The sequence below is a fragment of the Cycloclasticus zancles 78-ME genome (assembly GCF_000442595.1).
Taxonomy (GTDB): Bacteria; Pseudomonadota; Gammaproteobacteria; order Methylococcales; family Cycloclasticaceae; genus Cycloclasticus; species Cycloclasticus pugetii.
In genome coordinates this window covers 403,701-519,043 of sequence record NC_021917.1, presented here as the reverse complement: position 1 = coordinate 519,043, position 115,343 = coordinate 403,701, and the positions used below count along the sequence as shown (strand labels likewise).

General features: G+C 42.2%; 119 protein-coding genes, 1 tRNA gene, 1 other RNA gene, 2 pseudogenes and 2 riboswitches (2 of these 125 cut by a window edge). Of the genes and pseudogenes, 47 read left to right on the top strand and 76 right to left on the bottom strand.

The features are described from left to right. Window positions 1–1,816 carry the start of a cyclic nucleotide-binding domain-containing protein gene (locus CYCME_RS02555; RefSeq protein ID WP_020932058.1) on the bottom strand. It extends 2,699 nt beyond the left edge of the window, so 1,816 of the gene's 4,515 nt are visible here — the first part of the coding sequence; it begins with the start codon at window positions 1,814–1,816; its stop codon lies off the left edge, out of view. A 211-nt stretch (window positions 1,817–2,027) separates the two neighbouring features. Between CYCME_RS02555 and CYCME_RS02550 the strand changes: the two genes are divergently transcribed. The 7 genes from CYCME_RS02550 (at window position 2,028) to CYCME_RS02520 (ending at window position 8,540) form a co-directional block, all read left to right on the top strand. Next, the gene (locus CYCME_RS02550) at window positions 2,028–2,447 is read left to right on the top strand and encodes a DUF6524 family protein (protein WP_020932057.1); all 420 of its coding nucleotides are present in this window, start codon (window positions 2,028–2,030) and stop codon (window positions 2,445–2,447) included. Between the two features lie 11 nt (window positions 2,448–2,458). Then, complete coding sequence (locus tag CYCME_RS02545) at window positions 2,459–3,832, top strand: DegQ family serine endoprotease (protein ID WP_041932870.1); 1,374 nt, start codon at window positions 2,459–2,461, stop codon at window positions 3,830–3,832. A 5-nt stretch (window positions 3,833–3,837) separates the two neighbouring features. Further along, window positions 3,838–4,362, top strand: a complete 525-nt coding sequence (moaB, locus tag CYCME_RS02540) for a molybdenum cofactor biosynthesis protein B (protein ID WP_015006724.1) — start codon at window positions 3,838–3,840, stop codon at window positions 4,360–4,362. Between the two features lie 6 nt (window positions 4,363–4,368). Continuing rightward, on the top strand, window positions 4,369–4,743 hold the full coding sequence (locus CYCME_RS02535; RefSeq protein ID WP_020162615.1) for a DUF423 domain-containing protein: 375 nt from the start codon (window positions 4,369–4,371) through the stop codon (window positions 4,741–4,743). Between the two features lie 4 nt (window positions 4,744–4,747). After that, window positions 4,748–7,384 carry an aminopeptidase N gene (gene pepN, locus CYCME_RS02530; protein WP_020932055.1) on the top strand — a complete coding sequence of 879 codons (2,637 nt, stop codon included), beginning with the start codon at window positions 4,748–4,750 and terminating at the stop codon, window positions 7,382–7,384. Between the two features lie 39 nt (window positions 7,385–7,423). Further along, window positions 7,424–7,939, top strand: coding sequence for a methylated-DNA--[protein]-cysteine S-methyltransferase (locus CYCME_RS02525; protein WP_020932054.1), 516 nt, complete (start codon window positions 7,424–7,426; stop codon window positions 7,937–7,939). 127 nt (window positions 7,940–8,066) lie between these two features. Beyond that, window positions 8,067–8,540 (top strand): DUF1456 family protein, encoded by a 474-nt coding sequence (locus tag CYCME_RS02520; RefSeq protein ID WP_015006728.1) that lies wholly within the window; start codon window positions 8,067–8,069, stop codon window positions 8,538–8,540. 4 nt (window positions 8,541–8,544) lie between these two features. On the opposite strand, the gene CYCME_RS02515 is transcribed toward CYCME_RS02520, so the two are convergent. The 3 genes from CYCME_RS02515 to CYCME_RS02505 are packed head-to-tail and all read right to left on the bottom strand — an operon-like array spanning window position 8,545 to window position 10,144. After that, a complete protein-coding gene (locus CYCME_RS02515; RefSeq protein WP_020932053.1) occupies window positions 8,545–9,126 on the bottom strand; it encodes a CoA pyrophosphatase in 582 nt (193 codons plus the stop codon). A 21-nt stretch (window positions 9,127–9,147) separates the two neighbouring features. Continuing rightward, window positions 9,148–9,705, bottom strand: coding sequence for an NUDIX hydrolase (locus tag CYCME_RS02510; RefSeq protein WP_015006730.1), 558 nt, complete (start codon window positions 9,703–9,705; stop codon window positions 9,148–9,150). Continuing rightward, window positions 9,698–10,144, bottom strand: coding sequence for a sigma D regulator (locus tag CYCME_RS02505; protein WP_015006731.1), 447 nt, complete (start codon window positions 10,142–10,144; stop codon window positions 9,698–9,700). The genes CYCME_RS02510 and CYCME_RS02505 overlap by 8 nt, the downstream gene beginning before the upstream one ends. 244 nt (window positions 10,145–10,388) lie before the next feature. Between CYCME_RS02505 and CYCME_RS02500 the strand changes: the two genes are divergently transcribed. After that, window positions 10,389–11,543, top strand: a complete 1,155-nt coding sequence (locus CYCME_RS02500) for a GNAT family N-acetyltransferase (protein ID WP_015006732.1) — start codon at window positions 10,389–10,391, stop codon at window positions 11,541–11,543. Between the two features lie 199 nt (window positions 11,544–11,742). Here CYCME_RS02500 and CYCME_RS02495 read toward each other — a convergent pair whose 3' ends face one another. Next, the gene (locus tag CYCME_RS02495) at window positions 11,743–12,153 is read right to left on the bottom strand and encodes a hypothetical protein (RefSeq protein WP_015006733.1); all 411 of its coding nucleotides are present in this window, start codon (window positions 12,151–12,153) and stop codon (window positions 11,743–11,745) included. 196 nt (window positions 12,154–12,349) lie between these two features. Between CYCME_RS02495 and CYCME_RS02490 the strand changes: the two genes are divergently transcribed. Next, window positions 12,350–13,420: an efflux RND transporter periplasmic adaptor subunit gene (locus CYCME_RS02490; RefSeq protein ID WP_016390509.1), complete on the top strand. Its 1,071-nt coding sequence runs from the start codon at window positions 12,350–12,352 to the stop codon at window positions 13,418–13,420. Window positions 13,421–13,428: 8 nt separating this feature from the next. Beyond that, entirely contained in the window at window positions 13,429–16,473 is a 3,045-nt protein-coding gene (locus CYCME_RS02485) for an efflux RND transporter permease subunit (RefSeq protein WP_020932050.1), read from the top strand. Here the strand turns inward: CYCME_RS02485 and CYCME_RS02480 are convergent. Next, window positions 16,470–17,168, bottom strand: coding sequence for a DUF3379 family protein (locus CYCME_RS02480; protein ID WP_223253216.1), 699 nt, complete (start codon window positions 17,166–17,168; stop codon window positions 16,470–16,472). The genes CYCME_RS02485 and CYCME_RS02480 overlap by 4 nt on opposite strands. Continuing rightward, the gene (locus CYCME_RS02475) at window positions 17,165–17,674 is read right to left on the bottom strand and encodes a sigma-70 family RNA polymerase sigma factor (RefSeq protein WP_015006737.1); all 510 of its coding nucleotides are present in this window, start codon (window positions 17,672–17,674) and stop codon (window positions 17,165–17,167) included. Before CYCME_RS02475 ends, CYCME_RS02480 begins: the two co-directional genes overlap by 4 nt. 627 nt (window positions 17,675–18,301) lie before the next feature. Between CYCME_RS02475 and CYCME_RS02470 the strand changes: the two genes are divergently transcribed. The 17 genes from CYCME_RS02470 (at window position 18,302) to CYCME_RS02395 (ending at window position 34,418) form a co-directional block, all read left to right on the top strand. Further along, window positions 18,302–20,503 (top strand): primosomal protein N', encoded by a 2,202-nt coding sequence (locus CYCME_RS02470; protein WP_015006738.1) that lies wholly within the window; start codon window positions 18,302–18,304, stop codon window positions 20,501–20,503. Window positions 20,504–20,610: 107 nt separating this feature from the next. Beyond that, on the top strand, window positions 20,611–22,368 hold the full coding sequence (gene argS, locus CYCME_RS02465; protein WP_020932049.1) for an arginine--tRNA ligase: 1,758 nt from the start codon (window positions 20,611–20,613) through the stop codon (window positions 22,366–22,368). Further along, window positions 22,368–22,946, top strand: a complete 579-nt coding sequence (locus CYCME_RS02460) for an SPOR domain-containing protein (protein ID WP_015006740.1) — start codon at window positions 22,368–22,370, stop codon at window positions 22,944–22,946. Before argS ends, CYCME_RS02460 begins: the two co-directional genes overlap by 1 nt. 39 nt (window positions 22,947–22,985) lie before the next feature. Continuing rightward, on the top strand, window positions 22,986–24,068 hold the full coding sequence (locus tag CYCME_RS02455) for an endonuclease/exonuclease/phosphatase family protein (protein ID WP_020932048.1): 1,083 nt from the start codon (window positions 22,986–22,988) through the stop codon (window positions 24,066–24,068). Between the two features lie 109 nt (window positions 24,069–24,177). Next, on the top strand, window positions 24,178–26,382 hold the full coding sequence (rlmKL, locus tag CYCME_RS02450) for a bifunctional 23S rRNA (guanine(2069)-N(7))-methyltransferase RlmK/23S rRNA (guanine(2445)-N(2))-methyltransferase RlmL (protein ID WP_020932047.1): 2,205 nt from the start codon (window positions 24,178–24,180) through the stop codon (window positions 26,380–26,382). 270 nt (window positions 26,383–26,652) lie between these two features. Next, the gene (locus CYCME_RS02445; RefSeq protein WP_016390502.1) at window positions 26,653–26,946 is read left to right on the top strand and encodes a putative quinol monooxygenase; all 294 of its coding nucleotides are present in this window, start codon (window positions 26,653–26,655) and stop codon (window positions 26,944–26,946) included. Between the two features lie 131 nt (window positions 26,947–27,077). Next, a complete protein-coding gene (locus tag CYCME_RS02440; RefSeq protein ID WP_015006744.1) occupies window positions 27,078–27,503 on the top strand; it encodes a potassium channel family protein in 426 nt (141 codons plus the stop codon). A 147-nt stretch (window positions 27,504–27,650) separates the two neighbouring features. Continuing rightward, window positions 27,651–28,493, top strand: a complete 843-nt coding sequence (locus tag CYCME_RS02435) for a S1 RNA-binding domain-containing protein (RefSeq protein ID WP_015006745.1) — start codon at window positions 27,651–27,653, stop codon at window positions 28,491–28,493. A 21-nt stretch (window positions 28,494–28,514) separates the two neighbouring features. Beyond that, window positions 28,515–28,736, top strand: a complete 222-nt coding sequence (locus tag CYCME_RS02430) for a DUF3622 domain-containing protein (RefSeq protein ID WP_020932045.1) — start codon at window positions 28,515–28,517, stop codon at window positions 28,734–28,736. 23 nt (window positions 28,737–28,759) lie between these two features. Next, window positions 28,760–29,488: an ABC transporter permease gene (locus tag CYCME_RS02425; protein WP_020932044.1), complete on the top strand. Its 729-nt coding sequence runs from the start codon at window positions 28,760–28,762 to the stop codon at window positions 29,486–29,488. Window positions 29,489–29,493: 5 nt separating this feature from the next. Further along, the gene (arfB, locus tag CYCME_RS02420) at window positions 29,494–29,907 is read left to right on the top strand and encodes an alternative ribosome rescue aminoacyl-tRNA hydrolase ArfB (RefSeq protein WP_015006748.1); all 414 of its coding nucleotides are present in this window, start codon (window positions 29,494–29,496) and stop codon (window positions 29,905–29,907) included. Between the two features lie 110 nt (window positions 29,908–30,017). Continuing rightward, window positions 30,018–30,356: a zinc ribbon domain-containing protein YjdM gene (locus CYCME_RS02415; RefSeq protein ID WP_041932869.1), complete on the top strand. Its 339-nt coding sequence runs from the start codon at window positions 30,018–30,020 to the stop codon at window positions 30,354–30,356. Window positions 30,357–30,439: 83 nt separating this feature from the next. Continuing rightward, on the top strand, window positions 30,440–30,727 hold the full coding sequence (locus tag CYCME_RS12880) for a DUF2607 family protein (RefSeq protein ID WP_020932042.1): 288 nt from the start codon (window positions 30,440–30,442) through the stop codon (window positions 30,725–30,727). Between the two features lie 68 nt (window positions 30,728–30,795). Beyond that, window positions 30,796–32,178, top strand: a complete 1,383-nt coding sequence (locus tag CYCME_RS02410) for a carbohydrate porin (protein WP_020932041.1) — start codon at window positions 30,796–30,798, stop codon at window positions 32,176–32,178. 57 nt (window positions 32,179–32,235) lie between these two features. Next, window positions 32,236–33,135 carry a metal ABC transporter substrate-binding protein gene (locus CYCME_RS02405; RefSeq protein ID WP_020932040.1) on the top strand — a complete coding sequence of 300 codons (900 nt, stop codon included), beginning with the start codon at window positions 32,236–32,238 and terminating at the stop codon, window positions 33,133–33,135. Then, complete coding sequence (locus CYCME_RS02400; protein ID WP_020932039.1) at window positions 33,132–33,896, top strand: metal ABC transporter permease; 765 nt, start codon at window positions 33,132–33,134, stop codon at window positions 33,894–33,896. The genes CYCME_RS02405 and CYCME_RS02400 overlap by 4 nt, the downstream gene beginning before the upstream one ends. Window positions 33,897–34,181: 285 nt before the next feature. Beyond that, a complete protein-coding gene (locus CYCME_RS02395) occupies window positions 34,182–34,418 on the top strand; it encodes a hypothetical protein (RefSeq protein WP_020932038.1) in 237 nt (78 codons plus the stop codon). 166 nt (window positions 34,419–34,584) lie between these two features. Here the strand turns inward: CYCME_RS02395 and CYCME_RS02390 are convergent, their stop codons facing one another. The 6 genes from CYCME_RS02390 to gcvT all read right to left on the bottom strand — a co-directional run bounded on the left by CYCME_RS02390 (window position 34,585) and on the right by gcvT (window position 40,472). After that, on the bottom strand, window positions 34,585–35,580 hold the full coding sequence (locus CYCME_RS02390) for a carbohydrate kinase family protein (RefSeq protein ID WP_015006754.1): 996 nt from the start codon (window positions 35,578–35,580) through the stop codon (window positions 34,585–34,587). Then, the gene (gene gcvPB, locus CYCME_RS02385) at window positions 35,577–37,031 is read right to left on the bottom strand and encodes an aminomethyl-transferring glycine dehydrogenase subunit GcvPB (protein WP_020932037.1); all 1,455 of its coding nucleotides are present in this window, start codon (window positions 37,029–37,031) and stop codon (window positions 35,577–35,579) included. The genes CYCME_RS02390 and gcvPB overlap by 4 nt, the downstream gene beginning before the upstream one ends. A gap of 16 nt (window positions 37,032–37,047) precedes the next feature. After that, on the bottom strand, window positions 37,048–37,545 hold the full coding sequence (gene tpx / locus CYCME_RS02380; protein ID WP_015006756.1) for a thiol peroxidase: 498 nt from the start codon (window positions 37,543–37,545) through the stop codon (window positions 37,048–37,050). An 11-nt stretch (window positions 37,546–37,556) separates the two neighbouring features. After that, a complete protein-coding gene (gcvPA, locus tag CYCME_RS02375; RefSeq protein ID WP_020932036.1) occupies window positions 37,557–38,921 on the bottom strand; it encodes an aminomethyl-transferring glycine dehydrogenase subunit GcvPA in 1,365 nt (454 codons plus the stop codon). Window positions 38,922–38,925: 4 nt separating this feature from the next. Further along, window positions 38,926–39,315: a glycine cleavage system protein GcvH gene (gene gcvH / locus CYCME_RS02370; protein WP_016390493.1), complete on the bottom strand. Its 390-nt coding sequence runs from the start codon at window positions 39,313–39,315 to the stop codon at window positions 38,926–38,928. A 65-nt stretch (window positions 39,316–39,380) separates the two neighbouring features. After that, window positions 39,381–40,472 (bottom strand): glycine cleavage system aminomethyltransferase GcvT, encoded by a 1,092-nt coding sequence (gcvT, locus tag CYCME_RS02365; RefSeq protein WP_020932035.1) that lies wholly within the window; start codon window positions 40,470–40,472, stop codon window positions 39,381–39,383. Window positions 40,473–40,515: 43 nt separating this feature from the next. Beyond that, window positions 40,516–40,617: riboswitch (glycine riboswitch) on the bottom strand. Between the two features lie 17 nt (window positions 40,618–40,634). Further along, window positions 40,635–40,723: riboswitch (glycine riboswitch) on the bottom strand. Between the two features lie 150 nt (window positions 40,724–40,873). On the opposite strand from gcvT, the gene CYCME_RS02360 reads away from it, so the two are divergent. Then, window positions 40,874–41,110 (top strand): TIGR02647 family protein, encoded by a 237-nt coding sequence (locus CYCME_RS02360; RefSeq protein WP_020932033.1) that lies wholly within the window; start codon window positions 40,874–40,876, stop codon window positions 41,108–41,110. A gap of 2 nt (window positions 41,111–41,112) precedes the next feature. Here the strand turns inward: CYCME_RS02360 and CYCME_RS02355 are convergent, their stop codons facing one another. Genes CYCME_RS02355 through CYCME_RS02340 form a run of 4 tightly spaced genes read right to left on the bottom strand, consistent with a single transcriptional unit; the run spans window position 41,113 to window position 45,392 of the window. Next, on the bottom strand, window positions 41,113–42,294 hold the full coding sequence (locus tag CYCME_RS02355) for a UbiH/UbiF/VisC/COQ6 family ubiquinone biosynthesis hydroxylase (RefSeq protein WP_020932032.1): 1,182 nt from the start codon (window positions 42,292–42,294) through the stop codon (window positions 41,113–41,115). After that, window positions 42,294–43,493 (bottom strand): 2-octaprenyl-6-methoxyphenyl hydroxylase, encoded by a 1,200-nt coding sequence (gene ubiH / locus CYCME_RS02350; protein ID WP_020932031.1) that lies wholly within the window; start codon window positions 43,491–43,493, stop codon window positions 42,294–42,296. Before ubiH ends, CYCME_RS02355 begins: the two co-directional genes overlap by 1 nt. Then, window positions 43,483–44,808 (bottom strand): Xaa-Pro aminopeptidase, encoded by a 1,326-nt coding sequence (gene pepP, locus CYCME_RS02345; RefSeq protein ID WP_020932030.1) that lies wholly within the window; start codon window positions 44,806–44,808, stop codon window positions 43,483–43,485. Before pepP ends, ubiH begins: the two co-directional genes overlap by 11 nt. A 20-nt stretch (window positions 44,809–44,828) precedes the next feature. After that, window positions 44,829–45,392: a UPF0149 family protein gene (locus CYCME_RS02340; RefSeq protein WP_041932868.1), complete on the bottom strand. Its 564-nt coding sequence runs from the start codon at window positions 45,390–45,392 to the stop codon at window positions 44,829–44,831. Window positions 45,393–45,515: 123 nt separating this feature from the next. Between CYCME_RS02340 and CYCME_RS02335 the strand changes: the two genes are divergently transcribed. The 6 genes from CYCME_RS02335 (at window position 45,516) to CYCME_RS02315 (ending at window position 49,899) form a co-directional block, all read left to right on the top strand. Continuing rightward, entirely contained in the window at window positions 45,516–45,734 is a 219-nt protein-coding gene (locus tag CYCME_RS02335; protein WP_015006765.1) for a TIGR02449 family protein, read from the top strand. Window positions 45,735–45,736: 2 nt separating this feature from the next. Beyond that, complete coding sequence (locus CYCME_RS02330; protein ID WP_020932028.1) at window positions 45,737–46,039, top strand: cell division protein ZapA; 303 nt, start codon at window positions 45,737–45,739, stop codon at window positions 46,037–46,039. Window positions 46,040–46,257: 218 nt separating this feature from the next. Then, window positions 46,258–46,437: non-coding RNA, 6S RNA (gene ssrS / locus CYCME_RS12875), on the top strand. An 8-nt stretch (window positions 46,438–46,445) separates the two neighbouring features. Beyond that, window positions 46,446–47,069: a 5-formyltetrahydrofolate cyclo-ligase gene (locus CYCME_RS12870; protein ID WP_081651257.1), complete on the top strand. Its 624-nt coding sequence runs from the start codon at window positions 46,446–46,448 to the stop codon at window positions 47,067–47,069. An 87-nt stretch (window positions 47,070–47,156) separates the two neighbouring features. Further along, the gene (gene rpiA / locus CYCME_RS02320; RefSeq protein ID WP_020932027.1) at window positions 47,157–47,813 is read left to right on the top strand and encodes a ribose-5-phosphate isomerase RpiA; all 657 of its coding nucleotides are present in this window, start codon (window positions 47,157–47,159) and stop codon (window positions 47,811–47,813) included. A gap of 382 nt (window positions 47,814–48,195) precedes the next feature. After that, window positions 48,196–49,899, top strand: a complete 1,704-nt coding sequence (locus tag CYCME_RS02315) for a SulP family inorganic anion transporter (protein ID WP_020932026.1) — start codon at window positions 48,196–48,198, stop codon at window positions 49,897–49,899. Between the two features lie 20 nt (window positions 49,900–49,919). Here the strand turns inward: CYCME_RS02315 and CYCME_RS02310 are convergent, their stop codons facing one another. The 38 genes and pseudogenes from CYCME_RS02310 to cysD all read right to left on the bottom strand — a co-directional run bounded on the left by CYCME_RS02310 (window position 49,920) and on the right by cysD (window position 84,725). Continuing rightward, window positions 49,920–51,431, bottom strand: coding sequence for a GGDEF domain-containing protein (locus CYCME_RS02310; RefSeq protein ID WP_020932025.1), 1,512 nt, complete (start codon window positions 51,429–51,431; stop codon window positions 49,920–49,922). A gap of 159 nt (window positions 51,432–51,590) precedes the next feature. Beyond that, entirely contained in the window at window positions 51,591–51,983 is a 393-nt protein-coding gene (rpsI, locus tag CYCME_RS02305) for a 30S ribosomal protein S9 (protein WP_015006771.1), read from the bottom strand. 15 nt (window positions 51,984–51,998) lie between these two features. Further along, the gene (gene rplM / locus CYCME_RS02300; RefSeq protein ID WP_015006772.1) at window positions 51,999–52,427 is read right to left on the bottom strand and encodes a 50S ribosomal protein L13; all 429 of its coding nucleotides are present in this window, start codon (window positions 52,425–52,427) and stop codon (window positions 51,999–52,001) included. Window positions 52,428–52,543: 116 nt separating this feature from the next. Next, entirely contained in the window at window positions 52,544–54,445 is a 1,902-nt protein-coding gene (locus CYCME_RS02295) for a polysaccharide biosynthesis protein (protein WP_020932024.1), read from the bottom strand. A 15-nt stretch (window positions 54,446–54,460) separates the two neighbouring features. Further along, complete coding sequence (locus CYCME_RS02290) at window positions 54,461–55,714, bottom strand: nucleotide sugar dehydrogenase (protein WP_020932023.1); 1,254 nt, start codon at window positions 55,712–55,714, stop codon at window positions 54,461–54,463. Next, window positions 55,704–57,329 carry a glucose-6-phosphate isomerase gene (gene pgi / locus CYCME_RS02285; protein WP_020932022.1) on the bottom strand — a complete coding sequence of 542 codons (1,626 nt, stop codon included), beginning with the start codon at window positions 57,327–57,329 and terminating at the stop codon, window positions 55,704–55,706. Before pgi ends, CYCME_RS02290 begins: the two co-directional genes overlap by 11 nt. Beyond that, window positions 57,322–58,215 (bottom strand): UTP--glucose-1-phosphate uridylyltransferase GalU, encoded by an 894-nt coding sequence (gene galU / locus CYCME_RS02280; RefSeq protein ID WP_041932995.1) that lies wholly within the window; start codon window positions 58,213–58,215, stop codon window positions 57,322–57,324. The genes pgi and galU overlap by 8 nt, the downstream gene beginning before the upstream one ends. A gap of 129 nt (window positions 58,216–58,344) precedes the next feature. Then, window positions 58,345–58,905: a sugar transferase gene (locus tag CYCME_RS02275; RefSeq protein WP_020932020.1), complete on the bottom strand. Its 561-nt coding sequence runs from the start codon at window positions 58,903–58,905 to the stop codon at window positions 58,345–58,347. Next, window positions 58,889–59,845, bottom strand: coding sequence for a UDP-glucose 4-epimerase family protein (locus CYCME_RS02270; protein ID WP_020932019.1), 957 nt, complete (start codon window positions 59,843–59,845; stop codon window positions 58,889–58,891). The genes CYCME_RS02275 and CYCME_RS02270 overlap by 17 nt, the downstream gene beginning before the upstream one ends. Beyond that, window positions 59,842–60,876, bottom strand: coding sequence for an acyltransferase family protein (locus tag CYCME_RS02265; RefSeq protein WP_041932994.1), 1,035 nt, complete (start codon window positions 60,874–60,876; stop codon window positions 59,842–59,844). The genes CYCME_RS02270 and CYCME_RS02265 overlap by 4 nt, the downstream gene beginning before the upstream one ends. A gap of 65 nt (window positions 60,877–60,941) precedes the next feature. Then, window positions 60,942–61,703, bottom strand: a complete 762-nt coding sequence (locus CYCME_RS02260; protein WP_020932017.1) for a glycosyltransferase — start codon at window positions 61,701–61,703, stop codon at window positions 60,942–60,944. A 151-nt stretch (window positions 61,704–61,854) separates the two neighbouring features. Continuing rightward, window positions 61,855–63,312 (bottom strand): hypothetical protein, encoded by a 1,458-nt coding sequence (locus CYCME_RS02255; RefSeq protein ID WP_020932016.1) that lies wholly within the window; start codon window positions 63,310–63,312, stop codon window positions 61,855–61,857. A gap of 80 nt (window positions 63,313–63,392) precedes the next feature. After that, a complete protein-coding gene (locus CYCME_RS02250) occupies window positions 63,393–64,115 on the bottom strand; it encodes a WbqC family protein (protein WP_020932015.1) in 723 nt (240 codons plus the stop codon). Then, on the bottom strand, window positions 64,112–65,311 hold the full coding sequence (locus tag CYCME_RS02245; RefSeq protein ID WP_020932014.1) for a DegT/DnrJ/EryC1/StrS family aminotransferase: 1,200 nt from the start codon (window positions 65,309–65,311) through the stop codon (window positions 64,112–64,114). The genes CYCME_RS02250 and CYCME_RS02245 overlap by 4 nt, the downstream gene beginning before the upstream one ends. Before the next feature lies 1 nt (window position 65,312). Next, window positions 65,313–66,536 carry a DegT/DnrJ/EryC1/StrS family aminotransferase gene (locus CYCME_RS02240; RefSeq protein ID WP_020932013.1) on the bottom strand — a complete coding sequence of 408 codons (1,224 nt, stop codon included), beginning with the start codon at window positions 66,534–66,536 and terminating at the stop codon, window positions 65,313–65,315. Between the two features lie 59 nt (window positions 66,537–66,595). Next, on the bottom strand, window positions 66,596–67,408 hold the full coding sequence (locus CYCME_RS02235; protein ID WP_020932012.1) for a sulfotransferase family protein: 813 nt from the start codon (window positions 67,406–67,408) through the stop codon (window positions 66,596–66,598). An 8-nt stretch (window positions 67,409–67,416) separates the two neighbouring features. Beyond that, window positions 67,417–68,109, bottom strand: a complete 693-nt coding sequence (locus tag CYCME_RS02230) for a class I SAM-dependent methyltransferase (RefSeq protein WP_020932011.1) — start codon at window positions 68,107–68,109, stop codon at window positions 67,417–67,419. Further along, on the bottom strand, window positions 68,102–68,932 hold the full coding sequence (locus tag CYCME_RS02225) for a glycosyltransferase family 2 protein (RefSeq protein ID WP_020932010.1): 831 nt from the start codon (window positions 68,930–68,932) through the stop codon (window positions 68,102–68,104). Before CYCME_RS02225 ends, CYCME_RS02230 begins: the two co-directional genes overlap by 8 nt. Before the next feature lie 53 nt (window positions 68,933–68,985). Then, window positions 68,986–70,107 (bottom strand): DegT/DnrJ/EryC1/StrS family aminotransferase, encoded by a 1,122-nt coding sequence (locus CYCME_RS02220; protein ID WP_020932009.1) that lies wholly within the window; start codon window positions 70,105–70,107, stop codon window positions 68,986–68,988. After that, on the bottom strand, window positions 70,104–70,517 hold the full coding sequence (locus CYCME_RS02215; protein WP_020932008.1) for a sugar 3,4-ketoisomerase: 414 nt from the start codon (window positions 70,515–70,517) through the stop codon (window positions 70,104–70,106). The genes CYCME_RS02220 and CYCME_RS02215 overlap by 4 nt, the downstream gene beginning before the upstream one ends. Further along, a complete protein-coding gene (locus CYCME_RS02210; protein ID WP_020932007.1) occupies window positions 70,517–71,269 on the bottom strand; it encodes an acyltransferase in 753 nt (250 codons plus the stop codon). The genes CYCME_RS02215 and CYCME_RS02210 overlap by 1 nt, the downstream gene beginning before the upstream one ends. After that, complete coding sequence (locus CYCME_RS02205; protein WP_223253215.1) at window positions 71,266–72,561, bottom strand: glycosyltransferase family 61 protein; 1,296 nt, start codon at window positions 72,559–72,561, stop codon at window positions 71,266–71,268. The genes CYCME_RS02210 and CYCME_RS02205 overlap by 4 nt, the downstream gene beginning before the upstream one ends. Before the next feature lie 180 nt (window positions 72,562–72,741). Next, the gene (locus CYCME_RS02200; RefSeq protein ID WP_020932005.1) at window positions 72,742–73,590 is read right to left on the bottom strand and encodes a hypothetical protein; all 849 of its coding nucleotides are present in this window, start codon (window positions 73,588–73,590) and stop codon (window positions 72,742–72,744) included. A 23-nt stretch (window positions 73,591–73,613) separates the two neighbouring features. Then, window positions 73,614–74,186, bottom strand: a pseudogene (locus CYCME_RS02195) (ABC transporter ATP-binding protein); the annotation flags it as partial. A gap of 130 nt (window positions 74,187–74,316) precedes the next feature. After that, on the bottom strand, window positions 74,317–75,078 hold the full coding sequence (locus CYCME_RS02190; RefSeq protein ID WP_020932003.1) for an ABC transporter permease: 762 nt from the start codon (window positions 75,076–75,078) through the stop codon (window positions 74,317–74,319). Between the two features lie 740 nt (window positions 75,079–75,818). Further along, entirely contained in the window at window positions 75,819–76,010 is a 192-nt protein-coding gene (locus CYCME_RS13060; RefSeq protein WP_020932002.1) for a hypothetical protein, read from the bottom strand. Window positions 76,011–76,336: 326 nt separating this feature from the next. After that, the gene (gene rfbC / locus CYCME_RS02180) at window positions 76,337–76,882 is read right to left on the bottom strand and encodes a dTDP-4-dehydrorhamnose 3,5-epimerase (protein WP_020932001.1); all 546 of its coding nucleotides are present in this window, start codon (window positions 76,880–76,882) and stop codon (window positions 76,337–76,339) included. A 10-nt stretch (window positions 76,883–76,892) separates the two neighbouring features. After that, window positions 76,893–77,252, bottom strand: a complete 360-nt coding sequence (locus tag CYCME_RS13235) for a sugar nucleotide-binding protein (RefSeq protein WP_020932000.1) — start codon at window positions 77,250–77,252, stop codon at window positions 76,893–76,895. Further along, window positions 77,249–77,422: pseudogene (locus CYCME_RS13280) on the bottom strand (sugar nucleotide-binding protein); the annotation flags it as partial. The gene CYCME_RS13235 and the pseudogene CYCME_RS13280, both read right to left, overlap by 4 nt. 134 nt (window positions 77,423–77,556) lie before the next feature. Beyond that, window positions 77,557–77,766 (bottom strand): sugar nucleotide-binding protein, encoded by a 210-nt coding sequence (locus CYCME_RS13255; protein WP_020931999.1) that lies wholly within the window; start codon window positions 77,764–77,766, stop codon window positions 77,557–77,559. Then, complete coding sequence (gene rfbA, locus CYCME_RS02170) at window positions 77,763–78,641, bottom strand: glucose-1-phosphate thymidylyltransferase RfbA (RefSeq protein ID WP_020931998.1); 879 nt, start codon at window positions 78,639–78,641, stop codon at window positions 77,763–77,765. The genes CYCME_RS13255 and rfbA overlap by 4 nt, the downstream gene beginning before the upstream one ends. Then, complete coding sequence (gene rfbB / locus CYCME_RS02165) at window positions 78,641–79,717, bottom strand: dTDP-glucose 4,6-dehydratase (RefSeq protein ID WP_041932866.1); 1,077 nt, start codon at window positions 79,715–79,717, stop codon at window positions 78,641–78,643. The genes rfbA and rfbB overlap by 1 nt, the downstream gene beginning before the upstream one ends. A gap of 92 nt (window positions 79,718–79,809) precedes the next feature. Then, window positions 79,810–80,118 carry a (2Fe-2S) ferredoxin domain-containing protein gene (locus tag CYCME_RS02160; RefSeq protein WP_020931996.1) on the bottom strand — a complete coding sequence of 103 codons (309 nt, stop codon included), beginning with the start codon at window positions 80,116–80,118 and terminating at the stop codon, window positions 79,810–79,812. 13 nt (window positions 80,119–80,131) lie between these two features. Then, entirely contained in the window at window positions 80,132–80,917 is a 786-nt protein-coding gene (gene cysQ / locus CYCME_RS02155) for a 3'(2'),5'-bisphosphate nucleotidase CysQ (RefSeq protein WP_020931995.1), read from the bottom strand. 2 nt (window positions 80,918–80,919) lie between these two features. Then, the gene (cysC, locus tag CYCME_RS02150) at window positions 80,920–81,513 is read right to left on the bottom strand and encodes an adenylyl-sulfate kinase (protein ID WP_015006790.1); all 594 of its coding nucleotides are present in this window, start codon (window positions 81,511–81,513) and stop codon (window positions 80,920–80,922) included. Window positions 81,514–81,523: 10 nt separating this feature from the next. Then, window positions 81,524–82,249, bottom strand: coding sequence for an adenylyl-sulfate kinase (gene cysC, locus CYCME_RS02145; protein ID WP_015006791.1), 726 nt, complete (start codon window positions 82,247–82,249; stop codon window positions 81,524–81,526). Between the two features lie 119 nt (window positions 82,250–82,368). Beyond that, window positions 82,369–83,811, bottom strand: a complete 1,443-nt coding sequence (gene cysN, locus CYCME_RS02140; protein WP_020931994.1) for a sulfate adenylyltransferase subunit CysN — start codon at window positions 83,809–83,811, stop codon at window positions 82,369–82,371. Continuing rightward, the gene (cysD, locus tag CYCME_RS02135; protein WP_015006793.1) at window positions 83,811–84,725 is read right to left on the bottom strand and encodes a sulfate adenylyltransferase subunit CysD; all 915 of its coding nucleotides are present in this window, start codon (window positions 84,723–84,725) and stop codon (window positions 83,811–83,813) included. The genes cysN and cysD overlap by 1 nt, the downstream gene beginning before the upstream one ends. Window positions 84,726–84,798: 73 nt before the next feature. Between cysD and CYCME_RS02130 the strand changes: the two genes are divergently transcribed. The 3 genes from CYCME_RS02130 to bioA are packed head-to-tail and all read left to right on the top strand — an operon-like array spanning window position 84,799 to window position 87,947. Beyond that, window positions 84,799–85,974, top strand: a complete 1,176-nt coding sequence (locus CYCME_RS02130) for a (Fe-S)-binding protein (RefSeq protein WP_020931993.1) — start codon at window positions 84,799–84,801, stop codon at window positions 85,972–85,974. A 2-nt stretch (window positions 85,975–85,976) separates the two neighbouring features. After that, window positions 85,977–86,618 (top strand): 2-polyprenyl-3-methyl-6-methoxy-1,4-benzoquinone monooxygenase, encoded by a 642-nt coding sequence (gene coq7, locus CYCME_RS02125; RefSeq protein ID WP_020931992.1) that lies wholly within the window; start codon window positions 85,977–85,979, stop codon window positions 86,616–86,618. 6 nt (window positions 86,619–86,624) lie between these two features. Next, the gene (bioA, locus tag CYCME_RS02120) at window positions 86,625–87,947 is read left to right on the top strand and encodes an adenosylmethionine--8-amino-7-oxononanoate transaminase (protein WP_020931991.1); all 1,323 of its coding nucleotides are present in this window, start codon (window positions 86,625–86,627) and stop codon (window positions 87,945–87,947) included. Here bioA and CYCME_RS02115 read toward each other — a convergent pair. Continuing rightward, on the bottom strand, window positions 87,916–88,308 hold the full coding sequence (locus CYCME_RS02115) for a VOC family protein (protein ID WP_015006797.1): 393 nt from the start codon (window positions 88,306–88,308) through the stop codon (window positions 87,916–87,918). The genes bioA and CYCME_RS02115 overlap by 32 nt on opposite strands. Beyond that, entirely contained in the window at window positions 88,308–88,727 is a 420-nt protein-coding gene (locus CYCME_RS02110) for an OsmC family protein (RefSeq protein WP_020931990.1), read from the bottom strand. The genes CYCME_RS02115 and CYCME_RS02110 overlap by 1 nt, the downstream gene beginning before the upstream one ends. 133 nt (window positions 88,728–88,860) lie before the next feature. Between CYCME_RS02110 and crp the strand changes: the two genes are divergently transcribed. Further along, window positions 88,861–89,535 (top strand): cAMP-activated global transcriptional regulator CRP, encoded by a 675-nt coding sequence (gene crp / locus CYCME_RS02105; RefSeq protein ID WP_015006799.1) that lies wholly within the window; start codon window positions 88,861–88,863, stop codon window positions 89,533–89,535. Here crp and trpC read toward each other — a convergent pair. From trpC to CYCME_RS02070, 7 genes are all read right to left on the bottom strand, one after another. Then, window positions 89,532–90,329 carry an indole-3-glycerol phosphate synthase TrpC gene (gene trpC / locus CYCME_RS02100; RefSeq protein WP_016390464.1) on the bottom strand — a complete coding sequence of 266 codons (798 nt, stop codon included), beginning with the start codon at window positions 90,327–90,329 and terminating at the stop codon, window positions 89,532–89,534. The genes crp and trpC overlap by 4 nt on opposite strands. Continuing rightward, complete coding sequence (gene trpD / locus CYCME_RS02095) at window positions 90,322–91,359, bottom strand: anthranilate phosphoribosyltransferase (RefSeq protein ID WP_020931988.1); 1,038 nt, start codon at window positions 91,357–91,359, stop codon at window positions 90,322–90,324. Before trpD ends, trpC begins: the two co-directional genes overlap by 8 nt. Window positions 91,360–91,362: 3 nt before the next feature. Continuing rightward, a complete protein-coding gene (locus tag CYCME_RS02090; protein WP_041932864.1) occupies window positions 91,363–91,956 on the bottom strand; it encodes an anthranilate synthase component II in 594 nt (197 codons plus the stop codon). Continuing rightward, window positions 91,956–93,458, bottom strand: coding sequence for an anthranilate synthase component I (gene trpE, locus CYCME_RS02085; protein ID WP_020931986.1), 1,503 nt, complete (start codon window positions 93,456–93,458; stop codon window positions 91,956–91,958). Before trpE ends, CYCME_RS02090 begins: the two co-directional genes overlap by 1 nt. 113 nt (window positions 93,459–93,571) lie before the next feature. Then, window positions 93,572–94,264: a phosphoglycolate phosphatase gene (locus CYCME_RS02080; RefSeq protein ID WP_020931985.1), complete on the bottom strand. Its 693-nt coding sequence runs from the start codon at window positions 94,262–94,264 to the stop codon at window positions 93,572–93,574. Further along, window positions 94,261–94,935: a ribulose-phosphate 3-epimerase gene (gene rpe, locus CYCME_RS02075; protein WP_015006805.1), complete on the bottom strand. Its 675-nt coding sequence runs from the start codon at window positions 94,933–94,935 to the stop codon at window positions 94,261–94,263. Before rpe ends, CYCME_RS02080 begins: the two co-directional genes overlap by 4 nt. A 90-nt stretch (window positions 94,936–95,025) precedes the next feature. Beyond that, window positions 95,026–95,253 carry a DUF2835 domain-containing protein gene (locus CYCME_RS02070; protein ID WP_020931984.1) on the bottom strand — a complete coding sequence of 76 codons (228 nt, stop codon included), beginning with the start codon at window positions 95,251–95,253 and terminating at the stop codon, window positions 95,026–95,028. 151 nt (window positions 95,254–95,404) lie between these two features. Here CYCME_RS02070 and CYCME_RS02065 point away from each other — a divergent pair, with 151 nt between their 5' ends. Genes CYCME_RS02065 through CYCME_RS02055 form a run of 3 tightly spaced genes read left to right on the top strand, consistent with a single transcriptional unit; the run spans window position 95,405 to window position 97,449 of the window. After that, complete coding sequence (locus CYCME_RS02065) at window positions 95,405–96,211, top strand: alpha/beta fold hydrolase (RefSeq protein ID WP_020931983.1); 807 nt, start codon at window positions 95,405–95,407, stop codon at window positions 96,209–96,211. Between the two features lie 13 nt (window positions 96,212–96,224). Then, entirely contained in the window at window positions 96,225–96,689 is a 465-nt protein-coding gene (locus CYCME_RS02060; RefSeq protein ID WP_015006808.1) for a CopD family protein, read from the top strand. Window positions 96,690–96,738: 49 nt separating this feature from the next. Continuing rightward, entirely contained in the window at window positions 96,739–97,449 is a 711-nt protein-coding gene (locus CYCME_RS02055; protein WP_016390458.1) for a DUF445 family protein, read from the top strand. Window positions 97,450–97,473: 24 nt separating this feature from the next. On the opposite strand, the gene CYCME_RS02050 is transcribed toward CYCME_RS02055, so the two are convergent. The 5 genes from CYCME_RS02050 to djlA all read right to left on the bottom strand — a co-directional run bounded on the left by CYCME_RS02050 (window position 97,474) and on the right by djlA (window position 103,070). Further along, window positions 97,474–98,109 (bottom strand): OmpA/MotB family protein, encoded by a 636-nt coding sequence (locus CYCME_RS02050; protein WP_015006810.1) that lies wholly within the window; start codon window positions 98,107–98,109, stop codon window positions 97,474–97,476. Continuing rightward, complete coding sequence (locus CYCME_RS02045) at window positions 98,099–98,941, bottom strand: motility protein A (protein ID WP_223253213.1); 843 nt, start codon at window positions 98,939–98,941, stop codon at window positions 98,099–98,101. The genes CYCME_RS02050 and CYCME_RS02045 overlap by 11 nt, the downstream gene beginning before the upstream one ends. Window positions 98,942–99,103: 162 nt before the next feature. Beyond that, on the bottom strand, window positions 99,104–99,586 hold the full coding sequence (locus tag CYCME_RS02040) for a YajQ family cyclic di-GMP-binding protein (RefSeq protein ID WP_015006812.1): 483 nt from the start codon (window positions 99,584–99,586) through the stop codon (window positions 99,104–99,106). Between the two features lie 87 nt (window positions 99,587–99,673). Beyond that, the gene (locus CYCME_RS02035; protein ID WP_020931982.1) at window positions 99,674–102,208 is read right to left on the bottom strand and encodes an EAL domain-containing protein; all 2,535 of its coding nucleotides are present in this window, start codon (window positions 102,206–102,208) and stop codon (window positions 99,674–99,676) included. Window positions 102,209–102,293: 85 nt separating this feature from the next. Further along, window positions 102,294–103,070: a co-chaperone DjlA gene (gene djlA / locus CYCME_RS02030; protein ID WP_020931981.1), complete on the bottom strand. Its 777-nt coding sequence runs from the start codon at window positions 103,068–103,070 to the stop codon at window positions 102,294–102,296. Window positions 103,071–103,148: 78 nt separating this feature from the next. Between djlA and CYCME_RS02025 the strand changes: the two genes are divergently transcribed. Then, window positions 103,149–104,039 (top strand): phosphoribosylaminoimidazolesuccinocarboxamide synthase, encoded by an 891-nt coding sequence (locus tag CYCME_RS02025; RefSeq protein WP_015006815.1) that lies wholly within the window; start codon window positions 103,149–103,151, stop codon window positions 104,037–104,039. Between the two features lie 64 nt (window positions 104,040–104,103). On the opposite strand, the gene CYCME_RS02020 is transcribed toward CYCME_RS02025, so the two are convergent. From CYCME_RS02020 to CYCME_RS02010, 3 genes are all read right to left on the bottom strand, one after another. Beyond that, window positions 104,104–105,381, bottom strand: a complete 1,278-nt coding sequence (locus tag CYCME_RS02020; protein WP_015006816.1) for an ammonium transporter — start codon at window positions 105,379–105,381, stop codon at window positions 104,104–104,106. A gap of 24 nt (window positions 105,382–105,405) precedes the next feature. Further along, a complete protein-coding gene (glnK, locus tag CYCME_RS02015) occupies window positions 105,406–105,744 on the bottom strand; it encodes a P-II family nitrogen regulator (RefSeq protein WP_015006817.1) in 339 nt (112 codons plus the stop codon). 298 nt (window positions 105,745–106,042) lie between these two features. Further along, complete coding sequence (locus tag CYCME_RS02010) at window positions 106,043–106,735, bottom strand: TorF family putative porin (protein WP_020931980.1); 693 nt, start codon at window positions 106,733–106,735, stop codon at window positions 106,043–106,045. Window positions 106,736–106,945: 210 nt separating this feature from the next. Here CYCME_RS02010 and CYCME_RS02005 point away from each other — a divergent pair, with 210 nt between their 5' ends. The 3 genes from CYCME_RS02005 to CYCME_RS01995 all read left to right on the top strand — a co-directional run bounded on the left by CYCME_RS02005 (window position 106,946) and on the right by CYCME_RS01995 (window position 110,817). Then, window positions 106,946–107,194, top strand: coding sequence for an accessory factor UbiK family protein (locus tag CYCME_RS02005; RefSeq protein ID WP_020162663.1), 249 nt, complete (start codon window positions 106,946–106,948; stop codon window positions 107,192–107,194). Window positions 107,195–107,236: 42 nt separating this feature from the next. Then, complete coding sequence (locus CYCME_RS02000; RefSeq protein ID WP_015006820.1) at window positions 107,237–108,751, top strand: YifB family Mg chelatase-like AAA ATPase; 1,515 nt, start codon at window positions 107,237–107,239, stop codon at window positions 108,749–108,751. 62 nt (window positions 108,752–108,813) lie between these two features. Then, window positions 108,814–110,817 (top strand): UvrD-helicase domain-containing protein, encoded by a 2,004-nt coding sequence (locus CYCME_RS01995; protein ID WP_020931979.1) that lies wholly within the window; start codon window positions 108,814–108,816, stop codon window positions 110,815–110,817. 1 nt (window position 110,818) lies between these two features. Here the strand turns inward: CYCME_RS01995 and CYCME_RS01990 are convergent, their stop codons facing one another. After that, a complete protein-coding gene (locus tag CYCME_RS01990; protein WP_020931978.1) occupies window positions 110,819–111,298 on the bottom strand; it encodes a c-type cytochrome in 480 nt (159 codons plus the stop codon). 122 nt (window positions 111,299–111,420) lie between these two features. Here CYCME_RS01990 and CYCME_RS01985 point away from each other — a divergent pair. Further along, a tRNA-Arg gene (locus CYCME_RS01985) sits at window positions 111,421–111,497 on the top strand. Between the two features lie 531 nt (window positions 111,498–112,028). On the opposite strand, the gene CYCME_RS01980 is transcribed toward CYCME_RS01985, so the two are convergent. The 3 genes from CYCME_RS01980 to CYCME_RS01970 form a co-directional block, all read right to left on the bottom strand. Continuing rightward, window positions 112,029–113,915 (bottom strand): retention module-containing protein, encoded by a 1,887-nt coding sequence (locus tag CYCME_RS01980; RefSeq protein WP_189244275.1) that lies wholly within the window; start codon window positions 113,913–113,915, stop codon window positions 112,029–112,031. Window positions 113,916–114,048: 133 nt separating this feature from the next. After that, window positions 114,049–114,453, bottom strand: coding sequence for a response regulator transcription factor (locus tag CYCME_RS01975; protein ID WP_020931976.1), 405 nt, complete (start codon window positions 114,451–114,453; stop codon window positions 114,049–114,051). Between the two features lie 95 nt (window positions 114,454–114,548). Further along, complete coding sequence (locus CYCME_RS01970; RefSeq protein ID WP_041932862.1) at window positions 114,549–114,887, bottom strand: hypothetical protein; 339 nt, start codon at window positions 114,885–114,887, stop codon at window positions 114,549–114,551. 109 nt (window positions 114,888–114,996) lie between these two features. On the opposite strand from CYCME_RS01970, the gene CYCME_RS01965 reads away from it, so the two are divergent. Beyond that, on the top strand, window positions 114,997–115,343 hold the start of the coding sequence (locus CYCME_RS01965) for a type I secretion system permease/ATPase (protein ID WP_020931974.1). 1,816 nt of this gene lie beyond the right edge of the window; 347 of the gene's 2,163 nt are visible here — the first part of the coding sequence; the start codon lies at window positions 114,997–114,999; the stop codon falls past the right edge of the window.

Genomic DNA, 115,343 nt, shown 5'->3' with positions numbered 1-115,343 from the left:
CAGACAATTGGGAATTTAGCTGCTGAATTTGATTATCTTTCTCTAAGTTAGCCGCTTCCTTATCACTAATCCGCTGTTTATTTTCTTCTTCCAGTTTAGTTTGAGATTTAAGTAACGCGCCCATTTCGCGCTCAGTCGCCTCTACTTTTTCTTCCAAGGCCTTTTTTTGGTTTCTTAATTCGATGGCTTCTTGTTTTGCCATCGCCAACGTTTCCTTAAACGTTGTTGTCGTTTCTGCCTCTCGAGTATTAATATCACTGATCGTTCGTTTAAGCTCATCGAGCTCCTTATCCTTCGCCTTAATGTCTTCGCCTAACAGGCTAAGCGATTCACGAGAACTCTCCATCGCTTGCTGCGCCTTATCCAGCGCTAGGGCTTTATCTTCCAGTTCTTTTGAAAGCCGCAAACCTGCTTCTTTTTCAGCAAGCAGCGCCTGGCTCATTTCCACCTCACGGTCACCATGACCATTGCGCAGTGCTAGCAGCTCGTCTGACACACGCTTTGATGATAATTGCAGCTCAGCGACTAGGGCTGCTTGTTGCTCATATTGTTGCTGTAGCCCCCTACGTTCTAACTCAAGCTTATTGGACCTTTCATTTGATTGCGCGCATAATTTTTCAAGCTCTGCTATTTTACGTTGCGCCTCTTCTAACTGCTTAGTATTCAAACCGTCAGCATTACTAACCGTCGCACCTTGACTCACATTTGATGCTGTCGCAACGGCTGATAACGGCACCTCTTTTAAGGACAATTCTGATGCCTTTTGCTTGCTCTTACTAGTATGCTTGCTAGCTATTCCCCCCTTCAAAATCAGCGCATTAAAACCAAACTTCAATAGTAGAAATGCTGCGGCCTCACTGGTTCGACCATTGGAACAGACCAATACTTGTAATTGATCATGGCGCAACTCAGCGATTTTCATTCGTAACGAAAAGAAGGGGATATTTACACTGCCTTCAATATGATCATCAACATACTCATCGACCCCTCTTACGTCTAACCAATTGGCACCAGCACTGACTTTTCCCTGTCCTTCTTGAAAGTTTACGTATTGCAAAACCGGCTCTTTAACCAACTTAATGAAATTAGCTTTTGATAACCGAAGCATTTGTCCCTTGCCTTTCATTTGAACCGTTACATTCCTAAGGTTCCCCGATAGCAACGCATCTTCGCCAAAAGCATCACAACTGTGTAATTCACCCAACTTAATTAACCGCGCGCCCTCAGCAGGCTGACGGATCAATTCACAGCTACCTGACTTGATAATATAATAAAAATCCGCCTCGTCTCCTTGTTTAACAACAACGTCTCCAGGTGAAAAAGTAACCTCTTCCATTTGCATCATTACTTTTTGTAAATTTGAGGCTGGCAGCCGTTGAAATACTGGCGACTGCAGCATCGTTGTCATCCAGTCCCCACCATGATCGCCAACCTCATCAACCAAATAAGTTTGCTCGTCCTCACCAGGGTTATCTATATCCAGCATATAAGTAGGAACACGCAAAATGCGCGCTTTAGACTTCGTCACCGCCCGAACTTTACGGGGCAATTGGTGGGCGATTGCAAAACGCGCCACTTCCGAACCTGTTACGATGGTTTCCATTTCCATCTCACCGGCAAATAAACTAATCATTCCGCTAATTAAATAGATGAACTCTTTAGTCTCATCACCTTGCTCAAACAACACCACTCCCTTGTCACACTCTTCGATATGGCATTCATCACATATAGTTGAAAAGTGGGCACTTGGTAAGGTATTTAAAGGAATAAAATTCCTTAAAATAGCTTGATTATCTTGATGTGGTCTCACGCTCATTTAATTTGGTTTGATCAATTAATTATCTATATATACAACACAGTGTAGTGCATGCAATAAAAATGGTCTGATTTCAACATTAGAAATTAGTGTTTTCCAATTACGTCACACTTGCTCCACTTTTTTCAAAACGCTTTTAAAGCGTTCGCAAAGAAGTTAGCATTTTCAGTTAGAATACGTCCAATCAAGGTGACTCATCAAGGATAATACATTGAAAACAAATCAGTTCTCGGCCACTAATTTTTTCATTCGTTTAGCCATTGCAACAGTACTCGTCTTTGCAAGCTACAACCCCGCTGGCTTATCTTATTACCATTGGGTCGTCACAAAAACACCCGATATAACACCCCTTATGGCACTTGCCGGGCTGATTTTAATAATTGGTTGGGTCATTTATATACGCGCCACTTTACGCTCCCTTGGTGCTATCGGCATTGCCTTGGCAATTGCTTTTTTTGGCACCATATTCTGGATGATTGTTGATTGGGGGCTTGTGCCAGCTGATAACATCGATGCGATCACTTATATTATTCAATGTATTTTATGTTTTATTATGACAACAGGTATGTCTTGGTCACACATACGTCGTCGTATGAGCGGACAAGTTGACGCCGACGATGTAGATCAATAGCATAGAGGTTTATGATGTTAAGACTTAAACAATTTGTACTGATCGGTTTATTAGTCCTTGCTACGAGTTTACCTACGCACGCTGCACTGCCTGCTTTTATAGGCGAAAAACCACTGCCTAGCTTAGCGCCCGTTTTAGAAAAAGTAACGCCTGCTGTTGTTAATATTGCCACTAGAAGTATGGTTCAACAGCACGAAAACCCTCTATTACAAGACCCTTTCTTTCGACGTTTTTTCCAGCTCCCCAACACACCAAGAAAGCGTTCCACGCAAAGCTTAGGTTCAGGCGTCATCGTCGATGCAAATAAAGGACTTATCATTACTAATCATCACGTTATTGATAAAGCCGACAAAATAACGGTGACTTTGCGCGATGGCCGCTCATTTAACGCCAACGTGGTCGGCAGCGACCCTGATTCTGACGTTGCGGTTATTCAAATTAAGGCCGATCGGCTCACCGATTTACACATCGCCAACTCTGACCTTTTACGGGTTGGCGACTTTGTTATTGCCATTGGCAACCCGTTTGGCCTTGGGCAAACCGTCACTTCAGGTATTGTTAGTGCGCTTGGCCGCTCTGGCCTTGGGATTGAAGGTTATGAGGATTTTATTCAAACAGATGCGTCTATTAATCCTGGTAATTCTGGTGGCGCGTTAATTAACTTGAAAGGTGAACTGGTGGGGATTAACACCGCCATCCTGGCACCGAGCGGCGGCAATGTTGGTATTGGTTTTGCGATCCCTAGTAATATGGCCGTTAGCCTAAAAGACCAATTGGTTAAGTTTGGTAAAGTCAAACGTGGGCAGTTAGGTATTAGTGTTCAAGACTTAACCCCTGAACTGGCGAAAGCATTTAGTCTTAGGGTCAAACATGGCGTTATTATTAGCCAAGTTGCTGCCAACTCCCCGGCAGAAAAAGCCCGCTTACGCCCCGGCGATATTGTGTTAAGCATAAATGGCAAACCGATAAAAAATAGTGCCAGTTTACGTAACAGCCTAGGACTGCTAACTATTGGCGACAATGCCAAACTACAAATTTTACGTAACGGCAAGCAACTACCTGTCTCTATCACCATCGCTCAACATGAAGTGGTTTCTATCGATGGGGCGCGTATTCATAATCAATTGGTCGGGGTAACACTGTCTAACTTATCTGATGGTGACCAACTGTACAACATCAAACACGGCGTCAAAATTGCCGACGTCGCAACCAACTCTATTGCTTGGCTAAACGGTTTACGTAAAGGTGATATCATTAGCCAAGTAAACCGCATTCCCGTTCGTAACATCCTTGAACTAACCAATGCCATCAAACAACGTAGATCCAACTCGCTACTACTGAATATTCAACGCGGTAATAGTGCCTTCTTTTTACTTATTCGGTAGCCAAAATGCCCACAAATTCTCGTCAATTTATTCCACTTAATATCGCCATTATGGTGGTCTCAGACTCGCGTACAGAAGAAACCGACACTTCTGGAAAAACACTGGTTGATCGACTCGTCGATGCAGGCCACCAGTGTGCAGAAAAAGTTATTGTTATTGATGATATCTACCAAATTCGCGCAAAAATATCCGCTTGGATTGCCGACCCAGCTATTAATGCCATCATCACCACTGGCGGCACTGGCGTCACTGGCCGTGATGGCACGCCTGAAGCTGTAAAACCTTTACTAGATAAAGAATTGACAGGCTTTGGTGAAGTTTTTCGCACACTTTCATACGATGAAATAGGTACCTCAACCATGCAATCAAGAGCCATTGCTGGCGTTGCTAATGGACATTATATTTTTTGCGTACCCGGCTCATCAGGTGCTTGTAGAACCGCATGGGACAAATTAATTAGTGCACAGCTTGATTACCGCACACGGCCCTGCAATCTGGTTGAAGTAATGCCACGTTTACTAGAAAAGTAACACCTTATGAAAACCTTACCGTTTATCACCTTAGGGGCCTTCTTTGCTTTCTTGGCCGTAGTAATGGGAGCCTTTGGAGCACATGCTGTTAAAGGCAGCTTATCGCCTCATTATTTAGCCGTTTACCACACCGCTTCGGATTATCAAATGTGGCATGCCATCGGCCTGATTCTCATCGGCGTGTTACACCAAAACAATCCATCTAATTTATTACGCATAGCGGGTTGGTTTATGCTTGCCGGGATGCTAATTTTTTCTGGCAGCCTATACATCCTCAGCTTAACAGGCATCACCATTCTCGGCGCAATCACACCCATTGGTGGCGTTGCCTTGCTCATCGCATGGTTACTGTTTGCCTACCACTCCTTTAAATCAAAATAACCTTATGTCTACTTCCGAACAAAAAACTATTTACTTAAAAGACTATACCGTTCCTGAGTTCCTAATTAGCAAAACTGAGCTTCATTTTGACTTATCGGCTGACAAAACCCTTGTCAATTCTCGCCTCAATATTTACCGTAACCCTGATTGTAAAAAAACTAACCCTGATTTGGTATTAATGGGTGAAGAGCTAACGCTTATTGACCTTAAAGTTGATGGTGAAAGACTTCACCCTGAACACTATACACTCGATGATAAAACACTCACTATTCACAACCCTAGTGCTCGTTTTGTTTTAGAAATCAGCAATCACATCAACCCAAGCACCAATACAGCGCTTAGTGGTTTATATAAATCAAACACCATGCTCTGTACCCAGTGCGAGGCCGAGGGCTTTAGACGTATTACCTGGTTTTTAGATAGGCCAGACGTCATGTCTATCTTTAGCGTCACGATGGTGGCCGACAAAGATGAATACCCCGTTTTATTATCCAACGGCAACCGCACTGGTAGCCCAAACATTGCCCTAGCAGATAATAAACACGCTGCCCGTTGGCATGACCCTTTCCCCAAACCTAGCTATTTATTTGCGCTTGTCGCTGGAGATTTAGCTTGCTTAAAAGACTCTTTTACAACCTGTTCGGGGCGAGAGGTTGCGTTAGAAGTGTACGTCGAAGAGCATGATTTAGATAAGACGTCACATGCCATGCAGTCTTTAAAAAATGCCATGCGTTGGGATGAACAAGCCTTTGGTCGCGAATACGACCTTGATATCTATATGATTGTTGCTGTGAGCCATTTCAATATGGGGGCAATGGAAAATAAGGGCCTCAATATTTTCAACACAAAATATGTTTTGGCCAGTGAAAAAACCGCTACTGATGCCGACTTTGAAAATGTCGAAGCTGTCATTGGCCACGAATACTTCCATAACTGGTCCGGCAATCGCGTTACCTGTAGAGATTGGTTTCAACTGAGTTTAAAAGAAGGCTTTACCGTTTTTCGCGATCAACAGTTTACCGCCCATCAAACTTCTGAAGCGGTAAAACGTATTAAAGATGTCAATATGCTTCGCACACATCAATTTGCTGAAGATGCGGGGCCATTGTCACACCCTATTCGCCCCAGCTCCTTCGTTGAGATCAATAATTTTTACACCCTTACTATCTATGAAAAAGGTGCTGAAGTTGTGCGAATGCTTCATACATTGTTAGGTGAAACCGGCTTTAGAAAAGGCTGTGACTTATATTTCGAACGTTATGATGGACAAGCTGTCACCACCGAAGACTTTGTAACTGCCTTAGAAGATGCGAATAACGCCAACTTTGAGCAATTTAAACAGTGGTATAGTCAAGCAGGCACGCCGACGGTTACAGTAACAACAAGCTATAACCAAAACGAAAAAACCTACACCGTAAGTTTCGAACAACACAATAACTCCCCCTCAACTCAAGCCAATAAAGAGCCTCTAGTCATCCCCATTCGACTGGGTTTACTCGATGACAACGGCAAAGAACTTAACCTGCATGGCGAGCAAACATCAACGGTTCTTGAGTTAACTAAAGCGGAGCAATCATTTACTTTTACTGATATTAATACAGAGCCCACCCCCTCTATACTCCGTGGATTTTCAGCACCGATAAAACTGCAACAAACACTTAGCATTGAACAGAAAATCCATTTATTTCAACATGATAAAGATGCCTTTAATCGCTGGGAAGCAGGACAAAACTGCCTAAGCTATTTTATTTTTAAAACCTTTGATGCGATACAGAACCATCATAAGGTACCGCCCTTACCCGATGAACTGGTGGGTACATTCCGTGCCATTTTGCAACAGCCTTTAGCAGATCTAGCTTATCAATCATTATTATTAAGCCTTCCAAGCAAAGCTTACCTGGCCGAACAAATGAGCACTATTGATATTGATGCCTTATACCAAGCACACCGCATTGTTAAGCAAACCTTAGCCTCATCTCTACAAGACCTATGGCTAGCACACTATCACGCTAATCATCACGTAGGCGCTGGCACCGATTCACAAAGTATTGCTCAACGGTCATTTAAAAACCTTTGTCTCGATTATTTAATGGCGTTAGAAACCGATGAGGTTCGTTCAATGTGTATTCAACAATTTGAAACGGCTCGGAACATGACCGATCAAATTGCTGCGCTAGCCGAATTAAGCCACCTCGATACCTCACTCAATGTGAGTTATTTTGATGCTTTTTATCAACAGTGGAAAAATGAAGACCTGGTCATCGACAAATGGTTCGCCTTGCAAGCTTGTTCAGAAAAAACCGACGCATTACACAGCGTAAAAAAGTTAACTCAGCACCCAGACTTCGACATGAAAACACCCAATCGAGTTCGGAGTGTGATTGGCGCTTTTGCCACAGCCAACCCTTTGCACTTTAACGCAATAGACGGCTCTGGGTATGAATTTGTAGCCGATAACATTCTTCTGCTGGACAGCATTAATCCTCAAGTGGCGGCTCGATTAGCTAATTCACTAAGCCACTGGAAAAAATTTGATAGTACGCGACAACAATTGATTAAGGCGCAGCTATCGCGCATACAAGCTCATACACCACTATCAAAAGATGTGTCTGAAATTGTTTCTCGTAGCCTAACCGCTTAATTCACTGGGCTATCGCTACAAAGGACTGAATCCCATAGCATGCGATCGCTAAATGAAATCCACATCCAATCATACTATAGCCCACTAGGTGAACTACTGCTTGGCTCCTTTGAGAATCAACTATGCCTATGTGATTGGCAACAGCGGCAAAAACGGGCGAGCATTGACAGACGCCTACAAACGGGTCTAAACGCGCATTATGTCAACAAAAAAACCGCTATCATCGACACGGCCTTTAAGCAACTCAATCGCTACTTTCGCCAAGAATTAACACAATTCGACTTACCCATTTTAATGGTAGGCACTGATTTCCAACAACGCGTATGGCGCAGCCTACAAACCATCCCATACGCTTCAACTACTTCTTACCAAACAATCGCTAGCACTATTCATAATAAAACGGCTGTTCGTGCTGTTGCTAATGCCATAGGCGCTAATGCTGTCAGTTTAATCATTCCTTGTCACCGAATCATTGGCAGCCATGGCAGCCTGACCGGTTATGCGGGAGGCTTAGCGGCCAAAAAACAGTTATTGGCCTTAGAACAAAATCAATAAAGCTTCGTCACTGTAAAACACCTATTATTCGGTTTACTTTTTCAGCGCATACAAAAAATGAACTACAGGCTCCCACGAAGCTGTAAAATACTCTCACCAACCAGACCAAACCATTCTAGGAACCTTTGTGACCAATAACGATATCTTACGCCGCCTTCGCTACACCTTCGATTTCAATGATGCAAAAATGATCGATATTTTTAAACAGGCAGATCACGAGGTGACACGCGAGCAAATAAGCAACTGGTTAAAAAAAGATGACGACGAAGCTTATGTAAGCTGTGGAGACACCTCATTTTCAATATTTTTAAATGGGTTGATTATCGACCGACGAGGAAAACAGGATAGGCCCACACCTGAGCCCGATAAAAAAATCACTAATAATATCGTGTTACGTAAACTTAAAATCGCCTTCGACATGAAAAATGAAGACGTTTTAGCGCTGTTATCAAACAATGGCGTTTCCATTAGTAAACATGAGCTAAGCGCATTTTTTCGTCGCACAGACCATAAACATTATCGTCCTTGTAAAGACCAAGTCCTACGAAATTTCTTGCAAGGCTTACAAAACAAGTACCGGCCCAGCTCAGCCAAAAACTAGTAAATTAGGTGTTTTTCGCCACCCTTAAACGGTCAGCAAATGCATACAGCATAGCGGCTGTTGCACCCCAGATTTGAAAGCCGTCGTACATCAACTCCCAATACATCCTATTTTGACCCTTCCAGACAACTTCTTTTCTTTCATAACAAGACTGGTCTGCCAAGATTGATAGTGGCACCTCAAACACATCAGCCACTTCAAACTCATCAATATTGAGAGTAAACGAAGGTTCCACAAAACCCACAATGGGAACGACTTTAAAATTAGTTACCGTTAAAAAGGGCTCGATAATTCCGGCCACTTCTATTAAGTCCTGTTGAATCCCCACTTCTTCCTCGGTTTCTCGTAATGCCGTCTGTAGTGGCGAAAGATCAATGCTGTCAGCACGTCCTCCAGGAAAACTAACCTGTCCAGCATGATTATTAAGATGTTCGGTACGCTTAGTTAGCAAAACTTGCCATTGATCACGTTCAACCAAAGGAATCAGAACAGCTGCATTACGTAAACCATCTTTACGCTGTTGCTGCGACCAACCTTGAAGGCTGCTTGCCGGCTCTAGGCATTGAATAATCTGTTCTCGTTTCATTTCACACCCATGGCTAAATGGTTAACGAGATAACGGTCTTGTAATATCTGCAGACCTAAACTTAAAACAACCGGACTGTCTATCCTGAAAATAAAACTCTAGCGATTTACGCATGGTTTCAAAAGCCAGCTCATCCCAAGGAATTTCATGCTCCGCAAATAAACGCACCTCTAAACTTTCTTCACCACTTGAAAACTCTGGCTTTAATAATACTGAACGATACATCACATACACTTGGTCAATGTGTGGCAAGTTAAAAACCGCGTATAGCTCTTCAGTTTGGACAACCGCCTCGGCTTCTTCCAAAGTTTCTCGTACAGCCGCCTGCTCGGTCGTTTCACCCAGCTCCATAAAACCTGCTGGCAATGTCCAGAATCCTTTTCTAGGATCAATAGCGCGCTTACATAACAAAATTTTATCTTCCCAAACAGGAATACAGCCGGCAATAATTCGTGGGTTTTGATAATGCACAAGGTCGCAGGCGTCACAAACATCCCGAATCTGGTTATCCCCCTCGGGCGTTTTTGACTCCGTCTTATTACCACATTCAGGGCAATACTTTATCTGTGGTCTAGGCAAGCATTTCGCCTATTAATTGATCTTCTAACTCAATTCGGTTTGCCAGATTTTCACCGACTGAGGATAAGTCGCTAGCCAATTCATTTAAAATCATTGCTGGCGTTAACGTCTGGTACTTGTCATTAAAGTCTAAAACAGTTTCAGTAGCTTTAGAGATACTTGGGTAGATGCGCTCAGCGGCGGCCAGTACAGACTTACGTCTTTCATTACCCGCTAAAATGCGTTGATACACGCCAAAATGTCCTAATGAAATATAATCAACCGTCAACTGACAAAAATCTTGAAGCAGTTCCTCGATTGGTTTTTGGCCTTTATGTTCCTCAATGCCCGATACTGCACAGTAAGAAGACCAGACTTGTTTTCGTTCTTCGAGTAACTCACGGATCAAACCACTTGTTTGGGTTCGTTCCTTCTTTTGAGCCATACTTTCGTTAGACATATCCCTATCCATCATGTTTTTTTTGTAAAGAATACTCTATGCCATTGTTTACTTTTCGACAATATATAATTCCAGTATTTAGCGTTACCGATTTATTCTTTAAAAACCCTATCTGAACTGCTCAGCGTCAGCGTTTTAGTGGCTTGTTATCGCCAATGGTTCTCATAATAGCTAGCCATAACAGCGCTAGAAACGACTACAATGGCATGCGCCTTAATCATTATTTTTCGTTAACCTTAACACTATGAATATTAAATTTCTCTCTAGCATATCTAAGGTATCAGACACACACTGGAACAGTGTATTTGAAACTGATTATCCGTTTATTCAACATGCTTTTTTATCTGCACTTGAACAAAGCGGCTGTACCCAAGCTTCTACCGGCTGGACCCCTCATCATATAATTGTCACCGATAGAGATGACATTATCGCTGCCATGCCTTGTTACCTTAAGACCCACTCGTACGGCGAATACGTTTTTGATTGGGCTTGGGCCAATGCCTATCAGCAACACCAACTACACTATTACCCTAAATTATTATCAGCCATCCCTTTCACACCATCCACAGGCCCTCGTTTAGCTTTTCACAACCGCATTCAACTGACACAAGAAAAACAGACCATCATTAAAAATATCCGACAGGCTGCTCTCGATTCAGTTTCTTCAGTGGGGTTATCGAGTTGGCATGTGCTTTTCCCTGACACCGAAATGTCTTCCTTACTGGAGGACTCCGAGTATAAACAACGCAGTGGCATTCAATACCATTGGTTCAACCATCACTACACGTCTTTCGACGATTTCCTGCAAACATTTAAATCACGTAAACGCAAAACATTACGTAAAGAACGGCTGTCAATTACTCAACAAGGTATTGAAATGACGGTGGTCGATGGTCGTGATATTAGCAAACAATTAATGGCTGAATTTTATCGTTTTTATCATTTCACATACTTAAAGCGTAGCGGGCAACAAGGCTATTTAAATTTAGAATTTTTTAACTTATTACTGTCAACCATGGCTGAGAACTTGGTGATGTTTTGCGCCCAAAAAGACAATAGGCTCATTGGTGCTGCACTGTGTTTTAAAGATCATCAAACACTGTATGGTCGCTATTGGGGCTGTGAGCAAGAATATGAGTTTTTACATTTCGAAGCTTGTTATTACCAAGGCATTGAATACTGTATTAATCATAAACTCATGCGCTTTGACCCGGGCGCTCAAGGCGAACATAAAATCTCACGTGGTTTCAAGCCCGTCAAAACCTTGTCAAACCACATGATATTACATGCCGAATTTCGTCAAGCCATTGAACAGTTTATTGACGATGAAAAAATACAGGTTAACGCACAGATAGACCACCTCACTAGTTTCCTACCTTTTAAATCGGCGTCGTTATAAACAAAACATCAAGCATTATCAATGAAATACGCGCTTTTAAAGAAGGGCTTAAACGTTTATTGCCAACCAACACTAACCTTCAAGACAAACTTGAAGGCACAAATACTGCCAACTACTTATAAATTGTGGCGATAACAAAAACCTTCACGAAAAAATAAACATTCGAGCAGATCTGACAAGCCAACAATTACAAAAAAACTTAATCTATTCTAAAGTCCGGCATATCGCTGTCTAAAAACCACTGTTTTGACTCCTCATCGAACCACCAAACTTGAGTATGTTTTACTTGATAGACACGCCCTGTTTCATTTTGAATATAACCAAATAATGCCTGCGCTATGATGGTGTCATCCTCCTCGTTGGGCACAGAACCTATCAAATCATAAGAAGTCACCGTAATTTTATTAAGCCCATCAATTGGAGCTAATTTGCGCGCTGGATTTCTATAACGAATAACACTTGCCGCCGTTTCATACGACTTCCAGCGTAACGCTTTCATAAACAGTTTTTGTTTAGCATCTAGATGCTCTAACTTTTTTTGCTCTGTTATATGCGCGCAAGCCGACAGCATCAGTATTAGGCCAACACAAACCCATTTTATATTTTTCATTCAACGCCTTACTCTATATCTAACGTCAGTCTATTATGCCTAAATTGTCCTTTTTCTGTTGCAGTCTTAGTCTATTTTTAACGGATAAACAATGTTTTTACATTAAAGAATGCTAATATTCAGTTTGAGAAGCCTTCTTTGACGGCGTATACTTAGGCAGCTAGCAATCAATTCAAGCATCATTACGGAGACCCCCTTGAGTAAAAAAATACTTTTACTAGCCATTATTATTATCGTGATATTTGGTGGCTTATTCGGTTCGAAATTCCTTCAAATCAACAAAGCAATGTCATCCCGCAAAGCACCACCGCCGCCTACAGTAACAACGGTCGAGGTGATTAAAGAACAGTGGGAAAACACCTTGTCATCTGTCGGCACCATTAACCCTGTACGAGGCATTGTTTTAAGCAATGAAATTGCAGGCATCATTTCCGTTCTGCACGTAGACTCAGGCGCCACTGTGAAAAAAGGCGATTTGATTCTCGAGCTTGATACCTCAACAGATAGAGCAAACCTTGATGGTTTAGTCGCAGCTGAAAAGCTTGCGACAATAAAATTTAAACGCCAGGTCACTTTGTTAAAAAACAAAGCAACCTCCCTATCTAGTCATGATGAGGCCCGTGCCGAATTAGACATCGCAAAAGCAGCCGTTATTTCGCAACAAAGCATTATTAACAAAAAGAAAATACGTGCTCCATTCTCTGGTGAAATAGGTATTCGACTTGTCAGCCTTGGACAATACTTAGACAAAGGCGCTCAAATTGCCCAACTCGTGTCCTTATCGCCCATCATCGCCGATTTTTCATTTCCTGAACGCCACTTTGCACAACTTAAAACAGGGCAATTGGTAAAGGTTAAGGTTCAAGCTTACCCCGACGAAGTCTTTACAGGTAATATCCAAGCGATAAACCCAAGCCTACATCAAGAAACCCGTTCTATTGGCGTTAGAGCCACTATCGACAATCCCAATGAAAAACTTAGAGCAGGGATGTTTGCTGAAGTAACCGCTATTACCTCAAAAGCCAGTCCCGTTTTAACATTGCCTGAAACCGCTGTTTTATTTAATACCTATGGTGAGAGCGTTTATGTCGTAAAACAACAGGACGGCCAACATAGTGTTGAGCTACGTAATATTGAAACCGGCGCCCATCAAGAAGGCCGCGTTGAAATAGTTAAAGGACTCCAACTAAACGATATAGTCGTTAATGAGGGTCACGTAAAACTCAGAAACGGTCAGGTAGTTACCCTTTCCAATAACCAACAATAGGCATTGCTTTGAACTTTACCAGCATCTTCGTTAAGCGACCTGTATTAGCCAGCGTTGTTAGTTTAATTATTTTGGTGTTGGGCTTGCGCTCAATAGCTTCACTAGAAATACGTGAGTACCCAGAAACCAAAGATACCGTCATCTCTATTACTACGTCTTACCCTGGCGCTAGTAGTGAGCTTATAAAAGGTTTTATTACCACTCCCTTACAGCAGGCCATTGCCCAAGCTGAGGGAATAGACTACCTTTTTTCTTCCAGCACACAAGGTCTCTCATCCATTGAGGCTCATATGCGCCTCAATTATGACGCTAATGCCGCAATAGCAGAAATACAAGCCAAGGTGGCTAGTCAAAGTAGTGTATTACCTCAAGAAGCACTAGACCCTATCATCACCTCCAAAACAGGGTCTACCACTTCGCTGATTTATATCGCTTTTGTTAGTGACACCATGAAAGATATTCAAATCGCCGATTATCTATTGCGTGTCGTTCAACCACGATTACAATCCATTGAAGGTGTTGGCCAAGCAAGCCTCTTAGGCAATAGCACATACGCAATGCGTATTTGGCTAAAGCCAAAAAGGATGGCTGCTTTAGGTGTGAGCGCTGAAGATGTCTCTGCCGCCTTACGCAGAAACAACTACCTTTCCAGTGTTGGTAAAACAAAAGGCACACTGGTCAGTGTTGAGATGGGCGCTACAACCGATGTCGCTAAAGAAGAAGATTTCTTAACACTGGTCGTTGGCAAACAAAACGACACCCTAATTCGTTTATCTGATATAGCCGATGTTGAACTTGGCGCCGAAGGTTACGAAAGCGAAAACCTCTACAGTGGAAAGCCTGCTGTTTTTATGACGGTAGATCAATCGCCCGACGCAAACCCGCTTGATGTAGCTAAACGGGTTAACCTTGCCATGGTAGACATTAATAATAACTTGCCCGAGGGACTTGTGTCTCACATGCCCTATGATGCGAGTAAATTTATCAGCGACTCCATCAACGAGGTAGGAAGAACCTTACTTGAAGCCATCAGCATTGTTATTGTTGTTATTTTCCTATCGCTAGGCACCATGCGTGCTGCGTTTATACCGGCAGTCACCGTTCCTTTATCACTCATTGGTGCAACTTTCATTATGCTAGCGTTTGGTTTTTCATTAAACCTACTGACCTTGCTGGCGATGATCTTAGCAATTGGCTTAGTGGTGGATGATGCTATCGTCATGGTTGAAAATATTCACCGCCATATCGACATGGGAAAACCACGTATTCAAGCAGCCATAGATGCCGCAAAAGAACTCAGCTTGCCTATCATCGCAATGACAACTACCCTTATTGCCGTCTATTTCCCTATAGGCTTTATGGGTGGATTAGTTGGTACATTGTTTACTGAATTTGCTTTTTCTTTAGCTGCTGCTGTCCTTATTTCTGGCATTGTTGCGCTAACACTCGCTCCTATGCTGAGTGCTCGCATTCTAAAAAGCTCTGAAAGTGCCGGCCGATTTGAAAAGTACGCTGAACACTTTTTTGAAAAATTAGCCAGTGGCTACAAAAAAACTGTTTCGCCTTTATTATCAACCCCATCTATTCCCGTTATATTTGGTTTGGTTGTGTTATTAAGCCTTTACCCGATGTACCTGTTATCAAAATCAGAATTAGCTCCCATTGAAGACAGGAATTTGCTTATCGCGATGGGTACGGCACCGCAGACATCTACTCTTGACTTTTTACAACAACAAGGCAAAAAGCTATCAGATATTTTTGAAGCCATGCCTGAGTATGATCATAGCTTCATCTTGCTGGGGCTAGGGAATGATACGACTAAATTACTTGGCGGCCTAAAAATGGGCCATCAATCCACCCGCGAACGTACTCAGATGGAGATACAGCCCGAGCTCCAACAAAAAGTGGCCTCGCTTACAGGTGTGAGAACAGCTGTTGTACAGCGACCAGGTCTTCCAGGCACAGGCGGTGGACTGCCTGTACAGTTTGTTGTTATTTCTGACGCTGATTATAGTCAAATTAGTGATGTAACAGGTGAGCTGATTGGTAAAGCTATGCAAAGCGGCAACTTTATTTTCTTACAAAAAAGCATAGAATTTGACAGACCTAAGTACAATTTGATGGTTGATAAAGACCGTGCAGCAGATTTAGGGATCAGCATGGAAGAAATAGGCCGTAACTTATCGGTTTATTTTAGTGAAGGTTATGTGAATCGCTTTAGCATGCAAGAGCGAAGCTATAAAGTGATTCCGCAAGTAGCCGATATTAGTCGCTCAGATATTGAAAAACTTGATAACATTTACCTAAAAACCTCATCAGGCAAGAAGGTTCCTATCAGTTCAATCGTCACCGTATCAACGCAAGTTGAACCGGCTAAACGCACACAGTTTCAACAACTTAACAGTATAACTATTGAGGGCTTATTACGCCCAGGTGTGACCATGGGAGATGGCTTAGCTTATCTTGAAGAAGAAGCTCAAAAATCTTTCCCTAGAGGCTTTAAGTGGGACCACACGGGTAGTTCACGACAATACAAACAGCAAGGTAGCGCGCTTGTTCTAACTTTCTTTATGTCATTGTTAATTATCTACTTAGTACTAGCCGCCCAATTTGAAAGTTGGCGTGACCCGCTTATTATTTTAGTGTCGGTGCCTTTATCGTTGGCCAGTGCAATGGCTTTTATTATGCTAGGGGTCGCAACGATGAATATCTATACTCAAGTTGGGCTTATTACCTTAATTGGGCTGGTCGCTAAAAATGGTATCTTAATTGTTGAGTTTGCCAATCAATTACAAATTACGGAAAAGCTTTCTATTCGAAATGCCGTTGAGGAGGCAGCTACAGTACGTTTAAGGCCGATCCTAATGACAACTGCATCGATGATTGTTGCGATGGTTCCGCTGCTACTTGCATCAGGCCCTGGTGCGGTTAGTCGGTTTGATATTGGGTTAGTTATTGCTACTGGCTTAGGTATAGGCACTATATTTACACTTTATATTCTGCCTGCTTTTTACTTGATTTTTGCTAGGGATCACTCAAAAGGCAATGATTAGAGCCATTCTACTGCGTTGCTGGCAAATTCCTCGTCTGGTATATCAGTCGCTGTACCAGCTAAGACGGCCATCGAGCCATTTTTCAATGGCTTAACCCAGCCATGTAAACCGGCATAATGGAAAGGTAGGGTTTTATCTAGACTGATGTCTGGCATATAAATAATCGTTATGGCTTGCTGATGGTATTGATACACCATGTGCAAGCCATAACTATCTCCAATAGGGCACTTTTTTGCAAAGCTAATATTTTTAGCTAACCTCACCCGTATACCAAACTCTTTACTCAACTTTATGAGCTCTTGCTCATTAAGCGGGTAAGCCACATGCGTTGAAGATGCCCCATCGTGTGAAAAGTGTTCGTAAACTAACTGATCTATTGGCAACACTGACTCTTCGTTTTGCGTTGGTATAAACGTTACCAAGCCTACCGCTAATAGTAACGATGCCGCAAAGGCAATCGGCTTCATTTTAGTCGCACTCCAAAAAGGTGCCTTATACACATAGTCTCTTATCGAATGCTTTAAACCGCTTGGAACACCTCGGTTAACAACCTCTTTTAATTGCTGCTCAAACAAGTTTTCTTGCGCTGCAAATATTTGACACTGCTCACAGGATGCTAGGTGCTCTTTGGCCTCTGTCCCAACCTCATTTGCTGCGACTGTATATTCAAATTTAAAATCATCACATTTCATCATTCACCTGCCCGGCCCGCTTCGGGCCTTAAAACACTTCTTAACTTCTGTTTTGCCCTAAACAAACGGGTCATGGTCGCACTTTTAGAAATATGACAAACCGAGGCGATTTCTTCACAGCTTAATCCAACAATTACCTGCAACAACAGCGGCTCTTTATATTCATTCGCAAGCTCATTCAATGCCTGCTTAAGAGCAAACGCGTCAGGACTCGTATCATTGTCTACATCCCTCAAACTCAACATATCTATATCGAAATCAACTATCTCCGGCCGGAAGCGTGCATATTGACGGGCATGTTCATTTCGCAAGATCGTCATCAGCCACGCCTTACTGGATAAACTATCACGTAATTTATCCAATGACTTCCAAGCACGCATACAGGTCTCTTGAAGCAAATCTTCAGCCATGTTTTTATCGTGACATAGCCAAAGCGCGTAACGAAAAAGTTCATCACTATATGCCAACACTAAGCGCTCATATTCCAGTTTTTTACGTTTCTGTTGCAATATTAGACCTCGATAGCACCGGCTATCTTTCAAGTTAAAAAATGATGCCACACCCAGCAGAAAATTCTTCCTGATTAAATATTATCATCTTTGACAACCTTATTCTGGTACACCTACACCAATAACACAACGAATGGTCAATCTCACGCTATGGCTAATAATTAACACATTAAGCTGAACAAAAAGATAGTGATAAACATTGATAGTCTAAACAAATAACAGGAATATAAAGACATTCACGGCAACACTTAACTTGACCTTCTTATTTGTAATAATTTAGCTGAAAGGCGCCTTAAGCCCTATACACAAAGACTTCTTATTCACAAGCTAAAAACACTAGATTAGTCGCCATAAACATATTGCGACGCAATGATTAAAATAACCCTTGCATTATATAACTTGTTGTTTTTTATAGATATGTTAACAATGGTTTATTTTGTTACAATTTGATGTCAGCCCTTTTTGCATGGGCTTTGAGAGCTATTATAAATAGATAATCCACATAGTTATCCACAGAAAATGTGGATAAAATAAAAACCATAGTTAACTCATTAAGTTAGCGATTTATTGTAGATTTTTTTAATCTTTTCAGGCTAACTGATACAAAACAAATAACGCTTTTACTTGATGTCTGATTTTTACCTCAATATTGCTGTCGACACCCCCCTGCACCGTATTTTTGACTATCTCCCGATAAAAAATTCGGCTCGCTCTGATTACCAAATCGGCCAGCGTGTTTTTGTTTCCTTTGGCCGATTAAAAAAAATTGGCGTTATTCTTAACATTTCTTCGTCAACCGAACTTAGCCGAAAACAACTCAAACCCATCTCCCAATTAATTGATAGACAGCCTCTAATATCGCTTGATGACTTAAAACTATATAAATGGGCTGCTAACTACTATCATCACCCTATCGGCGAGGTGCTTGCTCAGGCCTTCCCAAAACAGCTTCGAGCCGGATTAACACCCACTATAGAGCTCACCACGCGATACGCATTATCCAAACATGGCCTGACACTCGATGAAAATTCCTTAAAACGCTCCCCAAGGCAGCTAGGCTTATGGCATCAACTAAAAAACGCCGATGCACCTGTTGATCGTGATTTCTTTTCCACACTTGACTGGAACTGGCGCTCGCCCCTTAAAAGCATGATCGAGAAAGGCTGGGTCACTGCCTCACAAGAACACAACACAGCCACACACTCTCCGACCACACCTTTATTTGACCCAAACCCGGCCCAACAAACTGCCATCGACTCAATTGCTAAGGCACTCGAAGGCTTTCAAGTATTTTTATTAGATGGCGTCACCGGTAGTGGAAAAACAGAAGTTTATCTTCGACTTATTCAGCACGTCATTAGTGCTGGAAAACAGGTGTTAATTTTATTGCCTGAAATCACCCTAACACCTCAATTAGCTCAGCGATTTAGGCAACGCCTAACAGCACAGATGGTCATTTCACATTCCGGCCTTAACGACACTCAACGAGCTCAAGCCTGGCTTAGATTAAAAGAAGGCCTTGCCAATATATTGCTGGGCACCCGCTCGGCAGTATTCACGCCGATGCGTACGCCCGGCCTGATCATTATGGACGAGGAGCATGACATATCATTCAAACAGCAAGAAGGCTTTCGCTATTCCGCTCGAGATATTGCTGTTATGCGTGCAAGAGACTACAGCATCCCTATCGTATTAGGCACTGCAACACCCTCGCTCGAAAGTCTATACAACGTACAACAAGGTCGTTTCAAACAATTAGTGTTGCCCGAGCGTACCGCAGGTGCCTCACACCCTGATATTCGTTTATTAGACTGCCGAAACCAAACGTTAGACAATCATTTAAGCCAATCGCTTTTAAAAGCGATTGGCAAAACACTTGAGCGGAACGAACAAGTCATACTCTTTGTGAATCGCCGAGGCTTTGCACCCGTGTTAATGTGTCATAGCTGTGGTTGGGTTGCACAGTGTCGTCGTTGCGACTCTCGTCTAGTCATTCATAAAAATGCCAATTTACTTCGATGCCATCATTGCGGAGTTGAACATGCCATTCCGAATACCTGCCCATCGTGTCAACAAGCAGAATTATTTCCATTAGGGCTTGGGACTGAGCGCGTTGAAGAAACATTGAGCTCGCACTTTCCTGACACCCCTGTGAGTCGAATTGACCGCGATAGCACACGACAAAAAAATGCCATGCAGTCAGTCATTGACAAAGTACATGAAGGCGGCGCTCAAATTTTAGTCGGCACGCAAATGCTTGCTAAAGGACACCACTTCCCAAATGTGACCTTAGTAGGCATTGTTGATATTGATGCAGGGCTGTTTAGTTGTGATTTCAGAGCTAGCGAACGTATGGCCCAGCTTATTACCCAAGTCGCTGGCCGTGCAGGACGCGAAGAAAAACTCGGCCGGGTACTCATTCAAACCCACCACCCCGAGCACCCCTTATTAAACACCTTAATCACGCACGGCTACACGCGTTTTGCAAAAGAGGCACTGGATGAAAGGCAGCAAGCCCAATTGCCCCCCTACCATTATCAAGCTCTATTACGAGTGAACGCCATCAATGAACAAGCGGTTCTAAACTTCCTAAACGATGCTAAGGAGTTGATCTCTACGATTCAAGCACCGCTGATTCAAATTCTAGGCCCCGTTCCAGCCCCCATGCTAAAAAGGGCGGGACGGTTTCGCTATCAATTATTAATTGAATCGGCCCAGCGAAAACCCCGCCATCAATTTTTACAGCAGCTTTTACCGAAACTTGAAAAACTCAAATCCTCGCGTAAGGTACGTTGGTCCATTGATGTTGATCCCATTGACTTGTTTTAACAGCGTTTAGACTTGCAAGTTTTACCCCACAAGCGATAATACGCAATGACAACGGTGTTCAACACCGAACAGCTATTCAGCGCATCAATCAACGATCTAAATTTACTATGAAAACACGTTTGGCCTCTTTGCTTCAGCAAGCCATTTCATCGCTACAAACTCAAGGCGAATTGCCTGAAGAGTTAACGCCTACTATCAAAATTGAGCATACTCGTGACCCATCTCATGGTGATTACGCCAGTAACGTTGCAATGATGTTGGCAAAGCCTGCAAAAAAGAACCCTCGCCAAATAGCCCAAGCTATTATCAATAGCTTGCCAGAAGACAGCGACGTATTAAGTGTTGATATAGCCGGCCCAGGCTTTATTAATTTTTTCATCAACCCGCTTAGCCAACACGCCGTCATCAAACAGATTCTTGAACAAGGTTCTCGCTTTGGCACCTCCAATATTGCCAAAGGTAAAAAGGTACAAGTTGAATTCGTTTCAGCGAACCCAACCGGGCCCCTTCACGTAGGGCACGGAAGAGGTGCGGCCTACGGTGCAACCGTTGCTAATCTACTGACAGCCATTGGTTACGATGTCCATCGCGAGTATTACGTTAATGATGCTGGCCGCCAAATGGACATCCTAGCTACCAGCGTATGGCTACGATATTTAGAACTTTGTGGTGAAAGCATCCCGTTTCCAAGTAACGGTTACAAAGGTGGCTATATTGCTGACATTGCAACGCTGATTAAACAGTCACATGGCCAAACCTTTAACATGCCTGTCAGTGATGTGTTTCTTGATATCCCCGCCGATGAGCCTGATGGCGGCGACAAGGAAAAACATATTGACGGCCTTATTGCGCGTGCTAAAGAGTCCTTAGGGGATAAAAACTACCGCATTCTTTTTGACGCCGCATTAACATCCATTCTCGGCGATATTCGTCAAGACCTTGAAGACTTTGGCGTTCATTACGACGATTGGTTTTCAGAACGCTCACTTATGGACAAAGGAGCCATTGATCGAGCCATTGAAAAGCTTAAAGCTTCTGGCTATATGTACCAAAAAGAAGGTGCTTGGTGGTTTAAATCAACCGAGTTTGGCGATGAAAAAGACCGTGTTGTTATTCGCGATAATGGCTTAACCACGTACTTTGCCTCCGATATAGCCTATCATTTACACACCCTCGAACGTGGTTACGATATCATCGATGTCTGGGGCTCTGACCATCACGGCTATGTGCCACGTGTTAAGGCCGCTTTGCAAGCAATGGGCGCAGACCCCGAGCGTATGAAAGTCTTGCTGGTCCAGTTTGCCGTTTTGTATAAAGGTGGCGAAAAAATGCAAATGTCGACCCGTTCTGGTCAATTTGTAACACTTAGGGAGTTACGCGATGAAATCGGCGCTGATGCTGCACGCTATTTTTACGTCATGCGTAAAGCCGAGCAGCACATGGATTTTGACCTTGATTTGGCTACCTCGCAGTCCAATGAAAACCCCTTATATTACGTTCAATATGCTCATGCGCGTGTTTGTAGTGTGATGCGATTACTGACAGAAAAAGGCCTCAACTATAGTGCACAGGAGGGTTTAAAGCATTTAGATCAATTAGCGCAAACGCACGAAACCAACCTGATTGATACCTTAAACCGTTACCCAGAAAAACTGACGCAAGCCGCTCAGCAATACGAACCACATCAACTTAACCATTATTTACGTGAACTTTCTACGCAGTTTCACAGTTATTACAATTCACACAAATTCATTGTTGATGATGTAGCACTGATGCAAGCTCGCCTAGTTCTTATTAATGCAACAAAGCAAGTCCTAGCCAATGGTTTACAGCTACTGGGCGTTAATGCACCGGAGTCCATGTAGTGCCTAGAGATTACAAAAACCGAATTAACAGCAATAACGCGCGTAAAAAAAAACGCCCTATTCCCGGTTATTGGTGGCTAATTACTGGCCTATTAATTGGCGGTTTTGCGATGTTTTTATCTGACTTGGAAGAAGCGCCAAATAAACCCGTTACTGATGTGAAGCGACCTGTTAGCCAACAAGACGTACGTGATGTAAAAAAGCCCATCGCAACAACTGCAAAACCCATCGACAGCACTAAACCACGTTTTGATTTTTATCAAATATTGCCCGACATGGAAATTGTTATTCCTGAGCATGAAATTGAAGAAAGGCGTCGGCTAGAAGGCACTGGAAAAAGCAAACCTGGCACCTTTATTATTCAAATAGGTTCTTTTAAAAAAGCTCAGCAGGCTGATACTCTTCGCGCCCGCTTAGCATTGTTAGGTATTGAATCGACCGTACAAACAGTAAACCAAAGCGGTAGCATTTGGCACCGAGTTAAATCAGGCCCGTACACTTCCTTTAGAATGGTCGATAAAATTCAAAATCGCTTGCACCGCAACAATATAGACAGTATCGCTATCAAACTAAAATAACGTGTAAATCAATAGACCAGATGCAAGTACATTCATAACATGGATATAACAAAGGTCTTTTATCGACTGTTATTTTCCCTTAGCCTCTGTCTTTTAGGGCTGTTTGCCTTAGTGTGGTTTAGCACATACCACCCACCAGCTCTTCAACAAGAAGCGGTATACTGCGGCGAAAACACACCCCGTTTAACGGCGGGCCAAACCCTTAAGCTGTATAACCAAAATGTTCAATTTATGGCGGGGAAAAACTATGTTTTTTTCTATGACCTACCTAATAATACCGGTCCCGACGAACGCCCTTCTAGCGACGACATCACAAAAACCCTGAAGGGTTTAGCCAACCTAATTACACAGCAAAATCCGGATATTATCCTCTTACAAGAAGTCGATGAAGGTGCTCAGCGAACAGATCATGCCGATCAATTAGCTCAATTACTTGAGTTGCTTCCCAGCGATTATGCCTGTCATACCAGTAGCTTTTATTGGCAAGCCCGCTATCTCCCTCACCCACGTATCATGGGCGCTGTGGGCACCAAGTTGAGTATTATTTCAAAATACAAAATAACCACGGCTACACGCACTCAACTCAGCCTTATCCCACAAGACCCCATCACGCAATTATTTAACCTTAAGCGTGCCTTACAGGAAGTTCACCTGCCCATAGAGGGTGCAGATAAACTGGTGCTTTTAAACACTCACTTATCCGCCTTTTCCAAAGGCACCGACACCCTTGAACGGCAAGTAACACAAATTAATCAACGATTACATTCGCTTAACAAGACTCAAACGCCTTGGGTTCTTGCTGGCGATTTTAATTTACTGCCGCCTAATGCCTATCCATTACTCGCACAAGAACAACGTCGCAATTACGATCAACAATCTGCAATAGAAACCTTGTACCAGCAACATTTAGCGGTACCCAGCCTTGCAAACACGCAATCCGAGCAACGCAAAGCATGGTTCACCTATGCCCCCAATAGTTCATCAAGCCGAGACCCTGACCGGACAATCGATTATTATTTCTACAGCCCAAATTTATCTGTACAAAATGCGTTTGTAGAACAAGCTCAGTCACTCACTTTATCTGACCACATGCCAGTAATTGCTTCCTTTACCTTGCCGTAAAAACGATTAAAATGCGCATAGCGCTTAAGTTTTTACCGCTAAGGACCCAGCCTTCTTAGTTCGTTGCAAATCAAGCACCACTAGCCGACCCACCTTAAAAAGGATATCCATGCCACAACTCAATAACTATTTCGCGACAACCGCCAAAGGCATGGAGCTGATCTTAGCCGACGAACTGGAACAAATCGGCGCCTTGCAAGTAAAACCAGCTGCCGGTGGAGTTTATTTTGAGGGTGAATTGGAAATGGCTTTACGCGTTTGCCTATGGTCTCGCCTTGCTAATCGCGTCTTAGTGCCCTTGGCTCGATATGCAGCACAAACACCTGAGCAATTGTATGCCGGTGCCTTAAAAATAGATTGGTCCAAGCACTTCGATGTCTACAACACTTTTGCCATTGACGCTTCTATTAGACGTTCAAAAATTAACCACTCGAGATATGCCGAGCAAGTGATCAAAGATGCTATTGTCGACCAATTTAAAGAAGCAACAGACGAGCGGCCAAACGTCCAGCGTGAGCAACCAGACATTCGCATTAACGCATATATCAATGAAGATAAAGTAACGCTTAGCTTAGACTTATCTGGCGACAGCTTACATCGTCGTCATTATCGTACTGAGTCTGTAGAAGCGCCATTAAAAGAGAACCTTGCCGCGGCTATTTTAATTCGCGCAGGCTGGCCAAAGATAGCCGCCGAAGGCGGTGCTTTATACGACCCCATGTGTGGATCAGGCACTTTTTTAACAGAAGCCGCCATGATGGCCGGCGACATTGCACCTGGCTTGCTGCGTGAGTATTTTGGCTTTCAAGCATGGAAACACTTTAACCCCATAATATGGCAACGACTGATAAAAGAAGCCGAATATCGCCGAGAAAAAGGCCTACATAACATCCCACCCATCACCGGCTCTGATATCAGCATCAAACACGCTGGCATTGCTAAAGCCAATATTAAAGCGGCTCATCTTACTGACGTTATTAAGGCCACCAGCTTACCGCTTACAAAAGTAGCCCCCGATCCGTCATGGAAACCTGGCTTGTTTATCGTTAACCCACCGTATGGTGAGCGACTCGGCGACATTAAACAACTCAAACCCTTATATCAAGAAATTGGCAGCATCCTAAAGGCCCGCTTTAACGGCTGGCACGCCTCTGTGTTTACCGGTAATGTTGAACTTGCATTTAATGTTTCATTAAAGTCACATAAGTCGTACCAACTATTTAACGGCGCTATCGCTTGTAAAGTCTTTAACTTTTCGGTGACCCCAGAACGGCACTTTGAAGGACAGCATGCCAGTCAGCAACAACACATTGGCGACAATTTAAAAAAAGCCTTACTACCGACACCCGGTGATTGGAGCGACGGCGCTACCATGCTGGCAAACCGCCTGCGCAAAAACATTAAAAAACTCTCCCCTTGGGTGAAGAAAAACAACATCCATTGTTACCGCTTGTACGATGCAGACTTACCCGAGTACGCATTGGCCATTGATGTTTACCAAGGCGAAAAAAAGTGGGTACATGTACAAGAGTATGAAGCCCCAAAAACCATTGATGAGGCTAAATCTATTCTACGTCTTCGTGATGCCTTAGCCGTTATGCCAGAGGTATTAAACATCCCTCCCCAGCAATTATCACTGAAAATTCGCCGTCGCCAAAAAGGTCGCACACAATACGAAAAACAAGGTACCGATGGTGGTTTCCATGAAGTCAGCGAAGGGCAGGCAAAGTTTCTCGTCAACTTCAAAGATTACCTCGATACAGGTTTATTCTTAGACCATCGCCCCATACGTTTTTGGATTGGCGAACACGCCGGCGGTAAACAGTTTTTAAACTTATTTGCCTACACAGGCGCGGCAACTGTACATGCGGCACTGGGCGGTGCCACCACGTCTACAACTGTAGATATGTCAAAAACCTATTTAGATTGGGCAAAAAATAATTTTGAGCTAAACCATTTAAACTTAGACAAGCACCAGCTTATTCGAGCTAACTGCATGGAATGGCTTGATACTGCCGTAGAAGAGCAAAAAAAGTACGAGCTTATCTTCATTGACCCACCCACTTTTTCCAACTCAAAACGGATGGACAATGTGTTTGATATTCAACGTGATCATGTTGAATTAATTAATAAAGCGGCAAAGTTACTAAGCAAAAAAGGCACAATGATCTTTTCAACTAACTTTCGAAAGTTTAAATTAAACGAAGCCTCGCTCACCCACTTGGCTGTTCAAAATATTAGTCAAAAAACAATATCAAAAGACTTTGAACGAAATCCAAAAATACATTATTGCTGGTCACTAACACACCGTTAACCCGTTTTAAATATTCAAAAACGTACACGATAAAACAGCTTGCTTACTCATTTTACTGTTAGGCCAGTTTATTAGTCGCTGGTTTTGGCCTGATTCTCGGTTTATAAGGCCTACTCCCAAATATCGAGTTTTTCGTTCTTCACAACGCTTTATTCCCTTATGTAACGGTGAATAAAGCCCAGTCTCAGGGTATTTCCTCATTCTTGCGGGCTTTAGTTTATAGGCATATACTGGATAGTCCTACGGGCAAACCATGTAAAAGGTATCGCTATGACAGTTGATGTTATTTTAGATTTACAAGTTAACCCTGAAAACCGAGAAGAGCTATTAAGCGTTTTTATGTCGATCCTACCCGACACACGTGCCTTCAAAGGCTGCCAAAGTGTTTCGGTAACCAGTGATGAGGACGATAGACACCATATTGTTTTACTTGAAAAGTGGGACCAACGCAGTGACTACGAAAGCTATATGGCCTGGCGGACGGAGCGTGGCGATATTGATAAACTCGCCAATTTATTATCATCACCGCCTACTACCCACTACTTGACCACTGTCCCAATCTAACCCCACTCGACCTAGTGGCGGAATACCCTTAAGGCCGATAAATCGTTCATACGTATGAACACGATAATTTTCTGCCCGCCAGTATACAATCAACCAATAACCATTACGTTTAGCCCCTATTCCTCAAATCAATGTTTCATATATTTTTTTTAAATTCGCTCGTTGTCGCCATTGCTGTGATCATCCATTACGAATTTTTATACCGTGTTTCTCGATATATCCCAAAAATGAAATTAAAGCATCGACTGAGAATACTGTTTGGCGTTTTTACTGCGCTTATTGCGCATGCGGTAGAGGTTTGGGTCTTTGCCTTTGCGTTTTACTTTATGCATCATGCTGAAGGCTGGGGGCATTTAGAAGGCAATTTTGATGGTAGTTTGCTTGATTGCACGTATTTATCTTTCACCACCTTTACAACCTTAGGCTTTGGGGATATTCAACCCATCGGTGATTTGCGCCATTTAACCGGCTTAGAGTCATTAACCGGACTGGTATTAATCACCTGGACGGCCTCATTCTTATATTATGAAATGCAACGTTATTGGGATAATCGATGACGCAGTAATGTTAACCTTCGGTCACGCCGCTCTTTGGCAAACACAGCGTCAATAAAGCGTCTTGATGCAAGGAAGCCATCTGTTTTAATCATTTAAACTGTCAACGACCTGTATAATTGCCAGCACACCGAATATTAGGAGTACACCATGGTTACGCTAGGAAAAACACATCAATTAGAAGTCATCAAGTCGCTCGACTTCGGCTTTTATTTAGATGCTAAAGAATTAGGTGAAGTTCTCCTGCCAAACAAGCAGGCTCCAAGTGATTTAACCGTTGGTTCGTTGATTTATGTTTTTTTATACCTCGACTCAGAAGACCGCCCGATTGCCACCACAAAAAAGCCCAAAGCTCAGGTTGGTGAATTTGCCTACCTAACAGTCGTGGCACGTACACATGTGGGTGCTTTTTTGGACTGGGGGTTAGAAAAAGATGTTCTTGTACCATTTGCTGAACAACATCGACCAATGGATGTTGGCAAATCCTATTTAGTCTACTTATACCTCGACAAGAATGATGGGCGCATTGTCGCTTCATCAAAAATAGACAAGTTCATCGATGATGAAGCACCTCATGACTTTACCCCACAACAGCAAGTTGACCTTATCATTGCGAACAGCACCGACTTAGGCTTTAAAGCCATCATTAACCATTCACATTGGGGGGTTTTATACAAAAATGATGTCTTCCAAAAATTAAGTTTCGGGCAATCAAAAAAAGGGTTTATTAAACGTATTCGACCCGACGGTAAAATAGACTTAAGCCTCCAAGGCGGCAAAGAAACACGCGATAAATACAGTAAAATTATTCTTAATTATTTAAAAAAGAACCATAACTTTGCACCGGTTCACGATAAATCCAGCCCAGAAATCATCTCTGACACCTTCGGGATGAGCAAGGGTGCGTTCAAAAAAGCCATTGGTGGTTTATATAAGCAGCGCATTATCAATATCGAAAAAGATGGCATACGCTTGCTAGAAACAGATTCTTAAACTCAAGACAAACTTATACTTATGAGCATTACTAAAAAGTACACTTTTCAAACTTCCGCAGAAAAAGATAGCTGGAGAGCCGACATCATTCGTCGCGCCAGTTCAAAAAACACGGTTATTTCAAAAACCCAAACGGGGTTTAAATCAGAAGCTGAAGCCGTCCAATGGGCAGAAAAAGAACTCGCCTTGTTTTTAGAAAAGCAAAGCGCTCGAAACAAGCGCCAAGCAGATAAACGCACCTAACTAATACAGTTAACAGCGATTAGATGGGACACGATATTCAAAATATTCCTCTGTTAAATCTAGCGCTATCTTTTATCCCTATTCTTTTCGCCTTGGCTATTTTGTGTAAATGGTCATTAGAGTCAAGCAACGCACTTTATGCCCTGGCACGCATGTTGGTTCAGTTGCTTTTAGTCGGCTACCTGTTGAGCTACATTTTTAACGCTGATAATGCTGCCATTGTTATCACTGTTCTAGCTATTATGGTCTTTGCCTCCAGCTGGATTGCTCTAGGCACGATCCCGATAAAGCGTAACCTATTGTATAAACAAGCCTTTCTCTCCATTATTGTTGGTGGTGGTTTTACCCTGCTGGTTATCACTCAAGGTGTACTTAATTTAAAACCATGGTATTTGCCTCAAATCATCATTCCATTAGCTGGAATGATTTTCGCCAATGCGATGAATAGCGTTAGTTTAGCCGCTGAGCGTATCCATGCAGAAATAGATCGCCATGTCTCTTACTTGGAGGCGCGGCGTATTGCACTTCATGCCTCACTGATCCCGGTTATAAACTCGCTATTTGCGGTTGGCCTAGTCTCTTTGCCGGGCATGATGACCGGGCAGATACTATCTGGGGTATCACCACTGATTGCTGTGCGTTATCAAATTATGGTGATGTGTATGATTTTCGCCTCTTCGGTACTCTCGGCTGCCATTTTCCTTGTTTTGGCTAAACCAATATTTAGCACCCGTTTTACTAAACCGCAATAAAGTTCATGTTAGTCATCACCCCTCATATCACCCTTGCTGATGATGAAATTAAGCTTACAGCCATCCGCGCGCAAGGAGCTGGGGGGCAAAATGTAAATAAACTCTCATCGGCCATTCATTTACGTTTCGACATTAACGCATCCTCCCTGCCTGAGCTTTTTAAACAACGATTATTAAGTCGACAAGATCACCGTATTAATAATATGGGTATTATCATCATTAAGGCTCAGCAATACCGCACCCAAGAAAAAAATCGTGCCGATGCGCTAGAACGCCTAAAACAGATCATAAAAAGCGTAACGGTTAGTCAAAAAGCTAGGCGAGCAACCTCGCCTAGCAAAAATGCTAAGAAAAAACGGACTGATAATAAAACTCAACGCGGCCAATTAAAAAAGCTACGTGGCAAACTAACCGAATAACCTAAAATCATTAATCGCTAAACACCCCCTTAGTCCTTTTAACTGGCCAATAAGACAGGTAAAAACTTATAATGGTATTTCCCCCATTAGCTCACACAAAAGGATCTAACATGAGTGCTTTACCTAATTGCCCCCAATGCAACTCAGAATACACCTATGAAGACGGGACTGTGTATATCTGCCCTGAGTGTGCTCATGAGTGGTCCGCCAATTCAAGCGAAACCGACACTGACGAATTAGTCATAAAAGATTCAAACGGTAACCTTTTACAAGATGGTGATAGCATCACTGTTATCAAAGACTTAAAGGTTAAAGGCTCTTCATCTGTTGTAAAAGTCGGCACTAAGGTAAAAAATATTCGCTTAGTTGAAGGGGACCATGACATTGACTGTAAAATCACTGGTATTGGCCCAATGAAGCTGAAATCTATATTTGTAAAAAAAGCATAGCCGTTATATATTGCCTAGTTGTTTAGAAGGACTCTAAAATCAGCTGTCGGTATTAACCTTCGGCATATATTCCATTTCAATAAATGAAAAAACGGCAGCAAGTCTTAATACCTATTGCACTGATAAGCATGATGCTTATCAGTCAAATGGCTGCGCTTGCCCATTCTGTAGAGCATTCCTTTCACAAAGCCAGCCATTCGTGCACGGTATTTGTCCAGTGTGAAAAGTCTAGCAATGGACTCGTTTCGGCTATTCGACTCCCCGCTGTTCCACTATTGTCTAAAACACATGTTGATGGTATTCCCACTCAGCAAGTTCCTCTACTAAAAACAGCTTATTTCGCTCGCGCACCTCCCTTTACTTTCTTGTAAACCACATTTTAACGTTACGCGATGGGTTGACCTTGCGTGACTACCTTTTTGTTACAGGAGAATTACTTATGCGTAAAGCATTTACTATGGCTGCAATAATCGCCAGTTTACTTATTTCTAGCCCGGCACTTTCTAACACTGAAATTGCCTTATTAAAACAACAGCTAGACACCCTTAAAAAGAACTATGAACAACGCATTGAGGCCCTTGAGTCTAGATTAATAGAAACCGAAAAAAGAACGCAATATGTCGAACTCAAAACACAGGAAGCAGCAGTTAAACCGAAACAGAGTAGCTTCCTGACCCAAAATTCTTTCAATCCAGCCATTAGCCTTATTCTCGATGGTCGTTTTGCCGACATGGGCAATGACCCCGATGATTACGCATTGCCCGGCTTCATGCTCGGTGGCGAATCTGGCCTAGGTAGCCAAGGGTTTGCAGTGGGCGAAAGCGAACTGGTCATGAGCGCTAACATTGACAACACGTTTTATGGCAAAGCCACTCTTGGTTTTCATAATGATGACGGTAGCACCGAAGTAGACCTAGAAGAAGCCTATATACAGACATTAGGTTTAGGGAATGGCCTAACTATCAAGGCCGGTCGTTTCTTTTCTGCCATGGGGTACCTGAATGAACACCATGTTCATACTTGGGATTTTGCCGATGCGCCGTTAATTTATCGCGGCTTATTTGGCGACCAACTTAGGGATGATGGTATTCAACTAAGTTATATAGCACCGACCGATACTTTTTTACAGTTAGGCGCAGAAATTATGAGTGGTAGCCAATTCCCATCCGCTGGCGAGCAAAGTGGTATTGGCGCAGCAACAGTATTTGCTAACATCGGTGGTGATATCGGCATCGAACACAGTTGGCAATTGGGTTTAAGTCATTGGCAAGCTAATAACATAGAAGGTCGTACAGGTGGTGGCCACGCCCATGGTGAAGACGATAGCGCTGAAGAAACCCCATCTTTTGATGGCGATAGCAAAATAAACGCTGTTGATTTTGTCTACAAATGGGCGCCCAATGGTAACCCTAAAAACCAACATGTTAAGGTACAGTTTGAATATTTTGACCGTAAAGAAAACGGCACCATTAGCATGCTAAACAGTGGCCCACCTCTAGAAGAAACCAGCTTCGACGGCCATCAAAAAGGCTGGTACGCACAAACTATTTATCAATTTAAACCTCGGTGGCGAGCAGGGCTTCGTTATGACCAGTTAGAAAGTGATAACACTGGCTTCGATGACGATGTGTTAATGGAAGCAGGCTTAGATAGCGACGGTTTTAAACCTAAACGTATGAGTGCAATGATCGAGTGGTTACCGAGTGAATTTTCTAGGATACGGCTGCAATTTAACCGTGATAAATCCTACCAGGAATCAGATGATCAGATTTTCTTACAATACACTACTAGCCTAGGCAGTCACGGCGCTCATCAATATTAAAAACAAATCGCACAGGCCTTTTGTGCCTGTGCGACATTCATTTGTTTGGAGACAATTATGTTACATCCATGGAAAAAAACATTTATTTTATTACTCACTCTGCTCAGCCCATTTTACGCCCATGCTGAACTCAATATATTTGCATGTGAACCTGAATGGGCAGCGCTAACTAAAGCTCTCGGTGGTGATAAAGTGCACGTCAACAGCGCTACAACTGCGATGCAAGACCCTCATCATATACAAGCACGCCCCAGCCTGATTGCCAGAATGCGCCGCGCCAACCTGTTAGTTTGCACAGGTGCAGACCTCGAAACAGGCTGGCTTCCTTTATTACTACGTAAATCTGCTAACCCTAATGTGCAGGTCGGTCAAACAGGCTATTTTATGGCTGCTGACTACGTTAGCCTGATGGACAAACCAACCGTGCTTGATCGTAGTCTCGGTGATATTCATGCTGCCGGAAACCCTCATTTTCACCTAGACCCTAAACGCATCGCTCAAGTCTCCGTGGCCTTAGCTGACAGGCTAGCAATGATTGATCCCTCTCATCAAGCATATTACCAACACAACCTAGCAACCTTTACTCAGCAATGGCAACAGGCAATGCAGCAATGGGAACAGCGAAGCAAACCATTACGCGATAAACCTATCGTTGTAAGCCATAATAATTGGGTCTATCTATCAAGCTGGTTAGGTTTAAAGCAAGTAGCAACTCTAGAGCCAAAACCCGGTATTCCAGCAAGTAGCACTCACCTTGCTAAGGTACTAAGCACATTGAAAAAAGAACCTGCTCAGATGTTACTTTATGCTAGTTACCAAAGTGATAAATCGGCACGTTGGCTAAGCAGTAAAACGGCGCTTCCCGCCATTGCTTTACCCCTCAGCCCTGATAATAATGAAACTCTAATTAATTGGTTTGATCGACTCCTCAGTCAATTATTAAATGTTACATCATGAACATTGAAGGACTTCAACTTTCGATTATTGGGCCGGCATTTATTGTCGGCCTACTGGTCCTCACAACACATGTCCCCCTTGGGCAAGAAGTTCTGAAACGCGGCATTATTTTTATTGATCTAGCTATTGCACAAATGGCTGGTTTAGGGGTTATCGTAGCCTGGCATTTTGGCTGGGAAGCACATGGCTGGGAGGTTCAAGTCGCCGCTTTATCTGCTTCTTTAATCGGCGCATTAGGCTTAAGCTGGGCCGAAAAGCACTGGGGAAAACACCAAGAAGCCCTTATTGGCATTAGTTTTATCTTAGCCGCTACCGCTAGTATTTTGCTGCTTGCTAATAACCCACATGGCGGTGATTCACTGAAAGACTTACTGGTCGGTCAAATATTATGGACCACTAGCGATCAACTTTTACCTACGGCCTTGGTAACCTGCTTAATTGTCTGGCTATTATTTAACTTTCGAAACCGCTTAGGTAATCTTGTTTTTTACATTTTATTTGCGTTAGCGGTTACCAACTCTGTTCAACTGATCGGGGTGTATCTAGTGTTTGCGAGCTTAATTATTCCTGCACTGGGTAGCCTGGGGCATAAAAAACCACTCTTAATTGGTTTTCTCATTGGTGCCAGCGGTTATGGGTTTGGCTTAATTGGCTCATCATTATTTGATTTACCCAGCGGTGCTGTTATCGTCTGGAGCATTGCAATAACTGCCTTATTATTCAAATTTATTGTCAAACCTTCTTCACAGCAGCTTAATTAACAATTAAGCGCTCATTAAAGACCTAAAATGTAACTGTTCTTCAGCCAGTTCTTAACTTTAACTTTCAACGGAGGCTCTAGTATTTGAAGAGCCTCCATTTCTATCAGCATAGCCCATTAACCGCCATTTAAGGCTGTGAAAACTACTGGCTAGGCTAGCCTTAGCAAGCTGTTTTCATAAGCTAACTAGAGACCCAGCACGCCAATAAAATTTATATTCTTGTGTTGACATAAAAGATACGGCATGAGATATTGTGCACTGCATCATTTAACAAAGGAACAGATTATGACAGCCATAGATGAACTAGAAACCAAGTCTAAAGAGGCCATTACACACGCAACCGAGCTAAACGAAACGCTTGTTGAAGGTGCCTCTAAAGCAACAAAAGAAACAGGTATTTTCTATAAACGAATTATTGAAGGCAAACCAACAGACCTTTATCACATTACTAACGCTTTTAAGAAAATAATGGCAAACAACCTTGAAGCAACCCAAGAATTTTTTAACTCATTTAAAAAATAAATGACCGCTTCGCTGTAACAATAGCTAATATGAGTCGTGTATTTCGCGACTCATATTAGCCAATACTGTTAACCAGCCGTTGATAACGGCTCGGTTAGCTTTAGGGCTTAATGTCGTCATTGCACGACGATATAGGTCGTCCTACACCCCTTTTATAACAACTTCTTTAAAATGAGCCGCCAAACTGTTCTGCATACTGCATTTTGAGCTCATCTAGCGTCACAACATGGTTTTGCGTACCCGCATGGGCTATTTTAATCGCCCCCATTAGCCCCGCAATACGCCCTGTTACTTCCCAATCCAAGCCATTCATCAAGCCGTATAGCAAGCCACCGCGATAAGCATCACCACACCCTGTGGGGTCGACCAATGCTGTTGCTTTTGCAGGCGGAATATCGATACGCTCCGTCTTGGTATAAACCAACGACCCTTCTGCGCCTTTAGTAATAATTAATGCCTCTACTTGCTCAGCTATTTCATGTGGTGAAAGGCCCGTCTTTTCTTGCAACATCGCCGCTTCATAATCATTTAAAGTCACCCATGTTGCTTGTTCAATAAACGTTTTTAATTCATCGCTATCAAACATTGGCATACCTTGACCCGGGTCAAAAACAAATGGAATACCCGCTTCAACAAATTGCTTAGCATGTTCAATCATCCCTGCTTTACCATCCGGGGAGACTATTCCAATGCTTATATTCGCATCGCTAGGCACCTTGTTAAGCTCGGAGCGTCCCATTGCGCCAGGGTGAAAAGCAGTAATTTGGTTATCATCCATATCACTGGTGATATAAGCTTGACCGGTAAAGTCATCTTCCAGCACTTTTAGATAGTCTTGCTTTACGCCTGTTTTAAGCATCCATTGCGCATAAGAAGCGAAATCTTTACCCACTGTTGCCATGGGCAATGCGTTTTCACCCAACAAATGTAAATTATAAGCAATATTGCCTGCACAACCACCAAACTCACGGCGTAACTCAGGTACAAAAAAGGATACATTCAACATATGTACTTTATCGGGCAATATATGGTGTTGAAATTTATCAGGAAACACCATAATCGTATCAAATGCCATTGAGCCACAAATTAATGCTGATTGAGGCTTAGCGTTCATGTCAGCACCCGCTTCGGCATTTATATCCTTTGACTCTACAGCACTCATTGGTTTAACTCCTGCCATACTACATCCAACTGTTTAACCGCTTTGACATCATCTAAGCGTCTTACAGGTAGACTATAAGGCGCATTTTTTAAGCTTTCTGGCTGCATTTTTGCCTCATCTAAAATTTTCGCCATCGTGTCGACAAATTCATCGAGCGTTTCTTTAGCTTCAGTTTCTGTTGGCTCAATTAACAAACACTCAGGTATTAACAATGGGAAGTAGGTTGTTGGCGCATGGAAGTCATAATCCAAGAGACGTTTCGCCACATCCATCGCCGTTACATCAAGTTCTTTTGCTTGTTTTTTAAGCGTTAGAATAAATTCGTGTGTAGCACGCCGCTCAGGGTATGCAGCGTCATAACCTGCCGACATTAAACGTTTCAATAAATAGTTTGCATTCAAGGTCGCAAAGTCTGCAACACGTGACATCCCCTCTCTACCGAGCATTTTTGCATAGATATAAGCTCGTAACAAAACACCCGCATTACCTGCAAAAGCAGACAAGCGACCAATCGTCTTAGGGCAATCTTGTTCATCTAATAACACGTACTGCCCTTCTTTCTTACCAACAATTGGTACTGGCAAGTACGGTTTCAAGCGCTTGCTGACGCCTACTGGCCCTGCCCCTGGCCCACCACCACCATGTGGTGTAGAGAACGTTTTGTGCAAGTTCATATGAATCACATCAAAACCCATATCACCGGGGCGTACTTTACCCAAAATGGCATTCAAGTTAGCCCCATCGTAATACAACAACCCCCCGGCATCATGCACAATGCCAGCGATCTCTTTTATTTTACGATCAAAGACACCTAACGTACTTGGATTTGTCAGCATAATGCCCGCAGTTTGCGGGCCAATCGCCTCTTTTAGCGCCTCAATATCAACATCACCATTCTTTCCAGTGGGGATTTCTCGCACTTTATAACCACACATAACAGCCGATGCTGGGTTAGTACCATGTGCCGCATCAGGGACTAAGATTTCACAACGCGCCGTATCGTTACGCTCATCGTGATAGGCTTTAATCATCGCCACACCCGCGAACTCACCTTGAGCACCCGCCGCAGGAGACAAAGAGACTGCCTGCATCCCTGTAACCTCTTTTAACATGCCTTGTAGTTCATACATGCACGATAAAAACCCCTGACCGTGCAAGCTAGGCCCAAGTGGGTGCCGCCCAGTAAATTCAGGTAAACTCGCTAGCGTATTGCAGGCACGTGGGTTGTATTTCATCGTACAAGAACCCAACGGGTAAAAATGCGTATCTATCGAGAAGTTTTTCTGAGATAAGCGCGTAAAATGACGCACCACCTGCATTTCTGAAACCTCAGGTAAATTTGGCTTGGAGGTTCTTAAGGCGTCTGCAGGCAATGAAGCCAAAGCTTCATTATCTTGCGGCAACTGAGCGTTTGACGCCCGCCCACTGTGCGATTGCTCGAATATCAGCATGTCAAATTTATCTCTTTTATAGTGCGGCTAATGCTGTCTCGTAATCCGGCTCATCGGCAATTTCAGCCACCAATTCTGACGTTTTTACATTATTGTTTTCATCTAAACTAATTAACGCTCTCGCTGTAATACCTTTCAGCGGTCCATCACCAATCAGCACACCATAATCTTTTGCGAAGTTACGATCGCGCATCATTGACAAGGTAACGACATTTTCTAAGCCCTCGTCGCCACAAAAGCGCGACATTGCAAATGGTAAATCCGCCGATACAACAAGAATCACTGTATTAGGGTGGCTCTTAGCGTATTCATTCAATTTTTTGGTTGATAGCTGACAAGTTGGTGTGTCCAAGCTTGGCACAATGCTAATTATTTTCTTTTTACCGGCATAATCTGCGAGCGATACATCGGCCAACTCTTTAGTTGTTAGGCTGAAGTCTGGCGCGTTTGAACCCACTGCAGGAACATCGCCGTTTGTATGAATCTCATTACTTTGTAGTGTAATTGTTGCCATGGTTATTTCTCCTATCCGTTTAATAATGTATCGAGCGTCGTTGCAAATTGCTCAATGTCGTTTTCTGTGCGTGTTTCAGTAGCACAAACCATCAAGGCATTACCTAATTCAGGGTAATGCGCAGACACTTCAAAACCAGCCAAAATATGGTGCTCTCGCGCCAACGTATCAATTAATTGTTTAACGTCCATGTCCAACTGAAGAACGCACTCATGAAAGTTGGGAGCATTAAACACTGTTTTCACACCCTTTATAGCTTGCAAGCGATTGCGTAAAAGTTGGGTGTTTTTATGTGAATTGAGTGCTACTTTTTTAAGTCCCTCTGGACCAAGCAAGGACATATAAATAGTTGCCGCTGTTACCAATAACCCTTGGTTTGTACAAATATTTGATGTCGCTTTTGAACGCCTAATATGCTGCTCGCGGGCCTGCAACGTTAAGGTGAACCCTTCTTTACCATCTAGATCTGTTGTCCGACCAATAATTCGACCAGGCATTTGTCTAACATGCTTTTGTTTACAGCACATAAAGCCAAAATACGGCCCGCCTGACGCTAACGGAACACCCAGTGGCTGGCCTTCCCCACAAACAATATCAACACCTGTTTGCCCCCACTCACCTGGTGGTTTTAACAATGCCATGGCTACTGGGTTAACCACAGCGATTGACAGCATTTTATTCTCAGCTGCCCATGCAGTTAAAGCATCTACGTTTTCTATCACACCAAAAAAGTTAGGCTGGGGAATCACCAAGGCAGAAAAATCTTCGCCTGAAAACGAGTCGAGCGCATTTAAATCAGTTTGGCCCGTTTCTGAATCATACGGCACGGCCACCAGTTCAATATCTTGATTGTTGACAATCGCCTCTGTTACTGAACGATAAACAGGGTTCGTCGTCACCGGCATTAATATTTTTCGTGATTTAGACTTTTTATTCGCACGCACCGCCATTAGAACAGCCTCAGCGAGTGCCGAAGCACCGTCATACAGCGATGCATTTGATACATCCATGCCCATTAAACTGGCCATCATCGACTGAAATTCATACAACAACTGTAAGGTTCCTTGCGAAGCTTCGGCTTGATAGGGTGTATACGCACTATAAAACTCACCACGCGTGGTTATTTCCCAAACAGCAGCAGGTATATGGTGTTCGTAAGCACCGGCACCTAAGAAGCATAGTGGTAAGCCATCTTGTGCCGCACGGTCTCGAAGTAGACGAGTCACTTCCATCTCGTTCATACCTTGTGGGATTTTCTCTAAATCACCACACCGTAAACTTGCCGGGATTTCATCAAACAAGTCTTCAATACTATCCGCGCCAATGACCGATAGCATTTGTTCGATATCTTGCTCTGAATGGGGAATAAAGGGCATATTATTACTCGTCGTCGATTAAGTTTTCGTAGCCTTCAGCAGCCAATAAATCATCCAGCTCACTGGCATCAGTCGGTTTTACGACAAAAATCCAACCCTCGTCATATGGTGACTCATTAATTGCTTCTGGACTATCTTCTAATGCGTCATTAACCGCTACAATTTCCCCTGTTACGGGGCTATAGATATCTGACGCCGCCTTTACCGATTCAACAACGCTGCACTCATCGCCTTTACCAACAGCTTGGCCAGCCTCAGGTAACTCAACAAAAACTAAATCTCCTAATAGTTCTTGCGCATGATCGGTTATCCCAACGCGAATATTACCATCGGCTTCCAGTAATGCCCATTCATGAGAATCCGCATATTTTCTATCATCAGGTGTATTTGACATGTTTTTTCCTCTCTTTGTCCCCAAGGGCACTTATTTCGTTTAAGCGATCATTTCGCTTGATGTTGTTATAACGTTACCTGTACGTCCCCATGACGAACAAAACAAGGGCTGACTACCCTTGCCGTTTTAAGTTTGCCACGAATATCAATTTTACATGTTTCAGCAATATTTGCTGGTACACGTGCCAGCGCAATAGAACGTTCCATTGTCGGCGAATACCCGCCACTGGTTATTTCGCCAGTAGAGCCATCTTGCAAGACGACTTTTTGATGCCCTCTGAGAATGCCTTTATCTTCTAGCAGCAGACCTACAAACTGATCGCTGACACCGTTAGCGTTTATCGTTTCAAGCGCTGAACGGCCAATAAATTGACGGTTTTCAGGTTGAAAGGCTACCGTCCATGCTAAGCCAGACTCTAGAGGATGTTTGCTTTCATCCATATCTTGACCGTATAAATTCATACCTGCTTCCAGCCTTAACGTATCTCTTGCGCCCAAACCACACGGTTTAACACCCACTTCGATTAACTGTTTCCAAAAACCTTCTGCTTTCTCTTCGGGCAGTATAATCTCAAAGCCATCCTCTCCGGTGTAGCCGGTTCTGCCAATAAACCACTCACCATACCAACAGGCACTAAATGGTTTAATTTCAGCTGCCGACAGCCCTAACCGCTCCGGTAATAATGGGCAAACTTTTTGACGAGCCTTTGGACCTTGTACTGCAATCATTGCCAATTGAGGCCGCTCTGTCACGGTCACTTCAAATGTGTCGGCTTGCTTTTCAATCCACGCTAAATCTTTCTCTCGCGTTGAAGCATTAACCACTAGACGATAATTATTATCGTCTAAAAAATAAACAATAAGGTCATCAATAATGCCCGCTGCTTCATTCAGCATGCAACTATATAAAGCTTTTCCCTGTCGAGTTAGCTTCGCCACATCATTCGCTAACAGGTATTGTAAAAAAGCTTTCGCTTGCGCGCCATTAATATCAATAACAGTCATATGCGACACATCAAACATGCCAACCGATTGTCTGACCACATGGTGTTCATCTATTTGCGAACCATAATTTACTGGCATATCCCAGCCACCAAAATCCACCATTCGGGCACCCAGTTCACGGTGCGCATCATTTAAAATTGTCTTTTTAGTCATCTAATTTCTCCGCACAAAAAAAGGGCGGCACGCGGAAACCACATGCCGCCCCTCTGTCCAAAACCTGAAAGTTTAAGAGCTTTTGCCCTCTTGCCTCTTCGGTGGGCTAAACGTATCCGCCTAACCTCTCTCCAGAGTCAACTGATTACCGGCAAGCCGGTAAATTCTCTTATGGTCCATTTGCCTGAGCGATTCCGAGCGAATTGCGCCTTCGGCGTCGGTGTTATACCGATCTCTCCCAAAAGAGGTTAATTGATAATCCATTGTACCCTGCTAAAGTCACTATTTCCATCAACAAAAATTTTCAAGCCATCGGATCTTTTTGCCCACACTGAAAAATAGTGTTACTGTTTCACCCACATTAAAAAGAATGTATGCGGTCCAACTTAGGGGGATTAATAATGAAATTCAACCAAGAACTCATTGATGAACTTAACATCCTTATACAGTACGATCTTAGCAATACCGAGCAGGGCATAAAAATACATCACGACGCTAGCCCAGCAACTATTGATGCCGCCGCTCGCTTGTTCAATAAAGGGTTAATCGACAAAAAAGATGGCGGATATTTAACGTCTATTGGCAGAAAGGCGGCCGAACACACACTGTCTATTTCGGGCCTACTGACAACTGATTGAACTTAAACCCCCATAGCATATTTGCAAATTTGGTTTTTCAATAACGCCGACTGGTTAATCAAACCCATACCCGAACTTCTAGTCAGCTTAATAAGTGATTGATCTGCAGCGAAAAGCCGTTTAAAGCCATCCATAATGCCCATCATTAACAAATTGTCGCCCTTACGCTGACGCTCATAACGTCGCAATACCTGCTCACTGGCTATATCGCGTTTTGCTATATGTGCTTTTAACACCACATCGGCTAATACCGTAGCATCTTTGAGCCCCAAATTTGCGCCTTGCCCTGCAAGCGGATGAATGGTGTGAATCGCATCACCAATCAAAACCATTCTCTGCTGACAATATTGCGATGAAAACTGTAACGCTAATGGAAATGCTCCGCGTTGGCTTACCAACTCAAGCTTACCAAGCTGCTGCTCAGACGCCTCTACTAACTCTCTACAAAAATCCGAGTCCGACAAGGCTAAGTAACCTTCTGTTGTTTCCACCGACGATGTCCAAACAATAGAGATCAAACCATCGCGTAAAGGCAATAAAGCTAAAGGACCTTCTGGCAAGAACCGCTGCCAAGCAGTATTTTGGTGTAGTTTTTCCGGTTTGATTATCGCCACCAGCGCTTTTTGCTGATAACTCCAACCATAGTGTTCTATTCCACTTAGTTGCCGTATTTTAGAATTTGATCCATCAGCGCCCACCAATAGCTGGGCGTTGACCTGGGTATTCTTTGACAACTGAATCGACACACCATCTTCATTAGTCTCAAAACTCATCAATTGCGTTAATTTAAAAACATCGCAGCTTTTTAACAGCTGTAGTTTTTTCCATAATGCTAAGACAGTAATGCGATTTTCCACCACCGCACCCATCTGCATTTCACCAGCCTCGGCCGAATCGATGGCTAACTCACCACTACCGAAATGATCCCACACATACATTTTTTCAATTGGCTGCTCACCCAATTGAACAATCTCGTCCCAAACCCCTAATGATTTAAACACGTTAATCGAGGCAAGGGTGAGTGCAGAAACACGTAAATCATAACTCTCCTGAGGCCATTCAGCAGATGGATCGCCAGCATCCACCAGGGCAACCGAGATGCCTTTTTCAGCCAACAAACAAGCCACTGTTGCTCCCGTTATGCCGCCACCAATAATCGCTACTTGGTATTTTTTTTCGCTCATTAACTGACCTTTAACCTTGCGATTGGAGCACCTAAGCCCATAGCCTGTCGCGCAAACTCGTTCTTCAACAAGGGGATGTTGTCCAACATTAACAAACCACTATTTCGCATCACACTCAGCGCCGCGTTATCTGTTGAAAATAATTTAATCACACTGTCGGTAAACCCTGTTATTAATGCTTGGTCTGTTTTGCGATGTCGCGCATAAACTTCAAGCACATCATCAAGCTCCTCATCTTTCTGCGCTGAGATGATCACCCCTGCTAGCATGGCTGCATCACGCAGGCCAAGATTAAACCCTTGCCCCGCCACTGGATGAAGTTGGTGTGCAGCATTACCAATCAACACTACTCGATTTGAAATATTCTGCGGAACATGCGACAGACTCAATGGAAACATTTGGCAGCTTCCCGCTAGCGACAACTCCCCTAACCACTGCCCAAAGCGTGATTGCAACCTCTGCAGAAAAGCGTCCTCTGATAGGTTTTTCACCTGTTCGGCTACACTAGACGGCTTTGTCCAAACTAACGAATAAAGCCCATCAAAATGCGGCAACATCGCAATTGGACCTTCGCTAGTAAACCGCTCATAAGCAACGTCATTTCCATCTGACTCAACATGTATTAAGCCCGTGATCGCTTGCTGATCGTAAGGATATTCTTTTAATTCAAAAGGGCCTAGTTGACGAACTTTTGACAGCCCGCCATCTGCACCAACTAATAGTTTGCAAGACAGTGTTTGCTCTTTCCCATTAACACTAACAATCACCTCTACACCGTTGTCATTAACCGTATAATCACTTAGCGTTGCCGGCGATAAAACATCTACCGTGGTAGCTGCCAACTTGGTCGAAACAACCGACTCAATGCACCTAGCCTCTACCACATACCCCAGCGCCTCAACCTGCTGGTTTTGTGCTGACAGTCTCGTTTTACCAAAATGTCCTTTATCGGAAACATGTATATGCCGTATTGGCATCGCTTCATCACTCAGCTCTTGCCAACTATTTAACTGTTCAAGAATTCCCCTACTACCCCAAGACAAGGCTATTGCTCTTTTCCCTACACTATCGGCTTGTTTTTCATCGATGGTCTTTGCCTCTACAATAGCAACACGGCGCGATGTCTGGCTCAGCGCCAAACCTAGACATGCACCGACCATCCCACTGCCAATAATAATAAGATCGTAATCAGTCGTCATTAACCTTGCTCATCAGCGACTCGATGTCTTTAATTTCTTTAGGCACACTATCAGTCAACACTTCATGCCCTTTTTTAGTGACAAGCACATCATCTTCAATGCGTATCCCCATCCCACGCCACTTTTTATCGACTTCATTAGCATTTGGGTGAATATACAAACCAGGCTCAACGGTCAACACCATGCCGGGCTCCAGCAAGCGCCATTGATCATCTAATTTATAATCCCCAACATCGTGTACATCCATCCCTAACCAATGCCCTGTACGATGCATATAATACGGCTTATAGGCCTCATTTTTAATCAATGTTGACAAGCTACCTTGCAACAAACCAAGCCTAACCAAACCTTTTGTTAACACCTCAACCGCAGCATCATGCGGGTCGTTCCAATGGTTACCGGGTTTAACTTGCTCTATAGCTGCGTACTGGGCATCTAATACTAATTGATAGAGCGCTTTTTGCTCTTCATTAAACACACCATTTACGGGGAAAGTTCGGGTAATGTCAGATGCATATTTTTTCCATTCACAACCCGCATCAATCAACAATAAATCACCATCATTTAATACGGCATTATTATCTATGTAATGCAGAACACATCCATTATGCCCACCACCGACAATCGCTGGGTAGGCTTCTTGCTGTGCGCCATGACTCATAAAACAGTGCTTAAGGTTTGCCTCAACTTGATATTCATACATCCCCGGACGACAAGATTGCATAGCCTTAATATGTGCTTTAACTGATATTTTTGCCGCCTTTTTCATCCATTTAATTTCTTGTGCTGACTTTATAAGCCTCATTTCATGCAAAATATGATCTGACGAAATAAACTCTGCGGGTGCTGATACCCCTGCCCTAGAGCGGCCTCTTACTTGCTGAGACCAATCCATCAATTGTTGGTCAAAATCAGGCTGTGCCCCCATTGGGAAATACAACCGATTTTTATTTTCCAATAAGCCAGGCAAAATATCATCGATATCATCAATCGGAAATGCATCATCTACAGCATAATCACGAACCGCGCCTTCTAAGCCCGCACTCGCCCCTACCCATAAAGCGGTTTTCTCATCATATTCTCGGCAAAATAAAACATACTCGCCTTGTTCCCTACCTGGTACAAACACAATCACCGATTCAGGCTCATCAAAACCGCTTAAATAAAAGAAGTCACTGTTTTGACGAAAATGAAATTCCACATCGCTATTACGTTGCATAATAGATGCGCTGGCGATCACCGCAATATTCCCTTCACCCACCATGCGTAAAAATTGCTGCCTTCTACGGGCAAATTCTTTTTGCTCTTCTATCACAAAGCCTCCTTTATATCTCGCTAGTGAAGCGTTGGTTGTTCCGTTGATGAATCGCTATCTGGTTGCAGTTCTTGCATTAAAATTTGCACGCCCATCCGCACGTATTCTTGTAACTCCATAAACGCTTGCTCATCTGACTCATCTGAGTTGTCGGCATCTAAACGTGAAATCTCCATTAAATCTCTTAATATGCCTCTACAGTCCTCACTCCAATCTTTATCATCACCGACCCCCATATAAGCCACGCCATATAAAAAACCCTGGCACCATTCACTCATGGCAACTGCCCGCACACCAATCCGTTCCTCCTCATAGGGTAGCAACAAGTCAAAAATAAACTCATCGGTTTTGAGCAATTCCAATGTACCTTGAAACAAACCAATTAAGCCTTGCTTATCCTCATTCGTTAAGGCTTTTAGCTGATCTTCCGTATCAAATATTGCACTTATCCAACGATTAAAGTCTGCATCAAATTGCACACATAGCATGCCTGACGCCAAGCCATGTGCTTCAGACACATTCATACCAGCATCATGCTCATCAAAAATTAACTGCAAATCCTCATAATTACCTAAACGTTTCACTGCCCACTCCAAACAATTTATCAATGTGGCTATGCTATCATTACGTGACCGAGGCACCAAAACTTACCGACTATATTACTAACGGTATTGACCTTCTCAGCAATCACACCTACTATTTATCTTGTGAATAAAGAACAAAACCCAGAAATTGACTTGCAACACCTTGAGCAGAAAATTGACGCACTTGTTCAAGTGTGCCAAAACCTGCATGAAGAAAACCAACAACTCAAGAGCCAGCAAGCCGATCTCATTCAACAACGCAGTGCTTTAATGGATAAAACTGAAAAAGCTAAAACGCGTATTGAGTCAATGATTTCTAGGCTTAAATTAATGGAAATATAAGCATGTCAACTTCCACGACTGTCACCTTACACCTACTAGATAAAGAATACCGAGTCAGCTGCTCTGAAAATGAGCGAGCAGGGCTTGAGTCTTCTGCTCGGTTTTTAGATGAAAAAATGCAAAGCATTAAAAAATCCGGACGAGTAGTAGGCTTAGACCGCATAGCCGTAATGGCTGGCCTCAATATCACACATGATTTTTTAGTTGAAAACCAAAAAAAAAGCGGCGCCTCTTTAAATATTAGTGACAAAATAATCGCCCTTCAAAATAAACTAGACTTTGCCATAGACTCCTTCGGTAAATAGTTTTCCTACTTTAACTTTAATTTGCCCTATTCATTAAATTAGATAGGCTTCATACGACATCAACCGCAATCTGTTTAACCTTAGCTGCAAAACGAAGCGGCTTTACACTCTTTAGAAAACATCTTGATCAGCTGTAAAATAATAAAAATATTTTTTATCTCTCTTTAAATGTAAAAAATATACTGTTAATTTTTTTTCATAGGGTTACACTGTCAGTGCGTTTCCTGCGGTGTTCGAGTTAAGGTGAAATGCCCTTGGACCTAATTACCTACCCGGGAAGACAGATCATTTTGTTGGTGTGCACGCTCTACATAGAGAAGCCTAATGCAAATGTCCGACTCCCACTTGAACCTATCGGTTCAAGGTAGAAACCTGAATACGGCACTGGCGGGAAGCGCCCTATTTTATGACCCAATTAATACCTTCCTTAAGACAATCATTACGACGCAGGCGTAACGCTATTTCGACCTCTGATAGAGCCCGATTTGATTACAGTATCAACCAACATTTGTTAAAAACAGGGCTTCTTCTTCGCTCCTCAAGTGCTGCGAGTTACCTCGCTAATGATGGTGAACCGACACTCGATTTATTCATACAAGCTTGCTCAAAGACCCGCTGCAAACACTATCTCCCGGCTTTAAATAAGCAAAGACTTAGATTCTCTTCTTATCTATGGGGCGATCCATTGGAAAATAATCGATTCAATATCCCCGAGCCTGCCAAACAGCTCTATTTACCTGCTAAATTATTAACCAGCATACTCATTCCTTTAGTGGGTTTTGACCAGCTAGGCCATCGCATAGGTATGGGTGGCGGCTACTATGACCGTACACTCAATTTTATGTTGAGTCCGGCATGCAAAAAAAAACCGCTCTTAGTGGGTATCGCTTATAGCCTGCAAATGGTTGATACTATTAAGCCTGAAGCCTGGGATGTTCCATTAGATGCCATCGTCACAGAGCTTGGAGTGGTCTGCTTTTCAGCCAAGGCAAAACAACGCCTACTAGGCGACTCATCCGATGCATTATAAAAAATGATGATTAAATAGCTTCTAACTACGCTTAGATGCGATATATCATACGAATACTTCTTAACAACTAACGCCAATCTTTTAATCATGCAAGACGACTTAAAAAAACTAGCCGCACAAGCCGCTATCCCGTACGTAAAGAACTGCCGTATTTTAGGCATTGGTACCGGCTCAACGGTCAACCACTTTATTGATTTATTGGCTCCTCTTAAGCATCAATTTGAAGGTGCCGTTTCAAGTTCAGAGGCCAGCACAGAAAGATTGTTGGCTTTAGGCATCCCGGTTCTTGATTTAAATGCCGTGGGCACTTTAGATATTTATGTTGATGGAGCCGATGAAATTAATACGAATTTAGAACTCATAAAAGGTGGCGGTGGTGCCTTGACCCGTGAAAAGATTATTGCCGCCGCCAGCAAACACTTTATTTGTATTGCCGACCACAGCAAGTTAGTCTCTCGATTGGGCAAATTTCCGCTACCTGTAGAAGTCATTCCGATGGCTAGAAGTTATGTTGCTCGAACCATATCAGCACTTGGTGGTCAGCCCGTCTGGCGAGAAAATTTTATTACTGATAACGGCAACGTCATTTTAGATATTCACCGTTTAGATATTTTAGAGCCAATGAAACTGGAAAACACACTCAATAACATTACCGGTGTTGTAACAACAGGCCTATTCGCTAACCGGTCGGCTGATACTGTTTTGCTTGCCAGTGAACAGGGGACCCAAACCTTAACGCTTTAAACCAAAGCCTCCAGGACATTTATTTCAGGCAAAAAAAAGGGGCTAAAAGCCCCCTAGTTTTTATTTTTATTATTATTTTTTATGCAGCTCTTCTAACTACAAAAGAAACTGTCTTTCCCCTCTCCTTGCTCTTAAAATGAATAATACAGTGTTTTTGCAAAAAAGCAACAATATATTTTTTTTAACTAATTGATTTTATTATAATTTTATTGCATTGCAACAAAAAAAATGATTGAAGTCAATTTTAAACAACAGCTTAATAAAGTTATTATATATTTATGCTAATTTAATATACCTATAAATTCTGTCAAAGAACGTACCCCTGCATTTAGCTCAGGTGCGTTACGAATGATAAAAATACGGCGCAATAAGGTTTTACATCATGCTTCTACCAAGCTGGATCAAGACGTACCAAACCGCTCAATTAAAGGGGGATTTAATTGCTGGCGTCATTGTTGCTATTGTCCTTATACCTCAATCTATGGCCTATGGTCTGTTGGCAGGCCTCCCCGCCGAAGTAGCCCTGTATTCATCCGTTCTTCCAATCATTTTATACGCCGCTTTCGGCAGTAGTCGAACATTGGCCATTGGGCCGGTCGGTATTATGTCGTTAATGACAGGCGCCACTATCGCCGAATTAGGCATCAGCAATATTGACGAAGTAATAAACGCAGCAAACACTCTGGCTTTATTAACTGGCATCATCTTGCTATTAATGCGAGCAGCTAGGTTAGGTAGTATTATAAATTTTCTAAGTCACCCCGTTGTTTCCGGGTTTATTAGCGCCTCAGCTATCATTATCGCCTTAAGCCAGGTAAAACATATTGTTGGTTTAAACATCACCGAAGGGCTCGCCCCTTACCAGGCTATAACCCATATCGTTACCCAACTTCCCCAAGGACACCTAGCAACAAGCATCCTCGGAGTTTGCAGCTTAATGCTTCTATGGTGGTTTAAAGGCCCTTTAGCAAACCTCTTAAAGAAAAAAGCATTTAACCCTAACAGCATAAAGTTTATATCGAATTCTGGCCCTCTTATTGTTGCCGTTACTGGCACTCTTGTTGTTTATTATTTCCATTTAAATACACGATTTGAGGTATCCGTGGTTGGTTATATTCCACCAGGGCTTCCTCATATTATTCTGCCTAATTACGATGAGCAACTATTTAAACAACTCCTTCCCTCTGCCCTGCTTATCGCTTTAATTGGTTATCTAGAAAGTGTTTCTATTGCAAAATCCATGGCAGGGCAGAAACGACAAAAAATCGATGCGAATAAGGAACTCTTAGGACTCAGTGCTGCCAATATCTCATCAGCTCTTAGTGGTGGCTATCCAGTAGCTGGAGGATTTGGTCGTTCGATGGTTAATTTCACCGCCGGCGCTAACTCCCCCTTGGCGTCTATTATTACGGCTTGTTTAGTTGGTTTGACTCTGTCTGTTTTAACACCCTTATTCTTTTTTTTACCAAAGGCTGCACTCAGTGCAGTTATTATATTTGCCGTACTACCTCTCATTGACACACACACCCTTAAACACACATGGCGCTACGACCGTACAGAGGCCACTTTGATGTTAATAACTTTTCTTACTGTGTTATTTATTAATGTAGAAAGCGGCATTCTGGCTGGCATTATTATCTCTATTGGCTTATACCTACATAGAAGCAGCCAACCTCATATTGCTGTAGTTGGGCAAGTGGGAAACTCTGAGCATTATAGAAACATCAAGCGCTATAAAGTAAAAACGGATAAAGAAATTCTTGCCATACGCGTTGACGAAAACCTTTATTTTGCTAACACAAACTACCTTGAAGACAATATTATGGGGTTGGTTGCGGACAACCAGTCGATTAACCATATTGTACTTATTTGTCAGTCGATAAGCTTCATTGACACCAGCGCGCTACAATCCTTAAGTGACATTCTTTACCGACTTGAAAAAGCCAACATTCAGCTACACTTAGCTGAAATAAAAGGTCCGGTTATGGATAAGCTGAAAGATACTGAGTTTCTAAAAAAGATAGGCATGGAAAATATTTTTTTAAGCACTCACCAAGCGATAACGACATTACAAGCGCGCCGCTAACTACGCCAAACATTTAAGGATTATATTGCCCGCTCACTCAAGCATTGGTTCCTTCCTAAACTTTTAGCTTTATACAAGGCCTGATCAGCCCTTCCATAAACATCACTTACCGTATCTCCAGGAGCAAACTCGGCACAACCAACAGACATTGTTATTGTAAGTCGTTTACCTTGATAACCAAACTTACAATCTTCTACACTTTTTCGAAATTGCTCTAACCTTTTTAACCCACTATCAAGGTCACTACCTGTAAAAATAACAGCAAATTCTTCGCCGCCAATTCGACCAAAGAAATCACTTTCTCGTACCTGCTTATTAATTAACTGGCTAATCGTGCATAACACCTTGTCACCTACAGAGTGCCCATACGTATCATTAATTTTTTTAAAACGGTCAATATCTAACACCGCCAACACCAAAGGCTCTGCATTTCGTTTCCAGCGCTCGTACTCGAGCCTAATACGCTCATCAAACGCTCGCCTATTTGCAACCCCAGTCAACACATCAACCAGTGCTTCTTTATGTGCCTGTATTAGCGATAATTTCAGCTCTTGAACTTGTAACTCCATTTTTTTTAATTTATTCGCTACGGAAAATGCATACCCTTCGGCTTCACCTACTCGACACCTTTCTACCTCGGTAAACTCAGAGACTGTTTGACTAAACTCAGCAAGCCGTTTGGTCAGCAAGGTCTTTAATAACGCTAAATTATCTGCTTGCAACACCGACTCTTGCAATGTTTTAACCTGACCACCCATCAACTCAGTCAACCGCCATCGATCTTTTAATTCATCTGCTTCTTCAGCTCCTGCTTGCCTAAGATCTGAAGAAAGTTCAGCCAACTTATGAATAACTGTTTCAACAAGCCCAGAGAACTCAACAATAAGCTCATTCTTGTTTACGATGCCGTTTCCTAGCACATCAAAAGTTTCTTTATGAAAAGTACTAAGGTCAGATAAGTTGGCAATCCTCTCAATATCTTTATGTAACCCAGCCACCTTAATCGACTCTGCAAGCCCGGCGTCTAATGCTTCAAGACTTCCTAATTGACGTGTTAGATCACCCTTTAATCCGTTTAAAGAAGCTTTAATTGAAGGACCACTATTATCAAAAAGCGCCCCAACTATTAAATTAACGACTTTTCGGGTAAAAGCTTTTAACTCATTTGGAGTACGAATCTTAGCGGCATCTTTTTGCAAGATCTCAACATCATCACCCAATACATCTGACATTTTTAAATTTTCTAACAGAATATCTAACGTGGTAATTGCTGAACGTAAATCGTCTTTATCAAAATAGCTTATCACTAAGTCTCTTACACGACTTAATGCTTCAACAGGTGCTCCTTCACCATTGGGCGTATTCCTAGGTAACGAGTTAATCGCTTTATCTATTGCCTTATGGTGCCCTTTAACTCCTTTTAATATCGACATTAGCACTTGATACAACGCCTGAATACTATCCGTCGCCTTTTGCTCGGACTCATCCAGCTCTTTTAATGCACGCCTATACTTCTCTTTATAGTCTGCCATCAATCAGTATCTAAATAATCATGTTTGAAGTATAGACCAACCGTTAAGAAAGATATCAACATACCGATTTCCTTGCTTTTTGCACAAAAAAAAGCCCATTTAATAATGGGCTTTTTTTTAAAACAGTAAGAACTTTCGCCCTTATTTGAATCAATACGATTAACGTTTTGAGTACTGAGGACGTTTTCTCGCCTTGTGAAGACCAACTTTTTTACGCTCAACTTCACGTGAGTCACGTGTTACAAAACCTGCTTTTCGAAGGGCAGGACGTAACTCGCCATCAAACTCCATTAATGCGCGTGTAATCCCCAATCTAATAGCACCAGCTTGACCTGATGTTCCACCACCTTTTACAGTGATAAGAAGGTCAAATTTCTCCATTGCTTCTGCTGTTTCTAGTGGCTGACGAACAATCATACGATCAGTTTCGCGGCCAAAATAAGTATCTAGCGTTGCATTGTTAATTTTAATCTCGCCTTTGCCAGGACGTGCAAAAACACGTGCAACTGAACTTTTACGACGACCAGTTCCATAATATTGGGTTTGTGCCATGATAATAAACTCTTGTTATAGTTCTAATGTTTTAGGTTGTTGGGCTTGATGCGTATGCTCAGCGCCAACAAATACTTTCATTTTCTTGAACATATTTCGACCCAATGTGTTTTTCGGCAACATGCCTCTAACAGCTGATTGGATGATACGCTCTGGGTGTGTTTCACGAAGCTTACCTAAAGAAACAGACTTTAAGTTACCAATGTAACCTGTGTGATGATAATACATCTTGTCTTTTTCTTTATTGCCTGTCACACCAATTTTTTCAGCGTTAATGACAACAATGTAATCGCCCGTATCAACGTGAGGTGTATATTCAGGCTTATGCTTACCGCGTAAACGGCGTGCTATTTCTGTGGCTAAGCGCCCCAGCGCTTTACCTTCGGCATCAACAACATACCAATCGTGTTCTACTTCTTCTGTTTTTGCGCTAAATGTTTTCATTTCTTAATTCCACTCACTCGAGATGCGGGTCTATCAAAGAGCCGCGTATTCTATCTATTTTTTATCTAAATCACAATGTTAAGTTACAAAACTTTATAAAATCGAACTAAAAACGTCTAATGAAGCACATTCGCAATAGCACATTGTGGTTTATAACCAACCACTGCTTCTGATAATACCGCTCTAATTTCAACATCATCATTGTCATTAATCGCTTGCTGCAAACGTCTAATAAGAACATTCAGCTCTTCCCAAGGAATCATACTTTCATTAGCCCGCATGATTTTTTCGTGGTCTGTATTTTTCACATCATTACCGATCAATAACTCTTCATACAGCTTTTCACCCGGGCGTAACCCGGTGAACTTTATTTCGATGTCTCCGTGCGGCGTATCATCTCCTTTAACTTCTAGTCCACTTAAATGAATCATTCGCTTTGCCAATTCTAATATTTTAACAGGATCGCCCATGTCTAAAACGAACACATCGCCACCTTTTGCCATGGCACCCGCTTGTATAACCAATTGGGCTGCCTCAGGGATTGTCATAAAGTAACGAATAATTTTAGGGTCCGTCACAGTCACTGGACCACCTTCTTTTATTTGCTTCTTAAACAGAGGAATGACGGAGCCTGACGAGCCGAGCACATTGCCAAAACGCACCATCGCAAATTGTGTTGCAGATACGCCTCTATGCTTATTACTTAATGCCTGCAAAACCAATTCAGCCATTCTTTTTGAAGCCCCCATCGTATTAGTAGGCCGCACAGCCTTATCTGTTGAGATCAGTATAAAGTCCTTAACCTTCGACTTTAATGCTGCCTCAGCTGTATATAAGGTCCCCAGAATATTGTTTTTAATTGCTTCTCTTGGGTTTTGCTCAACTAATGGCACATGCTTATAGGCTGCTGCATGATATACCGTTTCAACGTGCGCCGCCTGACAAGCTAATAAAACTCGATCTGAATCCGTTACCGACCCCAAGACAGGCTTAATGACCACTTCTTCGCTGATCGGCTGACTTTTTAAATCATGCTCTATCATATAAAGAGCAAACTCACTATGCTCAAATAAAACAATCTCTTTTGGCTTTTGCTGCAAGATTTGACGACACAGTTCAGCTCCGATTGAGCCACCCGCTCCCGTTACCATCACAACTTTATTATGTATGTTTTTCGCCATCAAAGATTTATTAGGCAATACCTGATCACGGCCTAATAAATCTTCAATTTCAACGTCTCTTATATCATCAACCGTTACTTCACCCTCGGCAATTTCAGCTAATGTTGGTAACGTTTTCACTGTTACCGGATAAGGCTCCAACAAAGCAATAATTTGGTTACGGCGAGACCGTGACACTGAGGGCATCGCCAATAACACATCCTTCACTCCATAGCGCTCAATAAGGCGGCTCAAATGTGAAAAGGGGCGCACACGGATATCTCGAATTTGTCGGCTATGAAGTGATGTCTCGTCATCAATAAAGGCCACCACTTTCATACCGTTTTTTATACGTAACTGGTCTAGCACTTGCGTACCCGATGAGCCTGCACCATAGACAACCACATTACGAGTTGCACTTACATTTGCAGGAACCGCCCCTGCTAGCCACCAACGCACCAACATCCTGCTTCCACCCACTACAAATAAGGTCACCAACCAATTGATGATGTGAACAGAGCGCGGCACGACTTCAATGTTCGCCAACACAACAAAAAAAGTAATAAGCAAGCTATAAAGAGAAACCGCCTTAACCACAACCCATAAAGAGTGAAAGCCAATATATCTAATAATCGCTCGATACAAGCCCAATCTAATAAAAATAGGTGTTGCTATAAAAGGCGCAACAGCAAACAACCAAATTACGCTGCCTTCGGGCCAATAAAACTCACCTAGCCGTAGTGAGAAGGATACCCATAAAGCCAACGTAATAACAATAAAATCAAATAGCAGCGTAACCGCACGCTTTATCCGCCTGCTTCGACTAATGAACCAACCTGGAAGTGAAAAAATATCCATATTTAACTCACACCTCTACCGACCTACTCCTAAATAATAAAACCCGTGCTGTTTAACGACCTCTTTATCAAAAACATTCCTCCCATCAATGATCAGATGATCATTCATGCATTTAGCAAGTTGCTCATAATCAGGTGACCAATAAAGTGACCATTCTGTAACGAGTAATAACGCATCGGCACCAGCTGCTGCATCCATCGGTGTTTTACAATAACGGATCAATTTTTCACCTGTATAATAACTTTTTATATTTGGCATTGCTTCTGGGTCATGAATATTAACTTGAACCCCTTGTGCAACCAGCGCATTAATTATTTTTATACTAGGTGCATTATCAATACTGGCTGTCCCTGGCTTAAATGAACACCCCCAAATTGCAACCACTTTATCTTCCAAAGCACCATTATAGTGTTGCCACAATTTTCTGAACAGCAACTCTTTTTGCACTTCATTTTCGTCAACAACTGCTTTTAAGAGTGATTGCTGCTTCTGCTGTTGAAAAATGCCAGAAAACTTAGAAACATAAGCATGGAAGTTCTGCCCTCCAAAACCACAGCCCGGCGACAAGTAATGCTCACCGATCCTTGTATCAGCCCTCATTCCTTCTTGAACAACGCTAATATCCACACCTAACTGATCTGCCAGATTAGCCAATTCATTAACATAACCTAAACGAATAGCGAGCATGCCTGTAATAGCAAATTTGGTAAATTCAGCTTCACGAGTTGTCATTAACTGCAGTGTATTCAAGCCCTCACTAAACGGCCTTAATAAAGCTCGAGCCTTAACTAATGCCTTATCATGATCTAGCCCCAAAACGATCCCGTTAGGTTGACTAAAACCCTGGATCGCCGAACCTTCTTGTAAATTATCGGGGATATACACCACATAGCCTTTCCCTTTTAATCGAGTTTGCAGGTCACGTGTCGCTCCCACCGCAAAGTTACATTGATTAACGACCAGCATATCATTTTGAGCTGATTGAGAAAGCCGCTCCATCACTTGCTCAGCCTTGTATTGCTGGTCTGGCTGAAAGGCAAGCCAATGAATATTAGCCTCTGACTGCACTCCTTCGTTACGCCGACTAAGTCGGCCACTACTAATCTGCGCTTCTAACTGTTGCAATAAATTCGGCTCATCACGAACCGTCGGAATCTTTCCTAATTCACCTTGCGACACACCGCAAATAGCTACATCATTTCCTACTTTAGCTAGGCATGTCGCCGCAACCCAGGCAGAAAGCCCCACACCATACACATTAACTTTCATACTGAGCCTGTTGACGTTGAACACGCTGAATCAATCCCCTAGTAGATGAATCCAGATCCCCACTCACCTGTGACTGAAACTCTGGTAATAATGATGAAGCTAGCTTTTTGCCTTTTTCCACGCCCCACTGATCAAACGGGTTTATTTCCCAAATCACTGACTGCACAAACACTTTATGCTCGTATAAGGCGATCAGCCCACCAAATGTTTCCGGCGTTAATTCATCCAACATAATCGTAGTACTCGGCTGGTTACCGTCGTAATGCTGATAACCTAAATCATTTTCCGATTCGGCGCCCAAGGCCAGAAGTCTAGATTGCGCCAAGCAATTAGCAAGCGATAACTGATGTTGCAATTGAAGCTCTTCACCTTCACCCTCATAGCGTACCGCTGTGGTAATAAAGTCGCACATCACCAATTCAGTACCTTGATGTAAAAGCTGATAAAACGCGTGTTGTGCATTCGAGCCTACTTCACCCCATAGCACTGGGCAGGTCCGGTAATTAAGCCGCTCTCCCTTGGCATTGACACTTTTTCCGTTACTTTCCATTTCCAACTGTTGTAAATAAGATGGTAAATGTGAAAGGCGCCCATCATAAGGCAAAATTGTGTGTGCATGAATATTCAAAAAGTTAATATTCCAGACGCCAACCAAGCCTAATAAAACGGGCAAATTTTTATCAAAGCTCGTCTCTCTAAAATGCCTGTCCATTGCATGAGCACCTTTAAGAATAGCACGAAAATTTTCCACACCAACTTTAAGCGCAATAGGCAACCCTATTACTGACCACAAAGAATATCGCCCACCAACCCAATCCCAAAATAATAATTGGTTTTTCTCGGGAACTCCCCATGATTGTGCCGCACGGATATTCCCAGTTGCTGCAATAAAGTGATGTTGATTAATTAAATCAACAGATTTCCCACTTGCTTTTAACAACCATTCCCTAGCAGTATTTGCATTTGCCAAGGTGTCAATTGTGCTAAATGTTTTAGAGGCCACAATAAATAATGTTGTCGCGGGCTCTAATAAAGGCAGTAGCTTTTCTAGTTCACTGCCATCCATTGATGATACAAAATGGATATCAAGTTGCTTGCTTTCAGCAGGCGTATATTGCTCTAATGCATCACAAGCCATTAACGGCCCAAGGTTTGAACCTCCAACCCCAATATTTACAATTGACCGAATAGGTCGACCATCAAAACCTCGCCACTGAGCCTGCTGAATCTGCCTAACCAATAACGCCATTTTTTCTAAAGAAGCATGGATATCTTCCGTAATAACCCGGTCATTAACCCTAAGGGTTTCCTCTATGGGGAGCCGTAACGCAGTATGCAACGCAGAACGCCCCTCCGATACATTGATTTGCTCTCCAGTAAATAATTTCTCAATCCATTCGCCCAGCGCTTGCTGCTCAACTAAGGCTGTTAATTTACCCAGTGTTTCTTTGGTAATACGCTGCTTAGAAAGGTCTAATAAAAAACTCTCGGTAGAAAAACTAAACTCACCAAACCTATCAGCCTCTAGACGAAATAGCTCAGCTAGGTGCAAGTCCTTTATTTCCTCAGCGTGTGACTGAAGATCAACCCATGCTTTTATCTCACCACTATCCATGTGCGCTAGTTAACGTGCTGATAAACTGTCTCAAACCGTTGGCCGTGTCACTATGCTGTAAACCATACGCAAGATTAGCCTTTAAATAACCCAGTTTTTCCCCACAATCATACGTATCGCCCATCATTTTATAAGCCTCAGCCGATTCCAATTCCAATAATGCATCAATAGCATCCGTAAGTTGGATTTCGCCACCTGCACCAGGTTTGCCTTTAGCTAACAAACTCATAACCTTCCCGGGTAAGACATAACGGCCGATGACGGCTAAATTTGATGGCGACTCGTCTTGATTTGGCTTCTCGACCAGACCCTTAATAGTTATGGATCGGCCACTCTCTGGCACGATACCTCCGCAATCAGCAATGCCATACAAGTGAACTTTATTGTCGGGAACTTCTCCGACCATAATTTGTGCCGCCCTCTTGTTTTCAAACTCAACGACCATTCTCATTAGGTCAGTCGTTTTATCGCCCCCGTTATTCACCAACACATCAGGTAAAATAACCACAAATGGCTCGCAGCCAACTATGCTCGCCGCACAATGTACAGCATGCCCAAGACCTTTCGCTTCGGGTTGCCGAATTGAAATAATCGATACATCTGGGGGTACAATATTTTGGATGGTCGCCAACAACTCCGCTTTATTTTTACGTGCTAACTCAGCCTCAAGCTCATAATGCGAATCAAAGTGATCCTCAATTGCTGATTTACCCGCACGCGTCACCAAAATAATTTCCTTTATCCCCGCAGCAACAGCTTCTTCAACCACATATTGAATAACCGGCTTATCAACTACCGGCATCATTTCTTTCGGGATCGCTTTACTAGCAGGTAAAACACGAGTCCCTAATCCCGCAACTGGAATCACTGCCTTTTTAACCTTCAACACCCACGCTCCTTGAAATCACCTTTTAAATAAGTAAGTCTATCAAAGAAACCAAAATATTGGCTTTTTTTCCTAGCTAAGTTTACCCAATGAAAACACATTCATTTAATCGCTGGACCACTATTACCATTAGTGGGAAACACCGTCCCTTTTAAGCACTTTGAGAAACGTTAACCAAAGGATATAAATATCGAATAAAAAAGAGCGTCGATGCATGTACTCAACATCCAACTCTACTTTTTGCGATATAGGCAATTCATCACGACCATTTACTTGTGCCCAACCGGTTAAGCCTGCCACTAACTGATGAACACCTTTTTCTGTACGCAAAGCAATTAAATCATCTTGGTTAAACAACGCAGGCCGGGGGCCAACAAAACTCATATCACCCTTTAAAATACACCATAGTTGCGGCAGCTCATCTAAACTTGTTTTACGCAATAAATCGCCAATGGGCGTCAGTACACTTTTCGGGTCTTTTAATAAATGAGTGGCAACGGCGGGCGTATCTGTTTTCATGCTACGGAATTTAGGCATTTTGAAAATAGTATTGTTAATACCTACTCGATCAGACCAATATAACGCTGGGCCTTTCGACGTTACTCTAACCAAAATTGCCACAATACAAATAGGCACTAAAAGAACAGCAGCGGCATTAATAGCCAAAAACAGGTCAAACAGTCTTTTCATTTAAATACGCATCCGCTATTTTCTTCAACTGTTCATCCATTGTGATAACCGGCTTCCAGTCAAGTAATTCTTGAGTTTTAGAACTATCAACCCGCAAAGAGCTAAATAATCGATCAGCAATATCAGCTTTCCCAACCAACTTCGCCACAAACTTCATCCAATTAACTGGAATGGGCAACAAAAAAACTCTTTTATCGAGAGCTTTTGCTACCTTCTTTAGCAACTCAGTTGTCGACACATCTTCGCCATCTGAAATCAAAAAAACCTCATTAACCGCCTTTGGATGGTCAATGCAATGAATAATAAAACTCACTAAATTATCTAATGCCACTAAGGAACGTTTGTTGTGCACTGCGCCTAAGGGAAGAGGGAAACCGCTATTTACCCATTTCATCATTGAAGCAAAGTTAGCTCTAACATTTGGCCCGTATACTAAAGGTGGGCGAATAATAACTAACTCCATATCAGTTATTTTCGCTATTGCTGACAAAGCCTGTTCAGCCTCATACTTCGATAAAGCATATGAACCTCTTGTTATGCAGTCATCATCCGGAGAAAACCTAGACATTCCATCTGTAAACTCTCCATTTACCTTGACTGTACTTAAAAATATAAACCGTTTTACACCTGCTTCAACAGCTTGTTCCGCTAGATTCAAAGCACCATATTTATTGGTTTCTCTATATTCAGCAAGAGAACCTAATGGTTCATCTACCATCACATGAACCCGTGCAGCAAGATGAATCACTATATCGACTTTTTTTAACGCTACTGCCCAATTTGTTTGAGCATTTATCGAATCAATACGCACCTTTTTAAAACCATGGAACCCCTCGCTTTTGGAACGAGTCGCAATAGTGACGTCATAACCCTTTTGTAAAAGTTCGTTACAGAGTGAAGAACCCACAAAGCCGTTAGCTCCTGTTACAAGAACCTTCATATTCGTTCAACCTCAATGTAATGAGAGGATTTCTGAAAGAAATTCTTTTCCACTAGATGCCAAAGTAAAAAAGCCCCTAGCAAAATTATAAGAGTCGTTACAAATAGCATCTCCCATGGGTTTGCATTAAATACAGTATACGAGGCCAACAATTGTAATACAGGAAAGTGAATAATATAAATTCCATATGAGAAGTCACCATACTTCCCAAAATTGCCAAGATATGGCATAACTCGTGCCACATAAATAACAATCATACCCAATGCTATAGGTTCAATGGTCAGCCAAGGCAGCCACTGCTGATAAATAAAAACCACAATAGAAAGCAACAAGAGTTTTGCTGCATATTTGCTTATCCAAGCAAAATAATAATATCCAATTGCACCTGAAATAAAATACACAAACTGCCCTGGAAGTTGCCGTTGTAATTGCAAATAAAACTCTGACCCCGTTTTAGCTGCCAACATATGCATGCTCACCGAGTAAAAAACGGAACAAACATATAAACCAATAATCATAGGTAATCGCCCGAACTTATTAAAAGCCCATACAATTAACGGCACGCTTAAATAAAACATCACCTCGACTTTTAGTGTCCATAACGCACCGTTAATTGCCTCAATTTGATTCCCCTCAAAAACTCCAGGTAGATTTGGCTGTATGAAGTTAAGGAATAATAAATTAGCAAAAATATATTCTAGAAGAGAAATCGAGAAGTAATCACCCAATGAATACGTCGAGATACCTCCCCCTAAAATGACACTGATGATAATTACAAAAAAATAAGCCGGGTAAATTCTCTTGGCTCTTTTTAAAAAATAGTTCTTTGCATTACTTGAGTTCTCATAGCTCATAAAGATCAAAAAGCCACTGACTATAAAAAATGCCTTAACCGCTAGGCTCGATGAAAAAAACCGACTCAACACTACTAAGTCACTAACGCCTGTTAGCGCGTACGAATGTACTAAGAAAACGATAAATGCAAAAGAAAACCTTAATACATCAAAATTATTCTGTTTTAGGGTATTCATGAAAAACAACTGGCTGGTAGCGTTTTTGCGAGCATCTTCATATTTTTTAATATTAAAAAATCCACCTATTTTCCGTATTTTAGTCGCCAATAATCACGTGAGCACAAAAAACGTATCATGCTAGCTAGGTGCCAACGAAAATATTTAAAACTGCGATGACTACTACGTTGAGCATGATGAACCACTTTAGCATCTGGGCACAGCGCAACTTGGTAACTACTCAAGCGCAACCTTGCGCACATATCAACATCTTCATAATAAAGAAAGTACCGCTCATTAAGCCCATACATTGTTTTATACACTTTGGAGCGGAACAGCATAAACATACCCCCCACCCAATCAGGAAATATAACTTCTTTTTTTACTTCGTAGTCACTACCCTTGCAGCCACCTAATGCCTTGCAAAGTATCTTTAATGGCGAAGGAAAAAAGCGCGCATTATTATCCAGCACACCATACTCATTAAAGACCAAGGGCGCTACCACTCCAACTGAAGGGTTTTCCAAACAGCTGATTAAAGGAACGAAGGGGTTATCATTAATCCTTATATCTGGATTTAAAACACAAAAAAACTGCCCGCTCGCTCGAGAAAAAGCCCTATTGTGATTTTCAGCAAAGCCACTTGGCTGCTTATTAGAATGGATAGTAATGGGGAAAAAATAATTCTCAGCATCAACATCGAAATTTTCCGCCAAGTTTAGTGTCAATAACACTTCTATTGACATTCCTTTACATACGCTTTCAATGTCTCCCAACAATAACTTAACAAGACTACCTTGAAGGTGACTCACAATTGAAATAGAAATAATTGGTGGTTTATTCAGCATATTAGCAATACCCCCAATAAGTACTTTATTATTGCAACTGAAACTTCATAAAACCTAAAAAACTCTATCATACTAGCCTAGCTTGCTTTTCTTTAGAGGAGAATTGTTTCCAGAAATCATTCAAACCTAAGAAGTGTAAAACCAACCAAACTCATAAATAACTCCTCAGTCTACGCAGTATTCTATATACCACCCGAGAAATAACCCCATGAAGGCTAACTTGCTGTGTCATCCACGCCGCCCTTTCATCACTTAATACATCATATTCGTTCGATAATGCAGCCGGAGTGTATTTACTTCCTTCCTCTGACCAGCTCACCTTTGGTATATGACAAGACTCATATTGTTTCCGCGCCAGTCGACTATGCCGCATTAAAACTTCAGGTGTCAGTGATGAGCAATAGGACAATAATTTTTCAGGATACCTCCAACTGAACACCTCAGGGTAGGCAAGGTCAATCCCTGCTAAAACCCGAGAAAATATATGCTCATGCAGAGCCACTGGGACCCCTGCCCCCATAGCCTCAACCAATGTTAACCCTCCGCCATAAGGAAATGATGCTATATACAAATCAATCTTATACTTATGTAATGCCCCCCAAATATTAGATTCCCAGGAAATATAAACAAAACGCTCCTTTGCAATACCCAAACGCTTCATTCCTCGCCAAACTCTATACCTAGCCCATGGGGAAAGTGTTCCAATATGAACATGCCGACCCCCAGTTGTTTTCAATAGCTCAGGCACCACATCAAGATAACTAATGAAGTAAGGTATTTCAATTTTATTTGCCCTACCAACAGTACAAGTAGTAAGCGTACCATTAGCCATAAAGGGCTGGTCACTAGGCCGCTTACCTTTATCCTCAATCATTAACGGCATATAAACGTTCTCGATCCCAAGCGCATCCCTACAATGGTGAAAACCCATTGGGTGGGGATCAATATGTTCAAGATGCGACAAGTACACACCAAGGCTTAAGTGATGATCACCATGATGATAAAAACTAGCATTGAGCTTCATCTCAGGCTGAATTGCAGCCACAGCAACGCAATCTTGATGATGATTGAACAAAAAAACTCTTTCTGAGTTAATTTCAAGTAGCTGCCGCTGCAACCACCCCAATCGTTTTTGAAGGCTCAGCTTCGGCGCTTGTTTAAAAGTTATGCTAGCTCTTCTTTCAAGCCCTCCAGTTAGAAAGCTAGGGCCTGATCGCCCCGCTAACTCTGTTGACAATAATACATGCTCTCCCTCTGGTCGGGCTTTAATAAAGTCTTCAATAACTCGTGTGTGCCCTCCAGACTTCTGTAGTTTAGTAACAATATAAACAAAGATTGGCTTATCTGCTTGCTTGGGTTCTATGCATCCAAGCTCTTCCTTAATACTTACTAAATTAGCCTTACCTATACGCTGACACAAATCATCTAACGTTTTAGAGCCAAAAACCTGCGAGACACAGAGGGGTTCGGTAAAAACACGCTCTACAAAGTCATGAATCAACCGTAATGCTTGATCAAAGTCCCCTTTATTCGTTAAAACAGAAACTGTTTCATGCAAAGAGCGTATTGAGGACCTGCCTTTAAACCTCACTTGCAATGTCTTAGCCATACAGTGCTGTCATCAAATTTTTCAATCTGGTAATCTACAATCATTTTTAAGCCTCTACCTGTGGCTACGGGGTGTCCAACTTAATAAGCCTTAACTAGCTTAGTCCCTAGTTTCAAACCGGCTATAATATCTTCTGGTGAGTTCCACATCATCACATCTAATATCGATAAATTAGGCTCATAAGTATTTAACGAGGTATCATATTTAAACTCTGAAAATTCAGCAAAATACAAGAGCACACCTCTCTTTTCAAAGTCCAGCACATCAAAAAGACCTTTCCCTGCAGATGGGTTGACATATTCAGACGCACCAAGAGATTCACAAATATATGGTGCCCAATCACCAGGCCCCATGTTTTCTGGATAAACAAGATCAAGCTCAGAACATATCTGGTATGAAAACGGAATTTCCAAATAATCACATACTTCACTTAAAGCACTAACATTTAAGTTCACAAGTGAATCACTTAGGCAATTTTCAAATACTCGCTGAACCAACTGACTCACCTTGTAAAAATATGGAGCCTTTTTTTTATAGTGAGACAGCTTTCCAATAATTGATTTCTTAGTGTCTGCCAAACTCAATACTCTAGCCTCTGACGTTTTAATTGAAGCAGAGGAATTAGAAAGCGGAACGTTTACATACTGCCAACCAGTTTTAGGGTGCAAAATACGGTTCCTGCTCATCCAAGATTTAGGTGTATATTGAGTAACGTCAAATACTACCCATTTATCTACTGAAGAAATCAGAGAAAAATGCCCTAGGTATGGGAAAAAATAGGGCTGCATAATACCAAGCCTCATTTACTCCCACCTTCTAATAACGCCCGCAAAGATACAGAATTGTAATGGCTTTTATTAATGATTTCACTAATCACTTCTACTGCATTGCTATCAACCATTGCGCCAATTGGCAGTTGGATGCATGAGGCACACAGGTGATCTGTGACCGGTAAGCTATCTTGATAACTCGATAATTTATTTTGATACTCAATGCTACGGTGAGCACCTGGATAGAAGTAACGCCGCGCATTCACATTTTCGGCCTTAAGAATTTTGATCAATGAATCTCTCGACAACCCAAAAATACTTTCATCAACTTCGCAAACAACATACTGGTAGTTTGAGAACGTAACACCGGCTGGCTTTACCAACTTAATCCCAGGAGTTCTCCTCAAGCCCTCATCATACATACGAAACAAGCCTTCATTATTTTGTTGATTCTGAGGGAAATCCTCAAAACTCATAAGAGCGATAGCGGCTTGTGCTTCTGACATCCGGCCATTTGAAGTCTTCACAACAGGCACAGACTTACCGGCTCCATAACTGCTTCGAATATTTCTTAAGCGCGCTGCAAGCATGCCATCATTGGTGCTGATACACCCACCTTCCGTTGCACTTAAAACCTTGGTTGCATGAAAAGAAAAAACCTCGAGACTGCCAAACCCTCCAATTTTTTTCCCATCTGTCTCGCACCCGAAAGCATGAGCAGAATCAAAATATAACTTTAACCCCCTGTCTTTTGCATAGTGCTCCAACCTCTCCGGATCACATGCACCCCCCCACAAATTCACACCCATAATAGCAGAAACATGTTTATCAATTAATGAATCTAATTTTTCAATTGCTAGTTGGTGAGTACCAGGATCAACATCACAGAAGACTGGCTCAACACCAGTCCAGCTCAGTGATTGGGCAGATGCAATAAATGTAAATGAAGGCAAGATTACTTTTCCAGAAAGCTCTAATACCTCTACTGCCATCATCAACCCTATAGTTGCATTCGTAACACAGATTACATGTTTGACACCAAGAAAATCCTGAAGCCTTTCCTCTAATTTTTGAACTAATGGCCCCTGATTAGTGTAGTAACGTCGTTCAAAAATACCACGCATTTCAACTTCATAGCGCTCCCATGAAGGAAAGTAAAGCTGCCCAACAGGCAAAGGTTTGTCAAATGCCGCAGGACCACCGTACAAGGCAAAATTATCTTTTTTCATGTTAGCTTGCTTCTCTTTCTTCTAGTCGACTGGCAATTTCAACTCCATTAGAACCAATAAACTCCAAAATTCTAATAACTTCACCAATATCACCTAATTCCACATGATCTCCGCATGGTAAAAGCATAAAGCGCTCAGAAAGAAGGTCCGTTTCACTGAGAGATGCGGGAACATGTGGGTAACTCATCCTTTTACGATGTAATGGAGGTGAATAATATGCACGAGCAAGAACATTCTCAGCATTCAAAATATCGACAGTTTCATCTCTCTTTAGTGGCCAACTATCAAGTAACTCAACTACCACGTTTTTATAACTAGTACTGAAGGATTCATCGAACTCAACCAAGCGAATGCCAGGTATCGCCTGCAGTTCTGATTGATACTGTCGGTAACGTCGTTTATTCCTAGCTGCCAATTGAGAAATTTCATCTAGGTTAGTAAGCGCCATTGCCGCATGTATTTCATTAAGCTTTGCATTGAGACCCCCAGCAACCGCACAGTTATCCTGCCCTTCAAACCCAAAGCTTCGTAATAACGCCAACCTTTGAGCTAATTCCGAATTATTGGTAGTGACATAGCCACCTTCGAAGCCATTCAACAACTTACTGGCATGCATTGAAAAACATTCCGCATCACCAAAACTGCCTACTTTGCCAATACTTGTTGACTCGTACACAGACTCAACTGAGTCAAATAACACAGGAATACCGTGTTCTAGGCCAAGGCTGACTAACCCCTGAACATCACAGCAATTAACAAGGGGATGCACTGCCAGAATCAGCGCAGTTTCACTATTGATACACTCACCTGCTGTATAGCGGTTCATAGATAATGTTTTTGGGTCAACCTCACAAAAATGAGGTTTCAACTTAGCCCACGCCGCAATATCTGCCATTCTACGGTATGTCAAAGACGGCATAATAATTTCGCTCTTTCCCTTAAGTCCAAGCGAAGTAATTGCCAGCACAAGCCCCCAAAACCCGCTACAGAAGGTGACACAAAATTGGGTATCGTGAAATTCAGCAAGGCGCTTTTCCAACAGCTTTACTAAAAACCCGTTATTGGTATAGTGCTGCCGCTTAAAGAACTGCTCAGAATAGTCCAGGAAACTGTCAAAATCTGGCTTAGCCAGACTTGATGTAGACTTAGGCTCTGTAAATAAGCACCTACCACCAAAAAAAGCCAAATCATTAAGCTTCTCTTTCCTGCTAACTTGTATATCCATAGAGTCTCGAAAAAATAAAATCAATATATCATTGATTCGAAAATTTTATAAATAATTCATTATTTATAAAACCTCTCTAACTCCGTACCTCTAATCTCATCCAAACATTCCGAAGCAATCGCCGGGTCAAGCATTTTTTCCCATTTGTTATTTAGTTTAGGATCTTTGAACACAGAGTGCTGGTGATCGTCATGCCGACTATGTGAAAACTCAATAAAATCATGAGTCTGAGACCCATATGGCACTTTAAAAAAACAAAAAATTTCTCTGATATAGTACCGAGTATCCCGCACAAGGTCCTCGTAACGTATGATTTTATACCGATCTGGATACTGCTCACTATGTCTAAGAGCTTTTGTAGTAACTTTCTTCCAGTCATCGAACCCCCAAAACTCACCCGGACCAGTTTTTCGACATTGACCGGTTCTCCACTCCGCTAATGGATCCGCATTCAAAGGAAATTCATTAGAGTTACTTAACCAAGAGTAAAGAACCGCGCAAGGATTACGTACTATATATATAAAACGGACCTGAGGATTTAACTTCAAAATGTTAGGCGTTAAATTATGAAATCGATTAGATTTAATAATTAAGTGCTGAGGGTTTTCATTTTTCTCTTTAAAAGAAGGCACCAACCCATGTTTACGGAGATGCTCCTGATCTAGAAACTCAGAACTTGTCTGATAGAGTTTGGAAAAGAGCTCCCCCCATTCTTCCGCTGAACTATTTTCGTCCAAACTATCCTTAAATTCATATGAAAACAGTGGGCAAGACTTTAGCCTGACCTCCGGTGACGATGCAAGAATTTGCGAAAGCCAAGTAGTTCCAGAGCGCGGCATACCTGATACCCACGCAACCTGTATTTTTTCCATCGCAATATTCACTTTGTCAAAATAACATCGTAGCGGTAATGAGCGGCATAATACTGCTCGGGCATTATATGAATAGTCGCCTTCCAACCACAGTGTTTCGCTAGTGAGATAAACTCTTCTTGAGTACGCCAAATACCAATGGCAGTATCAGGATCGCTCTCATTGTCAGGAGTGAGTTTTCTATCCCCATAAAACTTTTCTAACAAGCTCTTATCAGGACAATTCCCGATAAAAACGCGCTCTATATTCGGGAATTTACTATTAAGCAAGCACAGCATTGCTTCTGCTCTTTCTTGCTCAATAAAGGGAAATGACCCATAACAAACCATTTTAGAAAAATTACACGGCATTATTGGATCTTCGCAAAACTCAATAACGTCCTGCAAATGATACATTTGATCGGGCGGGTTAGAAAAATACCTATTTGCTATTGAAATTAGGTGCTCAGAAAAGTCCACCCCTAAGCCACCTTTACAGTGCTTAAAAAGCAATGTACTTAGCGCCCCATTACCGCAACACAAATCCAACAGCGTATCGTCTTCATTTAATTCAAGGCTTTTCACTACCGCCTCAACGATCATATCAATCTGATCTTGCGCAACCGGTTCACCGTTCACAGTTCGTTTAACCTGCCCCCAAAAATCATCAGGATTACAGGTTTTGGGGTGCTCTTTATAAAAGCTAAATTTTTCTTTACTCATTAACCGGCCCTGGAAAAAGCTTTTTCAACTTCCCAGAGTTACGCCACACTAACTCTAAGTACAGATAAACTTTATATTTAAAAGGCAATGAACGATATATATATTTCTTCAAACTCTTATTTATATTCTCTTGCTTATTTTGGGATTTGCTAGTCCATACACCTTTTCCGGTGACGCGATAACAACTCATGACCTCTGGAATATTCTTCATTTTTCCACCACTGTCTAGCATCATATGTGACAGCATCACATCCCCATGCGCATATTCCTTTTTGAAACCTGGAGGTAAAAAAGTGTCATTATCAGAATAAATATTACGCCAAATTATACTGGTGGTATGTACATACTGTGCATATTTGTGATTCAGCAATATCAAATCAAAAAGATTCCAAGTATTTCGAGATGGCTCAATTATACTTTCATCGCCGGTAACTTCATTTTTCATTATGGTATTACAACTACAGCCAACATAGTCAAGGTGACTATCAAGAAATCCGATCTGCTGTCTCAATTTATCAGAGCTAGTCCAATAATCATCACCGGCTAATAAACACCAATACCTCCCTTTTACAGGGGGGCGATGATATAGAAATGACTTTTTCCCTGAGCCCAAATTCTCAGGGCTAGTATAAACTTTGACCCTATCTGGGTATTTTTTTTCGTAACTGCTGGCTATTTCACCGCTTCTATCAGTAGAAGCATCATTTAGGCAATAAATAACACTCTTATATGGCATTACTTGCATTAGCGCACTTTCAATAGCCTCTGCCAGCGTATTCTCATGATTATAGATGGCCATTATGATACTAATATCTTCTGACATCACTACCCTCATTTCTATGTATGAATTTCATTTATGTCTACTGATCAAATACGTTATGAAACGTCGCTCTTAGCTGAAGAACTCAGAAAACCATAAAGACTTTTAGTGATGCCCTCCTGCGCCACCGGCTCAAGAACAGGCGACATTGGTAAACTCAACACTTCATCTGCTAACACCTTAGCAAGAGGCAAGTGATGACCATTAAATCCTGGGTAACACACTTGCAGGTGAGGCGGTACTGGATAATGAATGACCGTTGAAATACCATGATTCTCAAGATGCTCTTTTAATTTATCTCGCTGCTGGCAACGAATAACAAAAAGGTGCCATACTGGCTCTGCATATTTTGGCACATATGGTAAAACAAAACCCGCGCCATCTAATTTTTCTAAATACTGTCGCGCTACACCTCTGCGTTGCTCGTTCCATTGATCTAGTACCGAAAGCTTTACTCTTAAAAAAGCTGCTTGCATTTCATCTAGTCGACTATTCACGCCGACCACATCATGCTGATACTTAGTTTCAGAACCGTAATTTCTAAGCAATTTAACTTTATCAGCAAGGTGCTGATCATTTGTTAGTATGGCGCCTCCGTCCCCTAATGCACCAAGGTTTTTTCCTGGGTAAAAACTTGTGGCTGCAGCATGCCCCAGTGACCCAACTCGCCTACCCTTATAGCGAGCCCCTTGCGCTTGCGCAGCATCTTCAATGACAAGAAGACTATGTTTGCTTGCTAATTCATTTATTGGATCCATATCTGCCGATTGCCCGTACAGGTGCACAGGGATGATGGCCCGCGTACGGCTAGTAATCGCCTCTCCAATTAACACAGGGTCAATATTATGCGTGTCTATATTCGGCTCTACTGGAACAGGCGTTGCCCCACACTCAGTTACAGCAAACCATGTAGCAATAAAGGTATTAGAAGGTACAATGACTTCATCACCTGCTCCTATGCCATAAGCTCTCAGCAAAAGATGGAGCGCCTCAAGCCCATTCCCAACGCCAACACAATGCTTTACTTCACAGTATTGTGCAAATTCGCTTTCAAATGCCTCAAGCTCACCTCCCATACTAAACCAACCAGAGTCCATTACACGTTTATAAGCTTGATCTAATGGCTTGCGAATAGTTTGATGCAATTGTGCAAGGTCTAAAAAAGGCACCTCCTTCATTTAACCACCTTTTTAGATACATCAATAAATTCGTTATAATCTCGATAGTAATCTAGCTCATCAAAATATTCTGAGGCTAAGACCATGCATACTGCACCAGATGAGAAGTTATCGATATCACGCCAAATCATCGGGCAAATATAAAGCCCCTGATAACTACGGTTTAAATGTACTGTCTTTTTTGAAACCCCATCATCAAGATGAATGTCAAATGAGCCCGACATAGCAATAACTAACTGGTGTAGCTCTTTATGAGCATGCCCACCGCGTTCCGATCCCCCCGGAACATCATACAAGTAGTAAACACGACGAATATCAAAAGGGATATGCTCTCCTCCTTCGACAAACGTTAAATTACCGCGTGGATCATTTATTCGCGGCAAATCAATAATAGAACACTTCTCAATCATTATTCCTCTCCTTCTCTTTCAGACCAAGTACTGGTCTCTGTATTTGGGTACCCGCGTGTAAAATGTTTCGTCCATGGATACGCAGACCGATCTGATCCATCCCGCAATTTAATTTTTTTTGCTTCTCCAATTACACGTGCTGGTACACCTGCTACTACCATATTCGCTGGCACATTTTTTGTAACACAAGCTTGAGCCCCAACAAGCGCATGACGGCCGATTATCACGCCTGGAAGAATTACCGACGCAGCAGAAATACTTGCATAGTCTTCAACCGTACAGCCCAGCAGCACATTACTGGGAGGTGTAGGGTCATTAGTAAATACAACATAAGGTAAAACCCAAACAAAATTACCAATGATAGTTTTTTTTCCGACAAAAACATTTGACTGAAACCTCACGTAATCTCCAACAGAGCAATCACCCTGAATTTCGCTCGACGTGCCAATTTGAAAACCCTTTCCAGCTACTGTCCCCTCTCTTACCGTTACCTGATGCCCTGTAACCAAACCTTCTCCAAATACAGATGATTCATAGAAAGTAGAGTGAGAGCGAATTAATGCCCCCGTCCCAATAACTAGCGCCCCCCCATCACTTAGCGGGGTCTTTATTCCAAGCTCACAATACGCCTCTACTTTTACCTTACTTCCCAGAATCACATTATCATGAATAATACAAAATGGTCCTACCTGAACGCCTTCTCCTAATATCGCTTTGGGGGAAACTATTGCTGATGGATGTATGTCACTCACTCTTCCTCCATTGCATTCAATAGATTGAGTACATCGTGGGCCTCAATATAAAAATCCCCATGTATCCCAAGGTCTAGGTTTTGGTGCATTTCACCTAATACATAAAACACTTTTAACTTGAGTGGCGACAGCATATTTACCCAATACCTGTATATCATATCCTTGTTCTTAGCCATTAAAACAGCCACTTTGACGCCTGACTTACAAAAAATTGCATTCGCCAACGCCGCACCTGTTGGGGCAATAACTTGCTTAGCATGACTAAATAACTTCACTTGCTGTATAAAACTTAACTTCTCCGGCTCGACAACCACAAATCCTTTCCCAACCAATATTTTTTCAACTTCAATAGTGTTCACAACCTTTCTCAACCCTGAATTTCGCTTTAAAAATATCTTCTCTGGTGAGGCGGCACCCTTCTCGGCACAAAAACCTGAACCACTTATAGTCTCTCGAAGCAAACTTAAAGCATAAGCGCTAAAAACTCCTTGCGAGAACTCCATAAATTTATTTTTCCTCCGGTCAAATGGCACATAACCAACCACCGAGGTGACAAAAAGCTCATCAGCCAAAACCGCTCTTCCTGCAGGCAAAACTAAAACCTCTCGTCCAACACCTACCACTAACTCAAGAGAGCTCATAATATTTTCATGCAGCCCGTCATTTACAATAAGGGGAACATCTTTATATGAATCTTCTAAACAAAAAAGCATTATACGAGGCAACACTTCAGTTAACCAGTGAGCATAATTCTCAGCACACGCGTCGACAAACACCGCTGCTCGTGAAAGCCGAATGGGATCCTGATCTTCCATGAGCCATCTAATTTGGTTTTTTTTTGGAAAAACCTTTACCTTACAATGAAGCTCCTCACTGGTTAAGTCGCTTTTACAATCATACAGGTCATGATGTATCACTTCAGCGCCCACAAGAACCATATTTGTGCCACCATAACAAGTGGCTTCTTGCAAAACTTTAATAGATAGTTCTGGGAACACGAGGTGGTCTCCCACTGAGTCCAGGTATTCCTTATGTTTTACGGGGTAAACAATTGGTTGCGCTAAGGGTATAGGCTCAAAGTCGTATAATTTGTGAGAAAATATAGCGTTCTGTTCCACATAATCTCTTTGCTTGCTTAAAGACCGCCGTCTTCTATGAGTACCCCCCAACAAACAACATTTGTAAGCGTTTTCCAGATTCGAATACAAACTCAAAGATGCACCCCAAACCCTTCGGACAACAATACGAATCAACCTAATATGCTTAAGCTTTTCTCTATAAAAAATAGCCAATTTAGTGGCCCTAATGCTTCTGGTAGCACCTTGAGGACTATCAACTTTAATAAGCTTCATTTATATATTCGCTCAAAAATTAATTAGTTTTTTAACAGCTACTTGATAAGTTTCTAGCGATAATAAAGGTAGTTTCCATAAAAACCTCATCCCCTGTGCTCTCACATTTACCACTCGTTCTTAGCTTTCAATATACTCGCGCATCCCCATACCTTCGATACAAGCATAAAATTCATCATAATTTTTAACTACATCTTTGACATTAGGTATCATGATAGAAAAATCAGACCCTTCGGGAAGAACATTATCCACACCTAGGAATTCAAAAATTTCTTTGAAAAACTCAGGGCGGTTATTTAAAAAATCCTCGTAATTAATTAATAGTGAGTCAAAACCATTCCCTTCAACCATCTTTTTCTGCGAGCGTATTGCGTGCAACTCTCCTTCTATCAGACTCTTAAAATTATTGAGATCCAATTCATATAATTGACCATCCGACTGATAATTTTTAGCATTAAATTTTTTACGTTTATTTGCAATTACACCCGAGAGCACCTGCCTAACAACATTTTTTCTCTCAAGGTAGATCACCTTATAGTTCCGTTGCTTTAACAAAGCTATAAAGCCGGGAATCTCTGCTACTTGATGCTCTAACAACTTAAAACCCAGTACCTCACAACCTAGGTTAACACCATGATTCTCAAGTTCATCCAAATACCGATTCACCCTACGAATATTAAGTGGATTATAAATTTTTTTCAAAAAATTCACTTTAGATAAAAGCCTACTTTTCTTAAATTGCTTTAACCATAAAGCAAATATTGGAAACCATTCTTCATTAAACCCGTACTCTTCAAAAGATGTTCCATATTTTTGATACAAAGCATATAAAGGAGTCACCCTAAGACTAACAAAAACCTCCTGCTTACAAGAGATATCTTGATGCTGATTGGTTTCATCCACTATTGCCGTTGACCCAGTCCTACCACGAGTAAGAATCACAAACTTAGTTAAACTCTTAGCACTCACTACACATAACCCCTAAGTTATTTTTAATACGATTGATTATAGGATATCAAGACATCATCAATACCCCCTTCTACACACATGCCTTTTCTATCTACCCATAAAATTCGGTCACATAGATCTTTTAAGGTTTTTTCATCATGAGAAACTATAACCACTGTCTTATTTGATGATATCTTTTCTCTCATTGCTGCCGCAGATTTCTTTTTGAACTCTACATCCCCCACACCTAATACCTCGTCAACAAGAATAACATCAGGATCCATTTGGTTTGCAACTGAAAAACCTAGCCTTGCCCTCATTCCAGTGGAATATGAATTCACAGGTTGATCTATAAATTCACCGAGACCTGAAAACTCGATTATTTTTGGCATTGCTTTCTCTATCTCAGATTTATTGATACCAAGCAGCATTCCACTTAAAATAGCATTCTCTCGGCCTGTTATATGCGGCAAAAACCCCACCTGAAGACTTAGCAAAGATACCGTGCTTTCATTGTGAGTAATAACACCTTTATCTGGTGAAATAATACCCGCCAAAACCTGTAACAAAGTGCTCTTGCCGGCACCATTTCTACCAATGATGCCAAGCGTTTCACCTTTATATAGGTCAAACGTTATATCATTCAGCGCCCAATATTTATTCCACCTAAGCACTCCTGCTCGTCGACGATATGATACGCCCACGTTTTTTAAACTTATAATCGGTTCAGAGTTATACATAGCTCATTTATATTAATATTTTAGGGTAAACGCGATCATAATGTTTAAATATATGGTAAGTGACATAAAGCAGCAGTATTGAAAGAAAAAGAACGAGACCCAGCATTATAAAGTTTGGCCAATTCCCATTGATTAAAATAACTCTATAGCTTTCAATAATTACCGCCATTGGGTTTAAGGCAAGATATGCCTTTACATTCTCAGGCACCAACGAGATATCAAAAAAGACTCCTGAAATAAAAAATAACAACATAAGCACATTATCTAATATCAACTTAATATCTGGCAGCAATGGGACAACAGACGCGACAAAGCCAGCTATACAGGCTATAAATAAAAACTGAATAATTATCACTAGCGGTAAGCTTAGCCATGCAAGTGCCGGAACAACTCCATTAAGCAACAAAAATAAAACAAACAAACACATCACAATTAAAAATTTGATTGTGCCATTAAACAAAATACTCACTGGAAGCAGATATTTAGGGAGGTAAACTTGCCTTATTAACGCAGAATTTGACGTTATAGCATTAGCACCCCCGGAAACAACACTTCCAAACCACTTCCAAACGATCAACCCACATAATAAAAAAGGGATAAAGCCCGGCCCACCTCTTTGAAACACCAGCTCAAAAACAATATAAAAGGCAACCATATAAAGTGCCGGCTCAACGATCCACCATAAAAACCCAAGGTAGGAACGGCTTGACTCTGCTTTTAATTCAGACGTCGCTTTATACCAAATTAACTCCCAATAAAACCTATTCATTTTCAATGTATTTTATAAAAAAAATATTTTGCAGCGTCAAAACCAACTCCCTTAGCATTATTTTATGACATTATTAGTTTTGCATTGAACTCTCGGTCTATTATCAAGCGCCGAATGATGCGGCCCTCATGCTACGGAGCATAATAATCTATCGTCGGGCACACAACATCAGCACCCTCACTTAAGACAAAAAAGCCAGCAACAACCCATAATTGTTTTTTTTACTTCCTACAAACAACACACACTAAACAAGGCTGACTTAATAGCTTTTACATCCAGCATCTCTGCACCTATCATTCTCACGATACACCTCCTTAAATATGCTACTTACAATTTCCAACACTTTTAACCAAGCGCCTTATTTTACACCATACCTTTGCTCTATTTTGCAACAGCACAGCTTTAAAATAGCCTGACGCCTAGTATAAATTGGGAAACCAGCAGACTTATCGCTTGAACATCTGCTAACTATTTATAGCTCATTAATAACGAGCCTCATTAAACGCTACTTTGTATTACTCTGAAGTAAATAAAGGCTCGAGTTCTATGCGGTCTACCACCGAACAGCCGTGGTTCTTGACCATCTCTAGCGTAAACCTCCTCGACAACCCGATTGGAGGATATTCTATCACCAAAACCTAACTCGTTAGGCCAAGCCCATGACTTTTCCTTTATTTGCTAGGTAAGATAATAGCCTGCTTACCATAGACAGTCGGCAAGAAGAGCCCTCATTCTCGTATTTAAAAGCCGGCAATTTTTTGCAAATACTGTCCATATCCCATTTTAATAAAAGTCTTTGAACGTGACAACAATTCCTCCTTATCAATCCAACCATTGCCATAAGCAATCTCTTCTAGGCAAGCAACTTTGAGCCCTTGGCTCCGTTCAATTGTTTGAATAAAATGGCCCGCCTCCATAAAGCTATCGTGCATCCCTGTATCTAACCATACAAATCTGCGCTCTAATCTGTTACTTACAGATCACCATGCTCCAGATAAGCATTATTAACTGCGGCAATTTCTAACTCTCCACGGCTCGATGTTTCACTCATTTCATTTATGTAAAAAACACCCTAAATAAATAATGGGCTCAATAACACACCACAAAACCCAAATAAGAAAGCCCAACCTCAGGCTTATATCAACACCGGCTTTATACCAAATTACCTCAAAACAGTTAATTAAATAATCTAGACATAATATCCCAGACTCACACCAGCTAGGTGACATATAGGGACGCCTTACCTACGGATAGTTTCTCACCCAAACAGTTCCGCAGATTTAAATACCGGACACTGCAGGTCTTTGGCCGATAAAAGCGGATCGACGCCTACCGGCCAATGAATATTTATCGAAGGATCGTTCCAAATAATACTTCTTTCAAATTCTGGCGCATAATAATTAGTTGTTTTGTATAAAAAATCAGCGCTATCAGAGAGTGTTATAAACCCATGAGCAAAGCCTTCTGGCACCCACAATTGTTTTTTATTCTCTGCTGATAACGTAACGCCAACCCATTGCCCAAAAGTAGGTGATGACTTTCTAATATCCACCGCTACATCAAACACCTTACCTTCTACAACTCGAACCAGCTTACCCTGTGGTTGCAGGATTTGGTAATGCAAGCCGCGCAGCACACCTTTACTGGATTTTGAATGATTATCCTGGACGAACTCTACTGCGTGGCCTACAGCTGCATTAAATGCTCTGGCATTAAAGCTTTCAAAGAAAAAACCCCGCTCATCACCAAATACTGTTGGCTTGATGATCTTCACGTCTGGTATATCTGTTTCTATCACCTTCATCTCTGTGCTTTTATATGTAGTGTTTTATCCGCAATAAAGCACCAACCCAATCACTTTGTTTGATTCCAAAAACTTGATTAATTTTGCCACAATCCAATGCTGAGTTCGCTGACCGTTTTGCCGCAGTTGGATAGCAGGATGTTTCTATCGCGCTTAATACTGGCGAACATTCCATAATCCCCTGCTCCTGAGCTTCCCTAAAAATAGTTTCTGCAAACTGGAACCAACTAACATGTGGTGAGCCGCTATAGTGGTACACACCCCAGCAACAATTCGCATTAACTTCTATTTGACTCACAATCTTAATGAGTGTTTTAGCAACATCCCCAGCAAAGGTTGGCCCACCAAACTGATCAGCAACGACACTCAATTGTTTTTTTCTTGGCTCAAGCGGAGCATCGTCTTAACAAAGTTCTGCCCATGCTCGCCAAATACCCACGCTGTTCGAAGAATAATATGCTGAGGGCAATGTTTGATTACTGCTGCTTCACCGGCCAATTTGCTTACACCATAAACGCCATTAGGTGCAACAGCATCTGATTCGCTGTAGAGCCCCTCTTTATTTCCAGAAAATACATAATCCGTGAAATATGCAGTAGTGCTGCGTTGACCTTCTACGCAGCTTTAGCCAGGTTTTCAGGGCCTTCTGTGTTTACTTTAAAAGCCAATTCAGATTAGGATTCAGCACGATCCACAGCCGTATAGGCCGCTGCATTGATAATAACATTTGGCATAAAGCTCTGAACTACAGCAATTACGGCCTCTCCATCACTGATATCTAGATCATTTCGTCCACATGACAATAATGTCCATGATGTTTCTTTTAGCTGATTTTCAAGGTAGTAAACAACCTGCCCCTGACAACCCGTAAGAAGCACTCTCATTCAGGTGTTTTGATATTCGCTATTTTACGTAAATACTGCCCATACCCTGTCTTAATAAATGTTTCAGCACGCTTTAGTAATTCTTCTTTACTAATCCAACCGCTGCGGTAGGAAATTTCCTCTAAACAAGCCACTTTAAGGCCTTGCCGATGCTCAATAGTTTGTATGAAGTGCCCTGCCTCCATAAGACTATCATGCGTTCCAGTGTCTAGCCATGCAAAACCTCGACCTAGCTCACTCACCTGCAAGTCACCGCGTTTAAGGTAAGCGTTATTGACCGCTGTAATTTCTAGCTCTCCACGGCTCGACGGCTTAACTGACTTTGCAATATTAATGACATCGTTGTCGTAAAAATAAAGCCCAGTTACCGCATAGTTTGATTTTGGATTAGTTGGTTTTTCCTCAATGGATAAAGCATTACCTTCATCATCAAAATCTACAACACCAAACCGCTCAGGATCATCTACCCAATAACCAAATACAGTTGCACCTTTTTTTCTAGTGGTCGCTTTTTTTAGCTTTTCTGAAAATGACTCACCATAAAAAATATTATCGCCCAAAATCAAGCAGACACTATCATCGCCAATAAAATCTTCACCAATAATAAACGCCTGCGCAAGGCCATCTGGCGATGGTTGAATGGCATAACTAAGCTCAATACCATAAAAGCTACCATCTCCTAGAAGCTTCTCATAGTTTGGTAAATCTTCCGGCGTAGAAATAATAAGCACCTCGCGTATACCCGCTAACATTAATACAGATAACGGGTAAAATATCATCGGCTTGTCATAAATGGGTAGTAACTGTTTCGAGACTCCCTGTGTGATTGGGCGCAAACGCGTACCTGAACCGCCTGCTAAAATTATTCCTTTCATTACTTACCCCCTAACCTTTCACGCTGATAACTGCCATCTTGAACATGCTGACACCACGCTTGGTTATTCAAATACCATTCAACTGTTTTCTTAATACCACTTTCAAAAGTTTCTTGTGGCTTCCAGCCGAGCCGTTGATCTATTTTACTCGCATCGATGGCGTAGCGCATATCATGCCCTGGTCTATCGGCAACATAGGTAATTTGATCTTCGTAATAACCATCTTTTGGAACAAGCTCATCCAACACATGGCAGATTGTTTGCACGACTTCAATGTTCTGTTTCTCGTTGTTACCACCTATATTATAGGTTTCGCCCGCTTTACCTTTAGTTGCAACAAGCACTATGGCCCTAGCGTGGTCTTCAACATACAACCAATCACGAATTTGATTACCTTTGCCGTAAATAGGCAACGGCTTGCCTTCTAAAGCATTGAGAATGACCAACGGAATGAGTTTTTCGGGGAAGTGGTACGGACCGTAATTATTTGAACAATTTGTTATGATCGCTGGTAAGCCGTAAGTTCTTTGCCAAGCTCTAACAAGGTGATCCGAGCTTGCTTTGCTGGCAGAATACGGTGAACTTGGCGCGTAAGGTGTTGTTTCTGTGAAAAGTGGCAAGTGATTGGAATTGAATTTCTCGTCATCTGGGTGCGGCAAATCGCCATACACTTCATCAGTTGAAATATGATGAAACCTGAAGCTCTCTTGTTGCACGCTATCGAGCTGGCGATAATAACTACGAGCTTGCTCCAACATTATATAGGTGCCGACGATATTCGTCTGAATGAATTCACCAGGGCCATCAATAGACCTATCCACATGTGACTCTGCGGCCAAATGCATAATAATATCTGGCTGATGATACTCAATAACACGCTTTACCTCCTGCGCATCACAAATATCAACACACTCAAACGTATATCGTTCACTACCACTCACGCTTGCCAATGATTCTAAATTACCTGCATAGGTTAATTTGTCGATATTCACAACCATATGTTCCGTGTCATTTATAATATGACGGATAACCGCTGAGCCAATAAAGCCTGCCCCACCAGTAACTACTAATCTCATATTCATTCCTAAATAACCCTGCTGGATTGCTGAAACGACCACCTATAGGCCGTTAAAAATCCAAAAAAATCTTGGATTCTACTTTAAATAGCTTAAATAACTAACCTATTTACACGTTGGTTATTTTTAATCTGCCGCTCAAAAATCTCATCAATATCTTCTTTGCTCTTAAATTGATACCAGGTTTCTTCGGGATAAATAACCAGCACAGGGCCTTGACCACAGCGATCTAAACACCCTGCATTATTAACCCTTACACCACCTGGTCCTGCAATGCCTGCTTCTTTTACTTTCTTCTTTAAGTAATCACGCATTTCTTGTGCATTATGGTCTTGGCAAGATGCACGACCATCGCTTCGCTGGTTGGTACAAAAAAAGATATGCTGTTTATAGTAAGCCATATAAGTTTATTTGTTAGCTAATGGATGAAACAATAAAAAAAGGATTCAGTAAATTTTGTTTATTATATACAAGCGGTTTTGAGATCTCACCCTTATTAAACTCACATACCTTCATTCCAGCGCATAAAACAACCGCGTGTGCCGCAGCCGTGTCCCATTCCATTGTTGGTCCTAGTCTTGGATAAATGTCAGCTTCACCTTCTGCAACGAGACAAAGCTTCAAGGAACTACCAATGGATACTAGCTCTTTGACTTTTTCTGTTTTTATCTCATCAATGAATATTTTTGTTTCATCAGACAGATGCGAACGACTAGCTACTACTTTATAGCTATCTCGCTGCTCAGCTCGTTTTAACGGTAAAGCTTGCCCGTCTTTAAAGGCCCCTTCGCCTTGCTTAGCCCAATACATTTGCCCCAGCGCTGGCGCATACACCACGCCTAAAACAGGCATGCCTTGATTTATTAAGGCAATATTGACGGTGAACTCACCATTTTTTTTGATAAATTCTTTAGTGCCATCTACAGGGTCAACCATCCAGAAGTAGTCCCAATCCTTTCTATTCTGATAAGGAATATTTTTGCCTTCTTCTGACATAAGGGGGATTAGCCTGTTATTCTTTTGATCCAGCTCTTTTAAGCCTTGCTCTATAATCTTATGCGCCGCCGTATCGGCCTCAGTCAGTGGCGATTGATCCGCCTTAAACTCAACCTCAAAATCTTTTTGATAAATATCCATAATGGCATCACCTGCTTTTTTTGCGAGTGCCACAATGTCTTCTATGTTTATATTATCTAACATTTTTAAATATATGCGTTCTTTTTAAGGTAAGCCACAACTTCCGTAGCCGCCTCTTCAATACTAATGCCGTCGTTAACAACATGCAGCTCAGGGTTTACCGGCACCTCATAAGGTGAGTCGATACCCGTAAAGTCTTTAATCTCTCCTGCACGCGCTTTTTTATATAACCCTTTAGGATCTCTCTGCTCACAAACCTCTAATGGTGCATCAATAAACACCTCCACAAACTGGCCTTGCATGGCCATATCTCGCACCATTTGACGGTCCTTAGCAAACGGGGAAATAAACGCAGTAACGACAACCAAGCCTGCATCACAAAACAAGTTAGCCACCTCACCTACGCGGCGGATATTTTCTATTCGATCTTCTTCACTAAAGCTAAGTCCTTTATTAAGCCCTTGCCTCACGTTATCGCCATCGAGCAAATAGGTGTGCTTCTTCATCGCAAACAGTTGATTTTCTACTGCATTAGCAACCGTTGATTTACCACTACCACTTAAGCCGGTAAACCATAAAATACAAGGTTTTTGTTTTTTTAAAATAGAGCGCTGCTTTTGACTAATATGATGCTCATGCCATACCGTGTTTGTACTCATTTATTTACCCTTATTTGATGTAATGCTTTTTAACGTACTTAACAATTACTTCAACTGACTTGTCAACTGACAAAGCATCCGTATCAACGACTACTTCGGCATGCTCAGGTTCCTCATATACCTCATCGACGCCAGGAAAGTTTTTAAACTCCCCACTTAAGGCTTTTGCGTAAGCACCCTTATGATCACGCTTTTTACACGTTTCGATGTCTGCCTTTACGTAAACAATAATATTATTTCTGACCATTTCACGAATTGCTCTGCGTGATTCTTTATACGGTGAAACAAACGAGGCAACAGTTGACACTGAATTGTTCTGCAAGGTACAAACAAGGTTGCCAATACGGTGCATATGACGATTTCTATCGTCCCTTGTATAACCAATATTCGGGATGAGGTCCCGAATATCTTTTGAATCTATCCGCTCAATGGGGATATCAAGCTTTTCAAGTTGCTCAAAAACTTTATCAGCAATGGTCGTTTTGCCACTCAGTGGTAAGCCGGTAAACCAAAGATTAAAAGGCTCTATTCTTTTTTTCCCCCAGCGCACTTTTAGCCAAGCCTTTTCGTGCAGCCAAAAAAGTCCAATTTTTAAAACACTTTCCAGCAACCCCGTTGCAATAGCAAGATCCAGTCGACCAAAAAACACGTAGACAATCAGCATCGTTGTTGTTGTCGCAACAATACGCCACGTCACCCCTTTGATAAGAGAGCGCTTATTCGTTTCTTTATACATCCGTGTATTCTACGTCCTATCCCTAAGAATTTTCATTAACTATTTTCGTTAACTTATCGGCCTTCGCAAGCCGGATTATGAGCCCTGCTTCCATGCAGTGACTAACACCAAGTGATTCTTTACGAGAGCAAATCATCAATCGATCGACAGCCCCATTCGGGAAAGTGCTGTCTAATCAATACATTTAAATCTTTTTCAAAAGCACTGTATTCTTTTGCTGATTGGCCGTTTGCGGCAACAGTAGATTTCTCTTGAATCATACCCGCCGCTAACGTGGCGTGGGTGTACTTATCAATCACAATAAAGCTACCCGTTCCCTTTACATCGGCATATGCGTCAAAAGCAATCGCTTGCTTCAGCGATAAGCGGCAACGAGCAATTTCATTGAGTTGCAATTCACTGGCTTCAATTTTTTCTAATGTATTAACATCGACCTTATGATGAATCTGCTCAAACCTACCTGGCACAACATTACTAGCCCTTTTGATTAGGTAATCCACCCCTGTATTCATCGCCGTTTCATTCATCCACACCAAGGTGACATCTAGCTGGTCAGCGACGTCTGGAAGATCAGTCGTTTTCACAATCATATCGCCACGACTAATATCCACTTCATCTTCAAGCGTCAAGGTGACCGCCATTGGCGCAAATGCTTCGCTAACATTCATTTCGCTTTCACTAACTGCTGGCTGAATTACCTGTTTAACTACTGATGTTTTTTGCGATGGCAGCACGGTAATGCTATCACCCACCTGGACACTACCCGCCGCAATGGTGCCGCAAAAGCCTCTAAAGTCCAAGTGTGGACGGTTTACGTACTGTACTGGTAAGCGGAAGTTTTCAAGATTTACCGTATCTTCAAGCGGAATCGTATCGAGCTGCTCCATCAACGGCGCATCGGTATTCCATGGCATATTTTTGCTGGCATTAACAACGTTATCACCAGTCAACGCTGACACGGGAACAAACACAGGCGAGTTGATACCTACCTCTTTTGCAAACGACTGATACTCGTCTTTAATTTCATTAAAACGCTGTTCGCTAAATTCAACCAAATCCATCTTATTGACGGCTACCACAATATGCTTAATACCCAACAAACTTGTAATATAGCTATGACGTCGTGTTTGTGTTTGCACACCATAACGCGCATCAATGAGAATAATCGCTAAATCGGCTGTAGACGCACCGGTTGCCATATTTCGCGTGTATTGCTCATGCCCTGGGGTATCTGCAATGATGAACTTACGTTTGTCCGTGGCGAAAAAACGATATGCCACATCAATTGTAATGCCTTGCTCACGTTCAGATTGCAAGCCATCAACCAGTAAAGCCAAATCAACCGCTTCACCTGTTGTACCGTGCTTTTTAGAGTCATTATTAATTGCCGCCAACTGATCTTCAAAAATCATTTTACTGTCATGCAGTAAACGTCCAATTAACGTACTTTTCCCATCATCTACGCTACCACAGGTAATAAAACGTAATAATTCTTTGTTTTCATGTTGCTTCAAATACCCCTCGATATCAGATGCAATCAAGTTATTTTGCTCAACAGCCATTAGAAATACCCCTCAATCTTTTTCTTCTCCATCGACCCTGATTCATCATGGTCTATCAATCGCCCCTGGCGCTCGGATACTTTGGTTAGCAGCATTTCTTGAATAATTTCAGGCAATGTTTCCGCTGTAGACTCCACTGCCCCTGTTAGCGGGTAACAACCCAGCGTCCTGAAACGCACCTTCTCCATCACCGCCTTGTCACGTAACTCTTCAGGCATACGCTCGTCATCGACCATTATTTTGGTTCCACCGTACTCAACCACTGGGCGTTCTTTTGCAAAATACAAATCAGGAATAGGTATCCCTTCAAGGTAGATATATTGCCAAATATCGAGCTCAGTCCAATTAGATAACGGAAATACTCGAATCGACTCCCCTTTTTGATGGCGCCCATTATAGGTATCCCATAATTCTGGGCGTTGCGCCTTTGGGTCCCAACGGTGATTTTTATCGCGGAATGAATAAATTCGTTCTTTAGCTCGTGACTTTTCTTCGTCACGACGAGCGCCGCCAAACACCGCATCATATTGATAACTATCTAACATCTGGCGCAGGCCTTCTGTTTTCATGATATCGGTATGCATCGATGAGCCATGTTCAAATGGAGATATGTTTAGCTCCTTACCCTTTGGGTTAATATAGACAATCAAGTCCATACCTACTTCTTTGGCCCGCTTATCCCGAAACTCGATCATTTCTTTAAACTTCCAAGTGGTATCCACATGCACCAAAGGAAACGGTGGTTTGGCAGGAAAGAACGCTTTTTGTGCCAGATGCAACATCACCGAAGAATCCTTACCTACACTATAAAGCATTGCCGGGTTATCAAATTCAGCAATCACTTCACGTATAATATGCACAGACTCCGCTTCTAAGCGCTTCAAATGCGTCAGTTGTTTTTTACTTATAACCATAATGTTTATTTAAATAAAATTATATAATGTTTAATTATAACGAATTATCCGCACTCTTGCCTATTTTATTATTTTGACAAACCAAATCAACTATACCGATACAGACCTTTGCGTTAAGTGTGGATTATGCCTACCACAGTGCCCCACGTACAATTTAACTAAAAATGAAAACGAATCACCACGTGGCCGCCTAGCCCTCATTCAAGGTTGGTCAGAAGACCATCTCGAACTAACAAACACGCTTAGCGAGCACATTGATAACTGCTTAACGTGTAGAGCCTGCGAACAAATGTGCCCCGCCAAAGTACCATATGCTAGGCTCATCAACGACTTTCGTGGCGACACAAACACCACCGAGCATAATAAATTAAGCCTGTTAGAACGCTCATTCATTAGTCGCCTCAAAGGACAATACAGGAAAAGTCTAAACTTTTTTCTGCGTTTTTATCAGAAAGTTGGTTTAAGTAAACTCCCTTTACAACTAAATACTTATTTGCCCGCCAAAATTTCCTCTAATCAGTTTAACGAAACATACCCGACATTGGTTGCAGAAAGGCGAGGGCACGTTGCGCTCTTTACTGGTTGCGCCACAGAGGTGCTTGATTCTAAAACACTAGAAGATACTGTCTTCCTTCTTCAACATTGTGGCTTTGACGTTTCCATTCCCCCAAACCAATATTGTTGTGGCGCGATAGATTTACACGCTGGCAATCATCAGCAAGCACTAAAGCTCGCCCAAAACAACCAAAACACGTTTGATAATACACACTACGATGCCGTCATTACGGTCGCCAGTGGTTGCGGTTCTACCTTAGCCGAATATGACCATGCTCTATCAAAAAAAGTCGTTGATATCAGTGATTTTATTGCGCCTTATTTAAGTACACTCACATTCAAACCACTGAAAGCATCGGCTTGGCTTCACACCCCTTGCACCTTAAAAAATGTTCACCCCTCAACCACCGATATTACTGAACTACTTGCTAATATCAATGAATTAAACATCCGCTCTTTCGAACCCAATCAAATGTGTTGCGGCGCGGCTGGTAGCTACATGCTCACCCACAAAGAAACCGCAACCACCCTACGCGATCAAACCATTGCTCCTTTAAAAGATCACACAATTGATTATTTACTAACCAGTAATGTAGGCTGCGCACTGCATATCCGCTCTGGTTTAAAACAAGCAGGGCTTAACACCACCACCTTGCATCCGGTATCATTACTAGCACAACAACTAAAGGTATAACCATGCAAAGAGCTTACTCCACCGCTGACAACCTCATTGCTCATGCCGACCGTGTGTTACGAACCTTAGCGGGGCATGCTAAAACAACAGGGCGAGAAAACCCGTCTGACGCCGTCGAAGATAACGACCTTAATGAAGACGAAGCTAAATTATCAGCGCAACTGATGCGTGTAAACCATGCTGGCGAAGTCGCTGCCCAAGCCTTATATCAGGGTCAGTCATTAACTGCTCGCAACAAGGCCGTGCAAGAAAAACTGACCCAAGCTGCCGAAGAAGAAAATGATCATCTTGTTTGGTGTCGCAAACGTCTTGACCAGCTTGGCGAAAAAACCAGCATTCTAGACCCTGCTTGGTATTTGGGCTCTTTAGCCATTGGCGCCACCGCCGGTTTAGCCGGCGACAAATGGAGCCTCGGTTTTTTAGCCGAAACAGAGAAACAGGTCGTTCAACATATTGATAGCCATCTCGAAAAGCTACCCGACAACGACCATAAAACCCGTGCCATCCTTGAACAAATGCACGAGGATGAAAACCAGCACGCCACCAGCGCCATCGAGCAAGGCGGGGCTGAGTTACCTGCCCCCATTAAACAAGGCATGCGGCTTGTTTCAAAAATCATGACAAAAACATCTTTTTGGGTTTAGTCTTAAATGAGCAATAACTGGGAAGACCTTGTCAATTTTGACAAGCAACACATTTGGCATCCTTATACCAGCCTAAGCCACCCAACACCTGTTTTCCCCGTAAAATCAGCTTCTGACGTTCGATTAACGCTTGAAGATGGCCGTGAATTGATTGATGGCATGTCATCTTGGTGGGCGGCCATTCATGGCTACAATCACCCCACTTTAAATGCCGCTATTGAAAACCAACTCAAATCTATGTCACATGTGATGTTTGGCGGCTTAACGCACAAACCTGCTGTTGATTTAGCAAAAAAACTCATCGACATCAGCCACGATGATTTACAACATGTATTCTTTGCCGATTCTGGTTCAGTCGCCGTTGAAGTTGCAATCAAAATGGCCCTTCAGTATTGCTCATCACTAGGCCAACCGCAAAAACAACGCTTATTAACCATTAAAAATGGTTATCACGGTGATACTTTTGGTGCGATGGCCGTTTGCGATCCCGATAATGGCATGCATCATCTATTTAGTAACGTTCTCGCTCAACACCTTTTTGCAAAAAGCCCTGATTGCCGAGACCAAACTACATACGATCAAGCCGCCATTGATGATTTTGAGCATTTATTAAAAGACAATATAGGTACTATTGCAGCCGTGATTATAGAACCGCTGGTGCAGGGCGCAGGCGGCATGCGGTTTTATAGCTCCGCCTATCTTAAAAAAGTACGTGAGCTGTGTGATGAGCACGATGTACTACTGATTCTGGATGAAATAGCCACTGGATTTGGCCGTACTGGAACCTTATTCGCCTACGAGCAAGCGCAAATTGCACCTGATATTTTATGCGTCGGAAAAGCGCTAACCGGCGGTTATGTAAGCCTCGCTGCCACGCTGTGCTCCAGCAAAGTAGCCGATGGTATTGGCGGAGGCCAACACCCAACCTTAATGCACGGTCCAACGTTTATGGCTAACCCTTTAGCCTGTGCAGTAGCTAATGCCAGTTTAGAGGTTTTATTGGCTTCGCCCTGGCAAACCTCGGTACAGAGGATTGAAAAACAATTACAATCTGAACTAGCGCCTTGTTCACAACTGAGCGCTGTAAAAGAGGTTCGTGTTAAAGGCGCGATTGGTGTCATTGAGCTGCATCAGCCCGTTGATATCGATTGGATACAACCCCGGTTTGTAGAACTCGGTGTATGGGTTCGTCCTTTTTCAACCCTCATCTACGTGATGCCCCCCTATATTATGACGACAGCTGATTTGTCAACACTAACATCAGCTATGCATCAAGTGGCCTGCGACATCGATACAATTAATGACCAACCAAAGGCGGGTGGCAAATAATTTGCACCGTTACGCCGCTAGGATCATAACAATAAAAACTTTTTGCGCCATCACGGTGTTTGCGTGGTTGAGTTTTCATTTTAACGCCATGATGTTTTAAAAACTCAAACCAATCATCTACATCGTCTTCTCGGTCCAGAAAAAAGCCAATATGGTCTAATGCTGGAACCCCTGCCTCTTCTCCTGTAACAACATGCAGGGCCAAGTTATCATTCCCTGAGGTTAAATAAACGTTCTGTTCATCTGGTCGCCATTCAACAGACATTCCCATTAACTCAACATAAAAATGCTCAGCGGCTACTAAGTCTTGTACATTTAACGCAACATGCCGTAAGCCAGTTGTTGGATTAGGCCGCTTCATTAGGCAACATCCACAATTTCATAATCATGGGTTATCTCAACAGCCTTACTCAACATAATAGAGGCCGAGCAGTACTTTTCAGCTGATAAATTAACAGCACGTGCAACAGCTTTGTCGGTTAAGCCCTTACCAGACACGATAAAATGAACGTGAATTTTAGTAAACACCGCAGGGACCTCTTCAGCACGCTCAGCATGAATTTCTGCCACACAATCGGTCACCTGTTGACGCGCTTTATCCAAAATCATTTTTACATCAAACGCTGTACAACCGCCCATACCAGTTAACAACATTTCCATTGGCCGAGGCCCTAAATTTCTACCGCCATTTGCTGGCGCACCATCCATTACAACGGTATGCCCACTGCCTGATTCGCCAAGAAACATCGCGCCTTCAACCCACTTTATTCTTACATCCATTTTCAAACCCTTGTTTTAATTTTAGGCGCAAAGAATATCATAAAACCAGCCAGCAACATGACGTTTGCTAAACCGACCATCAAAAGGCTTACGACGTAGGTTATTTCAAATAATCTCTGTTACACTTTGGGGAATGAGCACAAAAAAAAACCTTCTTAATTTTTCTGGTATGTCGGATGAAACCTTTGCTAGGTTTATCCGCTTTTGCCACCGACACGAATACCCGAATAAAACAGATATTATTCAGCCCGGCGATGAGATAAACACTTTATATTATTTTATTGAAGGGTCCGCCTACGTATGCATCGATGAAGTCGATGGTCACGAATTTATTCTCGCCAATTTAAGTCGCGGAGACTTCCTTGGCGAAGCGAGTTTTTTTGAACCGACCCTGACACGTGACAAACAAAACGTTTACGTTCAAACCTCTTCTTCCTGCCAGCTTGCGGGCATTAGTTATAACCGCTTAAACTCTTTACTTAAGAATGAGCTCCAAGCAGATAGCAAAGAAATTATTACCGTACTAGGCCGCCAATTGGCCAAGCGTCTATTGCAAACCAGTCGCAAAGCTGGGCGTTTAGCATTCTTAGACGTCAGTGGCCGTGTTGCTCGAACATTAATCGACTTAACCGAGGCCCCTGAAGCGATGACCCATCCCGATGGCATGCAAATTAAAATTACGCGACAAGACCTAGGCCGAATGGTCGGCTGCTCACGTGAAATGGCTGGTCGGGTTCTAAAAACAATGGGCGAAGATGGATTGATTGAAGTCAGCGGCAAAACAATCTTGGTAAAAAAGGCTCGCTAAGCAATTAGCCTTTTTAAGGCCTCGCCAGGATCATCGCAACGCATAAAGGCCTCACCTATCAAAAAGGTATGCACCTGATGCTCTTTTAACATGCTAATGTCTTCAGGTTTGTGCAAGCCGCTTTCACTCACAACAATAACTCCATCAGGAATATGCTCCAATAAGTCCACCGTGGTTTTTAATGACGTGTCAAAGGTTCTTAAATCCCTGTTATTTATGCCAATCAAGGCTAAATCCAACCGTAACGCACGCTCTAACTCATCCGCATCATGAACTTCTACCAGCACATCTAAACCTAACTCGCCAGCTAATTGATACAAGCCCTGTAATGTCTCATCATCAAGCGCAGCAACAATCAATAAAATACAGTCTGCGCCGATCGCACGAGCCTCATACACTTGATAAGGGTCTACAATAAAGTCTTTACGAATAACCGGCAGCTTGCACGCTGTTCTTGCTTGTTTTAAATACGCTTCTGAGCCTTGAAAAAAATCCTTATCGGTCAGTACCGACAAGCAAGCAGCACCACCTGCTTCATAGCTGGCTGCTATCTCAGCTGGGTTAAAATTCTCGCGCAACAAGCCTTTACTCGGTGACGCTTTTTTTACTTCAGCAATCACCGCGGTTTCACCGTTACTCAGTTTTTTCTTAATCGATTTAACAAAACCACGAACCGGCGAAGCCTGTGCAATTTGCTGCTTTAAATCATCAATGGAAAAACGCTCAAGCCTCTCGGCAACCTCTTGGTGCTTACGCGCTACTATTTTTTTTAGAACGTCGGGGGTATCACTCATCTTTAAAGCCTTGTGTTTTCTCTTTTAGTTCAGCCATTTTTTGCAAAGCTTTACCATTGTTTATGGTCTCAAGCGCCAATGCAACACCAGACTTAATGCTGTCTGACTTACCACAAACATATAATGCGGCACCCGCATTAAGCGCAAGCATGTCCGCCGCCTTTTTACCTTCTGTTGTTTTTTGTAAGCCCAGAGCATCGTTTATTAAAGCCAGTGACTCACTAGCACTGTTGACCGTTAAGCCAATTAAGCTTTGACTCGCAACCCCCATTTCTTCAGGCGTTATTTTGTATTCAACAACATGTCCATTTTTTAATTCTGCGACGTATGTTGGAGTGGCTAAACTAATTTCGTCCAACCCATCTTGCGCATGCACCACAAGCACACGCTCACTGCCTAATCGCTGCAAAACATTCGCGATAGGTTGGCATAAAGCTTCGTTAAACACCCCTATCACCTGCGACTTTACGCCAGCTGGGTTTGTCATTGGCCCCAACATATTAAAAATGGTTCGTTGAGATAATTCTGTACGCGGCCCAATAGTATGCTTCATCGCACTATGGTGAGCGGGGGCAAACATAAAGCCGATACCCACCTGTTGAATACACTGAGCCACCTGCTCTGGCGTTAAACTTAGGTTGATGCCGGCTGCTTCTAGCACATCCGCACTACCTGTTGAACTGGAAACCGAGCGATTACCATGCTTGGCCACTTTCGCGCCGGCTGCTGACACAACAAAAGCACTTGCCGTTGAAACATTGAATAAATCTGAACCGTCACCACCTGTTCCACAGGTGTCAACTAGAAAATCACCACTCACTGGCACAGTTGCTGCCAACTCACGCATCACAATAGCGGCACCTTCAATTTCGTCGAGCGACTCCCCTTTCATTCTCAATGCGACTAGAAAACCGCCAATTTGCGCCTCTGTTGCTGCACCTGACATAATCTGGCGCATAACATCGATCATCTCATCGGTAGCAAGATCTTGATGGTTAATAGCTGTTTCAAGCCCTTGTTTAATATCCATTGTTCAGACCTTGTATAAAAAGTTGTTTAATAAATCATGCCCGTGTTCAGTCAAAATGGACTCTGGGTGAAACTGTACACCTTCAACCTCTAACTCTCGGTGCTTAAAGCCCATAATTTCATCCATTTCACCTGTTTCCGTTTCCGTCCATGCTGTTATTTCCAAACAGTCTGGTAAGGAGTCTTTTTCCACCACCAATGAATGGTAACGTGTGGCTTTAAATGGATTACTTAAACCAGTAAAAACGCCGCTATTATTGTGGTGCATATCCGATGTTTTACCATGCATAATTTTCTTTGCGTGAACAACCTTTCCACCAAAAACTTCACCAATACTCTGGTGCCCTAAACAAACGCCTAAAATCGGCACAGAACCAGCCATTTGCTTAATAAGTTCAACAGAAATACCCGCTTGAGTTGGGGTACAAGGCCCCGGCGAGATCACTAACCGATCGGCCTGCATCGCAATTACTTCATCAATAGTCGCTTGGTCGTTGCGCACAACATGCACATCGGCGCCTAGCTCAGCAAAATATTGCACCAAGTTATAGGTAAAGGAATCATAGTTATCAATCATCACTAATTTACACGTGGCCATTAACCTTCACCTTCTTCTAAACCATGTTTTGCCATCGCCACTGCTTTAAAAATAGCCCGTCCTTTATTCATTGTTTCTGCCCACTCGTTCTCTGGCACAGAATCATGCACGATGCCTGCGCCCGCCTGAATATTCAACTGCCCATCCTTTATCACTGCTGTTCGAATAGCAATGGCTGTATCTAAATTTCCCGACCACGACAGGTAACCAACAGCACCCGAATAAATGCCGCGCTTAACCGGCTCCAACTCGTCAATAATTTGCATTGCCCTCACCTTTGGCGCACCACTAACGGTACCCGCAGGAAAGGTCGCTTCCAAGACATCAATAGCATTAAGGCCAGCCTCTAGTTGCCCTGTCACATTCGATACAATGTGCATAACATGAGAATAACGCTCAATGACCATTTTATCGGTTAATTCTACGGTACCTGTTTTGCAGACACGCCCCGCATCATTACGGCCTAAGTCAATCAACATTAAATGTTCGGCGCATTCTTTAGGGTCTGCCAGCAACTCTTTCTCCAAGGCCTCATCTTCTTCACGTGTCGCACCTCTCGGGCGGGTACCGGCAATGGGTCGAACCGTTACCTGCTCATCTTCCAAGCGCGTTAAAATTTCTGGCGATGAGCCAACAACATATGTATCGTCTAAGTTTAAATGGTACATGTATGGAGATGGGTTCAAGCACCGTAGTGCACGATACAAGTCTATTGGCGGCTCTTCATAAGGGATGCTCATCCTTTGCGATAAGACCACCTGCATCACATCGCCTTCAACGATATAGTCTTTTACCGTTTTAACCGCTTCTTGAAAGCCTTCTTGAGTGAACCCCGAAACGAACCCAGACTCATCAATCGCTGGTGATTGACTTTGCCCAAACGTAGAGCGTATTTCAGTAGTATTTAATTGAAGGCTAAGCTCTTCAAGACGACTCAAACCATCTTGGTAGGCAGTCTCCAGCGTTGGATCAACGTGAGTCACAATCATTATTTGATTGTTAACGTTATCAAAAATCAACACTTCTTCAGAAATCATTAATAAGATATCTGGGGAACCTATTGGATCTTCTTTTTTATTTTGCTGGCTGTTTTCTGCGACTTTTGGCTCGATATAATGAATAGTCTCATAACCAAAGTACCCAACCAAGCCGCCACTAAATCGTGGCAGGCCATCAATATCCGGTATATTAAATGTCGATGCGTACTGTCTCACCCAATCTAAAGGGGCATCACTACTGAGGCTGTTTGTTAGTCGACCATTCGATTCCAAGCGAATGTTGTTACCCGATATTTTAATCACTTCGTTACACGGTAGACCAATAATCGAGTAACGCCCCCAATTCTCGCCACCTTGTACAGATTCAAAAAGATAACTATAAGGCCCATTAGCCAGTTTCATATAGGCGCTTAATGGGGTTTCTAGGTCGGCCAAAATCGTTTTCATCAGGGGAATTTTGCTATAGCCCTGATCGGCATATTGTTTAAATTTTTCGGGTGTCATCACACGGTCTCTTAATTACTTCATCAATGGTTTTAATGCTTCTGCTAAATCATTCAGCCGAACCGCCATCGTTTTTTCATTAGTTTTACATCACCCATATTTGGCACCTTCTCTTATGCGGCTTTTTCCAGCAACTGCGCTATTTCTGAAAAGTGTTGTATGACAACATCAGCACCTAATTGATGCACATCATCCTCACCGTGATAACCGTAACTGACACAGATGGAATAAAAACCAGCTGCTTGGGCCGCTATAATATCATTGACCGAATCACCCACCATAATAGACTGCTCAGGTAATACGTTAAAAAACTTCGCCGTCTCTAATAGTGGCATCGGGTGTGGTTTTCGGTGCTCAAAGCTATCACCGCAGACAACTTTATCAAAAAATTGGCTCAGCCCTATTTCCTTTAATAAAGGCAGCGTAAATTGTTCTGGCTTATTAGTAATACAGGCCATAGCTATTCCTGCCCGTTTGAAAGCAGCTAATGTGTCTTCCACCCCATTATAAAGCTCACTGTCGGTATTTAGGTTATCTGCGTAGTGCTTTAGGAATATTGGATAGGCTTTATCAAACAAGTCTTTCGGTATATCGCCATTAATATCCCCCGACAAGGCACGTTTTACTAGTACGCGTGCGCCATTACCAATCCAGCCACGCACGTTGTCTTGTTGTTGCGTTGGTAAATTTAACTCCGCCAATGTTAGTTGCACTGCTTTTGCTAAGTCAGGCACGCTATCCAATAATGTGCCATCTAAATCAAAGGCCACTAACTTTGTTTGGCAATTGTCACGCAATGTTTTCAAGCAACTGCCTTTGCTATTTTCTCACGCATAGCTGCAATAGTTTTTGCATAATCATCGGTGTTAAAGATGGCCGAACCAGCGACAAACATATCTGCACCGGCAGCGGCAATTTCACCGATATTATCAATCTTTACACCACCATCTACTTCAAGCCGAATATCAGCCCCACTCACATCAATACGTTGACGAACTTGACGTAATTTCTCCAACGTAGAAGGAATAAAGCTTTGCCCGCCAAAGCCTGGGTTTACCGACATCAATAAAATCACATCGAGCTTATCCATCACGTGATCTAGATAACTTAATGGCGTTGCTGGATTAAAAACTAACCCTGCCTTGCAACCTAATTCTTTAATGAGGCCTAAACTGCGGTCTATATGTTCAGATGCCTCAGGGTGGAAGGTAATATAGCTAGCCCCTGCTTTTGCAAAATCAGGAATAATTCGGTCTACTGGTTTGACCATTAAATGGACATCAATCGGTGCAGTTACGCCATGATTGCGCAGCGCCTCACACACTAATGGCCCAATGGTTAAATTCGGCACATAATGATTGTCCATCACATCGAAATGCACGACATCTGCACCTGCAAATAGCACATTGTCGACCTCTTCGCCCAAACGAGCAAAATCAGCCGATAAAATAGACGGTGCAATTAAGGGTGTTTTCATTTCTTAAGCAACTTTTTAATAAAGGAAGAAGGGTACCCGAATTTGCATTTTATTTCATCTCCATTAGCCCTATAGGCCTTACATCGCGGCTTATCTTAACCGCCTAATAGATAAAAACTTTTGTTCTGCAGTAATGTGCATTTCAAACACACCATAAATTCCATCATGCGTTAAAAACTGTCGCACATTATCTGCCGAAAACTCTATTCGTCTTCCGTCGCTAGCGATGGTTGAGATTTTGTTCGCATGGCCTTTATAAACAGATAAATATTTTTCTGCTGAAATAGCCAATTTAAAGATTAACCGTTGATCTTGCATGCCCGTATTTTACCCATGTAAAAACTGTTTTCATATCTGACAAAAAACCATTGTATGAATTAGCAGTGCTAATACCTGCTTTAGTCTAGATTTTTTACGTACACTAATGCACCATGAGCACTTCAATTCATTCACATAATACTTCTCAACCATGCCTAAAAAACTATTACCTTTTTTAGCATTCAGTTTTGGTCTACTTGCTAGCGGTTTTGCATTTTGCGCAGACTTAGACAAAGAAAAGCGCATCGCAGAAAGCGTCAAAGACAGTATTATCATTGGCGACATACTGACTTTAAAAACCGACAGTGTCGAGTTTTTGGGGCTACTTAATAATGAAGAGCCTGAACAGTTGCGCGGTAGTATTATTATTTTGCATGGCATGGGCTCAAACCCAAATGCACCACAAATCATTCGACCATTGCGTAGTCAACTGGCACAAATGGGCTGGGTCACCGCATCCATTCAACTCCCAATGGCTTCTGATGATGCCTCTATTAACGATCATTTAGCTTTAATTAAAGAAAGCGGCCCTAGAATCGAGTCGACCTTAAACTACATGCGTGAAAACTTTGACAACCACCCTTGCGTATTAATAGCACATAGCTTGGGTGGCATTATGGCAACAAATTTTCTAGCCCAACAAGACAAAAAAGCCTGTGATGCTCTTGTACTAATTGGCTTACCCACCTTGGCCTCTGACTTACCAGAAGCTCAAGCAACTGAACATTTAAGGGACTTATCCATCCCTGTTCTCGACATCTTTGGCAGCCAAGACCTTGATAATGTAAAAAAAACCGCTCCTATGCGAAAATTAGCGCTGGTTAAGAGCAACCCTCTTAACCGTCAAGTTGAAATCTCAGGTGCCGACCATCTCTTTACTGGTTTAAATGACACCTTGGTTTTATCGATACATAATTGGCTTATACACGTTTTTAAACACCCTCTTCAATCACAATAAAAAAGGAATACTCATGATCTCTCTAGCAATTAGTCTGCACGCTTTATCTTCTGTTATTTGGGTAGGCGGAATGTTTTTCGCTTACCTTGTTTTACGCCCCAGTATTGCCACCCAACTTGATTCTCCTCAACAACTCAGCTTGTGGTCCACTGTGTTTGCCAAATTCTTCCCTTGGGTCTGGGTTTGCGTTGTACTACTACTTGGCACAGGTTTTTGGCTTATTTTCAATAAATTTGGCGGCATGAAATATGTTGCACCCTATGTTCACCTCATGATGAGCATGGGTATCATTATGGTGCTTATTTTTATGCATATCTTCTTTGCACCTACACGTAAATTAAAACGCGCCGTTACTGAACAGAACTGGGAAGGCGCGGCTAAAAGCCTAGGACAAATTCGTCTGTTAATTGCCATCAACCTTATCATTGGGCTGAGTGTTATCGTTATTGCTACCGCTGGCCGATACATGGTTGGTTAACGCGGACCTTTTGAGCAAAACCCTATCAATTAAAAAAACAACCTGTCTTATGAACAAAAGTTTAGTCACCAATTTATTGGCAGTTGGCATTATTATCGCTAGTTTTTTTACCCCGCTATACACTGAGAATATTAGAGCCATTGGTGTTTTCGCGCTTTCTGGCGCAGTTACCAATTGGATTGCGGTTCATATGCTTTTCGAAAAAGTACCTTTTCTATATGGCTCTGGCATTATTCCTGCTCATTTCGAAGAGTTCAAACGCGGCATTCAAGACCTGATCATGCGGCAATTTTTTACGCAGGAAAATATACAACGTTTTCTACAGCGTGAAGAAGATGCCGCCCAACAGCTGTTTAATGTTGAACCACTTCTTGATCGGCTTGATTATGACCAACTCTTTCAAGGACTGGTTGATGCGATTGCCGAGTCATCCTTTGGCAGCATGCTAGCCATGGTTGGTGGCGTTGCTGCGCTCGACCCTTTGAAAGAACCTGTGTGTAAAAAGATTCGCTTAACACTTGCACAGATGACCCAAAGCCCAGCATTTATCGACGCCATACATGAAGGCATTAATGCTCAGCAAATCAGCGGTGATTTAATCGATGACATTGAGGCTATTGTCGAAAAAAGACTAGATGAATTGACACCCGATATGGTCAAAATCATTATCCAGCAAATGATTAAAGAACATTTGGGTTGGTTAGTGGTATGGGGCGGCGTTTTTGGCGCGATGATCGGTTTTGTGTTTAGCCTTTTATAACAAACCGGTCACACCAATAATAGGTTACTCAGCAACCCGTAATACTAACGCTACGCGCCTATTTTTACTGCGCCCCTCGTCCTTTATATTGCTAGCTATCGGCCGAGTATCTGCATAACCAATAGCGCTTAATCGTTGTGGAGCAATACCACGACCGATTAAATACCGCGTGACACTCGTCGCTCTTGCAGATGATAACTCCCAATTTGATAAGAACCTTGGCGTAGAAATCGGCTGATTATCTGTATGACCTTCCACCAGAATATGCCAAGGGCGCTGCTTTAACATCAGCGCTATTTCATCTAGCACCCGCTCACCAGAGCGGCTTAACGTAGCATCTGCAGGGAAAAATAAAATACTATCGCTCATCGCCAGCTTAATAATATTTTGCTCTTCTACCACGCTCACCCGGTCTTTTAAATGACTAAGGTAAACCTGATCTAAAAAGGCACCGTTATCAACAGAGGGAGATATTTGCATGGCTTTAGCTGCCCGAGACTTTTCCTCTGCCGACTGAATGCCTTGTTGTTGATACCCGAGCAGCAAAACAAACAGTGTCACCATTAATAGCAATAGATCAATATAACTTACCGCCCACGACTCATTGTCCTCTACTGGAAGCAGCGTTTCACTAGACTGTGACCTTCGTTCAATCGACATGAGAGGCCATTAAAGGTAATAATTTAGACAGTCTACTTTTAGTGGTGGCTCTTTTTGTTTCAGGTTTTGTGTCTGCTGGTATTCCGTGTGCTTCTAACATGTCACGAATCACAAAAGGGTGTTTCTTTTGATACACCATCACCAAGCCTTCTAACAATACATTAAGGTGCGCGGCATGCTCTGCCGTAACTTTTTCCAATTTAATCGCCAGTGGTTTACATACCAAATTAGCAACAACCAAACCATATAATGTTGTCAGCAGAGCAAACCCCATTGTGACACCGACTTCATCCAAGCCTACATCGCCCAAACCATAAAGCATATGTATCATACCCAGTAAGGTTCCTAGCATCCCAAACGCAGGGGCATAACTCGACATTAAACGTAAAATCTGTGATTTTTCCTGATTGACTACTAGCAAACGAGCTCGCTCTTTTCGCAGGATAGTATCAATATCTTCTAACGAGGTTCTATCAAGAATAAGCTGGACGCCTTTCCTTAATAACGGCTGTTGCGCCAATTTAATTTCTTGCTCTAGCACTCGCAGTTGAGAGGAGCGATACAACTGCGCACAACGGAGCAATTGTTTAAACTCCGCACGCCCTTGAAACGCTTTTTCTTTCCCTTGAATAATATCAGGCAATTCGCGTAACAACTGCACTACTTTATGTTTCGGTTTGCTAAGCATCACAGCACATAAAGTACCACCTAACACTACCAGCAACCCAGGGACATTGATCAACGCAAACAAATGGCTAGGGGAAATCAACACAACTACCGAACCTAACAACATCAACAGCGTTACATTAAAAACCGACAAAAATCGCATCATCTAACCCTTTATTTATTAATCTTAATAAAAACAAAGCAATTGATATGCCTATTTATTTATTACATTAAAAAACAACTAGTTAGGAATTTTATTTACTTAAATAACTTATTTTATCTAGAGCAAAGAATATAGTCCCGGCAGCCGTTTGCCGGCCAGGCAATACTAATCGCGGAAATTCTTAAACTGTAATGGAATACCTAAGTCTTCCGCTTTTAATAAAGCCATTACCGCTTGTAACTCATCGCGCTTCTTACCCGTTACACGAACTTGTTCCTTTTGAATTTGCGCTTGGACTTTTAATTTTTTTTCTTTAATTAACTTGGTTATTTTCTTAGCCGATTCGCTATCCAAGCCTTCTTTGATAATCACTTTTTGGCGCACCCTTAAGCCTGATTCTTCGGCCTTCTGTACGTCCATACAGTCAACATCAACACCCCGACGAGATAATTTTATGCGAAAAATATCCAGCATCTGACCCAATTGAAATGTTGATTCACCACTTAGAACAACCTCATGTTGAGCTAATTCAAAAGAGGCATCAGTCCCTTTAAAATCAAAACGCGTACTCACTTCTTTGTTTGCCTGATCAACCGCATTGGTTAATTCGTGTGTATCGACTTCTGAAACCACATCAAATGATGGCATAGCACCTCCTGTTCATTGGATTAAAATACATTTAATTTTAACGAGTAGAGTCGTAGAACAACAGTTTTTTATCGCCCCACAAAGGCGTTAGCTTGAAAACACCTTTAATTGCAGTTCATCCAATATCGACAGCAATCCATCTTTGATCTCACGAAGTTCTGCACACTTTTCTTTTGCTTCTTGCTTATGATGCGCTTTATACAATTGTATAACTTGGTCGCCTACGCTGTGTAAACGCCGATGCAGCTTGTCTATAGCTCCAAAGTTGGCTAAGTGACCATACTGCTTTAACCCATCTGAATGATACCAAGCCCCAAAACGGCACCTATTTTCATCACTTAGTAGCGCTTTTTCAGCAGCTAATGTTTCGTCTTCAATTGGGTTCAGTACATTATTAACCCATTCACGAATGTCGTACTGCGCTACCAATAACGGAAACACCTTGAGATCCCATTCCGTTTCTGACCAAACGCTCCATCTCGCATCGGGTGTGAATTTTTCTGACCAAGCCATTACCGCTTCTGCCGGCATTGCCTTTGCGATCCATTCCCCTTGCGCAACATCACAACCTAAACGCATCAAGAGCCCTCCCTGCTCAGCGGTTTCGACACCCTCTGCTAGCACCTCTCGTTCAAATGTCGTCGCTAAGCTTATAATCGCCTGCACAAGCGCCAAATCTTCTTTATCATCCAAAATATCTCGGACAAATGATTGGTCTATTTTTAGCCTATCGGCAGGTAATCGCTTCAAGTAACCTAACGATGAGTACCCTGTACCGAAATCATCCAACGCAAAACGCACACCTAAGCCTTTACAGTTGTTAATAGCTGCCTGTACGTGTTGAATATCCCACAGCGCTGCCGACTCTAGTATTTCTATTTCAAACTTATTTGGCTCCACATTGGCGTATTGCTTTAAGCTATCTCTCAATCGTCTATAAAAACTAGGCAAATGAAAATGTTTTGCTGCAATATTGACGCTTACCGTCCACTGCTTACCCTGTTTTTGCCAAACCGATAGTTGCTCTAATGCTGATGCTATCACCCATTCGCCCAAGCTGATGATTAACTCATGCTGCTCGATAATTGGCAAAAATTCCATTGGTAGTATCAGGCCTTTTTCAGGGTGTCGCCATCGTAGCAAACCCTCCATACCAACAACCTCAGCGGTTCTCATATTTACTTGGGGCTGATAATGCAGCTCAAACTCACCAGCCGCTAGTGCGCGCTCAATTCGCTTAATAACTTTTTCAGAATCATGCGCTTTTTGGTTCTGCTCCACATCAAACCAATGAATTCTATTTCGGCCTGATTGTTTAGCGTCATACATCGCCTGATCAGCTTGTCGCAATAACGTATCAGCATTTACTTTTTCACCCGAATAGTTTGCCACGCCAATACTGCAAGAGATTGCTATGGTTTTATTATCAATCCGATAAGGCGCAGACACCGCAGCTTTTAAACGATACAAGGCTTGCACTAACGCTAGTTTTTGACTTACCTCACCGATCAAAATAACAAATTCATCACCACCTAACCGGGCAACAGTATCCTCCTGGCGAAGTTGTTTTTTCAGACGGCTTGCCACTTCAATTAATAGTTTATCCCCTACTTCATGGCCATAAGTATCATTGACCGGCTTAAACTCATCTAGATCCATCATACAAACAGCCAAATTAGTGCCATGTCTCGATGCCAAATGAAGCGCCTGCTCAAAACGGTCTGTTAACAAGGCCCTATTAGGCAAACGTGTCAACATATCGTGCGTTGCATGCCATATCATTTCTTCACTGTAAGCTGAATGCTCGGTTGTATCGACGAGTGTAATGACACACCCCGTAGCAAACTCACCTGCCCCCTCTAGAGTAGACATCTTCCCTTGCACAGGGACTCGTTGACCGCCTTTCGTCACAAGCATGACATGACGAGGGAGCTGTTCAACACTATTAAACGATCTACCTTCATCGCTAGAGTAATAACTCAGCAACGTATTCGAGGCTTTTTTTACTAAACAAACCACGCGTTTAACCGGCACGCCTATCGCTTCTGAGTAATTCCAACCGGTCAATTGACAGGCCGCCTCATTTATATACGTCACCAGACCATTTTGTGATGCCGTTATGACTGCGTTATCGACGTGCTTCAACGTTAATTCGACGTGTTCTTTTTCAACCTGAAGCGCATTTTGCCAGCGCTGCTGGTGTGATAAGTCAACCAGCGTCACCTGATATAAGGTTTGGTCGGACAAATCTAACAAGCTCATCACCATTTCCACAGGGAACTCGTCATCGCTATCAAATCTTTTACAGATGCATTGAATATTTGCACTACCTTTTGAACTAGCCTCTTGCAGTAAATGGCTAAAAAGTTCTTTTGAAGCAACCCCATTCGGTTGACAGTCTGGCGCCAGCGAAAACAAATGAAGACCCAGTAACACATCTCGAGAAGCTGCATTAAACATCTGCAGCGTGGCCTTATTTAATTCAATCAAGCCGTCATCACAGTACACCATCATTGGGTTAAGGTTTAAATCAAATAATTGCTGATAATGACGAACATCATCGCTAAAGTATTGCGCCTCTCTCGTTGGTATTGATTGCAGATTGAGATTTTGTTCATCCATAAACGTTAAACCCTTAGCCATTCCATGGCGAAGCCTTATATATTTAGTGTATTGTCAATTGAATATAGCTCAAACATTAAAAAGCTCAAGCTGCCTTTCGAAGGTCTCTGATGGTATCGTAAGCTTCTGTGATTTGCTGCGTCTTTTCTTTTGCTATCTTCATCATCTCATCAGGTAAGCCTTTTGATACCAATTTATCGGGATGATGTTGGCTAATTAAGCGTCGATACGCTTTTTTTACTTCCGCATCGCTTGCAGACTCACTCACTCCCAGAATAGCGTAGGCCTCTTCTGGTGTTGATCGGCTTTGTTGATGCGCGCCCCGTCGTTGACTCGCTCCCAACATACGCTTTAGCTGCTCATATGCAAACCGAGGAATACCTAAACGTCCACAAATATGCGCTAATATTTGATCTTCCGCATCATCTAGCTCTCCGTCTGCATAAGCTGCTTGAAGCTGCACTTCAATAAACATGCGAATTAAGTTCTTTTGCCGCTGGCAGGCCTGTTTAAATTCATCCAGCTCGGCATCTAAATTAAACTCAGGGGCTTTTCCGCGATTAAATTCATTAACAGCCTCTTTTTTCATCGCCGCGGATAGCTCCATTTGAGCCATTACCTGCTGAGCCATTTGAATTTCTTCTTTAGACACCTGCCCATCCGCTTTAGCAAGGTGCCCCATGATCGCGAATGTAGATTTAAAAAATATCTTTTTTGTTCGTTGCTGGCGCTCTGGATCAAATGGATTCTGTGCCATACCTGTATCAAATTTATGACCAATATAGACACCCAGTAGCGCACCTAAAGCACCAAACGTCATATAACCAAAAACAGCGCCTAATAATTTACCCGTCCATCTCATCGTTTCACACCTTTTACTTGCAAAATTCTTAATAAAATTAGATCATTAGCAGCTTTTTTACTAAGCATACTAAATCAAATGACTATTCCAGCTTCCTTACTCGATGCCAACCTAAACAGCCTGCCACTTATCCATAAAGGAAAAGTTCGCGACATTTATGATATTGATGATAAGCACATGTTAATTGTTACCACCGATCGTTTATCTGCGTTTGACGTTATTCTACCCGATCCTATTCCTGGCAAGGGGATTGTGCTAAACGAAGTCTCCAATTTTTGGTTTGAAAAATTAGCCCACCTAATCCCTAATCAATTATCTAAATTAACACTTAATCAAGTATTAGATGATGAGAAAGACTGCCAGCGCCTTGAAAAACGTGGGATCATCGTAAAAAAACTAAAACCACTACCTATTGAAGCTATCGTTCGTGGCTACCTAATAGGTTCTGGTTGGAAAGACTATCAAAAGTCAGGACAGGTATGCGGTATTCAATTACCTGAAAATTTACAACAAGCCTCACAACTCTCTGAGCCGCTTTACACACCTTCAACTAAAGCAGCAGTTGGCGATCACGATGAAAACATTTCTTACGCAGAGACTATTCAACTATTAGGTGAAGATTTAGCGAAGCAAGTGCGTGATATCAGCTTAACCTTATATAAAACGGCTGCTCAATACGCCTTAGAACGTAATATTATTATCGCTGATACTAAATTTGAATTTGGTTTAGATGACAATGGCGTGCTACACCTTATTGATGAAGTGTTAACACCTGACTCATCACGTTTTTGGGATGCAAAAGAATATAAAGTGGGCACAAGTCCTGCAAGCTTTGACAAGCAGATCGTTCGTGACTACCTAGAAACCTTAGATTGGGATAAAACAAACCCAGGACCTACCTTACCAGCGGAAATCGCAAATAAAACAGCGGCTAAATACCGCGAAGCACAAACACTATTAACTGAGTAAGGTTTCTTTCAAATACAAAAAAGGGCGCTTAAGCGCCCTTTTTTGTACCACTTAAATATGTCGTTTATTTATTAGTAAACTCTGGATATGCTTCCATACCACATTCACTAAGGTCAACACCTTCATATTCTTCTTCAGCTGAAACACGAATACCCATTACAGCTTTCAACACACCCCAAACCACAAGGCTTGCAACAAACACCCAAACAAAAATAGTTGCCGCACCGATCAACTGACCAGAAAAGCTTGAACCATCGTTTGTTAACGGCACCAATAATAGCCCTAATAGGCCACAAGTACCGTGTACTGAGATAGCACCTACAGGATCATCTATTTTTAATCGATCAAGTGTCACAATTGATAAGACAACCAAAACACCGCCAGCTGCACCAAATAAAGTAGCTTGCAACGCAGTCGGTGTTGAAGGCTCAGCAGTAATCGCAACAAGTCCTGCTAATGCACCGTTTAATAACATCGTTAAATCAGCTTTACCAAACATTATTCTGGCCATGATTAATGACGCCATCGCACCACCAGCGGCCGCAGCATTCGTGTTTAAAAACACCATCGCTACGGAGTTAGCACTCGCGATATCACCTAGCTTCAACACAGAACCACCGTTAAAGCCAAACCAGCCCATCCATAAAATAAATGTACCCAATGTAGCTAGGGGTAAGTTTGCTCCGGGAATAGGGTGAATTTCACCATTAGCTCCATATTTTCCTTTACGAGCACCCAGCAATAAAACACCTGCTAACGCTGCAGCTGCACCAGCCATATGTACAATGCCTGATCCTGCAAAATCTGAAAAGCCAAGGTCGCCTAGGTTATACATGCCAAAGACATCTGCACCGTTCCATGTCCATGAACCTTCCATAGGATAAATCACGCCTGTCATCACGACAGCAAAGGCCAAGAATGCCCATAACTTCATACGTTCAGCAACCGCACCTGAAACGATCGACATTGCTGTAGCAACGAACACCACTTGGAAGAAAAAGTCTGAGGCATTTGAATATACAGAACCGCCATCAAACCCGGCTTCTTTTGATTCTGCTAAAACAGTAGCTGTCAAAGCATCAGCAGTTGCAGCGCCGTCTAGCTCAATACCACTTAACATGGCACCGCCACCATACATAATTTCATAGCCATACACTAAATACATAATGCATGAAACAGCAAATAACGCTACGTTCTTAGTTAAAATTTCTGCTGTATTTTTTGAACGAACAAGACCTGCCTCTAACATTGAAAAGCCAGCTGCCATCCACATAACAAGCGCACCACACATTAAGAAATAAAACGTATCTAGCGCATATTGTAACTCTAGTATTTGATCCACGTTGAGATCCTCCAATTATTTAAATTAAAGCGCTTCAGCGCCAGTTTCACCAGTACGGATACGAACAACTTTTTCAAGCTCAGTTATGAAAATTTTGCCGTCTCCAATTTTTCCAGTGTTTGCCGCTTTAATAATTGAATCGACTGCTTCCTCAACTTGCTCATCTGACAAGGCAATCTCAACTTTTACTTTAGGCAAAAAGTCCACAACATACTCAGAACCACGATAGAGTTCCGTATGACCCTTTTGGCGACCGAAACCTTTAACTTCAGTGACGGTAATGCCGGAAACCCCAATATCAGATAACGCTTCGCGAACATCATCTAATTTAAAAGGCTTTAATACAGCTGTTACTAGTTTCATTATTGTTCCTCTTTTCTTTGATGTCTTATTGACGGGGATAATAATGCATAGGGCATGCCATATTTAAAAAAACGTTAATATTCAAATAGTTAACTGATAAAAAGCCGAGCGAGGAAAACTCTAAAATCAAATATTGCCCCATATTAGTGCAGCCAATGAACCAGCTATAACCAGTTTATTATTTACGTTGGGCATAAAAAAACACCCCTCAAGGAGGGGTGTTTTTAAACTGCTTAACTCATTACCCGTTAGGGTAAAACAAGTTAAATAAGCAGAGAAGCTCTGCTTGAACTCAGTCTTATAGAGACTTAGAAACAGTTAATACATATGCAGCATCGTCAGATGCACCACGTGCATCGCTTACGTTGTCTGAGTTAGTATCAACATCTGTGTAAGCAACTTCTACATCAACACCCATGTAAGTAGTAGATGCAGCTAATTTCCAATCCCAGTAGTCACTTGAGTCAGCTTGTAAATCATAGTAGCCAACATGAGCAGCAAAAGCGATACCGTTGTACTCGCCAAGATCAAGACCTAGGTCTGTGTAGTTACCTGAACGGTAATCACCAAGGTCATCGCTGCCTAAATCAACACCAAAATACTGAGTCAAAGAAGCAGGACCCATTGAAAGACCTACATAAACTTCCGTGAAATCTGTCTCTGTTCCTGATGTTGGGTATGCGTAATGGACAGCACCAATATCAACACCAACGCCATTGAACTCACCAGCCCAACCAGCATAAAGGTCTAACTCCATACTTTCGTCAGAATCAGAACCAAAATCAACATTTGAACCCCAAGCACCCGCATATATACCGTTACCAAAGTCCGCATCAAATCCACCTTGAATCGCTGGTGAACCGTCAGTTTGAGACATACCACGCCAGATATAGTCTGTTGTTAAAGCAACGTTGCCGCTGATTTCGATAGCACTTGCTGCACTTGAAGCAACCAATAAGCCAGCAACTGCAGTTGTTTTTAATAATTTCATTTTCATTCCTTGTTGTTGATAAATTATGATACCGTCCAAGCTTTAAAGTGTTTTTTGCATAAACGGTATTTGTTGTTATTGTAGCACAAATGGCCAAAATCAAGCTTTTTTACTAAAAAAAAAACAACAAAACCGCACTAATTACGGCCTTTTTTGTTTTTCACGCACCTAACCGGTGCATTAAATAAATTTCATATACCCTATATAGCTATGATTAACCCAACTATAATTGAAAGCATTACCCAGTCGCTGATCGACCACTTACCCAACGACCTTGCAAGCATTAAAAGTGAAACCGAAAAAAACTTTAGATCAATTTTGCAACAACAGTTTGCTAAGTTAGACTTAGTTACGCGTGAAGAGTTTGATGTACAAAGTGCTGTGCTTGCGAGAACACGTGAGAAGTTAGATGCGCTTGAACAAACTCTTAATGAATTGACGAAAAACAATAACACCTAAAGCTTCCTCATTAAATCATGCTGTTAAGGAAAGGATTCCACCATGTCACTAGCTACTACTCTAACGCGCAGCTCCACTGGCATTAATGCGCCATTAGTAACCGTTGAAGCGCACCTAGCAAACGGTTTACCCAGCCTAAATATTGTTGGCTTACCTGAGGCGGCTGTTAAAGAAAGTAAAGATCGCGTACGCAGCGCTATTCTCAATTGTCAATTTGAGTTTCCTGCTAAGCGCATCACCATTAACTTAGCACCTGCTGATTTACCCAAAGAAGGCGGGCGATTCGATTTACCCATAGCGCTTAGTATTCTTGCAGCCTCTGGCCAGATACCCAACGACAAGCTGCTTGATTATGAGTTTCTTGGCGAATTATCGCTAAGCGGTGAATTAAGAGCCATTAAAGGCGCATTACCCACAGCTATAGCCTGCCAAACAAGCCATCGAACACTCTGCTTACCCACCCATAATCAACACGAAGCAGCGCTCATCTCAAGTGTTGATATTATTGGCGCCCCCCATCTGCTAGCTGTTTGCTCGCACCTTCATGGACAGCAAGAACTGCCTCTTTTTAAACCTAAAAATGATGTAACCTCTCCCTCAATAAATACTCTCGACTTTTCAGACGTTCACGGTCAGCAACATACCAAACGCGCACTAGAAATTGCCGCTGCTGGACGCCACAGCCTATTAATGCTTGGTCCCCCAGGAACCGGCAAATCAATGCTTGCTGCTCGATTACCAAGCATCTTGCCGCTACTAAGCGAAGAAGAGGCCATTGAGACCGCCTCAATTTACTCTATTAGTCAGCACAACCTGGATACTCACCAGTGGCGGATGCCTCCTTTTAGATCTCCTCACCATAGCGCTTCATCTGTTGCTTTGGTCGGTGGTGGCAGTTCGCCAAAACCCGGCGAAGTATCGCTCGCGCATCACGGCGTTTTATTTTTAGACGAACTCCCCGAATTTGACCGTAAAGTCTTAGAGGTATTACGCGAACCTATTGAAAATGGAAAAATATCCATCTCCCGCGCTAACCACCAAACAGAATTTCCTGCTCGCTTCCAACTTATCGCCGCGATGAACCCATGCCCTTGCGGTTACCTTGGTGATACTTCTCAACGATGCCAATGTAACCCTGTTCAAATCAGCCGTTATCGAAACAAAATATCCGGCCCCTTGCTCGACAGAATTGATATGCATATTGAGGTACCCCGTATTTCCAGTGAAATGCTACGTAAAGGCACTAACGGAGGTGAGCAAAGTAGTGCACAAATTGCTTTACGGGTGCATCACTCGCAAATAAAAGCACTAAAACGACAAGGTCAACTCAACGAATTATTATCCACTGCACAGATCAAACAACATTGCCAAATAAGCGATGAAGATCATCAGCTACTAGAGCAAGCAATTGAAAAACTGGGTTTATCGCACCGTGCCTATCATCGCATTTTACGTGTCTCGCGAACCATCGCCGATATGGACCATCAAACTAATATTCAACGCCACCACTTAACTGAAGCCTTAAGCTATCGCCGCATGGATAAACGCGTCACATAAAGCGCTGAAAATATCATAAAAAACGAGTAAAATTTGCTCCCAAACTCATCTTTTAAGTCGCCGTGCCCAAACTAAACCCAGAACAACACAAAGCTGTTATCACAACGGACACCCCCTTACTTGTTATTGCAGGTGCTGGCAGCGGAAAAACCCGCGTCATTACCGAAAAAATATCACACCTTATTAGTAACGGTGTTGAAGCCAAACATATTACCGCCGTTACCTTTACCAATAAGGCTGCAAGAGAAATGCGTTCACGTGTTGACAAACTCTGTTCGTCAAAAAAAACAAAAGGCATTCGCATATCAACATTTCACTCCCTAGGTCTTGATATTATTCGCAAGGAGTATCAAACACTTGGCTTTAAAAAGAACATTAGCATTTTAGATGAACAGGATAAATTTAAGGTCCTACAAGATATTTTAGATAATAGCCAACATCAGTTAGATAAAGCTCAAATATCCCCCCTTTCGTGGCAAATATCCGACTGGAAAAACCAAGCTATCTTGCCCGCACAAGCCATGTCTTTAGCTGAAGACGCTCAACAGCAGTTTGCTGCTGCATTATACGAACAGTACCAACAATATAATCGTGTTTGTAATGCCGTGGATTTTGATGACTTGATCCTCACGCCGCTCATCCTCTTTAATGAGCACCCCTCTGTTTTAGAAAAGTGGCAAAACAGTACTCGTTACCTTTTACTCGATGAATATCAAGATACAAACACCACGCAATATGAGTTTTTTAAGCATTTAGTTGGCGCCATAGGACAATTCACCGTCGTTGGTGACGACGATCAATCCATTTACGCGTGGCGAGGGGCTAACCCAGAAAACCTCTTCACACTAAAAAAGGATTTCCCTAGATTAGAGATCATTAAACTCGAACAAAACTATCGCTCTAATCAACGTATTTTAAAAGCAGCTAACCAACTCATTAGCAACAACCCGCATTTATATGAAAAGAACCTTTGGAGCAACATTAAAAGTGATGAGAAAATTAACGTCATCAGATGTAAAGATGAGTTTTCGGAGTCACAACAAATCGCGGCCGAAATTTCTCGTATAAAATTTAAACACCGGGCCAGCAATGCTGACTTTGCTATCCTCTACCGAAGCAACCACCAAGCAAGACTGTTAGAAAAAAGCCTACGGGAATTATCGTTACCGTATGCCATCAGCGGCGGCACTTCATTTTTTTCCCATGCTGAGATAAAAGACACCCTGTGTTATATCAAACTGCTTATTAACCCAGATGACAACAGTGCTTTTCTCCGAGTTATTAATACACCCCGCCGTGAAATTGGCACCAGCACTGTCGAAAAACTCGCCCTTTATGCCAATAGTCGCCACATTAGTTTATTTGATGCTTGTTTTGAAATAGGGCTTGAACAACAGTTAAACGAACGAACCTATTACAAACTGCGCTCTTTCTGCGACTGGATTGTTAGCTTATCTGATAGAACACAACAAGAAGACCCGATTGCCATCCTTCATGAGATGCTTCAACACATTGAGTATTACGATTGGATTAAAACTCACGCCAATAGCGACAAACAGGCAGAAAGAAAAATAAACAATGTATTAGAGCTAATAAAATGGATTGAAAACAGCGCTAAAAAATCACAAGAAGAGCGCAGCTTGGGCGATATTGTGTCACGCATGATGTTGCTCGACAGCTTAGAGCGCAACGAGGAAGAAGAAAAAACTGACCAAATAAAACTCATGACCTTACACGCCGCAAAAGGACTTGAGTTCCCTTACGTCTATTTAATTGGCATGGAAGAAGGCATCCTGCCTCATCAAAACAGCATTGATACTGATCAAATTGAAGAAGAACGACGACTGGCTTACGTTGGCATTACAAGAGCCCAACAACAGCTCACCTTTAGTTATTGCGCGCAACGAAAGAAATACGGTGATGTTTCATCAACAGAACCCAGCCGTTTCTTAACCGAACTGCCCGTCGACGATTTAGATTGGGCCGCCGTCCAAAAGAAAAACCCAGAAGAACAAAAGAAAAAAGGCCAGGAAAGCCTGGCCCTTATGAAAAGTTTATTAAATTAAATTACTGACTTCTCTCAACCATATAATCAATAGCTGCGGTCACATCTGCATCAGATAATTGAGCAGAACCACCTCGTGCAGGCATGCCTTTAAAACCTTTGGTCGCGTGCTCAAAGAGCACTGATTCACCTTGTGCAATACGAGGCGCCCAAGCTGCCACATCACCTGTTTTAGGTGCGCCCGCAACCCCTGTTGCATGGCAAGCCATACACGCCGTATTATAAACTTGCTCTGCGGACATAGGTTCCTTTGCAACCACCACTGGCGGCTCAACAATTGGACTAGCTTTTTTAGCTTCGGCTAACGTTGTTGCTAACTCACCTAAAGGTTTAATTCTATCTAAAACCTTTTTTTCTGCTGCTGCAGACATTGGCTTCTCGTCAACCAAACCAATCGCTACAAAAGAAATTACAATAGCAATAATAACTAACACACCTATCGTGACACCTAGGTCACTTAAAATTTTCTTATCTTCACTCACGTACTAACTCCAATTTAGTGATATTTTTTCAGGATTATAAACCCTTAGCCTATAAACCCGAAGAAAAAACAGTTCAATCTTTTATCAACATATCACGTTATAATACTGCAACAATATACAAAGCGCTCGTAGCTCAGCTGGATAGAGTGTCGCCCTCCGAAGGCGAAGGTCGTGGGTTCGACTCCCGCCGAGCGCACCAAATTTTTCCTGTCGCAATAACTCTTGTTATCTAACTCCCCATGTAAAATAGTCGCCATAATTCGGTCTTAATAACATTTTTACCAAACAAAACTTAATAGCGACGAAACCATCGAGGATTCCGTTGGTAGACACACACTAAAAAAAGGAATTAAAGAAAAAAGACCGTTGATATTAAAATATTTCGAATCTCTCGGTAAGTCATATTATACGTCACTCATACAGCATACAGCCTTATGAAAACACTTAAGCATAAATAAAACTCAACAACCAGCAAACCTAAATATTAGAAATAAACACACAATACGATCTAACCAAAAATGCTAAACGCCTATCTGCTAGTCAATCATTTTATAGTTAATAAAAATCAAAGAACCATCCATCAGGAAAATGCGAGACATTTTAAAGGTGCTTAAAGCACATTTCAACACATGCTTTTATACGTTTAACCAACCACCTTCGCAATAATCGACCACTTCAATCAAACCAGCCTACTATCTTTAACCTCACATTACTTGCTCAAACCTATAACTCAAGGTAAGTCCATGGGTTCTGATTCGCTCAACACTTGGTTAAGGTCAAAATTTATATTGACATTTAAAACCGATGCCACCATGTCACCATCACCATCTGACGCAGTAACATGAACATCGATACCTACATCTACATCATCAGCCCCATCATCAATTGGGCCCAGTATGCTAATTTGATAATCACCTTCTAAAATCCCATCAATTCTAAGCACCTCATCACCATCTGCAAGACCAACGATTTGATCATTAACCCCATCATCATCTGTATCTTTAGGCTTAAAAACAATATCGTTACCATTTGATTTAACCACCCCTGTTGACTCTATATCGGTAACATCAAAAGTAAAATTAAGGGCTTCACCAGCCCCCGGCCCATCAGCGCCAAATGAAACTGACTCCACCACGTCACCTGTAACAGTAACCTTAGTCCAGTCCACATTCGTATTCACATCATTGTAATCACCATCACCATAGGGGATTTGCAAATCTTCCCAATTTTGATTGCCTAGTAATACATTATCTTCCATATGATTTTGACCATCTTTATTGAGCTCTGCAAGATCAAATAGAACATGAGAGCCTCTACCCAAAAGAGGTGTCGCGCCTGCAAAAGCTTGCCACTGCCCACCTACTTCTTGAAACGTAACTGTCTGATTATTATCTATCTTGTTAAGCTGATCCCCATTAGGAATCAAAAAATACCCTATCTGCTCTTGACTATAACCAGTAACCGTTATTGGATCGAACCCAGCATGAGTATGGTGGACATCAGCGGCAATAATGACCCCAGAAGTTGGGTAATTGGAGCTAACCGTTCCATCAGGGTTCAGTGTTTTAACATAGTAGCCATAACTATTATGGTAGCCTGCCGAACTGACCTCATCATGATTAACAATTGTAAACTCAGAGGCCTCTGCACTAGACTGCCCTTTCACAAGAATAGGGCCATCATCATTAATAGCAATATCTAGTTTAGTCATTGCTGATGCCTTTGGGTTTGAACCTGAGACACGCACAGAAAAAGACTCACCTAATACTTGGTCATTCACACCTGTTACATTTGTGCCGGCATGCATTACATTATTCTCTAGCGTGTACCCCCAACTATAGACACCACCAGATTCACTGATAGTTAGAACACCATTATTACCTTGTATAACACTACCATTGCTCACAACTACCCAAGCACCATCTTTGCCTTGAACTTCAATTTGTCCAGGTGTGTTACTACCTACATCATAAGTAAACATGCCCGTGGTTGTTTCTGACCCATCACTATTATTAGTAGCATCACCGTCAGATAGTTCACCTGTACCTGTCTCCAAGCCTCGCTCATCAACCATGCCACTTGTCACGCTAATTGTTGGCACTTCATCCAGCTTCTCAGGTTCATCTTCAACAGGGGGTAGCTCTTCATCTGGTTGTAAAAATTCTTGGCTTATTCCAGTTGTATCGTGCCCTGATGTTACTGGCGCCTTTGGATTCAAATAATCCACACTGACAATGCTATGACCATTATTATCGCCTATTTCACCGGCCGCAGGGGTACCAGCTGCTGGAGCTAGCAACTCAGTTGTTGGGTCAAAATCTGAGTCTATTAGAGCATCTTGTAGCGCAGCTACTTCATCTTCTGCGCTTAAACGGTTTTGTGTTCTTAGTTCGCCATCGAAATTAAACACATCTTCATCTAAAACGATACTCGAATTACTAGCCAAGTCCATGACAGTCCCATTAGAAAAAGTAATTACGATGATACCGTCGCCTGTCATCACCTTTTCGTTTTCAAAGACGGAATCGCCCACACTTAAAATTCGGTCGGAACCATCTTCTGCGACTGCTTTCACTATGCCTGTTACTGATTGTACTGTACCTATATGATTAGCCATGACTTCCTCCATTTCGGGAACCCTTTAATTCACCTTCTACACATTGAAGCCAAAATTAAGAGTTGTTTGTATTTGCTGGTTATTCATTGTCTTTATGGACTCTCGTTGTACAAGTTGATCCATTACACCCTTGTTAATAACCACATAATTTTTCGAGCAACTTAGCTGTTAGTCGTCTTGTTATCCAAGCCTCACCTGCATTAATAGCCTCAATTAATTTGCTAGCGTACTCCCTTAAGCGATCTAAATTTTGGTACCCTATTGCACCAGCAATCAAACAATTTAGTACCTCTTTGTCACGTAGAGCATCTCCAATAACAATTATTTTGCAGTGAGAGCACTTTGCACGAAGCGCTTTTATATAACTTACCGTCTCAATTTGCATAAAAGAGTAATCCAACAACACCACCAGTGGCTCACTTTCGGTTACCATATTTAGGGCCTGGGCTTTGTTGTTAGACACAACCGTATATACTTTCTCATTTAAGAAAGCTTGTTTGATTTGGTCTCTTTTCTCAATTATCAATACGTTTGTCATTCTGTTTCAACTAAAGAAGACTCTATAAACAAAAGCTTAGCACGTATTTAAAATTTAACTACTGTACGAAAGTATTAATTATAACTTCCTCGAGATTAAAAAATATTATCGTCTTCGCCTATTAAATTACTAATATCATTAACATCACGCCTCAATTTCTTTCTTGCATTGAGTTTACTTTGTACAGCCTCTGGAAGCTCTGTAAACACAAAAACCTGTTTCTCCATCAGCATATCTACTAAGTCTTCCACCACGCGCGCCATTTCAACATCGGAATTGTCTAACGACTTCTTTAAGTCATTTTCTTTTTCGAACCGCCGAAGAAACCTAACAACTTCTATATGATCCAGCTCAAGCCATTCACTCTCAGGGGTGAAGGGAGACTCTCTCAGCTCAACAACTTCACCTTCAGAATTACGATTAACGTAAGGCATTTTCAGCTCCATTTGCATTATTTTATTTTTGTTCTAGTATCACTAAACACAAAACATTAATCAAACTTAACATACTCAAAAGAATGTTAACGACTCACGATAAGACAAAATGACAGACACAGCCCGAAATGAGCGATTAGAAAATATGGCAGGTATAACTAGCCAAGATGACCCATTGTTACTGGCATTATTATCTGTATGTAAACTACTCAATAGACCACACTCTGCTGACTCGTTAACGGCTGGCTTACCGTTAATTGACAACAAGCTGAATGCTTCACTTTTCATAAGGGCTGCTCAACGAGCCGGCTTATCAACAGGGCTCATTCGCCGCCCATTAGCTGAAATATCCAACCTAGTTCTACCAGCCATTTTACTTCTCGAGGGCAATAAGGCCTGTGTTTTAATTTCTAACAATGATGGTAATTGCACTATTATTTTACCTGAAACCGACAG

Excerpts from the sequence above, each read along its gene's own strand:
- CYCME_RS02010 (WP_020931980.1), bottom strand. The coding sequence starts at position 106,735 with ATGAAATTATTAAAAACAACTGCAGTTGCTGGCTTATTGGTTGCTTCA.
- rpe (WP_015006805.1), bottom strand. The coding sequence starts at position 94,935 with ATGAAAACACCCTTAATTGCACCGTCTATTTTATCGGCTGATTTTGCT.
- CYCME_RS02275 (WP_020932020.1), bottom strand. The coding sequence starts at position 58,905 with ATGAAAAGACTGTTTGACCTGTTTTTGGCTATTAATGCCGCTGCTGTT.
- pepN (WP_020932055.1), top strand. The coding sequence starts at position 4,748 with ATGTCTACTTCCGAACAAAAAACTATTTACTTAAAAGACTATACCGTT.
- CYCME_RS02070 (WP_020931984.1), bottom strand. The coding sequence starts at position 95,253 with ATGCAAGATCAACGGTTAATCTTTAAATTGGCTATTTCAGCAGAAAAA.
- CYCME_RS02040 (WP_015006812.1), bottom strand. The coding sequence starts at position 99,586 with ATGCCATCATTTGATGTGGTTTCAGAAGTCGATACACACGAATTAACC.
- CYCME_RS02310 (WP_020932025.1), bottom strand. The coding sequence starts at position 51,431 with ATGGCAGACTATAAAGAGAAGTATAGGCGTGCATTAAAAGAGCTGGAT.
- pgi (WP_020932022.1), bottom strand. The coding sequence starts at position 57,329 with ATGGATAGTGGTGAGATAAAAGCATGGGTTGATCTTCAGTCACACGCT.
- CYCME_RS02470 (WP_015006738.1), top strand. The coding sequence starts at position 18,302 with ATGTCTGATTTTTACCTCAATATTGCTGTCGACACCCCCCTGCACCGT.
- CYCME_RS02330 (WP_020932028.1), top strand. The coding sequence starts at position 45,737 with ATGTCAACTTCCACGACTGTCACCTTACACCTACTAGATAAAGAATAC.
- gcvT (WP_020932035.1), bottom strand. The coding sequence starts at position 40,472 with ATGACTAAAAAGACAATTTTAAATGATGCGCACCGTGAACTGGGTGCC.
- CYCME_RS02160 (WP_020931996.1), bottom strand. The coding sequence starts at position 80,118 with ATGGCTTACTATAAACAGCATATCTTTTTTTGTACCAACCAGCGAAGC.
- gcvPA (WP_020932036.1), bottom strand. The coding sequence starts at position 38,921 with ATGCCCTTTATTCCCCATTCAGAGCAAGATATCGAACAAATGCTATCG.
- CYCME_RS02045 (WP_223253213.1), bottom strand. The coding sequence starts at position 98,941 with ATGATGCGATTTTTGTCGGTTTTTAATGTAACGCTGTTGATGTTGTTA.
- tpx (WP_015006756.1), bottom strand. The coding sequence starts at position 37,545 with ATGGCAACAATTACACTACAAAGTAATGAGATTCATACAAACGGCGAT.
- CYCME_RS02245 (WP_020932014.1), bottom strand. The coding sequence starts at position 65,311 with ATGAAAAAAGATAATTTTGCCTTGTACGGTGGTCCTGCGGCATTTGAC.
- arfB (WP_015006748.1), top strand. The coding sequence starts at position 29,494 with ATGTTAGTCATCACCCCTCATATCACCCTTGCTGATGATGAAATTAAG.
- CYCME_RS02525 (WP_020932054.1), top strand. The coding sequence starts at position 7,424 with ATGCGATCGCTAAATGAAATCCACATCCAATCATACTATAGCCCACTA.
- CYCME_RS02215 (WP_020932008.1), bottom strand. The coding sequence starts at position 70,517 with ATGATTGAGAAGTGTTCTATTATTGATTTGCCGCGAATAAATGATCCA.
- CYCME_RS02480 (WP_223253216.1), bottom strand. The coding sequence starts at position 17,168 with ATGATGAAATGTGATGATTTTAAATTTGAATATACAGTCGCAGCAAAT.
- CYCME_RS02005 (WP_020162663.1), top strand. The coding sequence starts at position 106,946 with ATGATTAACCCAACTATAATTGAAAGCATTACCCAGTCGCTGATCGAC.
- CYCME_RS02270 (WP_020932019.1), bottom strand. The coding sequence starts at position 59,845 with ATGAAGGTTCTTGTAACAGGAGCTAACGGCTTTGTGGGTTCTTCACTC.
- CYCME_RS02230 (WP_020932011.1), bottom strand. The coding sequence starts at position 68,109 with ATGAGTAAAGAAAAATTTAGCTTTTATAAAGAGCACCCCAAAACCTGT.
- CYCME_RS02445 (WP_016390502.1), top strand. The coding sequence starts at position 26,653 with ATGACAGTTGATGTTATTTTAGATTTACAAGTTAACCCTGAAAACCGA.
- moaB (WP_015006724.1), top strand. The coding sequence starts at position 3,838 with ATGCCCACAAATTCTCGTCAATTTATTCCACTTAATATCGCCATTATG.
- CYCME_RS02220 (WP_020932009.1), bottom strand. The coding sequence starts at position 70,107 with ATGAAGGAGGTGCCTTTTTTAGACCTTGCACAATTGCATCAAACTATT.
- CYCME_RS02000 (WP_015006820.1), top strand. The coding sequence starts at position 107,237 with ATGTCACTAGCTACTACTCTAACGCGCAGCTCCACTGGCATTAATGCG.
- CYCME_RS12870 (WP_081651257.1), top strand. The coding sequence starts at position 46,446 with ATGACCCAATTAATACCTTCCTTAAGACAATCATTACGACGCAGGCGT.
- argS (WP_020932049.1), top strand. The coding sequence starts at position 20,611 with ATGAAAACACGTTTGGCCTCTTTGCTTCAGCAAGCCATTTCATCGCTA.
- cysC (WP_015006790.1), bottom strand. The coding sequence starts at position 81,513 with ATGAGTACAAACACGGTATGGCATGAGCATCATATTAGTCAAAAGCAG.
- CYCME_RS02515 (WP_020932053.1), bottom strand. The coding sequence starts at position 9,126 with ATGAAACGAGAACAGATTATTCAATGCCTAGAGCCGGCAAGCAGCCTT.
- djlA (WP_020931981.1), bottom strand. The coding sequence starts at position 103,070 with ATGAGATGGACGGGTAAATTATTAGGCGCTGTTTTTGGTTATATGACG.
- CYCME_RS02400 (WP_020932039.1), top strand. The coding sequence starts at position 33,132 with ATGAACATTGAAGGACTTCAACTTTCGATTATTGGGCCGGCATTTATT.
- CYCME_RS02405 (WP_020932040.1), top strand. The coding sequence starts at position 32,236 with ATGTTACATCCATGGAAAAAAACATTTATTTTATTACTCACTCTGCTC.
- rlmKL (WP_020932047.1), top strand. The coding sequence starts at position 24,178 with ATGCCACAACTCAATAACTATTTCGCGACAACCGCCAAAGGCATGGAG.
- rfbB (WP_041932866.1), bottom strand. The coding sequence starts at position 79,717 with ATGAGATTAGTAGTTACTGGTGGGGCAGGCTTTATTGGCTCAGCGGTT.
- CYCME_RS12880 (WP_020932042.1), top strand. The coding sequence starts at position 30,440 with ATGAAAAAACGGCAGCAAGTCTTAATACCTATTGCACTGATAAGCATG.
- rplM (WP_015006772.1), bottom strand. The coding sequence starts at position 52,427 with ATGAAAACATTTAGCGCAAAAACAGAAGAAGTAGAACACGATTGGTAT.
- CYCME_RS01975 (WP_020931976.1), bottom strand. The coding sequence starts at position 114,453 with ATGACAAACGTATTGATAATTGAGAAAAGAGACCAAATCAAACAAGCT.
- rfbC (WP_020932001.1), bottom strand. The coding sequence starts at position 76,882 with ATGAAGGTGATAGAAACAGATATACCAGACGTGAAGATCATCAAGCCA.
- crp (WP_015006799.1), top strand. The coding sequence starts at position 88,861 with ATGAGCACAAAAAAAAACCTTCTTAATTTTTCTGGTATGTCGGATGAA.
- CYCME_RS02265 (WP_041932994.1), bottom strand. The coding sequence starts at position 60,876 with ATGAATACCCTAAAACAGAATAATTTTGATGTATTAAGGTTTTCTTTT.
- CYCME_RS13060 (WP_020932002.1), bottom strand. The coding sequence starts at position 76,010 with ATGCACGATAGCTTTATGGAGGCGGGCCATTTTATTCAAACAATTGAA.
- CYCME_RS02355 (WP_020932032.1), bottom strand. The coding sequence starts at position 42,294 with ATGAGCGAAAAAAAATACCAAGTAGCGATTATTGGTGGCGGCATAACG.
- CYCME_RS02110 (WP_020931990.1), bottom strand. The coding sequence starts at position 88,727 with ATGGATGTAAGAATAAAGTGGGTTGAAGGCGCGATGTTTCTTGGCGAA.
- CYCME_RS02395 (WP_020932038.1), top strand. The coding sequence starts at position 34,182 with ATGACAGCCATAGATGAACTAGAAACCAAGTCTAAAGAGGCCATTACA.
- rfbA (WP_020931998.1), bottom strand. The coding sequence starts at position 78,641 with ATGAAAGGAATAATTTTAGCAGGCGGTTCAGGTACGCGTTTGCGCCCA.
- CYCME_RS02315 (WP_020932026.1), top strand. The coding sequence starts at position 48,196 with ATGCTTCTACCAAGCTGGATCAAGACGTACCAAACCGCTCAATTAAAG.
- CYCME_RS02260 (WP_020932017.1), bottom strand. The coding sequence starts at position 61,703 with ATGCTGAATAAACCACCAATTATTTCTATTTCAATTGTGAGTCACCTT.
- CYCME_RS02545 (WP_041932870.1), top strand. The coding sequence starts at position 2,459 with ATGATGTTAAGACTTAAACAATTTGTACTGATCGGTTTATTAGTCCTT.
- trpC (WP_016390464.1), bottom strand. The coding sequence starts at position 90,329 with ATGAGTGATACCCCCGACGTTCTAAAAAAAATAGTAGCGCGTAAGCAC.
- cysQ (WP_020931995.1), bottom strand. The coding sequence starts at position 80,917 with ATGTTAGATAATATAAACATAGAAGACATTGTGGCACTCGCAAAAAAA.
- glnK (WP_015006817.1), bottom strand. The coding sequence starts at position 105,744 with ATGAAACTAGTAACAGCTGTATTAAAGCCTTTTAAATTAGATGATGTT.
- CYCME_RS02360 (WP_020932033.1), top strand. The coding sequence starts at position 40,874 with ATGAAATTCAACCAAGAACTCATTGATGAACTTAACATCCTTATACAG.
- CYCME_RS02495 (WP_015006733.1), bottom strand. The coding sequence starts at position 12,153 with ATGAAAAATATAAAATGGGTTTGTGTTGGCCTAATACTGATGCTGTCG.
- CYCME_RS02390 (WP_015006754.1), bottom strand. The coding sequence starts at position 35,580 with ATGAGTGCTGTAGAGTCAAAGGATATAAATGCCGAAGCGGGTGCTGAC.
- ubiH (WP_020932031.1), bottom strand. The coding sequence starts at position 43,493 with ATGACGACTGATTACGATCTTATTATTATTGGCAGTGGGATGGTCGGT.
- CYCME_RS02535 (WP_020162615.1), top strand. The coding sequence starts at position 4,369 with ATGAAAACCTTACCGTTTATCACCTTAGGGGCCTTCTTTGCTTTCTTG.
- CYCME_RS02240 (WP_020932013.1), bottom strand. The coding sequence starts at position 66,536 with ATGGATATACAAGTTAGCAGGAAAGAGAAGCTTAATGATTTGGCTTTT.
- trpD (WP_020931988.1), bottom strand. The coding sequence starts at position 91,359 with ATGGATATTAAACAAGGGCTTGAAACAGCTATTAACCATCAAGATCTT.
- CYCME_RS02430 (WP_020932045.1), top strand. The coding sequence starts at position 28,515 with ATGAGCATTACTAAAAAGTACACTTTTCAAACTTCCGCAGAAAAAGAT.
- CYCME_RS02250 (WP_020932015.1), bottom strand. The coding sequence starts at position 64,115 with ATGAGGCTTGGTATTATGCAGCCCTATTTTTTCCCATACCTAGGGCAT.
- CYCME_RS02235 (WP_020932012.1), bottom strand. The coding sequence starts at position 67,408 with ATGGAAAAAATACAGGTTGCGTGGGTATCAGGTATGCCGCGCTCTGGA.
- CYCME_RS02055 (WP_016390458.1), top strand. The coding sequence starts at position 96,739 with ATGAACAAAAGTTTAGTCACCAATTTATTGGCAGTTGGCATTATTATC.
- gcvPB (WP_020932037.1), bottom strand. The coding sequence starts at position 37,031 with ATGCTGATATTCGAGCAATCGCACAGTGGGCGGGCGTCAAACGCTCAG.
- CYCME_RS02500 (WP_015006732.1), top strand. The coding sequence starts at position 10,389 with ATGAATATTAAATTTCTCTCTAGCATATCTAAGGTATCAGACACACAC.
- CYCME_RS02090 (WP_041932864.1), bottom strand. The coding sequence starts at position 91,956 with ATGGCCACGTGTAAATTAGTGATGATTGATAACTATGATTCCTTTACC.
- CYCME_RS02455 (WP_020932048.1), top strand. The coding sequence starts at position 22,986 with ATGGATATAACAAAGGTCTTTTATCGACTGTTATTTTCCCTTAGCCTC.
- gcvH (WP_016390493.1), bottom strand. The coding sequence starts at position 39,315 with ATGTCAAATACACCTGATGATAGAAAATATGCGGATTCTCATGAATGG.
- CYCME_RS02415 (WP_041932869.1), top strand. The coding sequence starts at position 30,018 with ATGAGTGCTTTACCTAATTGCCCCCAATGCAACTCAGAATACACCTAT.
- cysC (WP_015006791.1), bottom strand. The coding sequence starts at position 82,249 with ATGTATAAAGAAACGAATAAGCGCTCTCTTATCAAAGGGGTGACGTGG.
- CYCME_RS02295 (WP_020932024.1), bottom strand. The coding sequence starts at position 54,445 with ATGGATATTTTTTCACTTCCAGGTTGGTTCATTAGTCGAAGCAGGCGG.
- CYCME_RS02115 (WP_015006797.1), bottom strand. The coding sequence starts at position 88,308 with ATGAAGCGGCCTAATCCAACAACTGGCTTACGGCATGTTGCGTTAAAT.
- coq7 (WP_020931992.1), top strand. The coding sequence starts at position 85,977 with ATGCAAAGAGCTTACTCCACCGCTGACAACCTCATTGCTCATGCCGAC.
- CYCME_RS01980 (WP_189244275.1), bottom strand. The coding sequence starts at position 113,915 with ATGGCTAATCATATAGGTACAGTACAATCAGTAACAGGCATAGTGAAA.
- trpE (WP_020931986.1), bottom strand. The coding sequence starts at position 93,458 with ATGACACCCGAAAAATTTAAACAATATGCCGATCAGGGCTATAGCAAA.
- CYCME_RS02065 (WP_020931983.1), top strand. The coding sequence starts at position 95,405 with ATGCCTAAAAAACTATTACCTTTTTTAGCATTCAGTTTTGGTCTACTT.
- rpsI (WP_015006771.1), bottom strand. The coding sequence starts at position 51,983 with ATGGCACAAACCCAATATTATGGAACTGGTCGTCGTAAAAGTTCAGTT.
- CYCME_RS02025 (WP_015006815.1), top strand. The coding sequence starts at position 103,149 with ATGACTATTCCAGCTTCCTTACTCGATGCCAACCTAAACAGCCTGCCA.
- CYCME_RS02035 (WP_020931982.1), bottom strand. The coding sequence starts at position 102,208 with ATGGATGAACAAAATCTCAATCTGCAATCAATACCAACGAGAGAGGCG.
- CYCME_RS02435 (WP_015006745.1), top strand. The coding sequence starts at position 27,651 with ATGGTTACGCTAGGAAAAACACATCAATTAGAAGTCATCAAGTCGCTC.
- CYCME_RS02255 (WP_020932016.1), bottom strand. The coding sequence starts at position 63,312 with ATGGCTAAGACATTGCAAGTGAGGTTTAAAGGCAGGTCCTCAATACGC.
- CYCME_RS02225 (WP_020932010.1), bottom strand. The coding sequence starts at position 68,932 with ATGTCAGAAGATATTAGTATCATAATGGCCATCTATAATCATGAGAAT.
- CYCME_RS02290 (WP_020932023.1), bottom strand. The coding sequence starts at position 55,714 with ATGAAAGTTAATGTGTATGGTGTGGGGCTTTCTGCCTGGGTTGCGGCG.
- CYCME_RS02050 (WP_015006810.1), bottom strand. The coding sequence starts at position 98,109 with ATGTCGATTGAACGAAGGTCACAGTCTAGTGAAACGCTGCTTCCAGTA.
- CYCME_RS13255 (WP_020931999.1), bottom strand. The coding sequence starts at position 77,766 with ATGAGAGTGCTTCTTACGGGTTGTCAGGGGCAGGTTGTTTACTACCTT.
- CYCME_RS02425 (WP_020932044.1), top strand. The coding sequence starts at position 28,760 with ATGGGACACGATATTCAAAATATTCCTCTGTTAAATCTAGCGCTATCT.
- bioA (WP_020931991.1), top strand. The coding sequence starts at position 86,625 with ATGAGCAATAACTGGGAAGACCTTGTCAATTTTGACAAGCAACACATT.
- CYCME_RS02440 (WP_015006744.1), top strand. The coding sequence starts at position 27,078 with ATGTTTCATATATTTTTTTTAAATTCGCTCGTTGTCGCCATTGCTGTG.
- CYCME_RS02190 (WP_020932003.1), bottom strand. The coding sequence starts at position 75,078 with ATGAATAGGTTTTATTGGGAGTTAATTTGGTATAAAGCGACGTCTGAA.
- CYCME_RS02410 (WP_020932041.1), top strand. The coding sequence starts at position 30,796 with ATGCGTAAAGCATTTACTATGGCTGCAATAATCGCCAGTTTACTTATT.
- CYCME_RS02505 (WP_015006731.1), bottom strand. The coding sequence starts at position 10,144 with ATGTCTAACGAAAGTATGGCTCAAAAGAAGGAACGAACCCAAACAAGT.
- CYCME_RS02060 (WP_015006808.1), top strand. The coding sequence starts at position 96,225 with ATGATCTCTCTAGCAATTAGTCTGCACGCTTTATCTTCTGTTATTTGG.
- CYCME_RS01970 (WP_041932862.1), bottom strand. The coding sequence starts at position 114,887 with ATGCCTTACGTTAATCGTAATTCTGAAGGTGAAGTTGTTGAGCTGAGA.
- cysN (WP_020931994.1), bottom strand. The coding sequence starts at position 83,811 with ATGGCTGTTGAGCAAAATAACTTGATTGCATCTGATATCGAGGGGTAT.
- rpiA (WP_020932027.1), top strand. The coding sequence starts at position 47,157 with ATGCAAGACGACTTAAAAAAACTAGCCGCACAAGCCGCTATCCCGTAC.
- cysD (WP_015006793.1), bottom strand. The coding sequence starts at position 84,725 with ATGGTTATAAGTAAAAAACAACTGACGCATTTGAAGCGCTTAGAAGCG.